We start from the raw sequence: 115,343 nt of genomic DNA on the forward strand, positions 1-115,343 counted from the left end.
CGCGCGCGTGGGCAAGGAGTGCATCGTCTCTTTCCCGAACTTCGGCTACTGGCCGCATCGGCTGTCGGTGCTTCAAGGCCGCATGCCGGTGTCGAAGTCGCTGCCCTATCAATGGCACAACACGCCGAACGTCCGGGTACTGACGATCAAGGACTTCGAAGCGCTGGCCCCCGAGGTCGGTATCGAGATTCTGGATCGCGTGGTGCTGCACGGCGGGCGCGTGGTCCGCTGGGGCGCGAACTGGCGTGGTAGTCTTGCGGTCTACCGTGTCAGGCGCGGCCCGAACGGAGCCGCCACCGCCTGAACGGACCGCATCGAAGAGGCTGACCATCAAACGAGAGATCGACCCGTCCCCGCCACACGAAAGCGCCGCGTTGAGCGCTCACGAAACGCGCCCCAAGTGGGGCGATTTCGTGAATCGGCACATGCTGATTTGCGTCTTTCTTGGCTTCACGTCGGGATTGCCGCTGTTCACGCTCGTTTATCTCGTGCAGGCTTGGTTGCGCTCGGAAGGCGTCAATCTCAAGGAAATCGGCCTATTCGCGCTGATCCAATTTCCGTACACCTGGAAGTTCGTCTGGGCGCCGCTCATGGATCGCTACGTGCCTCGGCTGCCGTTTTGGCGCCCCGGGCGCCGCCGCGGCTGGATGCTCGCCACGCAGTTGCTCGTAGCCGGCGCGATCGCCTCGCTCGGGTTCGTCTCGCCGCGCGACGCGATTTGGACCGTCGCTGCGCTCACCGCGCTCGTCGCGTTCTTCGGTGCGAGCCAAGATATCGTCATCGACGCCTACCGGCGCGAGTTGCTGACCGACACCGAGCAAGGGCTCGGCAATGCGGTACACGTGAACGCGTACAAAATCGCGGCGCTTATTCCCGGTTCGCTTTCGCTGATTTTGTCGGATCATCTGCCTTGGACGGCCGTGTTCGCCGTCACGGCCGCGTTCATGCTGCCGGGCATGGTGCTCACCCTCGTCGTGCGCGAGCCTGAAGTCCATGGCGCCCCGCCGAAGAATCTACGCGAGGCGATCGTCTCGCCGCTGGCCGAGTTCGTGACGCGAGACGGGCTGGCCGCCGCCGCACTCGTGCTCTCGTTCATCTTTCTCTACAAGCTCGGCGACACGATGGCGACCACGTTGTCGACTTCGTTTTTCCTCGACCTCGGCTTCGACAAGACTCAGATCGGCGTGATCGCAAAGACGACTGCGTTGTGGGCCAGTCTCGCGGGCGGTATCGTCGGCGGCGCGTGGCTCGTGAAGATCGGCATCGCGCGCGGGCTCTGGATCTTTGGCATCGTCCAGATTCTGTCGACGCTCGGCTTCGCCTGGCTCGCGAAGATCGGTCCTTCGCCGGCGGCGCTCGCGCTGATCTACGGCTTCGAGACGTTCGCCACCGGGCTCACGCTGGCAGCCTTCACCGCCTACATCGCGAGCACGACTGATCCCCGTTACACCGCCACTCAGTTCGCGCTGTTCACGAGCTTGGCCTCGGTGCCGCGCACGCTGGCCTCGGCCGCAAGCGGCTTTGTGGTCGCGAAGATCGGCTGGTTCGACTACTTTCTCGTTTGCGCCGCACTCGCGGCGCCCGGCATGTTGCTGTTGCCGAGGATCGCGCCATGGAGTCAACGCAGTTAGCCGCGAAGGCACGTTGCCCTCGCTGGCCGATGTTGGGCGTTGCGGCCGTCGTCCTTTGGTGCTGTCGGCCCGGGCCTAGCTGGTCCGCGACGGAAGCGGCCGATACGGCGACCGCCTCGATTGCAGCCGACGCGCCGCACGCGTCGGTCGGCTTCGGCGCAGCACGTCCGTTCCGCAATGCATTGCCGCCCCCTGTCGTCGAGGCGCAATCGCAAGCCGAATACGATCGAGTCCTCACCCGGGCCCGCGCGGCCGGCCTTCTATTGCCCGACGACGACGCGCGCGTGATGAGGCTACGGGCGCTGCTTGCCAAGCTCTCGCCGTTCGCGGCGAAATGGAGCGATCGCGCCAAAAATTGGCAATGGGAAATCAGCGTCGTTCGATCGAACGACGCCCGCATGGTCAGTCTTCCAAGCGGCAAGCTCATCGTCTACAGCGCGCTCACGCAGCATATCCGGCTTACCGACGACGAACTCGCGATGTTGTTCGGCCACGAGATGGCCCACGCGCTGCGCGAGCAAGTGCGCGAAGAGCTTGGCGAGCAGAGCGCGCCGTTCGGCTCGGTAGCGCTCTCGCGGCTATTCGGGGTGACCGAATTCGGCAACGCCTCGGCACCGGCGCCCGCCGCCCCGCTGACGGGCATCGAATTCGACGCGATCGACGAAACGGAAGCCGACGTCATCGGTACCGACATCGCCGCGCGCGCCGGCTTCGATCCGCGCGCCGCAATCGCGCTGTGGGACAAGCTGGCGCTCGCCGCCCGCGGCGGCGGAACCGGTAGCTTCATGGCAATGCACCCTTACACCACCGCCAGACGTCAAGACCTCGTCAAGCGGCTACCCGATATGCTCGCGTTATATACCAAGGCGCGGGCAGTCGCGGGCGCGCGGATTCGTATCTCGCATTAATGGCGGAAACAAAAACCCATTGCATCCCTCATCGCACCCGCTGCATTGCGAGATAGCCGAAACATCAAAGCCTTACACCTTCGCTATTCGTAATGAATCATTGTTCTCACGATAATTCCGTCCGTCTTATTTGAAGGAATTACGTCGATTACCGGCAAGTTCTACAAGACAATGCTTCTCACGCCGCCGCGCAATAACGCGTCGCCGCTCAGGATCGATGCATATCGACATCGCTCCGCATAACTCCAATTCAGCTTCAATCTCATTACGCCATTTAATCATGGCGTCGATGATTCCTTCGCGTCTTCAATGCGAATTGCGGTCCCGCTCATTAATTTACGAATCGAGAGGATCATGATGAAGACTCAATTTTCGGTAATACAACACCTTCCTTTGTTGCGCGCTTCGCGTCACCGCGCCGCGGTCGCGCTGGTCGCCGCCACGCTCGGTGTCCTCGCCCCCAACCCCCTGCGCGCGTCGACGAATCAACCGGCGACACGCGTCGATTTACGTGCCGGGGCAATACAGGGTGTCAAGACCGTGATCAACGATGTTGGGGTGCTCAGCTTCCACGGGATTCCCTATGCCGCGCCGCCCGTCGGCGATCTTCGCTGGAAGCCGCCGCAGCCGGTCGCGGCCTGGGCCGGCGTGCGCGACGCGTCTCGGTTCGGCGCACGCTGTATGCAATTACCGCTCTTTCCGACGGAATTTCGCACACGCGAAATGAGCGAGGATTGCCTTTTTTTAAACGTCTGGAAGCCGGCTCAATCGGCCGGCGAGAAACTGCCGGTGCTCGTGTATTTCTACGGCGGCGGCTTCGCCGCGGGAGACAGCTCCGAGCCGCGCTACGACGGCGGGGCCCTTGCCTCACGGGGTATGGTGACGGTCACGGTCAATTACCGGCTCGGCGTATTCGGTTTCCTGGCGATGCCGGAAATGGCGCGCGAATCTCCCAATGGCGCTGCCGGCAATTACGGCCTGCTCGATCAACACGCGGCGCTGCGTTGGGTACGCGAGAACATCGAGAAATTCGGCGGGGATCCCGATAAGGTCACGATCGGCGGCGAATCGGCGGGCTCAGTGGCCGTCAGCGCGCATTTGGCCTCGCCCGTGTCGGAAGGGCTATTCGCTCGCGCCATCGGCCAAAGCGGCGCCGGTTTCGGTCCATTGACGATTTGGTCGCGCGAAGACGCGACGACGGCGGCAGAAGCCTTCCAACGCAAGATGAACGGCGCATCGCTCAGCGAGTTGCGCAAGGTTCCCGCCCAAACCCTGTTGGATTCCACCGGCCCCAAGGACAAACCGGACTTCCTTTTTTGGCCGACCGTCGACGGTCACTTTCTGACTCGCTCGCTCGAGGACACCTATAAGGCGGGCTCACAGGCGCGCGTGCCGTTGCTCGTCGGCAGCAATTCGCACGAGGCGCCTCACACGATGATCCTCGACGCCCAGCCGCCCACGCCGCAGAACTGGCGAAACGTGCTAAAGCGCGTATTCGGACCGTTCGCGACCGATGTCCTTGCACTGTACCCCGGCAACGACGACGACGAGGTGCGACGTTCGGCGACCTCGTTGGCCAGCGACATCTTCATTAGCCACGCCACTCGCCGCTGGGTGGATGCGCATAGAGAGACGAGCGGTGCACCCGTGTACTTCTATCTTTATACGCACAAGCGTCCGCATAAACGCAATCCGGAACCGGGACAGTTGCCCGAGGACGGGGCGGTGCATAGCAGCGAGATCAAATACGCGTTGGGCACGCTTGGGCTATCGAATCGATTCGTCTGGCGACCGGAAGACCATGCCGTCTCGCGTATCTTTTCAGGCTACGTTGAGCACTTCGTGAAGACCGGCTCGCCGAACGACCCTTCGTTACCCGCGTGGCCCGCTTCACGCGAGGAACAAGGCGGCCTGCTGCGCCAGCAAATCGCCGTGGATACGAAGACGATCACCGATCTCGACACGCCGCGGCACGCGTTCCTGCGCCAGTATTACGCGGAAAATCCGCTGCTGCCCGAACATCGCCGCCGCTAGCGGCGCGCTTCGTCCCGTCGCGGCGGTCGCGATCGATCACTTGACCGTGTGTTCGTAGTCGACCGTCAGCGGCGCGTGATCGCTGAACTTGATGTCTCGGAAAATCGACGTGGCCTTGGCGGTGTCGGCAATACCGGGCGTCGCAATCTGATAATCGATACGCCACCCGACGTTCTTCGCGTACGCTTGGCCGCGGTTGCTCCACCAGGTGTATTGCTCGGGACGCGAATCGAGCCGGCGAAACACGTCGACATAGCCCACCTCGTCGAACAGCTTCGTCAACCAGGCGCGTTCTTCGGGCAGGCAGCCCGAATTCTTCTGATTGCTCTTCCAATTCTTGATGTCGATTTCTTTATGGACGATGTTCACGTCGCCGCAGACGATCACTTCGCGCTCGGCGCGCAGCGCGGCCAGATGCGGCATGAACTCGTCCATGAAGCGGAACTTGGCTTGCTGCCGCTCCTCGCCGCTCGAGCCTGACGGCACGTAGACCGAGATCACGGAAAGGTTGCCGAAACGCGCCTCGACATAACGGCCTTCGGGATCGAACTCCTCGCTTCCGAAGCCGATGACGACATCGTCGGGTTCATGCCGCGTATAAAGCCCCGCGCCGCTATAGCCTTTTTTCACCGCATGTTGAAAGTACCCCGTGAAGCCGTGCGGCGCGAGGAACTCGGGCGTCATATCGTCTTGCGAGCATTTGACTTCCTGCACGCAGACGATGTCCGCACTTTGCTTCCCGAACCACTCGAAGAAGCCTTTCTTGGCCGCCGAACGGATGCCGTTCAAGTTGGCCGAAATCACTCGCAGCATGGTCGTCCTTGTTCTGTTCTACTGGATTGAGGTATGGCGGATTGGCTGCACGGTCGCGTGCAGCGACACGGCTTCATTTGATCGTGATGCCTTGCAGCGATGCCTTCGCGGGCGGGTATTCGAGATTCAAGCCCTCGAACAGCCGCAACAGCAACGCGGCGACCATCACGTTGCGATGCGACTTCGAATCGGCCGGAATGACGTACCACGGCGCGCGCTCGGTCGACGTCGCCGCCAATGCTTGCGCATAGGCGGATTGATAGGCGTCCCAATGCTCGCGGGCCTCGAGATCGGCGAGATCGAACTTCCAGTGCTTCGTATCGTCGTCGACCCGCGCTTGCAAGCGTTCGCGCTGCTGATCCTTCGAGATGTGCAAGAAACACTTGAGGATAGCCGTGCCGGAATCGGCGAGCAGCGTCTCGAAGTGCCGGATATGGGCGTAGCGGCAATCGAGTTCGGCGTGGGTCAGCTCGCCCCGAATGCGAGGGACGAGCACATCTTCGTAATGGCTACGGTTGAAGATCGTCAACTCGCCGGCCGCCGGCGCCTGACGATGCACGCGCCACAGAAAATCGTGAGCGGCTTCCTCGGGTGTGGGTGCGCGAAAGGTCGCGATGCGCAAGCCGAGCGGATCGACCTCATGAAAAACGGCGCGAATCGTGCCGTCCTTGCCGCTCGTATCCATCCCCTGCAAGACGAGCAAGACACGCTCGCGACGCTGGGCATGCAAACGCTCCTGCATCTCGTCGAGCTTGACGGCATAGCCCGCCAAACGCTCACGGTCGGCTTGCTTCGAACCTGCCGAGAAGGGCTTCACGCCCGGATCGAAATCGGCAAGCGAGAAGGTCTTTTCTGCTTTTTCTGCTTTGTCTCCGTCGTAAAACGGGACTCGAAAGTCGTCCAATCGCGCGCGCTTGCCCATGCCCTCTTATGCCTTCTTGGTTGGTCAGACCGGGCCGGCGCTCGCAGCGCCGGCCAACCGCCTTCGTTCGTCCGCTCAGGACAGCTTCTTCTTGAGCAATTCGTTGACCTGCTGAGGATTGGCCTTGCCCTTCGTTGCCTTCATGGCTTGGCCGATCAGTGCGTTGAACGCTTTTTCCTTGCCCGCGCGGAATTCTTCGACCGATTTCTGGTTGGCGGCCAGTACCTCGTCGATGATCGCTTCCAATGCGCCCGTATCGGAAATCTGCTTCAAGCCCTTCGCTTCGATGATGCGATCGGCCGCGCCCTCGTCGCCGGCCTTTTCCTCCCAGATCGCCAGGAAGATTTCCTTCGCGATCTTGTTCGAAATCGTACCGTCGGCAATCCGCTGCAACACAAGCGCGAGTTGCGCGGCGGAGACGGGGCAGGCATCGATCTCGAGGCCGTCTCGATTGAGCTGCGACGACACTTCGCCCATCAGCCAGTTCGCGGCGCTCTTCGCCTGCGACGGCCCCGCCTTCGCGACGACGGCCTCGAAGTAACCGGCCATCGCCTTGCTCGAGGTCAACACGGCCGCATCGTAAGGCGTCACGCCGTATTGCTCGGCGAAGCGCTGCTGCATGGCCGCCGGCAACTCGGGCATCTCGCCCTTCACCCGCTCGATCCATGCCGCGTCGATGACGAGCGGCATCAGGTCCGGGTCGGGGAAGTAACGGTAATCGTGCGCGTCTTCCTTGCTGCGCATCGAACGCGTTTCGCGGCGATCGGGATCGTAAAGACGCGTTTCCTGCACCACGGTGCCGCCGTCTTCGATCAACTCGATCTGACGGCGCACTTCGTACTGAATCGCCTCTTCGAGAAAGCGGAACGAGTTCAGGTTCTTGATCTCGGCACGCGTGCCGAACGCTTCTTGGCCCTTGGGGCGCACCGAAACGTTCGCATCGCAGCGGAACGAGCCTTCCTGCATGTTGCCGTCGCAGATGCCGAGCCATACGACGAGCGCGTGCAGCGACTTGGCATAGGCGACGGCCTCGGCGGCGCTACGCATCTCGGGTTCGGTGACGATTTCGAGCAGCGGCGTACCGGCGCGATTCAGGTCGATTCCCGTCATGCCGGCGAAGTCTTCGTGCAGCGACTTGCCCGCGTCTTCCTCGAGGTGCGCGCGCGTCAAGCGAATCGTCTTCTCGTAGGCGGCAATGCCGGCCTTTTCGTTGGCGGGCACCTGAATCGTGACAGTGCCGCCTTGCACGACCGGAATCTCGTACTGGCTGATCTGGTAGCCCTTCGGAAGATCCGGATAGAAGTAGTTCTTGCGCGCGAAAATGCTGCGCGGCGCGACCGTGGCGCCGATCGCGAGGCCGAAGCGAATCGCGCGTTCCACGGCTCCGCGATTGGCGACGGGCAGCACACCCGGCAATGCCAGGTCGACCGGGCACGCTTGCGTATTCGGGGCTGCGCCGAAACGCGTCGATGCACCCGAGAAGATTTTCGAGACGGTCGACAGTTGCGCATGCGTCTCAAGACCGATGACGACTTCCCACTCCATGTTCATGCCTCCCGCGAAGCCGCTTGCGGCGCTTGGCGTTGCCAGTCGGTCGCGCGTTGGAACGCGTCGGCGATTTGCAGCATACGGGCCTCGTCGAAATAATTGCCGATGATTTGCAGGCCGACCGGGCGGCCCGCGTTCGCGCCCGTGCCGAAGCCGCACGGCACGCTCATGCCGGGCAGGCCGGCCAAGCTGACCGAAAGCGTGTAAATGTCAGCCAAATACATTTGCACGGGATCGTCGCCCTTGGCGCCGATATCCCACGCGACGGAAGGCGCCACGGGACCCATGATGAAGTCGCACTCTTTGAACGCTTCCTGGAAGTCCTGCGCGATGATGCGCCGGATTTTCTGAGCTTGCAGGTAGTAAGCGTCGTAGTAGCCGTGCGAGAGGACATAGGTGCCGACGAGAATCCGGCGCTTGACCTCGGGGCCGAAGCCTTGCGCGCGCGACTTCTTGTACATGTCGAGCAGATCGCGATACTCGCTAGCGCGATGGCCGTAGCGCACGCCGTCGAAACGCGAGAGGTTCGAGGAGGCCTCGGCCGGGGCAATCACGTAGTACACGGGGATCGAAAGCTCGGTCTTCGGCAGCGACACGGGCACGAGCGTGGCGCCGAGCGCCTCGTATTGCGCGAGCGCGGCGTCCACGGCCGCGCGCACGTCTTGCGCCAAGCCCTCGCCGAAGTACTCCTTGGGCAAGCCGATGCGCATGCCTGTAAGCGGCCGGCCGGCCGGGGCGCCGGCCGAGAACGGTTGTCCGATCAGACGCGTGTAGTCTTCGTCGGGGCGTTGCAGGCTCGTCGAGTCGCGCTCGTCGAAGCCGGCCATCGCGCCGAGCAGCAGCGCGCAATCGGCGGCGCTGCGCGCGATCGGACCGCCTTGATCGAGCGACGAGGCGAACGCGATCATCCCATAGCGCGAAACGCGCCCATAGGTGGGCTTGATGCCCGTCACACCCGAGAACGATGCGGGCTGGCGAATCGAACCGCCGGTATCGGTGGCCGTCGCCGCCGGGGCGAGGCGCGCGGCCACGGCAGCGGCCGAGCCGCCCGACGAACCGCCCGGCACCGCGCGCTCGTCCCACGGATTGCGCACTGCGCCGAATGCGGAGTTCTCGTTGGACGAACCCATCGCGAACTCGTCCATATTCGTTTTGCCGAGCGTCACCATGCCGGCGCGCGCGAGGCGCTCGACGACAGTGGCGTCGAACGGACTTTCGTAGCCCGCGAGCATTTTAGAGCCGGCCGTCGAATGCCAGCCGCGCGTGACGAACACGTCCTTGTGCGCAACGGGCACACCCGTGAGCGGGCCGCCTTCGCCGCGCGCAAGCCGCGCATCGGCTTCGCGCGCTTGGGCGAGCGTGAGCTCCGGGTCGACTTCGATGAAGGCGTTCAGTTCGCGCGCCGCGTCGATGCGCTGAAGATAGAGCTGCGCGAGCTCAACGGCGGACGTCGCGCGGCTTGCGAGCGCGCTCGCAAGCTCGCTCAAACTTTTCTCGTACATATTGGTTCTTTCCGTAGATCCTGCAAGCCCGAAGGGCGGTTACTCGATCACCTTCGGGACCAGATACAGTCCCTCTTGTACGGCGGGCGCGCAACGCTGAGCGGCATCGCGATCGACCGTTTCGGTGACGGCATCCTCGCGCAAACGCAGCGCGACGTCCTCGATCTGTTCGATCGGGTGCGCGAGCGGCGCGATGCCGGAGGTATCGACGGCCTGCATCCGCTCGACGAGCCCGAAAAACTCGTTGAGTTGAGCGAGGGTGTGCTCGCAGTCGGCATCGGCCAATTCGAGCCGCGCGAGATGGGCGATGCGTTTCACATCGGTCAGGGTCAAAGCCATGTGTTCCACCGGAAACGAGGACTTCAGCGCAACGCGGAAAAAACGTCTGTTGCGCCAGTGGTTTAGGGCGTCGGATCGTGCCCTCGACGAGGGGGCCGGGAACGGCAAAAAGGACCGCCCGTTTACTACAAATAGGTCGAAATTATAAGGTATCATTACGCGTTCGAACCAAACCCGGACCGGCCCCGCCTCTGGCCACTCGGCGCCTCAACAATAAGCCGCCGCCTCGCGAGCCGCGGCCTCCGGTCGAATTCATTGCAGCTTCGCGCTCGCGTGGCGGCGCTCGAACGGCAGCCGCCCAGACCCGAAGCTTTTATTTTTTTCCGCCGCCGCGCGGCGCCATCACGGCGAAGCCCGGCCTCTCCCGCGAGACAGGAATTTCATGTTCGGCTTTTTGCGCAGCTACTTCTCCAACGACCTTGCGATCGACCTCGGCACCGCCAATACGCTGATCTATATGCGCGGCAAAGGCATCGTCCTTGACGAGCCGTCCGTGGTCTCGATCCGCCAGGAAGGCGGCCCCAACGGTAAGAAAACCATTCAAGCGGTCGGCCGCGAAGCAAAACAAATGCTCGGCAAGGTGCCGGGTAACATCGAAGCGATCCGTCCGATGAAAGACGGCGTCATTGCCGATTTCACGGTCACCGAGCAGATGATCAAGCAGTTCATCAAAACGGCCCACGAATCGCGCATGTTTTCGCCCTCGCCGCGCATCATCATCTGCGTGCCCTGCGGTTCGACGCAAGTCGAGCGCCGCGCGATCAAGGAAGCGGCACATGGCGCCGGCGCCTCGCAGGTCTATCTGATCGAAGAGCCGATGGCGGCCGCGATCGGCGCGGGCCTGCCCGTGTCGGAAGCGACGGGTTCGATGGTCGTCGATATCGGCGGCGGCACGACGGAAGTCGGCGTGATCTCGCTGGGCGGCATCGTTTATAAGGGCTCGGTTCGCGTCGGCGGCGATAAGTTCGACGAAGCGATCGTCAACTACATTCGCCGCAACTACGGCATGTTGATCGGCGAGCAAACGGCCGAAGCCATCAAGAAGGAAATCGGCTCCGCGTTCCCGGGCTCCGAAGTCAAGGAAATGGAAGTCAAGGGGCGCAATCTGTCGGAAGGTATCCCGCGCAGCTTCACGATTTCGAGCAACGAAATTCTCGAAGCGCTGACCGATCCGCTCAACCAAATCGTCTCCTCGGTCAAGATCGCCCTCGAGCAAACGCCGCCGGAACTCGGTGCCGATATCGCCGAGCGCGGCATGATGCTCACGGGCGGCGGCGCGCTGCTGCGCGATCTCGATCGTCTGCTCGCCGAGGAAACGGGCCTGCCCGTGCTCGTCGCCGAGGATCCGCTCACGTGCGTCGTGCGCGGATCCGGCATGGCGCTCGAGCGCATGGACAAGCTCGGCAGCATCTTCTCGTACGAGTGACGTTGCAGGCATATTCGGCGCGCACGCCTCGCTCCCCATGGATCGAGCGTTGATGCGCGCCGCGTCAATCCCCGCCAACGTTCACGCTTTCGGCGTCGACCATGGAATACAGTCCGCCGCCTCTATTTAAGCAAGGTCCGTCCGCGCTCGCGCGGCTCATCTTCTTCGTCGTCCTCTCGCTGGTGCTGCTGGTTTCCGATGCACGCTTCAAGACGCTCGAAGTCGTGCGCGCCGTGCTCGATGCGGGGCTCTACCCGTTGCAGCGCGTCGCGCTCTTGCCGCGCGACCTCGTCCTCGGCGCGGCGCAGTTCGCCGTCGCCAACAACACGCTGCGGCGGGACAACCAAACGCTCGCCACCAAGAATCTTCAGCTTTCGCTGCAAGCGAACCAAGTGGCGACCCTCGCGGCTGAAAACGCCCATCTGCGCGCGCTGCTCAGCCTCTCGCGCAATGTCGCGACCCAATCGATCCCCGCCGATGTGCAATACGGCATGCGCGATCCGTTCACGCAAAAGGTCGTGATCGGCCGCGGCTCGCAGCAAGGCGTGCAAAACGGCTCGCCCGTCGTCAGCGAGGACGGCATGATCGGGCAGGTCACGCGCGTGTTCCCGATGCAATCCGAGGTCACGCTGCTGACCGACAAGGACCAAGCCGTACCGGTCGAGGTCGTGCGCACGGGATTGCGCAGCGTCGTCTACGGCACGGCGGCGGGCGATACGCTCGAGTTGCGGTTCGTCCCCATCAGCGCCGACGTGGTCGCCGGCGACGAACTCGTGACGAGCGGGCTCGACGGCGTTTATCCCGAAGGCTTGCCTGTCGCTAAGGTCGTGCGGGTCGACAAGCAAGCCGATACGGCATTCGCGCGCGTCGTATGCGCACCGGTCGCGGCGGTGCGCGGTGCACGCGATGTGCTCGTGCTGCACTATCAAAGCGACGTGCCGCCGCGCCCAGAGGTGCCCGAGGCGACATCGACGGGAAAAGACGCTAAGGGTAAAAAAGCCGCGAAGGCCGCCGAGAAAGGGGCTGAAAAGCCGGCGGGCAAAGCGGCGAAGGCGGAAGACAAAGCCGGCGAGCCGAAGCCCGAAGACAAAAAGGCGACCGACAAGGCCGAGAGCAAGCCGGCCGATCAGCGCGCCGCGCCGGCAAAGGCCGACGCCCAAGCCCACAGCGCGACTGCCGCGCGCGCCGCCTCGGGAGCCCATTGATGAATCGTCCGCAGTACATCCTGCTGCCGGTCAATCCGTACTTCATCGCGTTCAGCCTCGCCGCGGCGTTTTTGCTGAACCTCATGCCGTGGGGCCGCTTGATCGGCATCCCCGATTTCGTCGCGCTCGTCCTGCTGTTTTGGAACGTCCATCAGCCGCGCAAAGTCGGCATGGGTATCGCGTTCTTTCTAGGGCTCTTGATGGACGTGCACGATGCAAGCCTGCTCGGCGAGCACGCGCTCGCCTACACGTTGCTTTCATACGGCGCCATCACGATCCACCGGCGCGTCCTCTGGATGCCGCGCGGCCTACAAGTTTTCGCGGTCGCGCCGCTGCTCGTCGTCGCGCAACTCGTACCGTTCGTCACCCGGTTGCTGACCGGCGCCGGATTTCCCGGCTGGGGTCAACTCGTGCACGGTTTCGTCGAAGCCGCGCTATGGCCCCTCGCCTGTTCGCTGCTTCTGATGCCGCAGCGCCGCCCGGCCGATCCGGACGACACGCGGCCCATTTAAGCGCCTGAGAGCCGACCCGAGCGCTCGTTCGTGAGCGCGTTTCGCACAGAAGCATGACGGAATTCAAAAACACTCAGCAGCAGCTCTCGAAGTTTCGCTTCCGCGTGGCGGCGGCGGGCCTGTTCGTGCTCGCCTGCTTCGGGCTGTTGATCGTGCGCTTTCTGTTCCTACAGGTTTGGCATTACAGCAAGTATTCGCTGCAAGCCGAGGAAAACCGCATTTCCGTTGCGCCGATCGTGCCCAATCGCGGCATCATCACCGATCGCAACGGCGTCGTGCTCGCGCGCAACTACTCCGCCTATACGCTCGAAATCACGCCCTCGAAGCTGAACGACACGCTCGATCACGTCATCGACCAACTCTCGGGCGTCGTCGAAATCGATGCGCGAGATCGCCGCCGTTTCAAAAAGCTGCTCGAGGATTCGAAGAATTTCGAAAGCCTGCCGATCCGCACGCGGCTGACCGACGAGGAAGTCGCGCGCTTCACGGCGCAGCGGTTCCGCTTCCCCGGCGTGGACGTGCGCGCGCGGCTGTTCCGCCAATACCCGCTCGGCACCACGGCCGCGCACGTGATCGGCTATATCGGCCGCATTTCTCAGCGCGATCAGGAGAAGATCGACGCTGCCAGCGAACAGAACGACAGCGATCCCGACCATTACGATCCGCGGCTCGATGCGAACAACTACAAGGGCACCGATTACATCGGCAAGATCGGCGTCGAGCAAAGTTACGAAGCCGAATTGCACGGCTTGACCGGTTTCGAGGAAGTCGAAGTCACGGCCGGCGGCCGCCCCGTGCGCACGCTCTCGCGCACGCAGGCGACGCCGGGCAACAATCTCGTGCTCTCGCTCGATATCGGCTTGCAAGAGGTGGCCGAGCAGGCGTTCGCGGGCAAGCGCGGCGCGCTCGTCGCGATCGAGCCGGCGACGGGCGACGTGCTCGCATTCGTCTCGGCGCCGAGTTTCGATCCGAATGCGTTCGTCGACGGAATCGACCAGCAGACCTGGGACGAGCTGAATAATTCGCCCGATCACCCGCTCCTGAATCGTCCGCTGCACAGCGCCTATCCTCCGGGCTCCACCTACAAACCGTTCATGGCGCTCGCGGCGCTTACCTTGCACAAGCGCACGCCCGAATGGGGTTTTCACGATCCCGGCTTCTACCAGTTCGGCGGGCACACGTTCCGCAACGACGTCCCGCAAGGCCAGGGCTGGATCGACATGAACCGCGCGATCATGGTGTCGAACGACACCTATTTCTACATGCTCGCGCATGACCTCGGCGTGGACGCGATCGCCAAGTTCATGAAGCCTTGGGGTTTCGGGCAGATCACGGGCATCGACATCACGGGCGAGGCGCGCGGCATCTTGCCGTCGACCGATTGGAAACGGAAAGCCTACCGCAAGCCCGAGCAGCAGCGCTGGTACGAAGGCGAGACGATCAGTCTCGGTATCGGCCAGGGCTACAACTCGTTCACGATGCTGCAACTCGCGCACGCCACGGCGACACTCGCGAATGACGGCACGATCATGCGGCCCCACCTCGTGAAGGAAATCGAAAATCCGATCACGCGCGATATGCGCCTCACGGTGCCGCACGAGAGCGGGCGCATCGACGTCAGCCAAGCCGACATCGACGTCGTCAAACGCGGCATGGAAGCGGTGACCGACAATCCCTCCGGCACAGGCTACGAAGTGTTCCGCAACGCGCCTTATCTCGTGGCGGGCAAAACCGGGACGGCCCAGGTCTATTCGCTGCAAGGCGCGAAGTATCACGGAGGATCGATTCCCGAACGCTTGCGCGACCACTCGCTATTCATCGCATTCGCGCCGGCCGACCATCCGACGATCGCCGTGGCTTGTATCGTCGAAAATGGCGGCTGGGGTGCCAGCGCCGCAGGCCCGATCGTGCGCCGCGTCCTCGACTACTACCAGTTGCAACGCGGCAAGCCGGGCGTGCTGCAAGCGGCCGTCGCGCAAGCGGCTTCGGCCACGCAGGCGATCGCGGGCCCCGTGATCGGCGCATCCGATACCGAGGACGGCACCGCCGCTCCCGTGAAGGTTGCGGCCGGATTCAAACCGCTACCGGTCCCGGCCGTGTCGGCTCAAGCGCCGCGCGACGCGTCGGCGCCGTTGATCGCATCGGACGTCATCGGCGCAGCGCCGGCGGCATCGGTGCCCGCCGCTGCGGTAAGCGCGCCGGACAAAGACGCGGCCGTAAAGACCGACGGCGGCACCGCGGAAAAACCGAGCACGGCCGCCAGCGCGGCCAGCACGACGGTGTCGGTATCGGCAGTCGAAGCGATGCGCCGCTTGCGAAGCGGGCCGGCCTCGGGAACGACGGGCCGCCAACCGCCCCCGGCGCCGAGAAAGCGGCGCGCACCGCGGCCCGACGCTGCCGCCAGCGACGCCGTGGCGCCGCGCGAAACGGCCAGCGAAACAGGCAGCGATGCGGCGGCCCCCGCGCCGGCCGCATCCGGCACCAACGAATAACGGAGAGAGGCATGCCCTTCGACAAGCGCGCCTGGCTCGAACGCTTCAAGAAAATGTTTTTCGGATTCGATCGTCCGCTCGCGCTGACGGTCTTCTTGCTGCTGTGCGTCGGTATCGTCACGCTGTACAGCGCAAGCATCGACGTGCCCGGGCGCGTCGAGGATCAACTGCGCAACATCTTGCTGACGTTCGTGCTGATGTGGGTGCTGGCCACCATTCCGCCGCAGACGCTGATGCGCTTTGCGGTCCCGCTCTATACGTTCGGGGTGGCGCTGCTCGTCGCCGTGGCGATTTTCGGCATCACAAAGAAGGGGGCCAAGCGCTGGATTAACGTGGGCGTCGTCATCCAGCCCTCCGAGATCTTGAAGATCGCGACGCCGCTGATGCTGGCGTGGTACTACCAGCGCCGCGAAAGCTCGATCCGATGGTACGACTTCGTCGCCGGCTTCGCGATCTTGCTCATACCCGTGGGACTGATCGCGAAACAGCCCGATCTCGGCACGGCCGTGCTCGTGTTCGCCTCGGGGCTATTCGTCATCTATTTCGCCGGCCTCTCGTTCAAGTTGATCGTGCCCGTGCTCGTCGCCGCCATCATCGGCATCGGCCTCGTCGCGACGTTCCAGGACAAGATCTGCCAGCCGCAGGTGCAATGGCCGTTGATGCACGACTACCAGAAGCATCGCATCTGCACGTTGCTCGATCCGACATCCGATCCGCTCGGCAAGGGCTTCCATACGATCCAGGCCGTGATCGCGATCGGCTCGGGCGGCCCACTCGGCAAGGGCTGGCTCAAGGGAACGCAGGCGCACCTCGACTTCATCCCCGAAAAGCATACCGACTTCATTTTTGCGGTCTTCTCGGAGGAATTCGGCCTTGCCGGCGAGCTTGTATTGCTTACGCTCTATACGGCGCTGATCGCACGCGGGTTGTACATCGCGGCCAACGGCGCGACGCTCTTCGGCCGGCTGCTTGCCGGATCGCTAACGATGGCGTTTTTCACGTACGCGTTCGTCAATGTCGGCATGGTGAGCGGGGTGTTGCCCGTCGTCGGCGTGCCGCTTCCCTTCATGAGCTACGGCGGCACGGCGCTCACGACGCTCGGGATCGCCGTCGGCCTCATCATGAGCGTCGGTCGTCAAAAGCGTTTGATGAAAAGTTGAGCGCGCCGATGCGCGCGCCCATATTCCTGTCTTCCGGGTCCTACTTCGCCCCCTGCCTTTTGGCCTCTTTCTGCAACGCCTGGCTCAGTTCCTGATACTTGAGCCGGGCCGCCGGATCGCCCTGGGCCGCCGCCGCCGCATAGTAAGCACGGGCAACGTTCAAATTGCGCTGCACGCCGTCGCCGCCCAGTTCATAAAATGAGCCGGTCACGTACTGCGCAGTCATATCGCCGCCTTCCGCCGCCTTCTTGTACCAGACAAACGCCTGGGCGTTATCGCGCGGCGTGCCGCGGCCGTCGAGGAATTGATTCGCGAGCGCGAGCTCCGCTTGCACGTGCCCTTGCTGCGCCGCCTTGAGGAACCATTCGTGCGCCACGGCCGGGTCGCGCGTGACGAAGTCGCCGTCGTCGTACATCTTTCCGTAGACGTATTGCGCATGCGACATATTCGCCTCGGCGGCCTTGAGCAGCCATTTACGGCCCTCGCCCACGTCGGCGGCCGTACCTTCGCCGTTCAGAAGCATCATCGCGTAGTTGAATTCGGCGAGACGGTTGCCGCGATCGGCCGCATGGTGAAATTCCTTGAGCGCCGCGCCGAAATTGCCGGCGTTGTAGTCGGCAACGGCGGTCTGCGTTTCGTCGTCGACGACGGTTTCGCCCTGGGATTGCGCCGGGGTCTGCGCATGCGCGACACCGGCCCAGAACCAAGCACCGAGGGCAAGCGCCAGTATCGAGAGTCGCCGGGCTTTCGTCTTACGAGCTGTCATGACCTCATCTCCTGCAATGCCGCTCGCGTCGCGCGCACGAGCCAGATCACGTCGGCGGCGAGCGCGATGACCGCGAACCCGGCGTCGCGATATTGGCGCGCGCTCGCAACGTCGAGCGCAAAAATGCCGGCAGCAATTCCGGCCTTGGCGGCGGCATCGCGCACGCGCGCAATCGCTGCCTGCACGTCGGGATGCTTCGAGTCCCCGAGATGCCCAAGGCTGGCGGCCAAATCGGCGGGGCCCACGAACAGGCAATCGACGCCGGGCGTAGCGGCAATCGCGTCGACCTCCTCGAGCGCCCGTGCCGATTCGATTTGCACGATCGTCGCGATCTGCGTATTCGCGCTTTGCACATAGTCGCGACGCGCCCCAAACGCTGCCGCGCGAACCACGCCGGCGACGCCGCGCAGGCCGTCGGGCGCGTCGGCGCCCGGATATCGCGTGAGGCGAACCGCGTGCGCGGCATCCGTGGCCGATTCGATGTTCGGGAACATCACCGTCCGGGCGCCCGCGTCCAGAACACGCTTGACGAGCCAGCCCTCACGCGCCGGCACCCGGACAATCGGTTCGGTCGGCAAGTGTGCGGCCGCAATCGCGCGAAGTTGTGCACTCACGTCGGCCGAGTCGTTCGGCGCATGTTCCATATCGATGCAAAGCCAGTCGAAACCCGCATGGGCAAGCGCCTCGGCCGCATCGGCGCTCGCGAGCGAGAGCCACAAGCCGACCAGGGGCTCGCGGTCTTTCAAACGCTGCTTGAGGGAATTCGTCAGCGCGCTCATCGGGATCCCTCCCGCGCGCGCAAGGGGGTCACCGAACGGCTTGCGCTCGGGGATGCAGCGACCGGCATGTCTCGCTCCTTGGTTTATCGTCTGTTGGGCGCGTCGCCGTGCGACACAGGCCCTCGGTCGATAATACGCCGAGAATAAGGGTTCGGATGCAAGGTGGAGCGGGGGAACCCGCGCCGGTGCCGGCCACAGCAACCCGCGGGCGCGGGCCGGGAGCGGCCCGGATGCGAAGCGAAGGTTAGGCGGCGTTGTCGCGCACGACATCCGCCCAGCAGTTGGGCGTTTCGTAGAGACGGACCCGGTGCAATCGCAGATTGACGCCGTAGTGGGCGTCGTAGACCTGGGCGAGCACGTCGAAGGCGACGGCGGCCAGATTTTCGACGGTGGGAATGCGATCGAGAACCACGGTTTTGTGTTCCGGCATCGATTCGAGGAACTCGCGCACGCGCGCATCGCCCTCGAACACGAGGAACGCATGGTCCCAGCGGCTCACCAGGTGTTCCATCGCAAGCGATTTGACGTCGGCGAAATCCATCACCATGCCGCGATCGGGCGCGCCTTCCGTTTCCACGACATCGCCTTGCAACGTGATTTCGAGCACGTAGCGGTGCCCGTGCAAGTTACGGCACTGGCTGCGGTGGTCGGGAATGCGGTGTCCCGCATCGAATTCGAGTTTTCGGGTAATCGTCAGCACGGTGAATCAGGGAATGTTCAGATACTTGTGAGTCTGCATCGAGAGCCGCCAGCGTGGGTGACGCTTGCACCAATCGATCGCGAGGCGCGTGTTCAAATCGCGCGAGGGTCCATCCATCGGCTGCACGAGAAAATACTCGAAATCGAGCGCAGCGTACTCGGCTAGACGCTGTCTCTCTTGCGGCACGACAACCTTGAGTTCGTTGCCCTTCGTGACGACGAGCGGCGCATCGGCCTTCGGACTGACGCAAACCCAGTCGATCGACTCGAGCACGGGCAGCGAACCGTTCGTCTCGATCGCCACCTCGAAGCCGGCCGCATGCAGTGCGGCGACGAGCGGCTCATCCATCTGTAGCATGGGCTCGCCGCCGGTGCAGACGACGAACCGGTTGGCTTCGCCATCGGGCCAGAGCGACGCGATTGTTTCCACTAGTGCCTGCGCGTCGCGGTATTTGCCGCCGTTCTCGCCGTCGGTGCCGACGAAGTCCGTATCGCAAAAGCGGCAGACGGCACTCGCGCGATCCTCTTCGCGCCCGGACCACAAGTTGCAACCGGCAAACCGGCAGAACACCGCGGGCCGACCCGCATTCGCGCCTTCGCCTTGCAACGTGTAGAAAACTTCCTTAACCGCGTACGTCATGCCGCTTCTTTCATCCATCTCGATTTTGGACCGCCCCACAGTGGATCGGTCCGGCTTCTCGCCGCTGCGCCTTACGCCGGTTCGGTGACCTTTTCGCCGGCGAGGAATGCTTCGTAGCCACGCTTGCGCAGGCGGCAAGCCGGGCACTCGCCGCAGCCGAAGCCCCAGGCGTGCAACTCCGCGCGCTCGCCGAGATAACAGGTGTGCGTCTCGACGCGCACGAGCTCGACGAGCGCGTCGCCGCCGAGATCGCGCGCGAGACGCCACGTATCGGCCTTGTCGAGCCACATCAGCGGCGTCTCGACGACGAAGCGGCTATCCATGCCCAGGTTCAGCGCGACTTGCAGCGCCTTCATCGTGTCGTCGCGGCAATCGGGGTAGCCCGAGAAGTCCGTTTCGCACATCCCACCGACGAGCACCGATAGGCCCCGGCGGTAAGCGACCGCCGCCGCGATCGTCATAAACATCAGGTTGCGGCCCGGCACAAACGTGTTGGGCAAACCGTTTGCGGAGGATTCGATTTGAATCTCGCGCGTCATCGCCGTTTCGCTGATCGCACCGAGCACGGACAGATCGATCATATGGTCTTCGCCCAGGCGCTCGGCCCACTGCGGGAACGCCCGACCGATCGCCTCTCGCACGCCGTCGCGGCACTCGAGTTCCACCCGGTGGCGCTGGCCGTAGTCGAAACCGAGCGTCTCGACCGTCTCATAGCGCTCGAGCGCCCAAGCCAGACACGTGGTGGAGTCTTGGCCGCCCGAAAACAGCACGAGCGCGCCATGCTTAGCGTCTGTCCGAATCACCGTGATCACTCCGTGGGCCGTCAATATTGGGTGAGCGCACGGCGTGTGCCGGCGCGGGTGCGCGGCGCTCGGCCACGCGGTGCTTGCAGTATATGCTTCGCCTTCGAGCGTCGAGCTGCCTGGCGCTTATACCGTGCAGTAGAGGGCGCCGTGGTACACGTCCGCCCGATTATGTGCGAATGCGGGCGTAATTTCGGGCAGTGGCTTCGGGCGCTAACTTCGGCTTAGCGGACCGTTGCGAAGCGCGGCTGACGAAAAACCCGTCATTATAGCCGGATGCGTGAGGGCCATGCATGGGGCGCATCGCAAGCGCCATATGGTCGGTTCACGGCAGGCGCCCTAGCCGCGTCGGCCCGAATCGAGCGCAACTCGATGAGCCTGTCGTCGAGCCAAAGAAAAGAAGCGGCGAAAAACAAAAAGCCCAACGGATTAGGTTGGGCTTTTTGCTTGAATCAAGTGGTGGCCTGGGGCGGAATCGAACCACCGACACGCGGATTTTCAATCCGCTGCTCTACCAACTGAGCTACCGGGCCACGAAGAAGCGAGAGTATAGCAAGGAGATTTACGGCACTCAAGCATTTTTTCGCTGAAGTTTTTTCTTGCCGCTCGCACCGCATCGACACCGCGAGCAACCCGCTGTCATTCCCCTTTATTCTTGCTCAGATCGACGCCCAGCTGCTTGAGCTTGCGGTACAAATGCGTCCGCTCGAGCCCCGTCTTTTCCGCAACCCGCGTCATGCTGCCGTTCTCGCGCGCCAAGTGGTACTCGAAGTAAGCCCGCTCGAACGCATCGCGCGCATCGCGCAACGGAATGTCGAAGGAGATCGACGCTGCCTGCGTCGCGACTGGACTTGCCGCTACCGCATCGACCGCGAGCATCGGCAACGCGACCGCCGCCGCGACCGATGTCGAGTTCGCCGGCGCAGCGGTCTTGACCACGCTCGCGCCGGCGATCGGCGCGACCGCGCTGCCTCGCGCAAGCCCTTGCTCGACCGCCTTCAACAGCTTTTGCAGCGCGATCGGCTTTTCCAAGAAGTTCAGTGCACCGATCTTCGTCGCCTCGACGGCCGTGTCGATCGTCGCATGCCCGGACATCATGATCACAGGCATCGTCAGCAGCCCTTTCGCCGCCCACTCCTTGAGCAACGTCACGCCGTCGGTGTCGGGCATCCAAATATCGAGCAGCACGAGATCGGGTGCCTGACGCAAACGGAAATCGCGCGCATGCTGCGCGTTTTCCGCTACCTCGACGGCATGTCCTTCGTCGCTCAGGATTTCCGAGAGCAATTCTCGGATGCCCATTTCGTCGTCTACCACCAGGATGGTCGCCATTTATGCTGCCCTTGTCTGCGCTATTGCTTTTGTCGTCCCCGACGCCGTGCCGCCATTCGAGGTCGAGCCTCGCACGGGTGCTGCGTCGTCTGCCAATTGCAGGAACAAAATCGAGATCTGCGCACCTTCGATTGCTTCGCCTGCTTTCACACGATTCCGAATATCGATCCGTGCGCCGTGTTCGTCGACGATCTTTTTGACCATCGCAAGTCCAAGGCCTGTCCCTCTCGCTTTCGTCGTCACGTACGGTTCGAACGCACGCGTCAGAATACGGGCGGGAAAGCCCGGGCCGTTATCGGTTACTGTCAGGCGAACCGCGACGCGAACTTTGCCCTGGGCGTCGGGGTCGCCATATTCTACTGTCTTGGTTTCGATGACGACACGCGGGCTTGCGATATCGGCCACCGCATCCTGCGCGTTTTGCAGCAGGTTATGGATCACCTGGCGCAATTGCGTCGCATCGCCGCGAATCACCGGCAACGTCGATAGCTCGGCCGTGATCGCGCTCTTACCTTCTTCCACGCCGTACAAAGCCAGCACCTCGGTAACGAGCTCGTTCAGCTGCAAGTTCGCGAGGACTGCCGGCGGCGTGCGTGCGTAGTCGCGGAAATCGTCCACCATTTGCTTCATCGCCGCGACTTGATTGACGATGGTCGTGGCGCCGCGCTTGAGCACGTCGGCATCGCTCGGCGAGAGTTTATCGGCCAGCTTCATCTGCAATCGTTCCGCCGAAAGCTGAATCGGCGTGAGCGGATTCTTGATCTCGTGCGCGAGCCGGCGCGCCACTTCACCCCATGCCGCCGACCGCTGCGCCGAGATGACATCGGAGATGTCGTCGAACACCACCACGTAGCCGGCCGTGCCCGCCTCGTCGCTGCCTTCCGGCGGCGTGGCCGCCAGAAGTCGCGTGCCGCGTACGAGCAATGTGAGCGGTTCGGTCTCGCCCGGCACCGACACGGCGACCTGCTGCTGCCAATGACCGCCGTCGTCGACGCCGCCCCCGCTCGCCGCCTCGCGATCTGCGAAGGCCTTGCGCACCAGTACGGAAAACTCCGCGAGCGCGCCGATTTGCTCCAGCGAGGCACCGAGCATGCCTTGGAACGGCTGCCGGAAAATCCGCTCCGCGCCGCGATTGGCCGTGGTCAACCGGAATTGCCGGTCGAGCACGAACACGCCGGCCGTCAGATTGGCCAAGATGCTTTCGAGGTAGGCCTTCGAATGCTCGAGCGCCACCCGGTTGCGCTCGACCGCGGCGCGGGCCTCCGACAATTGGCGCGTCATTGCATTGAACGACTGCGTGAGAAAGCCGAGTTCGTCACGCGATTTGATCTCGCGTTTGGGCGTGTAATCGCCCTCGGCCACTTCCTTCGTCCCTTTAGCCAATAAAAACAGCGGCCGCGCGAGCTGGTTGCCAAGCGCGAGCGCCAGCATCATCGCGATAAAGGTCGCAAGGAACAGCGCAAGCGTCAGCGTGCCGATGTACATCTTGCGCAGGCCAGTGCGGCCGAACGCCTTCTCTTGATATTCCCGATAGGCGCGCTGGACCGCATCGGCATTGCGCGCGAGCGTCGGCGAGACCGGCTGCGTCAGTTGCAAAAAGCGCTCGGCGGGTTGCAACAGCGAGGCGTTCGCATCGGGCACGAGGACGACGACGCGCAAGCGCAGCGCACCCTTCGAACCTTTCGCGTGCGGGTCGCCGTCGACCTCGCCCTCGATCGACGCATAACCGCGGCCGCGCGCTTGATCCAGCATGATCGGCGTCGGCAAATCGTCGGGCATCAACGAGGAAATGTTGCTGGACGCCTGCGCGAGCACATGCAAATCGGGCGAGGCGCCGGAGACGCTACGCGCCGAATCCATCAGTATCGCGTCTTGCACGCCGAACTGATCGCGCATGCGCAGCAGCGTGAGCGTGGTATTCGTGGGCGGCGTACTCGCGAGCTGCTCGGCCATGACGTGCGCCTTGGTCTGCAAGTCCGACAGCGACGCATCGAGCATCGCACGCCCGAGGTTCAGGCCCGACGTAAGCGCGGTTTCGACGTTAACGTCGAACCACGACTCGATACTGCGCGAGACGAACTGGTACGACACCACGTAGATGATCGCGCCCGGCAACACGCCGACGAGCGCGAAGAAAATGGCGAGCTTGGCAAGCAGCCGGGTGCCGAATTTTCCCTTGCGCAACCGAGCGAGGATCATCGCGACGAGCGCGAGGACGATCAGCAGAAAGACGAGCGCGACGGCGATGTTCGCCGCGTAGAGCCACGAGTAGTAGCGATCGAAAAACTCGGTGTTGGCGCTGGCCGCCGCAAGCAGCACGAGCAGCAGCAAGGCCGTGACGGCTACCGTGGAGACGATCACGCGAACGAGGATGCTTCGCACGTCCGCTTTTCGACGTACGTTATTTAACACGTTCGGCCACCGTGAAAGTGAAGCGCTTCCAATCGGAAGCGAGCGTCCAGTCGCGATTGTTGACCGCATCGACTTGGAACGGCTTCGGCATCAAGGCCGTGTCGAGCTGCATCCGCACCGAAGCAGTATAGGTTTCCCCCGGCTGCACCTGGTTGCGCTCGATCACGCGCCAAGAGGTCACGTGCTTGATGACCGCAAGCGCCTCCTTCAGCGAGGAAAAACCTTGTTGCAGGCCGCCGCCGCTCGATACGCGATACTCGCGCGTCAGCGGTTGAAACGACAGGCGCAGCGTTTGCGTAGCCGATACGGGCTGCTCGTCGAACCAATACCAACGCGGACGCGTGAGGTCGAACTCGGTCGTGAAATAGAGCGGGATGCCCTTGTTGACCGCGTCCTCCAAGCTGGCGTTCAGCTCGAAATCGAACCGCGCGTCGAGATCCCAGCCCGTACCGTCGGCCTGGAGGGACGCGCGCTGTACCGCGATCGTGTCGGCGTGCGCCGACCCCGCCGCGGCCAAACAAACGGTCAGCCCAATCCAGAGCAAGGCCACGAGCCGAAGCCGAAAAAAGCGTTTGCTGATCGTCACCGTTTTTGAAAGCGCGCGTAGAAAAAACCGTCGTGATCAAGATCGGCACCGGAACGCTCCGATCGAGCGGCCTGCGTTTCGGTCGATAAAGAAGCCGAGCGCTCGGCTGTAGCGCCCGAACCCGTCGGCAGCAGTTGTCCGGGGGCGTCCAATCGTACCGCATCTTCGTGCGCCCGTTCAAACCAGCGCGCCTGTTCCTCGCATTCCTCGGGGAAGATCGAGCACGTCACGTAGAGCAATTCGCCGCTCGGTGCGAGCAGGGGCCAAAGCGCATCGAGGATGCGGCGTTGCTCGGCGACGAGCGCGGGAATGTCGCTCGGGCGGCGCAGCCAGCGCACGTCGGGATGCCGGCGGACGATGCCCGATGCCGAGCACGGCACGTCGGCCAAGATCCGGTCGAACGGCTTGCCGTCGTACCACGCATCGGGCGCACCGGCATCGCCGACCGTCACCTTTGCCGTCAGGCCGAGCCGGGTCAAATTTTCTTCGATGCGCGCCGCGCGCGTGCCGTCCGACTCGAGCGCCACGAGGTCGAGCGCGGCGAGTTCGAGCAGGTGCCCCGTCTTTCCGCCGGGCGCCGCGCACGCGTCGAGTACCCGCATGCCGTCGCGCACTTCCAAGCGTTCGGCGGCCCATTGCGCGCCCGCATCTTGCACCGAGACGACACCCTCGGCAAAGCCCGGGATGCGATCGACGGGCAGCGGCGCCGCGAGCCGTACCGCATAAGGCCCGACTGCGGTGCCCGCGATGCCGGCCGCCTCGAGCGTGCGCAGATACTCGGAGACGTTCGTTCGCCGAGCGTTGACACGCAACGTCAGCGGACCCTGTTCGTTGCCGGCTGCGAGCACCCGCCGCCAATCGTTCGGCCAGGCGCGCTGAACCGACTCGATCCACCAAACCGGATAATTCCACGTCCCGACGAGATCGGTTTGTGCCTTTTCGAGCCACGCCTCGCGCTCGCGCAGGAAGTTGCGCAGCACCGCGTTGACGAGCCCCTTCGCAAATGCGCATTCGCGGCGCGCGCCGATGGCCGTCACCGCCTGGTCGACCACCGTGAAAGCGGAGTAGGCGGCCGTATGGGCGTCGTCGACCAGGAGCGCCAACGCACAGGCGAGCACATCGCCGACATGGGCGGCAGGTGCTTTGCGCACGAGCTGAGCGACGAGCCAGTCCGCCGTGCCGAGCCGCCGCAGCGTGCGATAAGCGATGTCTTGAATGGCGCCGCGTGCGAGCGCCGCTTCATCGGCCGACACCGACGCTTGCACGGTAGCGAGCGCGGCCGGCAACGCCATCCCCGCGCGCACCGCACCGACGGCAAGCGCCGCGCAGTCGAGCGCGAAGCCGAGCGAATCGGGCGCGAGGTGCAGCGTGGAAAAGCGCGGCGCGCCGGCTTTTGGCGGCTTGCGACGAATGGGAGCGGATCGAGTCATCGAGAAGGCGAAGGTCGCGCGATTGGGTGGATCACGCGAATAAACGCGACATTGTAACGCGCACACGCGCTCGATTTGCCGCGAGCGCGCTCTCGCGCTTGGCGGCGAACGAGCGCATCAAAGCAAACGGGCCCGTCGGGGCCCGTTTCCTATCTCTGCGTGATGCGCTCGGCGGCGAACGAGTTCAGTCGTATCGGCCTGTGCGCGCCATTTCCATGAGGCGAGCGATGCGCTCCTCGGTTGCCGGATGGGTCGAGAACAAGTTCGCCACGGCGCCGCCCGAAAGCGGATTCAGAATCATCATCTGCGCGGTCGTGGGATGCGCTTCCGCCGCCGCGAACGGGATCCCCGACGCGTAGCGATGGATTTTATCGAGCGCGGAGGCCAACGCTTGCGGATCGCCCGAGAGCTGCGCTCCGCCACGATCGGCCTCGAATTCGCGTGCGCGCGAAATCGCCATCTGAATCATCGCCGCGGCGATCGGTGCGAGCAACGCGACCGCGATGCCGGCGATCGGGTTGGCCGGCCGGCCCTCCTCATCGCGCCCGCCGAAGAACATCGCGAAATTGGCGAGCGCCGAAATCGCGCCGGCCATCGTGGCCGAAATCGTCGAAATCAAGATGTCGCGGTGCTTCACGTGCGACAACTCATGGGCCATCACGCCGCGCATCTCGCGCTCCGACAAGATCTGCAAGATGCCCGTGGTGGCAGCGACCGCCGCGTGCTCGGGGTTGCGGCCCGTCGCAAAAGCATTCGGCGCGTTTTCGTTGATGAGGTAGACGCGGGGCATCGGCAGACCGCCGCGCGTGGCGAGCTCGCGCACCATCCGATAGAACTGCGGCGCGCTGGTTTCGTCGACTTCCTGAGCGTTGTACATGCTCAGGACCATTTTGTCGGAGAACCAATACGAAAAGAAATTCATCGCCAGCGCGATGACGAGCGCGACCATCATGCCGCGCGAGCCGCCGATCATCCCGCCGATGACAACGAACAGGGCCGTGATCGCGGCCATCAGCATCGCGGTTTTGACCCAATTGAACATGTGCACTCCTTTTTTCGTTTGCGCCGCGGCGACGAACCCCACATAGGCCGCCCCTGGCGTCACGCTCTATTGTAAGCGATTCGTCAGGAATCAGCCTATCTCGGCCGCGCGCGAACGAAGCAGCCGCTCTAGCGCTGGACGGCAGCGAGCCGCAGCCCCAGACCGACGAACGCGCTGCCGACCACGCGGTCGAGCCATTTCTTGACCGTGGGCGTGCCGCCCAGACGACGCGTCACGCTACTGGCGACCCAGACGAGGAACAGACACCACACAACGCTCATCGCGATGAACACGCCGCCGAGCGTCAGAAACGCAAGCGCCTTATGTTCGCTTTCCGCCGAGACGAACTGGGGGAAGAACGAGACGAAAAAGAGTACGACCTTCGGATTGAGAACGTTCGTCCAAAACCCTTGCAAGTACAGTTGCCTGAGCGGCCTGCTGGCTTGCTGCGCCGACGTCTCGCTTGCCTGGGCCGCGTTCGCCTGCGTTTTCGACGAGCCGAACGCCAAGCGCACACCGAGATAAATCAAATAGATGGCGCCCGCGAACTTGATGACGGTGAAGGCGGTGGCCGATGCGGCGAGCAACGCCGTGAGGCCGAACGCGCAGGCGATCGTATGAATGCAGCATCCGGAACAGATTCCGAGCGCCGACATCAATCCCGCACCGCGGCCTTGCGCCACGCTGCGCCCCACGATGTAGGCCGTATCGGGTCCGGGCGTGACATTCAGCAAAAACACCGCGGCGACGAAAAACGGAAAATGGACGATGCCGAACATGCTCGAATGCTCCTGGATGGGGATGGCGCGCCCCACCATGATCGCATGGCGGGCGCTCGTTTGCGCGCGGGCCCGCCAGGGCGCGGCGCCGCTGCTCAGGCGGCTTCGGGTAGCCTTAGACGCTGACCGGCTTGCAGCGCCGTGCCGGCCAGGAATTCCCGCACCGGCAAGCGCTTGCCGCCCGGTTTTTGCAGTTGCGTGAGCCGCAGCGCGCCTTCGCCGCAAGCGACGACGACGCCGTCGGCCGATACCGAGACGATCGTTCCCGGCTCCGCGCTCGCACCCGATGCGCTGGCGACGTCGGCCGCCCAGACCTTGAGCGCCGTGCCGTCCTCGAGCGTGGCGACGCCGCCCGGGAACGGATCGAACGCGCGCACTCGGCGCGCGAGCGTCGTCGCGCCGGCATGCCAATCGAGCGCCGCTTCATCCTTGCCGATTTTCTCCGCGTACGTCACCCCCTCATCGGGCTGCGGGGCCGCAGGCAATGCGCCCGTGCCCTCGAGGCGCGAAAGCGCATCGACGATGAGCCGCGCGCCTTGCGCCGCGAGCTTGTCGTGCAGTGTCGCGGTGGTATCGCTCGGATCGATCGGCGTGCGTCCCACATCGATCATGGCACCGGTATCGAGCCCCGCATCCATCTGCATGAGCGTGATGCCCGTCTCGGCATCGCCGGCTTCGATCGCGCGGTGGATCGGCGCGGCGCCGCGCCATCGCGGCAAAAGCGACGCGTGAATGTTGATGCAACCGCGCGGCGGGATATCGAGCACTTCCTGCGGCAACAGCAAACCGTACGCGGCAACGACCATCACGTCGTGCGGCGTCGCGCGCAGCAGGTCGATCGCCGCACTAGCCTCGGCCGGAAACTTGCCGGCTCGACGCAGCGAGGGCGGCTGCGCAACCTCGAGCCCGTGCTCCAGCGCGTAGCGCTTGACGGCGCTCGCCTGCAACTTCATGCCGCGTCCGGCCGGGCGGTCGGGCTGCGTCAACACCAGCGGCACGGTAAAGCCGGCTTCATGGATGGCGGCGAGCGCGGCGGAGGCGAACTCGGGCGTGCCGGCAAAAACGACGCGCAGCGTATGGGTCATGTATCGAACGAATGCGGCGGATAGGAAAGGCGCGTCACATCGCGTGCGCGAGCTTCTTCATTTTCGTCTTGATGCGGGTCTGCTTGAGCGGCGACAAATATTCGACGAAGACGCGGCCCATCAAGTGATCCATTTCGTGCTGGATACAGACGGCCAGCAGACCTTCGCAGTCGAGCTCGAACGTCTCGCCACGTTCGTTGAGCGCTCGCACGCGAACGCGCTCGGCCCGCTCGACTTCATCGTAGACGCCGGGAACCGACAAGCAACCTTCCTCGTTGATCCGGCGCTCGTCGCTGGACCATACGATTTCGGGATTGACGAACGCGCGCAACTGGTCGTGCGTTTCCGAGACGTCGATGACGATGACGCGCTCGTGCACGTCCACCTGCGTCGCGGCCAAGCCCACGCCGGGCGCGGCGTACATCGTCTCGGCCATATCGGCGACGAGCTTACGGATCCGGTCGTCCACCTTCTGGACCGGTTTGGCGACCTTATGCAGCCGCTTGTCGGGGTAATTGAGGATGCTCAGCAAAGCCATGGTGTTAAAAGTCGTTACGACGCAGCCGGAATATGCATCGTCGATTGGTCTGTCTACAGGATCGCTAGCCGTTCGGTCGACTAGCGCGGCCCTCTCGGATCATCGAAGATACGCCGAACCGCGCACGCCGTCAGGCAGCTCGCCGCGGCGAGATACGCGCGACATCGGCTACGTTCTGGGGTATTTCGGATGGTGAAAATTTTATCACGGCGCTCGCGAGTTCGCAGGCGGCCAAGCGAAGGCGTGTGCCCATGGACGCACGCGCGATGACCCGCGAGCAGTTGCGGGCATGGCTTGCCTTAATGAGCGTCAGAGCGCTCAAGCCCGCGACGCTGCGCGCGTTGCTCGCGGCGTTCGGCGACGGACAGGCGCTACTCGCTCAGCCCTTTGAGGCGCTTGCAGCAACGGCGGGAACCGTTGTTGCCCAAGCTGTTGCCGAAGCCGCGCACGCCGACGTGAGAGAACAATTGGAGCGAACGCTCGAATGGCACGCAACGCCCGGCCACACGCTCCTCGCACTTGACGATCCGGCATACCCCAGCGCGCTTTTGACGATGCACGATCCCCCGCCGCTGCTTTACGTCAGCGGCCGGCTCGAATGGCTACACGCGCCCGGCGTGGCGATCGTCGGCAGTCGAAATGCCACGCCGCAAGGCATTGCCGATGCCGGGCGTTTTGCACGCGAACTGGCTCGCTCGGGGCTTGCCGTCGTTTCCGGTCTCGCCCTCGGCGTCGACGCCGCCGCCCATCGCGGCGCGCTCGACGCCGGAGGCGCGACCGTGGCGGTCGTCGGCACGGGCGCCGACGTCGTCTATCCGGCTCAGCACCGGGCGCTCGCACAAGAGATTGCAGCGCGCGGCGCGATCATCTCCGAATGGCCGCTCGCGACGCCGGCCAAGCCGGCGCATTTCCCTCAGCGCAATCGGCTCATCGCCGGTCTGACGAAAGGTGTGCTCGTCGTGGAAGCGGCATTGCGCTCCGGCTCGCTGATTACCGCCCGGTTGTCGAACGAAATGGGGCGCGATGTATTCGCGATACCGGGATCGATCCACTCGCCCGTCTCGCGCGGGTGCCACCAGTTGATAAAGGATGGCGCGATGCTCGTCGAGACGCCGGACGACGTTCTGCAAGGGCTTGGATTGCCCCGCGCTTGCCTTGCCGCGACCGAGACGAACCTGCGTGGCCGCCAGAGAGAAACCTCGTCGCGCCCGGTACGCAGGTCTTCCCCGCCGCGACCGCGTGCATCCCGCGAAGCCGGGCCGCAGCCCCCCATGACGCTAGCGCTCTTCGACACGCCTAGCCCCGCGGCGCCGCGCGAACTGTCCCCCGACGGCCAGCGGCTGCTCGATGCGCTCGGTCACGCCCCCGCCGCGCTTGAAATTCTCGCTGCGCGCACCGACATGGACAGCGCGGCATTGCAAGGGGCCCTGCTCGAGCTCGAACTGCGCGGGTGTCTCACCGTCCTGCCGGGCGGCCGGTACGTTCGGCATACCGAAGGGTGACGCGACGCACAACGCCGGCCGAACCCGTCGTGCTACAGTCCCCCAAACCGCTATCGGCATTAAAAAGAAGGAACGCATCATGCCCGCGCTGAACCTGGACACCGACTCGGACGAGATCGGCGAGCGGGTCAACGACCCGAACACGCTGCTCGTCGCCTGTTTGTGCGCTCAATGGTGCGGCACTTGCCGCGAATACCGTGAAACGTTCGACCAGCTTGCCGACGCCCACCCCGATATGTGTTTCGTCTGGATCGATATCGAAACGCACGCCGACCGCTTCGACGATCTCGACGTCGAGAATTTCCCGACCTTGCTCATCGAGGATGGGACGACCGCCCGGTTTTTCGGGACGGTCCTGCCGCACCGTGCGATTGCGGAGCGCATGCTTGCCGACCTAACGGCCTTGCCCAACGCGGTCGGCGCACCGAAGGTGCGGCCGACGCTGGCGGTGGTTTGAGCCTGGCCGCGAGCCATCTCGCCCGATGGTGCCCCGTGGCACATTCCGTGCACGTGGTGCACGCCGGCTTGCCGTCCGCAAAGGCTTGCGCCGCACGCATCCGAGCGCGGCGGCCGGTGCCGGCGCCTCGGCGCCGGCTTGATCCTTTTTGGGGCAAGAATTCGCCACCACCGCGCCGTGTGCTATAAAGCGGTCGTTGAAGGGAACTCAATCGGGGATCAGACCCCGATCACTACATTAATCCTGTCATGTCCAAAGCACTGATCATTGCGGAGAAGCCCTCGGTCGCGAACGACATCGCGCGCGCACTCGGCGGCTTCACCAAACATGACGAGTACTACGAGAGCGACGAATACGTGCTCTCCTCGGCGGTCGGCCATTTGCTCGAGATCGCCGCGCCCGAAGAATACGAAGTCAAGCGAGGGAAATGGAGCTTCGCTCATTTACCCGTCATTCCGCCGCATTTCGACCTCAACCCGATCGCAAAGAGCGAGTCGCGGCTCAAAGTCCTGACCAAGTTGATCAAGCGCAAGGATGTCGAGCGCCTCATCAATGCATGTGACGCGGGGCGCGAGGGCGAGTTGATTTTCCGCCTCATCGCGCAGCACGCGAGCGTGAAGAAACCGGTCCAGCGGCTTTGGCTTCAATCGATGACCCCCGCGGCGATCCGCGACGGCTTCGCACACCTGCGCAGCGACAGCGACATGCAGCCGCTGGCCGACGCGGCGCGTTGCCGTTCGGAGGCCGACTGGCTCGTCGGCATCAACGGCACGCGCGCGATGACCGCGTTCAACAGCAAGGGCGGCGGCTTTTTCCTGACGACGGTGGGACGGGTTCAAACGCCGACGCTCTCGATCGTCGTCGAGCGCGAGGAAAAGATTCGTCACTTCGTGCCGCGCGACTATTGGGAAGTGCGGGCGGAGTTCGTCTGCGCGGGCGGCTTCTACGAAGGCCGCTGGTTCGATCCGAAGTTCAAGCGCGACGAGTTCGATCCCGAGAAGCGCGACTCGCGTCTGTGGAGCGTCGCGGCTGCCGAATCGGTGGTGGCGGCCTGCCGCGATCACATCGGAACGGTGTCGGAGGAATCCAAGCCCTCGACTCAGCTCTCGCCGCAGCTCTTCGATCTGACGAGCTTGCAGCGCGAGGCGAACGGCCGCTTCGGCTTCTCGGCGAAGAACACGCTCGGGCTTGCGCAAGCGCTATACGAAAAGCACAAAGTCCTGACCTATCCGCGTACCGACGCGCGTGCGCTGCCCGAGGATTATCTCGGTACGGTTCAGGACACGCTGCAAATGCTCAAGGAGAGCAACAACTACCTGCCGTTCGCCAAGCAGGTGCTCGACAAAGGGTGGGTCAAGCCGAATAAGCGCATCTTCGACAATTCGAAGATCAGCGACCACTTCGCTATCATCCCGACGCTACAAGCGCCCAAAGCACTGTCCGAGCCCGAGCAGAAGCTGTACGACCTCGTCGTGAAGCGGTTCCTGGCCGTCTTTTTCCCCGCGGCCGAATACCGCGTCACGACACGCGTGACCGAGGTCGCAGGGCATCACTTCAAGACCGAAGGCAAGGTGCTGGTCGAGCCCGGCTGGTTGCAGATCTACGGCAAGGAATCGAGCGGCGAAGATGCCAACCTCGTTCCCGTGCAAAAGGACGAGAAGGTCAAGACCGACAAGATCGCGGCGCACGGCCTGACGACGAAGCCGCCCGCACGCTATAACGAAGCGACGCTGCTCTCCGCGATGGAAGGCGCCGGCAAGCTCGTCGAAGACGACGAACTGCGTGAGGCGATGGCCGCCAAGGGCCTCGGCACGCCGGCCACGCGCGCGGCCATCATCGAAGGGCTGCTCGGCGAGAAATACCTCGTGCGCGAGGGCCGCGAATTGATTCCGACGGCGAAGGCGTTTCAGTTGATGACGCTGTTGCGCGGGCTCGGCGTCAAAGAGCTGACGGCGCCCGAGTTGACGGGCGAGTGGGAATACAAGCTCTCGCAGATGGAGCGCGGCAAGCTTGCACGCGACGCGTTCATGCAAGAGATCGCGCGCATGACGCAGACGATCGTCAAGCGCGCCAAGGAATACGACTCCGATACGATTCCCGGCGATTACGCGACGCTCGCCACGCCGTGTCCGAATTGCGGCGGGCAGGTTAAGGAAAACTACCGCCGCTTCGCATGCACGCAATGCGAATTCTCGATTTCGAAAATTCCCGGCAGCCGGCAGTTCGAAACCGAGGAAGTCGAGACGCTGCTCGCGCAAAAGTCGATCGGTCCGCTGTCGGGTTTCCGCAGCAAGATGGGGCGGCCCTTCTCCGCGATCCTGAAGCTCACGTTCGACGACGAGACGAAGAACTACAAACTCGAGTTCGATTTCGGCCAGGATGCGGGCGGCGAGGACGGCGAAGCGCCGGACTTCTCGGGACAAGAGAGCGTCGGCGCCTGCCCGAAATGTCACGCCCGAGTATTCGAGCATGGCATGAGCTACGTCTGCGAAAACTCCGTTGCAAATCCCAAGACGTGCGATTTCCGCTCGGGCAAGGTGATCTTGCAACAAGAAATTGCGCGCGAGCAGATGGCGAAGCTACTTGGCGAAGGCCGCACCGATTTGCTGACGAGCTTCAAGTCGTCGCGCACGGGCCGAAACTTCAAGGCGTTTCTCGTCAAGCAGAGCGACGGGAAAATCGGCTTCGAGTTCGAGAAAAAAGAGCCTTCGGCCAAGACGGCAGCAAAGAGCGCGTCGCGCAAAGCCGCCGCCGACAACGGCGCTGAGGACGACAGCGCGGCCGAAACCGCGACCGCGGCGGCTCCGGCCAAGAAAGCCGCCACCAAAACCGCGACCAAGGCCGCGGTGAAGACGGCCGCCAAAACACCGGCGAAGCGTGCAACGGCGCGTAAGGTCAACGCCTAACGCCAAACGCTGCCGGGACGATGCAGACGAATAAAGCGAGCGCCTCACGCGCTCGCTTTATTTTTTTACGGCGTTTAAATAGCGCTCGACCGGTGCTCGCGCGTCAAAGCGGCGACGGCGTGCTCACGCGCACACGCGGCTGACGTGCCATCTTGCGCAGTGTGCTATCTCGCCGGCTGCCGAACGCATCGCTTTCGCCGTCCACTTCGTAGGCCTCCTCGTCGCCGTCGACAGGCTCGGCCTGCTGCAACGCCGGCATCGGCGTCGCCTCGGGTGCGTCCTTAAGCCACAGTTCGCCGAGCGTGCCGTTCGGCGTCTGGCTGAAGTGATCGACCAGGTGGTCGATAAACGTCCGCACCTTGGCCGGCAGGTGGCGTCGGCTCGGGTAGCCGATATTGATTTCGACTTGAGGCAGACGGTAATCGCTGAGCACGCGCACGAGGTTGCCGCGCGTCGCATCGCTGCCGATCAGGTAGCTCGGCAAAATCGCGATGCCCATATCGAGCAAGGCGAACTGGCGCAGCATTTCCGTGTTGTTAGCCACGATGACGTTCGACGGGCGCACGCGCACCTCGCCTTCCGGCCCCGTAAATACGCGCTCGTCGCCCCAATACTCGGTCGGCAGACTCAAGCACGCGTGGTCGAGCAATTCCTCGGGCCGCGTCGGGGTGCCGTGCTTCTCCAAATAAGCGGGAGTTGCGCAGACGATCATGCAGCCCGTCGTCAGCCGGCGCGTCACGATGCTCGCGCTGCGCACCCTTTGGGCGATAACGATACCGACGTCGAATCCTTCCTCTACGAGATCGACGCTGCGATCGACGAGCGTCAGATCCGGCACGACTTTCGGATAGCGCTGCGTATACGTCTGGAGAACCGGCGCGAGGTTATGTAGGCCGAAAACCACGGGCGCGACGATCCGCAACGTGCCGACGGGCTCATGATTGCGGGCGACGACCATTTGCTCGACGTCTTCGAGCTCATCAAGAATTTGGCGGGCGCGCTCGAGATAGACCTGGCCCGATTCGGTTAGCGAGAGACTACGCGTAGTGCGGTTGAGCAGGCGCGTGCCGAGGCGGCCTTCCAGATCGGCGACGTGACGCGTGGCGACGGCGTTGGAGATATCCATCGCGCCGGCCGCACGAGCGAAACTGCCGAGATCCGCCACTTTCACGAACACACGCATTGACTGCAAATGATCCATTGACGACTCCTGCCGCTTGTTGTTACTCAGAAAAAAATTCCTGAGCCAATTCGTGATTGTCCTACGACTTTGAAACGCGCGCAGAGTTGCGCGCATACGGGTTTTTGTTTCGAAGCGAGAAACAAGCGGTAATCATTTGTTCCCGAAATTCACATTGTGAAAAATCGGTACAGTCCAGGCATTCGTCGAAAAAAAAGACCGCCCGAGGCGGTCTTTTGCAGAAGGCCGCACGGCGCGGTACGGCGCCGTGCGCAAGTTCGAATGGTTAAGCCGGCGCGAGGCGATTTTCGATTTCGGCTTTCGTCTGCGTAAGCGCGGCGGGTAGCCGGTGCCGTAACGAATCGAAAAACTCCGCGTGGAGCGCGAGTTCGCGTCGCCAATCGGCGTCATCGACGGAAATGACCTGATCGAACTGCGCGCGTGTGAAGTCGAGCCCGTTCCAGTCGATGTCCTCGTAGCGAGGCGAAACGCCGAACGCATGATCGGAGCCGGTCGCGCGTCCTTCTACGCGTCCGATCATCCAGCGCAGCACGCGCATGTTTTCGCCGAAGCCCGGCCAGACGAACTTGCCGTCCGGCCCCTTGCGGAACCAATTGACGCAAAAAATCTTCGGCAGCTTGGCGCCGAGCGCGTCCAAGCGCTCGCCCACCCGAAGCCAATGATCGAAATAATCGCCCATGTGGTAACCGCAGAACGGCAGCATCGCGAACGGATCGCGCCGCACGACGCCTTGCTGGCCGGCTGCCGCCGCGGTCGTCTCCGAGCCCATCGTCGCGGCCATATAGACGCCCTCCACCCAATTGCGGGCTTCCGTCACTAGCGGCACCGTACTCGAGCGGCGACCGCCGAAGATGAAGGCATCGATCGGCACGCCGGCCGGGTTCTCCCAATCGGGATCGACCGACGGGCATTGCGCCGCGGGCGCGGTAAAGCGCGCGTTCGGGTGCGCGGCTTTGCGGCCCGTTTCCTTCGCGATCTCGGGCGTCCAATCCTGGCCTTGCCAATCGATCAAGTGGGCGGGCGGCGTATCCGTCATACCTTCCCACCAGACGTCGCCGTCGTCGGTCAGCGCAACGTTCGTGAAAATCACGTTGGCCTTGAGCGTAGCCATCGCGTTGTAGTTCGTCTTTTCGCTCGTCCCCGGCGCGACGCCGAAATACCCCGCCTCGGGGTTGATCGCATAAAGCCGACCGTCCTTGCCCGGCTTGATCCACGCGATGTCGTCGCCGATCGTCGAGATCGTCCAGCCGTCCATCGCGCGCGGCGGGATCAGCATGGCGAAGTTCGTCTTGCCGCAGGCCGAGGGGAACGCAGCGGCCACGCGATACTTGCGCCCTTCGTCAGACGTAACGGTCAATATCAGCATGTGCTCGGCGAGCCAGCCTTCCCTGCGGCCCATCGTCGAGGCGATGCGCAGAGCGAAGCATTTCTTGCCGAGCAGCGCATTGCCGCCGTAGCCCGAACCGAAGCTCCAAATCTCGCGGGCTTCCGGGAAATGCACGATGTATTTGGTCGGGTTGCACGGCCATGCCACGTCCGCCTGACCGGCGGCCAGCGGCGCGCCGACCGAATGCACGCAAGGCACGAACTCACCGTCGGTGCCGAGCACGTCGTACACCGCGCGACCCATGCGCGTCATGATCCGCATATTGACGACCACGTATGGACTATCGGTTAACTCGATACCGATATGCGCGATCGGCGAACCGATCGGCCCCATCGAAAAAGGTACGACGTAAAGTGTGCGGCCCCGCATCGCCCCGTCGAACAAGTGCTCGAGCGTGGCGCGCATTTCGGAAGGCTCGGTCCAGTTATTCGTCGGACCTGCGTCGTCGCGATACTCGGAACAGATGAATGTGCGATCTTCGACGCGCGCGACGTCGGACGGATCCGAGCAGGCGAGATACGAATTGGGCCGCTTCTCGGCGTTCAAGCGCTTGAGCGTGCCGGCCGCGACCATCTGTTCGCACAGACGATCGTTTTCTTCTTGCGAGCCGTCGCACCAGACGATGCGGTCCGGTTTCGCCAGCTCGGCCACGCGCTGAACCCACTCGATCAGCTTTCGATGTTTGACGTAGGCGGGTGCTTCAAATGTGGCGACGCCTCCAAAGGCGGGATGGTTCATCGAGCAGTCTCCGTTTTGTGATCGTTAAGAAGGAAACGGGATTGGCTCGCTGACGCTGCATGCGAGAGGCGCGTTCGTACGCGTACGCTGCGCGTACGAACGGTTGCGTCAGGAGCGAAACGGCTTGTCGCCGGGCGCGTGGCATCGATACGCTTTCGGGAGCGATGTATGCACGCGCGTAATCTGCGGCTTGCGCGCCGGCGCGACAAGCTGTTAAAAAGAGGCGGTCCTGCCTAGTGAAAGCCGTGAGCATCGTGACCGTGCGTGTCGCATCGCTCATGCCAGCTCGTTCTCCTGTGACAGGTTGGAACCGACAAGCATATCACTGCGTCTATTGCGTACATCGTGCACTGCAAAACGAACCTCCCTAGCCTATGAAGATTGCCATTCTCGACGACTACCAAGACGCCGTCCGCAAACTCGATTGTTTCCAGCTACTGACCGGCCACGACGTCAAAGTGTTCAATAACACGGTGCGAGGCCTCGGGCAGTTGGCCAGCCGCCTCGCGGAAGTCGATGCTTTGGTGCTGATTCGGGAACGCACGCGCGTCACGTCGCAGCTGCTCGATAAGCTTCCGCATCTGCGCATGATCAGCCAAACGGGCAAGGTCTCGAATCACATCGATCTAGCCGCCTGTACCGAGCGCGGCATCGCCGTGCTCGAAGGCGTCGGCTCGCCGATCGCGCCCGCCGAACTCACGTGGGCCCTCATCATGGCGGCACAACGCCGCATTCCTCAGTACGTTGCGAACCTCAAACAAGGTGCGTGGCAGCAGTCGGGGCTGAAGACCTCGGTGCTGCCGCCGAACTTCGGTCTCGGCACGGTGCTGCGTGGCCATACGCTCGGCATTTGGGGGTACGGCAAGATCGGACGTCTCGTGGCCGGCTACGGCAAGGCGTTCGGCATGCGCGTGCTCGTTTGGGGCCGCGAGCATTCGCTCGAGGCCGCGAAGGCCGACGGCTATGAAGCCGCCGCGAGCCGCGAGGCCTTGTTCGAGGAAAGCGATGTGTTGACGCTGCATTTGCGTTTGCACGACGACACGCGCGGCATCGTCAAACAAGCCGACCTGCTGCGGATGAAGCCGACGGCGCTATTCGTCAACACGAGCCGCGCCGAATTGCTCGAGGAGAACGCGCTCGTCAATGCGCTGTCGCACAACCGGCCGGGTATGGTCGCCATCGACGTTTTCGAAAGCGAACCGATCTTGCAGGGCTACGGGCTCTTGCGCATGGAGAACGTCATCTGCACACCGCATATCGGCTACGTCGAGCGCGAAAGCTACGAGCTTTACTTCAGCGCAGCGTTCAAGAACATCCTTGCATTCGATGACGGCGACGTATCCAACGTCGTCAATCCGGAGGCGCTGAGCGTCGTGCGCAGGCGTTGAGCCGTCGTCTCGACGGCCGGCCGGAGATAGGCGCGAGCGTCGTTTAGACGAGGCTCGCGCTTTCTACTGCGTGATTATTCGGCCACGAGTTCGGAGAGCTGCGGTAGACGTGTGAGGAATGCTTCGCCGTCGCTGCGGCCGAGGTCGTACGCGGGCCGCATGAGCGCGGGCTGCGTATAGTCCCAACTGGAGATCGGCACCTTGCGCGAGGGCTGCACGTACAGGCGCTGCTGCTTGCCGTGCGATACGACGAATGTTTGCGGACGCGGATAGCGGCGCGTGACCATCACGAGCACGCGGCCCGGCGTATCGTCGAGTGCACCGACGGGTACGTTGTCCACCATGCCGCCGTCGAGTACCGGGCGGCCGTCTCGCCTCAAGACGGGTGTAAACGGCGGCGTGCACGAGGACTGCAAGATGAGATCGGCGAGTTCGTCGACGACGATGCAGTCTTGCGCCCTGACGAACTCAGGCCGAAAGCCGAGCGCGCGACCGAGCGTGGGGTGCAGCACTTTGCGGACGTGCTTATCGATGTTGTAGGCGATGAGGCCGGCCGCAACGGACGCGCGAGCACCCAGCCAGCGCGGCACGCGCGAGACGCCGACGCGAATCTCAGGGGCGCTGGCGAGCTTGTCGAACGATTCGCCGTAGATATCGAGCAAAGCCCTACGATAAATCGCGTAGTGCGGAAACACGGCTGCGCCGCGCCGCCAGACGTTGCCCCAATAGACGTTCTTCTTGTTGTGGCGAAGGACATCTTCGTAGTAGCGCATGACCCACTGCGAATCGCGCGTGTAGAGCATGCAGGCGGTTGCGGCGCCGGCCGAGATCGCAGTGATGATGCGCGGCGAGAGTGAGAGTTCAGGCTGAACGACGTCCCAGAAGCCGGCCTGCCACCAGCAGCGATTGCCGCCGCCTGCGAAGACGACCTGATCGAACATGAAACCTTCCTTTTCCGGTTGCGCGGTACGGTGCTCGGCAGCTTAGTTGACGAGCGCGTACGTGGTGGTTGCGTGCACAGCCATTTTGCCGTCTTGATCGACGAGTTCGATTTCGCCGAACACGAGGTTACGCCCCATGCGCAGCACGCGCGCGGTCACAAGGACGTCGCCGGCGCGCACCGCGCGCATGAAGTGGATATTCAGCGAAACGGTGGTCATCGGTCGGAACTCGCCGAGTGCGGCCGAAATCGCGACGATCATCGCGGTATCGGCGGCCGCCATGAACACCTGGCCGCAGATGACGCCGCCCGAATGACGGAATTCGCCGGAAAACGGGAGCCGCAAGGTGACGCTTTCGTCGGAGACGGTCACCGGCTTGAGCGCGAGCGAGCGCACCCACGGCGCGAGAACTCGGTCGAGCAGATCGAGGATGGCGGATTCTGTCATGGGGTGTCTCCTGTCGGCCGCGTCGATGCAAGGGTGCCTCGGCGCCCTATGTTCCGGGCTGAGCGCCGGCGATTTCGGACCATGGCCTGGCGGGGCTCGGTGAGCTCGCTTCGGCTTATCGATGGCCCGCTCGCCAAAAACGGGGTCGCTCGGGTGGGCGTTGCGGTGGCGTCATCATACCGGGACAGTGAGAAATCTATGGGACAAGGTCGCCGCATGCCCGCCGGACGGGAGTTAGCGGGGGCGTACATAATTTTTTTACGAAATTTGGGGCAAAGGGCTATGCAAGCCGAAAAAAGTCCTGCATAATTCGCAGTCTGTTGGGGCGTTAGCTCAGTTGGTAGAGCAGCGGACTCTTAATCCGTAGGTCGAGTGTTCGAGTCACTCACGCCCCACCAACAAATTCAAGCAAAAAGCCCAGCCTACACGGCTGGGCTTTTTGCTTTTTGGGTTTCGTGTAACCGGGATGTAACCCGTTTCACCTAGCGCTGCGCCTTTTCGGCTTGACCCAAACCGCGAGCGCCAGCGTTTGCAATACTCCAGTCGCTGTCGGAAGTCGTTGCGACACTCGGAGGGGCGAGAAGTATTCGCGAAGGGCACCACAGGCAAGGCCTGTCGTGATCCGCAAGTTGCGTGCCCTTAAGCGTAACCGTTGACCACCCTAAGGTATGCAGTGTGCGTGCCGATATACAGGTCGGCCTCCGTTGTGTGGAGACCGCGCGGCTGATAGAATCCCCGCCCGCAGCAGGACTAGCTTGACTTTTCAGTCATATGTGCCCATTGACACTTGCTTTTCAAGCATCCTTGCTCCACAGTAGGTAATCAAGCGAGTTGTCAAGAGAAATCTTTGGGCTCGATAGAGGAATTTTATGAAATCACTCACAGCATTAGGCGAATTTGTTGTGGAAGTGGCCTATGGGGAAGCCAAGGAGCTGAGCATGACGCCCGCAGTGGCTCAGCAGGTCCGGCACGAATTGTCGGACAGAATGGCGGGGAAGATCGAAGAGATCCGCTCGGAGCAGCGGAAGGCTTTTGAAAATTCGAAGTCCGTGATGGTCTTCTAGCCGAACATCTGCTAATAGTGGCCGCCGAGAGGCGGCTTTTTTTATGACAGAACGACTCTCTCTCGCTTCACTCCAGAGCAAGGCTGATCTTGAACATCTGATAGCAGCAGAGATGAACAACCTCGGCGCGCGCGCCTATCCAGTGGGCACTGGAAACAACCGGCCCCTCGATAACTGCATGATCCTACTTTTGAGCGGGCGTGCGTGTGCAGTCATAATCCAGCGGCGAGTGAGCGATCCCGATTTTGCGGCCGAATTCAGCGCCTACTACAGTCGGCAATTTGCGCACGTTCAACGTTGGTGTACCAGGCTTCACTTTTTCTTCACCGCGCCGTTGCAGGGGGAGTCGGCCCTTAACTTTATTGATCGCGCCGATCCGGCTGCATACCTCGGCTTTATCACACTACGTCCAGTTGCACGCGCCCCCGTCGGAGCAACCATCATCGCAGGCAGCTTGAGTCCCGGGTATCTACGAAGCTCGGACGACTTTCCCGTCCATCTCGCGGGCAAGCGATTTAGCGTGGTCGGAACGCCGTTCATGCAACAGGACAACGCTGTCGGCGCGTGCGCTCAAGCGTCGATATGGATGTCATTGCGAACGCTGCGAAAGCGGGAAGGGGATCGAGCCCATGACCCCGCGCAGATCACAGACGCCGCGACAAGATACTTCATACACGGCCGCGTTCGGCCGAACCGACAGGGGTTGACGATTGATCAGATGACAGAGGCAGTGCGAGCGGCAGGATATTCGCCGCATAGAATTCCTCTGGGAACGATCAACCCAACTGACGGGACAACGAATCTGACCCCGTTGCAACTGGCATTAGCGCGACTCCACCTTCACGCCTACGTCGAATCGGAAATTCCCGTGCTGCTCGCGCTGTTCCCGCCGTCGGGTGGCCATGCTGTTACGGTCATTGGGCACACGTGGAATCCGACGCCCGCAGCCGCCCAAGTCGTCGCCTACAGCTTTACTAACGGAACAGGCACGGTCCTAGCTATCAAACACGCAGTCAGTTACGTGCCGGAGTTCGTCGTCAACAACGACAATACCGGGCCGTATCAAGCATTACCGCAACAGCCTATGCCGAACGGGGATTACAGCTTGTCGAGCGCCGCATTTGCGATGCCACTTCTTCCCGCCGATGTCTTCATGACAGGAGAGGAGGCGCTGGCGTTCGGGATGAACGTGACCTATCAGATATTCGATTCGCTCGCACAAAAGATGGGCGCGCAAGCGACTGCGGCGGCGGCGGCAAACTTGGTTATTCGCCTGCAACTCGCAGAAAAGCGAAAGCTGCGGAAATGGGCCGCAAGTGTCGTAATGCCTGCTGAATTGAGAGATTGCCTGCGGCTCGCCGATCTCCCTCGACGTGTTTGGGTATTCGAACTGCACGTGGACAACGCCTACGGGACCAACGCCGCGGCAAACGCTGGCACGCTCGTCGGCATAGTCCTGCTCGATCCTACGGGCGATGTGCTTGAAGGCTCGGTCCTAGTCAGCTACTACAATTTCCCGGCGATTACAGGGGGCCCGCAGGGCGTGTTACTTCGATTTGATACTCCGACGCCGACGGCGACCCAGGTGAGCGCTCACGCGCCTATCGCCTCGCTACGGTAGCGCTTTCTTGCCAACGCGCACACGAGACATTCGAGCACGGTCAGGGCCGTTATCGTTTGTCCTCTGTCGGCACTCGCGGCTTAGCAAAGCACTCCACGTCCGTAGCGCGTTGACCAATAGCGCCCATCGCCCGTCCGCGTGCATGGCGAAGGGGGCCCCTGTTCACAGACAAACTCTTTTCGTTTCCGCGCTGGCGGCTAGGCTTTGTCTCGTACTCGCATAATGGTCTGCCGCGTCGTCTTGTAGTCGCGGGCGAGTTGTGCCACCGACTCTTTTTGTGCGAGGCGTCGGCGGGCCTCGGACTGCTCGACGGCGCTGAACGCTGGCTTGCGGCCTAACGCTTTCCCTTCCGCCTTAGCGCGGGTCAGCCCGCATCGTGTCCGCTCGATCAACAGATCACGCTCGGACTCTTAATCCGTAGGTCGAGTGTTCGAGTCACTCACGCCCAACCAACAAATTCAAGCACTTAGCCCAGCCTACACGGCTGGGCTTTTTGCTTTCTGGGTTTCGCCTCTACACGGCCCGACGCAACCTACGACAGCCCACAAAACGCATGCATCAGGGATGCGCATAAACCGACTGCGCACCACGAATCGCAACCGCCCCGCCAGCCTTCGACGTCCCCGTCATCGCCACCCCGCCAACCCCAGTAGCGTTTGCTGCTCCCCTCTGGGCTGCAATCTTCGCCTCCGCAGCCTGAATGTCATCGGGGTAATACACGTCGTTCCCCTTCGGGTAATACCCCGCTTGTTCGACCCTCACTAAATCGGCTTTCACCTCAGCGCGCGTCACCGGCACATTGTCGACTTGAGCAAAAGCAAACACGGGCACGCTGAGCGTAGATGCAACCAATACAGCCTTGATCAGTCCTTTCATGACGTTTCTCCTTCGAGAGCATAGCGGCCGCATTCACCATGAACGGGGCCTTGTGCCTCCCCATCTCGGTTGATGAAGAGTTGGCTTCATTTTTGGCCGCGTCGCCTGTCCCGATGCTGACTTGCTCATTACAAGCTTGTTATCTTTCCGCTCCGCCGAATGCCCCCAGCGCCCCGACCAGGCGCGCCTCCAGATAACAAACTCGTAATCTCCCGGTCAGCCACCCGCAAACGCCTCCCCGCCAAACTCCCCACCACATAAAGCCCCGTCGCGCCTCACCGCCGGCCCCCCGCAAGCAGCACCTTCTTCAAGACCTCATCATGTGGATCGTTAAACTGGCCCTGCGGCGGCCCTACACCTTCATCGTCCTTGCCTTGCTTCTATTCATCCTCGGCCCGATCGCGATCATGCGCACGCCGACGGACATCTTCCCGAACATCGACATCCCCGTCGTCAGCATCGTCTGGACATACAACGGGTTCTCGGCGCAAGACATGGCCAACCGCATCACGTCCAACTACGAGCGCGCGCTGACATCCGACGTCGACGACATCGAGCACATCGAATCGCAATCGCTCAACGGCGTATCGGTCGTCAAAATCTTCTTCCACCCCGGCGCCGACATCAATCGCGCGATCGCCGAAGCCGCGTCGAACTCCGCTTCGATCCTGCGTATCCTGCCGCCCGGCACCCTGCCGCCGAACATCATCACGTACAACGCGTCCACGGTGCCGGTGCTGCAACTCGGCCTCTCAAGCGACACGCTGCCGGAGCAGTCGCTCTACGATCTCGGCAACAGCTTCATCCGCACACAGCTCGCCACGGTGCAAGGCGCCGCGGTGCCGCTGCCTTACGGCGGCAAGATCCGTCAGATCGTAGTCCAGCTCGATCCTCGTGCGTTGCAGGCGAAGGGCCTTGCCCCGGTCGACGTCGTCAACGCGGTCAACGCGCAAAACCTGATTCTCCCCGGCGGCACCGCAAAAATCGGCTCGCGCGAGTACAACGTCGAAATGAACGGCAGCACGCAAACGGTCGCGGCACTCAACGATTTGCCGATCAAGACCGTCAACGGCACGGTGGTCTATGTGCGCGACGTCGCGCACGTGATCGACGGCTACGCGCCGCAAACCAACATCGTGCGCAGCGACGGCAAACGCGCCGCGTTGCTTCAGGTCGAGAAAACCGGCAGCGCATCGACGCTGACGATCATCCAGCAGGTCAAGGCCATGCTGCCGAAGATCGCCGCCGGTCTACCGCCAGCACTGAAAATCACGCCTCTTTCCGATCAATCCGTATTCGTGAAGTCGGCGATTTCGGGCGTCGTACGCGAAGCGCTGATCGCCGCCGCACTGACAGCCGCGATGATCCTGCTCTTTCTCGGCAGTTGGCGCGCAACGCTGATCATCGCAATCTCGATTCCGCTCTCGGTGCTGACTTCGCTGATCGCGCTCGCCGCACTCGGGCAGACGATCAACATCATGACGCTCGGCGGCCTCGCACTGGCAGTCGGAATACTCGTCGACGACGCCACCGTTGCAATCGAAAACATCACGCATCACTTGGAAAACGGCGAGCCGCTGCACGATGCGATCCTCAACGGCTCGGGCGAGATCGCGACGCCAACGTTCGTCTCGACGCTGTCCATCTGCATCGTATTCGTGCCGATGTTCCTACTTTCGGGCGTCGCGCGTTATCTATTCGTGCCGATGGCCGAGGCCGTGGTGTTCGCGATGTGCGCGTCGTACTTCTTCTCACGCACGCTGATTCCGACGCTCGCGATGTATTTGATGCGCGTTCAGTCGAAGCATGCACAAGCCGCAAGCGGACGCTTCGGCGCACTCGTGCGGTTTCAAGCATCGTTCGAGCATCGCTTCGAAGCGCTGCGAAACGGCTACCGCGCAGTACTGCAACGCGCGATTGCCGGCCGACGTCGCTTCATTCCGATCTACCTGGCGCTATGCATCGTCTCGCTAGCGCTGATTCCGTTCGCCGGCCGCGATTTCTTTCCTTCGGTCGACACCGGTGAAATCCGCCTGCATCTGCGCGCGCCCACCGGCACCCGTATCGAGGAAACGGCTCGCATCACCGACGAAGTCGAAGCCAAGATCCGCACGGTGATCCCGAAAGCCGAGCAGGCTGCCGTGCTCGACAACATCGGCGTGCCCGTGAGCGGCATCAATCTCACCTACGACTCGTCCGCGCCGATCGGTCCAGAAGACGCCGACATCCTCGTCACGCTCAAGCCCGATCACCGCCCAACGGCCGGATACGTCGCGAAGCTGCGCAACGTGCTGAACGCGTCGTTTCCCGGCGTGACGTTCGCATTCCTGCCCGCCGACATCGTGAGCCAGATCCTGAATTTCGGGTTGCCTGCGCCGATCGACATTCAGATCGTCGGCAATAAGCTTGCGGCCAATCGCGTCGTCGCCGATCGTCTGCTCACGCAGTTGCGCAGCGTGCGCGGCCTGGTCGACGCGCGCATTCAGCAGCCGGGCGACGAGCCGACCATCGACTTGAATGTCGACCGCACCAAGGCATTGCAAGCGGGACTCACGCAGCACGACGTCGCGCAAAACCTCTTGATCGCGCTGTCCGGCAGCTCGCAGACGACGCCTAACTTCTGGCTCGATCCGAAAAACGGCGTGAGCTATCCGCTCGTGGCCGAAGTGCCGCAGTACGACATTCACTCGCTACAGACGCTCGGGAATATTCCGGTGACGACGAACCAGCTCGCGAATAGTCAGCAAAGCCTCCCGCAAAATCAGCTGGGTACGCTCGGCACGATCTCGCGCAGTTCGCAGCAGGCGGTCGTCTCGCACTACAACGTGCAACCGGTGCTCGATATCTTCGCCTCCGTGCAAGGGCGAGATCTCGGCAGCGTCGCATCGGACGTGACGCGCCTCGTCGACTCGGCTCGCGCGCAGTTGCCGCCCGGCTCGTCGATCGTCATCCGCGGCCAGGTGCAATCGATGAACCAGTCGTTCGAAGGCCTCGGCGCGGGGCTCGTATTCGCGATCGCCCTCGTCTATCTATTGATGGTCGTCAATTTCCAGTCGTGGATCGATCCGCTCATCATCATCTGCGGCCTGCCCGGCTCGCTGGCCGGCATCGCCTGGATGCTGTTCTCCACGCATACGACGCTGAGCGTGCCGGCGCTGACCGGAACGATCCTCTGTATCGGTATCGCGACGGCCAACAGCATTCTCGTCATCAACACCGCGCGCGAGATGTTGAGCCAGGGCGTCGATGCGCTCGTTGCCGGGCTGGAGGCCGGGTTCAGCCGCTTCCGCCCCGTCTTGATGACCGCACTCGCAATGCTGATCGGCATGCTGCCGATGGCGCTCGGGCTCGGCGACGGCGGCCAGCAGAACGCACCGCTCGGACGCGCGGTCATCGGCGGGCTCGCGCTCGGCACCGTCTCCACGCTGTTGTTCGTCCCGGTGGTGTTCGGCCTCGTGCACACGTGGCTTGCGGCACGCACACGCACTGCTGCCACCGAAACGTCCGGTGAACACGCTCAATAAATTTAAAGATCTCAAAGGACTCGCCATGAGTACGCCCGACCCACTGCAAAAAGATCGCGACGTTTCTTCGTCGACGAAACCCGCCCCCGTCACTCGCACGGCTCCCGGCGACACGACGCCCGATACCCGTTCGCGCCGCCGCTCGATGTGGCCTATCGCCCTCGTCGGTATTGCCGCCGCTTTGCTCGCGATCGGCATCGTGCCGCGCCTCGCGGCAAGCACGACGCTCTCGCAGCAAGTCGATGCGCAGCGCGCTCCGACAGTCACGGCCGTGACGCCTCGCCGCGCGCCCGCCTCACAAGAGCTGCTGCTTCCCGGTTCGGTGATGCCCTACGCCGACGCGTCGATCTACGCACGCACGAGCGGCTATATCCAGCACTGGTACACGGACATCGGCGCGAAAGTGAAAGCAGGCGACACGCTAGCCGATATCGAAACGCCCGAGCTCGACGCGCAATTGAAGCAGGCGCACGCGGACGAAGCCGCCGCGCAGGCGAACTACGATTACGCGGCAAGCACCGCGAAACGCTGGCAGACGATGCTGCAAACGCAATCCGTCTCGCAGCAAGACGCCGAGACGAAAACGAGCGACATGCAAGCGAAGCGCGCCGCGCTCGAAGCCGCTCAAGCGAACGTCGCTCGGCTGACCGAACTCGTGTCGTACGAGAGAGTAACCGCACCGTTCGATGGTGTCGTCACGACTCGCAACGTCGACGTCGGCTCGCTCGTCACCGCGGGCGGTTCGCCCGGGCTCGCGGGCAATCCGGGTGAACTGTTTCATATCGAGCAGACCGACAAGTTGCGGATCTTCGTGAACGTGCCGCAGGACGACTCCGCTGACGTCACGCCGGGCACCCAGGTTTATCTGACGACGCAGCAATATCCCGGCCGACAGTTCCCTGCCACGGTCGCGCGCAGCGCCGATGCCATCGATCCCGTCAGCCGGACGCTGCGCGTCGAGATCGACGTCGACAACCACGACGGCGCGCTGATGCCGGGCGCCTACGCACAGGCGCATCTTGCGCTGCAAACGACGCATCCCGCGCTCGATCTGCCCGTCAGCGCGCTGCTGTTCCGTCCGGACGGCGTGACCGTCGCGGTGGTCGGCAGCGACGACAAGGTCCGGCTCGAACCCGTCACGATCGGGCGTGATTTCGGGACGTACGTCGAAGTCGCGACCGGCGTGGCCGAAGGCGATCGAGTTATCGACAACCCTGGGGACGCCATCGTCGACGGCGAAGCGGTGCGCATCGCGCCAGCACCCGTGTCCGCCCCAGCCACCGGCAAGCAAGGCTAGGCGCCGACCGAAAAAGGCGATGATATGAAATCCCTCCGCTCTCACGCTCACGGTCATTCGCTGCGCCTGACCGCCCCTCGCGTCCGCACGGCATCCGTAATCGGTCTCTTGTGCGCGTTGACCGCCTGCTCGACACTGCCGCCGTACGCAAAACCGTCGGTCGACGTTCCCGATCGTTATGCGAGCGCACCGCAAGCCTCGAAGGGTTGGTCGGTCTCAGCGCCTGCCGATGCCGAGCCTCGCGGCCCGTGGTGGACGCTGTTCAACGATCCCGAACTCAATCGCCTCGAAGCACGCGTCGACGTATCGAACCAGTCGGTCAAGAAAGCCGTAGCGCAACTGCAAGCCGCGCGCGCGATAGTCGACTATCAGCGCGCCGGCTACTCGCCGACGGTAACCGCGGGCGTCTCGCAATCGCGCTCGCGCCTCTCGCAAGACGTGCTCGGACATTCGCTCGCCGGGAAAACGGTGCCCGACTATTCGGCGGGCGTCGCCGCAAGCTGGGAGCCGGATCTGTTCGGGCGAGTCAAGGACGCGACGGTCGATGCGCGCGACACCGCGCAAGCCAGCGATGCGGATCTGCAAGCCGTGCGCTTGTCGATGTCGAGCGAGCTCGCGACCGACTACTTCGATCTGCGCTCGCTCGACATCCAAAAGAAACTGCTCGACGACACCGTCGCCGCCTATGCGACATCGCTCAAGATCGTGCAGCAGCAGTTCGCGGCCGGCGGGATCGACGCGTCCGCGGTCACACAGGCGCAAACGCAACTCGAAAGTACTCGCACGCAGGACACCGACCTCGACGTCGAGCGCGCGAAGCTGCAACACGCGATCGCAACGCTGATCGGGGTGCCGGCGTCGTCCTTCTCGCTGCCGAGCGACACGACCGCGATCACCGTGCCGAGCATTCCGGCCGGCATGCCTTCGCAATTGCTCGAGCGGCGCCCGGACATCGCCGCGTCCGAGCGGCGCGTGGCTGCTGCCAATGCCAGGATCGGCGAAGCGCGCGCGGCGTTCTATCCGGATCTGACGCTGTCGGCGACAGCCGGCCTCGAAAGCACGTTCTTCTCACCGTGGCTCACCGCGCCGAGCCTGTTCTGGTCGATCGGCTCGCAGCTCGCCGGCACGCTGTTCGACGGCGGCCGACGCGATGCGGCGCTAAAAGGAGCGACCGCGCAATACGACGGCACGGTAGCCGACTATCGTCAGACGGTGCTCGTCGCGTTCCAGCAAGTCGAAGACAATTTGTCCGCGCTGCAAACGCTGGCAAGCGAAGCCCAGACGCAGCAGCGCGCAACCGCTGCCGCGCGGCAATCGCTACAGCTCACGACGAACCGCTACCAGGCGGGCGCGGTCAGCTATCTCGACGTGGTCACCTCGCAGACGATCGCGCTCTCCAACGAGCGGACGCTCGATCGGATCGAGGCGCGCCACATCGACGCGAGCGTCGCGCTGCTGAAAGCGCTGGGCGGCGGATGGGATAGTTCGTCGTCGATTCGCGAAACGGCTAAGGCGACTTCGAATGAAACGCTTTCGGAAACGTCAAAATGAACCGCGTGCTGGCCTCGTCGCTTTCGGCGTGCGCGCGGCCGCCGTGCAGATCCATGATGGTGCGCACGATGGCAAGCCCGAGGCCGGTCGAACCCGAGGTATTCGTCTCGCGCTTGCGCGACGGGTCGACGCGATAGAAGCGATCAAAAATCCGCTCGAGCAGTTCGGGGGCGATCGGCGCGCCCTGATTGGCAACGATCACCCGCACCGCGTCCGGCGATTCTCCAGCCGAAAGCGTGATATCGCCTCCGCGTGGCGTATAGCGCAGCGCATTCGCCAGCAAGTTGCCGACCGCGCGCCGGAACAGCTCCGCATCGGCGCGCAGTTGCGCGTGGCCGGTCGTGTGCAGATGCACGCCGGCATCGTCGGCAAGGCCCTCGAAGTAGTCGGCGATATGCGCGAGCTCCTTCTCGGCGTCGAGATCCCCGAGCCTTGCGACGAACTGCGGATGCTCCGCCCGCGCGAGAAACAGCACGCTTTCGATCATGCGCGAGATGCGGTCGCACTCTTCGAGATTCGACGCGAGCGCTGCTTGATATTCGTCGGCGGAGCGAGGCCGCGCGAGTACAACTTCGGTCGCACCGCGCAAGTTGCCGAGCGGCGTGCGCATGTCGTGCGCGAGATCCGCCGTGTATTGCGACAGACGCTGAAAGCCGTCGTGCAGACGGCCAAACATCAGGTTTAGCGAAGCGATCAGCGCGGCGAGTTCGTTCGGCACATTTTCCACTTCGATAGGCGTGCCGAGCCGGTCGACGGTAACCGTTCCGGCGGTTCTTGCGATCTCCCGCAGCGGCCGCAGCGATTCGCGCACAAGCATCCAGCTCATCAGAAACGCGAGCAGCACGCCGGCCAATCCCGCCCAGTACAGGCGGTCGCGGTAGTAGTCGAGCAGGCGTAGGCGGTCCGTCATGTTCCGCGCGATGATCATCGTGACGGGCGTGCCGTCGCGTAGCGCGGCGTCGGCGGCCAGGCCGCGCACCGGCACGTCGCGCGACGTGTGCCACTCCGCGATGTCGCTTTGCGTGATCCGCTGCGTGGCGCCGACGCGCCGCGACAGTGCGGGCGAAGGCGAGGCGGGATCGGCGATGCTCTCGGCGTTGTGCTCGACGAGCACCTGCTGACCGGCATCGCGGATCTGCATCGAGAGCGCGGTGTTGCCCAGCACCTGGCTCGTCAGACGGTCGGCATGATTGCGCAAATCGTCTAGCGTGGCGAGCTCTTGCGCGAGCCGCCGCGTATGGCGCGCGATCAAGACGATGTCGAGATCGTCCTGCTGCTTGACCTCACGGTCGAGCGCGAAGTAAAGCACGCTGCCCACGAGCGCGAACACGGCGAGCGTCGTTCCGGCAAAGGCCGCGGCAAGCGTGGTGGTGAGCGAGCGCGACGCCATCATCGAGTCTCGTTGGCCTCTTTGCCCTCGATCACATAACCGACGCCTCGCACCGTTTGGATCAGCTTGACCGGAAAATCGTCGTCGATTTTCGCGCGCAGCCGGCGAATCGCCACTTCGACCACGTTGGTGTCGCTGTCGAAATTCATGTCCCAAACGTAGGAGGCGATCTGCGTGCGGCTCAATACCTCGCCTTGGCGGCGCACGAGCAGTTGCAGCAGTGAGAATTCGCGCGGCGTGAGTTCGATGCGCGTGGCGCCGCGGCGCACGCGCCGCCGGGTGACGTCGATCTCGAGGTCGCCTACGCTCAGCATCTCGCTTTCGCGCGGCGGGCCTCGGCGCGCGAGCGTGCGCACGCGGGCGAGCAATTCGACGAAGGCGAACGGCTTGACGAGATAGTCGTCGGCACCGAGTTCTAGGCCGCGCACGCGATCGGCAACGTCGTCGCGGGCGGTTAGGAACAGCACGGGCGTCGAGTGCGTGGCGCGCAGCGTCTTGAGGACCGTCCAGCCGTCCAACGTCGGCAGCATGACGTCGAGGACGATGACGTCGTAGTTCTCCTCTTGCGCAAGGATCAAGCCTTCGGCGCCGTCGTTCGCGACGTCGACGCGATAGCCCGACTCTTCAAGGCCTTTCTTGAGGTAAGCGCCGGTCTTCGGCTCGTCCTCGACGACCAGAATACGCATCTGATGCTCCGCCACCGGTTGGGTCGATAACGCGATTCTAAGCGGAGCTCGGGGCGAATGCCGCGACGACGTCGGCCTCCAGCTCTTCGAGCCGCAGTTCAAGCTGCTCCAGTGCCAGGCGCGCTTCGCCGAGATGAAAGAGAGATTCGTTGGGACTTTTATAGCGGCATCGCCTTCAGCGTACCGTTGGGTGAGCACGCTCAAGCGCGCCAAATGGCAAGCGCCGGCCCAGGACTGGGCCGGCGCAGTTCAACACATCGAGATCGCACTATGGCGCTATTCTTTCGCGTCGGCGGTGATCGGTGTAATAACCGGCGCGCGCCGGCCCGTTCCCGCGGTCGTGCCAAGCGCAATGCCCGCAATAATCATCGCCGCCGAGATCAACAAGCCCGTATCGATCTTTTCCCCGAGCGCAATGGCCGAGACCACGATACCGACAACCGGTGTCGCCAGCACACCGAGCGAGGTCGTCGTGGCAGGCAAGCTGCTGTTCACGATCGTCATCGCCCAGTACGCGATCACCACGCCAACGATGCTGCAATAAGCGAAAGCCGAGATTAACTTCGTGCTCGGCACCAAATGCGGGCGTCCCTCCAGCAGACTCGCCAGCACAGCCAATACGATCGAGGAAATGAGCGCCTGCCATGGGACCAATTGCAGCGGTGCCGAAACCCAGCGATGGACGCGCGTATAGAGAATGCTCACCGACCAACACAAGGCGGAGATCAGCAACAACCCGTTACCGAACACCGCGTTTTGATTGTGCCAATCGAGGGACGCCGGCTTGAACAGCAGCGCGGTGCCGAGCAGGCCGATCAGCACACCGATGATGCGCCTGGCCGGCATCGGTTCTTTCAAGAAGAGCCAAGCGGCGGGTGCGACCCAGAGCGGGGTCGTATAGCCAAGCACAACCGATCGGCCTACGGGCACGTATTTCAACCCGATCGTCATCAATACCGCGAATGCGGTCATGTGAAACAGCGAGATCACCAAGACGATCGGCCAATCCCCCCGACGCGGCACGACGAACCGACCCGTCAGTTTCAGCACGATGGCGAGTCCGATAGCGGCGGCGCCATTGCGAATCGCAATCGCCCATAGCGGCGAGACTTCCGCCACGATCACCTTAATGACAACCCACATCGTGCCCCACGACGCAATCACGACCCCGAACAAAAGCATTGCCATATTCGGGGACAGCGCCATGAAATTGCCACCTTTCCCTGTGCTGGACATCGACTTTCTCGCTTAAGAATGGAGAGAACAGCTTATTGCGCTGAAGGCGTGCCGCGAAACATCGCAATGATGCGCGGCACTCGTTGAATCACGATGCCCAAATCAAGTAGTCGGCACGAGCATCATACCGAAAAACAGGTGCCGATTTCTAACGATACCGATCCATTCGCCATAATCGATGAGATCGGGTCAAGAATCTTCACACGCGATTCATAATCAATCGGCCGACCCGTCCGGCCGCGCGCCCGCCGTGGCGGCACTTGCGTCGGCAGCCTCGATGAAGCGGATATCGCGCTCCGCACCGTCGCCCAAAACCGTCAATGCATGCTGATAAGCAGGACTGTCGTAGGCGGCCGTAGCAGCGTCGAGAGATGAGAATTCAACCAGAACAGTCCGTATATCCAACCCGGCTTCATAAACCCTAACCGGCGCGCCACGGGCGAGGAACGTGCCGCCGGCTCCCGTAAGCGCCGGCCCCGCCAGCTTTGCATAGGCGGTGAATTTATCCGGGTCGGTAATTGCACGGTATTGAGTGATCCAGTAGGCCTTCGGCATTTCGCTTCTCCTTGTCAAATTGACGAGTGATAGATCGATCTTTCGGAACGACTCGGAAGAGACCGCAATAGAATCAATATTCCATTCACATCTGAGATATTTGCGCCAATGCGTTCGCTCGGCGCCTTCACTGCATGTGCCATCCATGGCTCACCAGGAACGATTGCCCCGTCAACGCGGCACTCGGAAACGACGACAGGAACAGCACGGTCTGCGCAATGTCGTCGACGGTCGTGAATTCCCCGTCGGCCGTGTCGCCGAGCATGACTTGCTTCACGACGTCCTCGTCGCTGGTGCCCAATTCCCTCGCCAACTCCGGGATCTGCTTCTCGAGCAGCGGCGTGCGCACGAAGCCGGGGCATACGACATGGGCGCGGACATTGTGCGCGGCGCCCTCCTGCGCCAGCACGCGCGCCAAACCGAGCATGCCATGCGCAGCAGCCACATAAGCCGACTTCAGCGGCGAGGCCACGTGCGAGTACACGGAGCCGACATAAATCACGACACCCCCTCGGTCGCGCTCGTACATATAGGTCAGCGCGGCCTTCGTCGTGAGGAACGCCCCGTCCAAATAGATCGACTGGATCTTCTTCCAATCGGAAAATGCATAGCAATCGATCGAGTTGACGACCTGAACCCCCGCATTCGATACGAGAATGTCGATCGATCCGAACGCCGCGGCCACGCGGTCCATGCCGTCGATCACCGAGCGCTCGTCCGTGACATTCATCGCCACGGCCAGCGCGGTTCCGCCCGTCGCGACGATCTCCGCCGCAACGGCTTTCGCGCCGGTCATATTCAGATCCGCAATGGCGACGGCGGCCCCGGCTTTGGCCAAAGCCCGCGCGACTTCCTTGCCGATCCCGCTGGCCGAGCCAGTCACCACGGCCACTTTTCCGGTCAGAAGCGTCATCGTTCGAGAATTAAGGCTGATCGTACTGAAGGAATACTTCGTTCGCGGCGTTCATCGCGTTCAGCGCAGCCGGAAAGCCGGCGTAAAACGCCATTTGAATGATCGTTTCGACAATCTCGGTTCGCGTGACGCCCACCTGCAAGCTCGCAGCCACATGGACCTTGAGTTGGGCAAGCGCGCCCATCGCCGTTAAAGCCGCGACGGTCGAAAGTTCTCGCTGCGCCAGCGTCAAACCTGGCCTCGAAAGAATGTCCCCAAAGCCGAACTCGACGACATAGCGCGCCAAATCGGGATCGACGCCGTTCAATCGTTGAACCCGTTTATCGACGTCGTCGTCCAGTTCCGCCATCCGCTGGAGACCCCGCTGGTACCGATCCGCATCTTGCATAGCCAATGGTTCCGATGATTTATACGTCGATCAGCGCTTCTTGCCAAACCTGCTTCGGCGGTCGGCGAATCGCGTGCCGCGTTTCATAGGCGCGTGCGGCACGCAGGACGATCGCATCGCCGAACATCGGTCCCGCGATTTGCAAACCGATTGGAAGCCCGGCGCCGGTCAGCCCGCATGGAATCGACGCAGCGGGTTGATGGGTCAAATTGAAAAGGTAGCTAAAGGGCGTCCAACCGAGCAGCGATTGAGCGGACATCGGCGCTGCCGACGGTGTCGCGGAAAACGCCGGGATCGCAACCGTGGGGGTGAGGATGAGGTCGTATGACGACATGAACTGACGCATTCGCGAACCCAACACCATCCGCGCCTGCTGAATGCGCAAGAGCTCTCCCATCGTCACCGCCGCCCCCAATTCGGCCTGGCGGGAGACATCCGGATCGACACGCGCCCTTTGCTCCTCGGTCATCGTTTGCCACGCCGCCCACATCCCCGAAAACCAGAGCCCGGCAATCAGCTCGAGCGGATCGTCGATTCCGGGATCGACTTCCTCCACGTGCGCGCCGAGCGTTTCGAATTCGAGCGCGGCCCGGCGCACGGCGGCGGCAACTTCCGGATCGACATTCTTCGCAAAACCCAGCGTCGGCGAGTATGCAATCCGCCATCCGTCGACGCCGTCGTCCAAGCCGACGCGGTAATCCGATGCATCGAACGGCAGTGCCCCCCAGTCGCGGGCATCGGGCTGCTTCAGCACGTTCATCAACAAGGCGGCATCTTCGACGCACATCGTATGCGGCCCGATGTGAGACAACGATGCAAACGCCGATGGGGGAAACGTCGGGGCCCGGCCGAAGCTCGGCTTCAGCCCGAACGTCCCGCAAAATGCGGCCGGCACACGCATGCTTCCGGCGCCGTCGGTGCCGACCGATAGCGGCCCCATGCCCGCCGCGACGGCTGCGGCGCTGCCGCCCGAGGAGCCGCCCGGGCTTTTATCGGGATCCCAGGGGTTGCGGCTAATGCCCGTCAACGGCGAGTATGTTTCGCACTTGCATGCGAACTCGGGCGTACACGTTTTTCCGAAGAGGACGGCACCGGCTTCGCGAAGACGAGCAGTGCAAGGCGCATCGACGTCCCAGGATTGATTCGGATCGATCGTCAGGCTGCCGCGCAACGTCGACCAGCCCTTCGTCAAAATCAAGTCTTTGATCGATACGGGAACGCCGTCGAGCATGCCGAGCGGTTCGCCGCGCAACCAGCGCGCCTCGCTTTCCTTTGCGCTTTGCAACGCGCACTCATAATCGATCAACCGGAAAGCGTTGAGGATCGGGTTCAAACGATCGGCGTGCGCGAGTACGGCACGGATGACTTCAACCGGGGATAGGTCCTTCTTTTCGAAAAGCGTCAGTAAGTTGCTTGCACTGATTTCAGTCAGTTCGATGTCGCTCATACGCGCAGCTCGTTAAAGGATCGTTGTGGTAGCGCCGCACTTCACGCGGCGCTAGCTCGGGCCGCCGCGTCAACCGTCGTGCTGCTCCACGGCGATCGAGACATCTTCCGGCCGGTGCGCCTGTGCATCCAGCACGGCATCTTGCGCATCGATATCGGCCAAAATGCTCACCGCGCAACGTCCCGAGAATTGCAGGAAACGCGAATTCACCTGGACGCGCGGCAAGACGTAGGTGCAAAAGTTCGGCCCTTCGGCGGGAATGCCGAGCGCCCACACTCGCTTTTGAACCCGCCCTTGCGCATCGACGACGTTTTGTGCGCTGTCTACATCGAGCCCGCCGGGAGAAAACGCGCCGTTCATAAACGGCCGGATGATCCCCCCGTCCAGTAAGTTCCGCAGAAACGGCGACGTCTGCCCGCTTAGCTCCACCGCGCAATCCGTCCGTGCGCGAACGAGCACGTCGAATGTTCGGCTGGCAGGTTGACCGAGCCTCGTGGAGCGCAAAACGAACCGCGCCTGTTGTTCGTCTAGATCCAACTGCGCGTTCGGCCCGGGGCCGAATGAAAGCAACCCCGCTTCGAGCAACGCGAGCAATTCCATGTTGCGTTCCTTCGGCGCGCCGGCCGAGAGCCGATACATATTCGGCACCGCTTCGCCGAGAAACGCGCGATGGCTACTCTCGGTCAGTCCGCCATAGTCGACCGCGTATCGGAGGTAGTCGCGCACGTCGCGCAACACATCCGTCGCCGCCTTCACCGGATCGCTCACGTTGCCGCCCTTCGCATGCGCCACGTCATCTTCGACATGCTGCTTGACGGCCGCCGCGAACGATTCGTCGGTATCGAATATTTTTCCTTTGAACGGAAACAGAAGCTTTTCGACGATGGCCCGGTGGCGCGGCAGCGGTTCGTAGTCGGTCGCATCGAGCTCGCCCGTCTCGCTTAGCCGGTAGGCGAAGCACATTTCCTTGACCAGTACCGGCCACAAGTCGCGGTCGAAGTCCAATTGCTCGCTGCCGGTGTCTCGATGGCGTTCCTCGCGGATCCGATCGATCCAAGGCCGAGTAAAGAAGCGCGGTTTGTATAGTCCACCGACACCCTTTTCATTGGTCGCGCGCGCACAAAAGGGAATCCCTTGCCGGGAAAACACCACGAGCCTAGGCTCCTGCCCGCTCGCGCGATAGTGCAGCCGTTGATCGGCATCCGCATGGAATTCGCCACCGCGTCCGATCGTGAGGTCGGCAATGATGTCGTAAGCGGTTAGGCCAATCCCTTGAATGCCGACCGTCGCGTCCTTTGGGATGGATTGCAGGACGCTGAACGGCTTGACCCGCGCAATGAACCGCAACCGTGGATTAACCGCTTGCAATGCCTGCGTGCGATTCAAAAGATTGATGTCCGCTTCGGTCAGATCGTTGTCGCCGTGCCCGGTTACGATCACCACATGATTTGCATCGAAGCGCACGCCGCTATCGAGGACGACTTCGTAATCCCCTCCCGGGCGCCGATGAACGTCTTTCGCCAGGCACCGATGGTAGGTCACGACGACGTTCGGCGGCAGCGCTTCGAGAAGCCGGCCGTAGACGTAGCTGAAATACCGCCCGAGCAAGCTGCGCGGGAGATAGTCGTTTTCTCCGATGACCTCTCCCCCAAGTTGCGCTTGCGCAAAACCGCTGCCGAATCTGCGATAGCCGACGGCTCTCGCCCAGTCCATCAACGAGGGGCCCGGATCGATCGGTCCAGCCTGACGAACGGAGTCGTCCGTAAACATCGTCACCTGACCCGACACGGTGTTCGCGAGCAGATGATCGGGTTGATCGGCCGGATGAGCGCCCTGTCCCGGCTCGCCGGGATCCACCAAATCGATCGCCAACCCCCAGCCCGGCGCCAACTCGCGGTAGACGGCGGCTAAGCGTTCGAGAAGACTGAGGCCTCGTGGCCCAAAACCCACAATAGCAACACGATAGTTCCGCACGATAGTTTCGATCTCTCAGTTGGCGATTGGAGGCAGACGTCCGCTTCAGCTCGTGCGTTTGATGATCCAACCGTTGTCGACCGCGGCGAAGCCTGCCCCGGGGTAGTAAGTCATCGCCTCCGGCGAGGCCAGCAGCAGCAACATGACTTGAGGTCCGAGCTTTTCGCGCACGTACTCGATCAGCCGCTTGCCGATGCCCTGCTTCTGGCATTCCTTCGACACGGCGAGATCGGACAAGTAGCAGCAGTAGCTAAAGTCCGTCACCGCACGTGCAAGGCCCACGAGCTTTCCGTCCTGATACGCGCCGACGATCAGGTTGGCGTTGCGCAGCATCGCCTGCATCCTGACGAGATCGTCGACAGGCCGCCGAATTCCCGATGACCGATAGAGTTCCGCGACCTCGGTCGCCGTCACGCTCGGCGATTCGATTAGATTGATCTCCAGACATTGGTCCTGTGACATGCCATCCTCCGTTTCGAATAGGATTTCCGATCGCCCGACACCTCGTGCGTCGACGCCTCGAACATCAGGCTTCGTGCAGAGCGCTCAATTCCTCGCGCAATGCAATGCCGCCGAGGTTTTGCAGCAAGGGCGCGTTTTCGCAGGCGATATAGACGCATTCCTCATTTGCGCTGTTTTGATGCCGATGCACGGCCCAAGGCGGAATGTAAAAGGCGTCGCCCGCCTTCCACTCGACCACGCGATCGCCCACCACGGACGAACCGATCCCTTGCAGCACGTAAATCAACGTTTCGTAGTTGTGCCGGTGCGCGCCCGTCGCTTCGCCCACCTCGAGATGGCCGATCGTCATGCTGATCGTATGGCTCGGCAAATCGACGATATGGACGCGGTGCTTACGCTCGCCCGAAAACTTGTTGTCCGCCGCACTCGAGACGGCCATCACGTTCGGGTGGCATAGCCGGTTCGGGACATTCGCGGTCAAGCTGCTGGGTACCCGCCAGAAGTCCGACGAATTGTGCGATCGAGACTCCACCGCACCGAGAGGGGCCGACGTGCTGGCCCAAACCGCGTCGAGCATCTCCACGCGCCGCCGGATCATCTCGCTGCCGATCGTCACGCCCAGCTCGCCGCGAGCGGGATCGTCCTCGGCAAATTCTTCCATCAAGCGCAGCATCGTAAGCGCGTGGTCTTCGTCTTCCTCGATATGCAGCCGAAAGAATTCCGTCGCTTCGTGACCGAAACCGAAATGGCGCAGCGACTGCAAGATGGGGGTATAAATCAACGGCACGATCGCCTCCGCCCCTAAGCACATCGCCGCGAGCCCGTGCATCGGATCGGCGCTCTTGCAGTGCGCCAACATCGCCGACGTGAGCTGCGCCGTTGCCGGCAGCGCCGGCTCCCGGTTCGGATCCACGCCGACCAGCCGAAGGCTGCGCTGGAACATTTCCGCATGGGTGTCGTGTCCGTGGTCGTCCACGCCCATTTCCTCACGCAGATTCGCGAGCAACGCTTGAATGCTGCGCGCGTCGCCGAACTGTCCCAGCAACGCGCACAAATAGCGCGTGAAATGCCGCGAATAATGACTGTGTTGCGCAAGCAGCCGTTTGAGTACGTCGAGGCTTGCCGTGCCGTCTTCCAGCGCGACAAGCAGCGGGTGCTCGGTCAGCAGGCTCAAGTCCTCTTGCCTGAGCCACTTCGTCCATATCGCGCCGACGTTCGCCGGCGTGCGTGTAGCCTGCTCCGCGTGGAGCGTTTGAGGTATCGCCATGATCATCGATCTCATCGTGTCCGAACTACGTTGATGTGCCGTTCTGGCGCCGAGTGCCGGTCTTAAGGTCTTAAGGTCCTATGCCGGCGATTGGCGCAGCCTCGGTTGCAGTCTTTTCCGGCGCGGTATTACATCGGCTCCGGCAGCTGAAGCAGGTGGCGTTTGTCTTGCACGCTTGCCCACTCGTCTTTTTCGGCGCTGTCGACTTTGATGTTGGTCGCAGGCTGATAAACGGGTGCGAGCCGGCGATTGATTTCGATGAACTCCAATTGGTCCTCGGGCACTTCCTTGTCCTGATAAATCGCTTTAACGGGGCATTCGGTCGCGCATACGTTGCAATCGATGCACATCTCCGGATCGATGACGAGGAAGTCGGGGCCCTCCCGGAAGCAATCCACGGGGCAAGGATCGATGCAGTGCTTGTAGGTGCATTTGATGCACGGTTCGGTCACGACAAAGGTCATGTCACACTCCTGTCAGGCCACGCCAACTGCGCTCGTATAAAATTTTTCGATCCAGCGTTTGTCCCCGAAATCGAACGTGAAACCGGGGCCGCCGTTCGCCACCACGTAGTCCATCAGCGTTTGATAAATCAGGCCGAGCGCTTCGGTGTAGGCGATCGCCGTACCGAGTTCGACCATCGAATAGCGCTCGCCCGTTTGCCGCATGAGGCGCAAATCCACCAGGCCGAGCAAGACCCGTTCGCCGACGCGAATCGGATACGGCGAGCGGATGCTGTAGCGGACGCTGGCATGGACATGGCCAGCGTGATGTTGATCGGACCACTCGGCGATATCGGCCATACGCGGCGCGTGAAACCAGCCGCGCGACGCCGGGATCGCTTCGATGTCGAAATAGCTCGGCGCGTAGTGCCAGGCGTTGTAGCGCATCCTCGACGAAACGGCGTTCAACAGCATCGTCAGTGCCTTCGGCGGCAACGCGCCTTCCAGCGCCGCACTCGGAACCGGATGGCAGAAATAGTCCGCCTGTGTCTGGGCACAGGCCGCGGCCGTGTCGTTCTCCGCGAGCAAGCGAATCAACTGCGGGAACGACCGCGTCCCCCGCGTCATGCCGACATCCGACTCCGTGACCTCGACGGCCTTACGCACCACGGCGTCGATCGCGTACTCGATAAACGATGCGAAGCCTTGTCCCGCATCTCCCGGTTCGATCGGCTGCAACCAGTATCCGATGTTCTCGACCGACAGAATATGCTCGACATCCTCGCAGCCGTGCAGTGCGTCCTCGATCAAGGCGATCGACTGTGCCCGCTGCGTCAGCCTGCGCGTTGCCGCATCGAGGGACCAGTGGCGGATAAAGCGCTCCTTCTTGCACAGGTTCAGTCCGTTGATGTCTCTAACGAACCGGCCAAAGTTCAGACACTGCTCTCGCCACTTGGCGAGTATCAGCGCTTGGTGCTCCAACGGATGCCGGTTCAACGACTCCACGTCCGCGTCCGAGAACTCGCATATCGCCTGATAACGCCGGGCGATTGCCTGGAAGTGGCGCGCGACGGCAAGCACTTGTAGCTGACCGGAATTCATTTCCTCCAGTCGCGTAAAAGCCCCCGACGACCGCAGCAGCGCCATGCCGTAGATGAGCGTCAACGATTCGATACTGGCCAGTGCCCCTTGTTCGCGAACTTCCGCTAACGCGGCATCCACCGTGTGCTCTCGCGGATAATCGGACTGGCCGATCTGATAGAAATTCGAGAAGCATTGCGTGCCGACGTAAAACAGCAACGGTGCCATGTGCTGCGCGGATTCTTTAAGCGTGTCGACGATCGCGTGCAGACCGTGCGCCTCGAGGTAGCCGACGATCTCCACGCGTCGAGATTCCAGCTCCACGCCTTCCGCGATCGCCGCATTCAGCGCGGCACGATGAAGGTTGCGCGAGACCGTGATCCGCTGGGCGATCTGAAGGTGCGCCTCGTTGCTCGCGGCAAACTCCGCGTCCAAAAGAAAGACTTTTCCGTGGGGGCGGAAGGCGAGGACGACTTCCACGCCGGGTTCGGTCCAGTCCTCCTCGGGTGCCCCATCGGCGTCCAATCCCTCATAGAGCACTCGCTCGAATGCACTCATTCCACGCACGGCATCGGCGACACTAATCCGCCCGTCCAGCGTCAAACAGGGCAGGATGAAATTACCGTCCGTTTTGGATTGGGCCAGCTTCACAAGCTCGAGGACAATCAGTTCCACTGACATACGTTCTTCCTTAATGAGCAAGATTGCGAAACAAAAAATGGTGCATTCGAGACGTGCGTATTTACGGCGAGAAATGAGTCGCGCACGCGACTTAGATCGCCCGATAAATATCACTGACTGGAATAAGCAATCCGTCAATACATGACCATCCAACTCCGCGCTTTTGATGCACGAATTTGGTTGGTTTATTGCATCGGCAAAAATATGACGCCGATGGCTCCATCGATGAGTTCAGATCTGCAAGTGGGCATCCCTTTACGGCTGCGGTGGATAAAACGAGAACGCCGCTCCCGCAAATGACGGGAGATTCACGCTCTTTTCGATTCGGGGTAGTGCCTCGGACAAGCGACGACACGTCGTCGCGGGGTTTGTCTCGTCTTTCGTTTTTTTCTACAACTGAACAGGTGCGAGTGAATCCTAGCACTGTCTTTCTTAACAAAATCCAGCGCTCAATTTTTTTGAACGGGCGCCTGTTTTTCTAACCATCCCGAATAGGCTCGAACGTTTCCGGCGTCTTTGCATTCAGTTCGAATTCAAGGAACTTGGCGCAGCAGTCGGTGATCAGACCCGCCTGTAATTGGGCGTTATCGTAAGGATCCAGCTCGGAAACGCTTTAAATCGGTGCAAACAGCTCTGTCAGTCTCGCAAGTCGCAGTGGTCATTCTGCAATTACCCTAAATAGGAGCGAGCGTGCTTGATCGAGATCAATTGGAAGCATTCGTGGCTGTTGTCGAACAACAAAGCTTTGAACGCGCCGCCGCAACCTTGAGCATCACGCGCGGCGCGATATCGCAGCGGATCAAGTTGCTCGAGGAAGCGGTATCCGCCGTCTTGCTGATACGCGACCGTCCGATCCGACCCACGATCGCGGGTGAAACCCTGCTGCGGCACGCGAAAGCTGTGGCCATGTTGGAGCTCGAGGTCTGCCGTCAGCTCGCCCCCTCCGAAAACGGCGAGGAGCGCGCCCGGATCGCCGTTGGGGTGAACGCGGACTCTTTGGCGACTTGGTTCGGCGAGTGCTCCGCGAGGTTGCTGGAAGCGCTGCCCGTGGCGTTAGAGGTCGTCGTCGAAGATCTCGATCACACGTGGCCGATGCTTTTGCGAGGCGAGGTCATAGGCTGCGTCAGCAACGAACCGAAGCCCGCGCAAGGCTTCGAGGCCGTGCCGCTCGGCGAGATGATTTACCGATGCGTGGCCACGCCCGCTTTCGCGCAAACGTACTTTCCTCATCGCCTGAGAATACACGAGGCCGTATCGGCCCCCGCGATCCTATTCAACAGAAAGGACGCGCTACACGACAAGTTTCTGAAGTTGCAGTTCGGGGTAGAGCTCGAGCGCTACGTCAAACACTATTTCCCGTCATCGTATGGGTTGTTGCGTGCGATCGAGATGGGTTGCGGTTATGGCGTCGTACCGTCGGACCAGGCACAACCGCTTCTCGACTCGGGCCGGCTCGTCGATCTCGCACCGCTCTCTCCGCTTCGCGTACCGCTCTATTGGCATCACTGGCGCCGCGAACCGCCGTTGGCCGAGCGGGTCACGGAATTCGTCACGCTCTCGGCGAGACAAGCGTTGACGTTCGACGGCGCAGACGACCTAGTGGGTTTAGAAAGCAGTGCCTAGAGCGGTTCATCAACGGCGAGCCGACGCAAAGGACGTCAGACAATTCCAAGCTTGTCAGCTAGGTCGAGCGATATGCCAGACACCTCGGAACCCATCCCCGTTCTTTTGACCGGCGCCTTTGTCGCCGGAGAAGCGATAGAGCGGGTGTCCTTTATAGGTCCATTGGTGCTTGCCTTCCGCGGCGGCGATGAGCCCCCATTCGCCACTCGCTTTGTCGTACGAATTGGCGAGCGCCGCGGGCCATAGGGACGTGCAGCCTCCCGTGCAGGCGCTCGCGCCCGACGTTGTGTCTTTGTCGAACATATAGAGCGTCATGCCCTCGTCGTCGACGATCATGCCGCCTTGCACCTTCGGGGGTTCGGCGAACGACGCCGAGGAGGCGACGCACGCAAGGACACATAGCAAGCTCTTCATCATGATGGGTCTCCCTATCCAAGGTTGGGAGCGAAATGATTGACGGTTCGCCCGCTCCCCGACGAATTTCGCCTGAATCCTCATATCGATAGTCCGAATGCCCCGCGACTACAGTGGCCGTCGACCGAAAACGCGAGCGTATGCGCGCCGCTCGTCGGCCAAAAACGCGGTCATCGCCACTGCTCGGGTCGTCCGCCGAGATCGCCGCAGACGTCGACCGCGATTGCACGAAGACGATCGCCGGGGATCTCTCCCGACAATGCATAGGCCGTCCGCCGGCTTGCCCAGTAAAACGTACGGCGATCGCCATCGCGCCAGAGCCGGACCGGAGCTTGCGCAAGCGAGGCGGCGCTGACGTACAGTGCGAGCCGCTCGCCGTGTCCGTTTTCGTACATGAATTGCGCAGCTGGGCCCGCGCTGCCGGGCAGCAACCTTCCGCCGAGGAACGCATAGCCGTATTCCGCGAGCGAGGGCACGGTGAGCGGACGATTCAAACGCTTCGAAAGCCAACTGACGACCGTTCCTTCCCGCGTGGCGGCCACCTCGACCGCGTGCTCCTGCTCCGGCGCGTATAGCGCGTAGGCGATATCGGCCTGCCGAGCAAATGCGCTCTGCGCTGCGGGGGGCAAAAGGTAAGTCTCGAGGGTCCCGGCAAACCACGCGAGCACCACGCCCGCGGCAAGCGAGCCGGCCGCGACCAGAGCATGGCGCCACCAGGGCGTACGAATACGCAGCACGATGCACGGCCCGCTCGATTGCGCCGCGGGATCGGCAAACAATGCGCGCAAGGCAGCGCGTTGAGCGCGAAAGTGCGTCACTCGATCCGCCGCGCGCGGGTCGTGCACGAGCCGTTCGGCAATAGCGCGGCGCTCCCCTTCGGGCAGCTCGCCGTCGACGAACGCGGACAGGGCGTCGAGATCGGCTTGGCCGAGACCGTCGGTGGGTATGAGGCTGGATTCGCCGTTCATCGCGTATTCCTCACCGCTTTGAGGGCGGCGGCGTGCTGATGCGAACCGTCCGCCAGCAGCGATCGCATGTGCTCTCGCGCGCGCGAAAGCCGGGACATGACGGTCCCGGCGGGCACGCCCAGCACCGCCGACACCTCTTGATAACTCAACTCCTCGACGCACACGAGCAAGAGAACTTCCCGCTGTTCGAACGGAAGGCGATACAGCATGCGCTGCACGTCGCGCAGCACGAGCGAATCGACCTGGCCGGAAGGGGCTTCGAGCCGCTGCCACGGGGCATCCTCGTCATCGACGGCCATCTCCCGGCGGCCGCGCAGTTGATCGATGTACAAATGACGCAAGATCGTCAGCAGCCATGCGCGTAAATTGGTATCGGTCCGGAAAGCGCGCATGCGCGTCAGCGCGCGTTCGGCCGTATCCTGCACCAAGTCGTCGGCCCAGGCGGCATCGCCTGTCAGCGCGCGCGCATACCGCCGCAATTGCGGCAGCCATCCGACAACGTCGGCTTCGAAGCTCATGAGCCGTAGCCGGCACCAAGCTTAGTAACCGCCGCTCCCTCCGCTACCGCCACTGCCACTGCCTCCGCTATCGCTGCCGCTGTTCGTCGAATGCCAAGACGAATCCGGACCGCTCGACGACATGCAACCCGCGGATAACACAAGCGACAACACAGCCGCCACGACCGACAGCATCCGCATCGATCTCATCTCTGCCTCCTAACCGGTTGAGGGATATGGGCTAAACGATCCTAACGGACACTTTATTCCGTGGATCGGAGAAACCATTAGGGAGATCTTCTATTGTCATTACAGCAAGCTAACTAACTCTATACATCCGATAGAAAAATACAATGTCCCGACAACGTTTGCGAAGCACAACTCAGGTCGCGCCCGAGCTTCAGCGCGCCGTATCGCCGCCGTAGAACTCAATGCATGGTGCGCGAGCATACGAATTGCCGTTTGCTTGGACGCATACCTTGCGACGGGGACATCACGAACGGAATCGTCCGTCGTCCGGGTGTATCGCCCTTAGTCAAATGGAATCGACATATGAACTGGAATCGCTTGACCGTGAAAACCAAACTCACGGGTGCATTTGCCGTCTTGGCCGTTATCGTCCTGATCGTCTCAGCGCTGTCGTTGGAAGCGCTCAACGAGGCGAACGATCGGTTTTCCGGCTATATCAAAGGCATCAACGCGCGTGCCGACGCGGCGCAAGCGGTGCGTACCGCCGTTGACGATCGTGCGATGGCGGTACGCAACCTGGTGCTGGTCACGACACCGTCCGACATCGAAATTGAAAAGGCCGCCGTTACCGATGCCGAACGAAGAGTCGAAGCCAATTTGGAAAAATTCAACGCCCTCGTGGCCAATGCTTCCGATATGAGCGAAAAGGCCAAGAGCTTGGCCGCCGAACTTCCGCGAATCGAGGCGCTGTACCGGCCCGTTGCATTGGAGATCGATCGGCTCGCGTTGGATAATCAGCGCGACGCGGCGGTGGCGGAAATCGCCACCAAATGCAGGCCTTTGCTGTCGGCCCTCATCAAGGCATCCAACGACTACGCGGACATCACTCGCGAGCATGCGGCGCAATTGGTCGAGCAGTCAGCGGACCAATTCGCCAGTCGTCGGAACATGCTCGTGGCGATTTGCCTGCTCGCGGTTTTAGTGGCGGCAGTCGCAGGTGCAATTATTACTCGGGGCATATTGCGAGCGCTCGGCGCCGAACCCGGCGAACTCGGGGAGGTGACGCGACGCGTGGCCGGCGGCGATCTGAGCCCGGTTGCGGGCGCGCACGAGGCACCCGCCGGAAGCGTACTCGCCTCCATGGGCGAGATGCAGCAAAGCCTCGTTCGTCTCATCAGCCAAGTTCGCACGGCCGCCGACGGTATTGCCACGGGTTCCAGCGAGATCGCATCGGGCAATGTGGATCTTTCCGCCCGCACCGAACAGCAAGCGGCTTCGTTGCAGGAGACGGCCTCAAGCATGGAGGAGTTGACCTCGACGGTGAAGCAAAACGCCGAGAACGCACAGCAAGCGAGCGCCCTTTCGGCGAATGCGTCCGAGATTGCGGGCAGAGGCAATCAGGTCGTCGGCCAGGTCGTCGACACCATGGGCGAAATCAGCACAAGCTCCACCAAAATCGCGGACATCACCGGCATCATCGAAGGCATCGCGTTCCAGACGAACATCCTCGCGCTCAACGCGGCCGTCGAAGCGGCGCGAGCCGGGGAACAGGGACGTGGGTTCGCCGTGGTGGCAAGCGAAGTTCGAAGCCTCGCGCAGCGGTCGTCCAGTGCGGCCAAGGAAATCAAAGATCTGATCAATGCCTCGGTGCAAAAGATTCAGGATGGTTCCTCGCTGGTGAACGAGGCGGGCAAGACGATGTCCGAAGTGACGCAAGCCGTCGGCCGGGTCACCGACATCATGGGCGAAATTGCCGCCGCTTCGACTGAACAAAGCCGCGGCATCGAGCAGGTCAATCGCGCGATCACGCAAATGGATGAAGTGACACAGCAGAACGCCGCGCTGGTCGAGGAAGCGGCAGCCGCTTCGAGATCGCTTGAAGATCAGGGGCGGCAGCTCCATGACGCCGTTTCGCTGTTCCGCCTCGACGGCTCGGCCGGGACGATAAAGACGGTCGGCGCGGCTCCCGCCGCGACTCCGGCTAAAAGGATGACAGCCCAGAAAACCATCGCACCGGCACGGCCGATCGCGAAGGCGAAGCCTAGGTCCAGCGCGTTAGTGACCACGGCTCCGGCTACGGCCGACAGTCGCGAAGGCTGGGATACCTTCTAACGAACGCAAAGGCTGCTATTTGGCACGAATTGACGGTTCGATTCGGGCGTGCGTCGGTCCGGCATCGATACAATGGCCTGACCGAGACGCCTGCTAGCTCAGCAGTAACGAAGCGCCTAGCAACGAATCGCTCGCGCTCAACGGAGAAGCCGATGCTCGAACTCAGACCTGGTTGTGAATGCTGTGACAAAGATCTGCCGCCCGAATCGACCGATGCGCTGATTTGCTCGTTCGAATGTACCTTCTGCGTGGCGTGCGCAACCAACGTGCTAAAGGGAAAATGCCCCAATTGCGGCGGCGAATTCGTGAGCCGGCCGCGGCGTCCTGCCGCTAAGCTGGAGAACAATCCTGCCTCGACCCAGCGTGTATTCAATCCCGCGTGCGCGGAGCAGCATTAAAGATCGATTTGCCGCGGACCGCCCCGGCGTCAAACGAGTTCCAATGCGCCGGGCAGGGGGCGCCCTTCGATCAGTTGCGCACCGCTTCGCCCCGATATCAGCACGAGCTGCACGAAACTGTTCACAGGCGCGAAATGGCGAAGAATCGCCTCCAGTACGCGGGCAAACGAGGCGATCGCACAGTCGCCGAGTTGGTGCTCGTCAACGGCCACACGAACGCGAATGCCTCGTACCAACATCGGCTGAGGATCCATGGATACCCATTCATGCGCCGACTCGCGTGCAACGTGCATCATGCTGTCGATATGCCGCACCGCAATGGACGAGCGCGCGGATACGTGCGCCGTCATGAGCTTCTTGAGTGCCGGCAACCCGGCCTGGCTCAAGCTTAAGTCATGTGCGGACATCATCCCCACGATGTCCCATAGCTGACGCAACGCGTTCGGTCGTGGCACGCTCTCCGTCGGGACGCGCAGCATCGATATGCGACCGGTTAGCGACTCGTCCATGTGAACGAGATCCCCCCTCGGGTCACCGATACGCATCTGCGACGGCAAGCGGCCGTTTGTGCACGTCAGATCCATCTCGATCTGCGTACCGATCGCGTCTGTCGACTGGCCATCCGAATCGACAAGCGATAGCACCATGTCATGGCCTGGCAGCAAGTCGGCGAGCCGGCCGTCACGCTCCGCGAGCCAAAACGCGGCCGGCGCACGGTGCGTCGCGTGATGCAAGAGCGAATGGTACGGGGCGATGTCCCGCGCAACCGCGCCTTTGGACGAGTCCGCCATCAGCCGGACTCCCTCTACCCTGTATACGGAAGCGTCCGAGGCATTCAGTGTCCCAGGCACGACCGGGAAAACGGGAAAGTCCACGTTCTCCAGCGGAATCGGCTCCGACGGGGAGTCGAACAGATTGACGACCGGCGTGCAGAACAATTTGAAGGTCGTCGCATCGAGGCGCTGCAATAATTGTGCGGTCGCGCTGTCGCTCGATAAATCTCTGATCGGAAGATGCAGCGTTACGTTGTTGCAGCGGCCTGCTGCGCGCGTAATCGCCGAAAGATCGAAATCGAGGAAATCGAATTTTTCCGGAAAAGAAAAGTATTCAAGAAGAATGCGAAATTGAGATTGATTTCCGTCGCGGCGTTTGATGAGCGATTCATCGATTTCGAACCCGCATGCCGATATCGGTACCGCGTCTAGCGCGATCCAGGTTCCGCTTGCGTCGGCTTCGACGTACGCGCTGGACGTGCGCAATAAAAGCGTGTCGATCGTTGCGGCAACCATACGGCGTGCGCCATCTACGAATACGCGCGTACGCTTCGGTATCGCGGTGCCGATTGCCGCATCCGTTGCAGGCGCGGCGAACGTGATCGAAACGATAGCGGTGGTGTCTTCGTGTAGACGCACACTCGCCGGCGCTGCGGTGGCGGGCAGGTAGCGCGCCTGTACGATCCGCACCGGCGCGAACACCACATCGTAGACCGTTCGAAAAAAGTACTCGTCCGTGCGCGTTTTAAGTTCGACACCGCGCGCGATGGTTAGGGGCTTTGTCAGTTTTGCCGCCGCGCCGGTCCCCTCGAAGTGCGCGATCGAGCATGCAGGGAACGGTCGTAGATACTCGGGATAGAGAATCTCGAGCATCGCTTCGGGTAGCTCGGGGAAATCGTCGCCAAGGCGCGCAGTCGCCCTTGCGTTTAGCAATGCGGCCGACTGAATAAGCCGCTCGACATGGGGGTCCTCCGAAGACTCGCCCGAGATGGCCAAGCGCGCAGCCGCCTTAGGGTAGCGCTCGGCGAACTCGCCAAGTGAGTGACGCAGTAGGGCTAGCTCGCGCTCGTATTCGGGAAGGAGGTCGTCCATTGGGGGCTTAGGTGTGGATATCGTGCCGCTTTATTTACGATGCTTCATGCGCGCCCCGACGACGATATGCTCGATATCAACGTCGCGCCGCAAGAGGTTTTGTGGCCGTCGAAAGCCGCGGGTTTTCCATCGACGATGAATTCGGGATCGCCCTCGGCGATCACGCAGTTTTGATGCCCCTGCATCGGGCAAACGCATTGATCGCCCTGCCGGGCAACGGGGCGATCCATTACCTTGCTCGCGGCACTGCCGGTGATGACCTGGCCGCCGTGGCTGGTTGCATCGCCAACGCGAATAATGCCTCTCATTTGCCTAACTCCTTGCTCACCATGACCAGCCCTGCTGACCGTATTGGGTGTCGTAGCGACGCCCCCACCACGGTAGGTACGCGTTGTTCTCTCCGCGCGCTCGGAACCAGTCTGAGTTCGGGTCGATCGGTACAGGCTGGGCCGGCGGCGCCACAATCACCGCCACCGGATGGTCTGCATTCGTTGTTCCGGCGACTAGGACCGTCTGGCCAAGATGGTTTGCTCGTCCGATGGCAAGTACCACGTCGGTTAGTGCTGTGCCTGCACCCATCTCGCCGAGTAGTGCCGGGGGATTGAACGTATGTTTTTGGAAATCGAACTCGGGCAGCGTTTCAGTCAAGGTACGGCCGAGCACGCCGATTCGCGACGAGGCTTCGTCGCTGCCCTTGCCGGCGTCGTGGATTACGTAGTTGATGCTCGTTGGTGAAACGTTGGCGTTATGAGCGGCTGTCACGATCGTCGCTTTCCACGCTTCGACCGCACGCGTTGTCCCAGCCTTCGCCTCGAAGTCATGAACGTTGCTCGTTGCGGCACGGCCAATCCATGCAAGCGGCGCACGCTCGGTTTTAAAGTCCGGCCCGACTAGGAACAACAACACCATGTTTTCGTCGATCTGGCCGTCCTTCGGCGGAAAGCTCGGCGCATCCCAGTTCATCACCCAAACACTCTTATCCGGGTTCGCTTGTAGGTAGTCCAGCGCTGCGTTCAGCGAGGCGAAGCCGGCGTTAGGGCCGCCCGAGGTCATACGTACGTCTGGCGGCGTATCGTATGTCCAAAGGTCTCGCGCCGAGGGATTCCCAATCTCGTAGTTGTCGATGATCTCATCGCGTAGGTAGGTTTGCGCCTCAATAGCATCAAGCCGCGTAGGAACTGCAAATTCAACATGAATTCCTGCTAGCTCACGCCATTCCTTTCGGTTGTCGGACTTGACGGTGTAGAAATATTTGACATTCGTTACATAGCGGTCGCCGAACAAGCCTAGGAGCTTATCAACGTACTTGTGATAGTAGCCTTTGAACGTTTCTTCCCCTGCGTTGCCATACGCAAGCGCGCCGATCGACCTAAGCGTCGCAAATTTTTCCGGCATAGTTCGCACCATGTCGTCATGGTCGTTGGGCTTTGCGAGCCCCATCGTCCACAGCACCTGCCACTCAGTCGGGTAGTCTCGCCGCTGTAGCGGATTGAGCCATTCGAGCCCAACTACTTGAGCGACGAATGGCTGCACCGAACTACCAATAGATGTGTCTCGCGTCGCCTCGCTCGGTACGCCAGCGTCCGCTGAATTCGCCGCCAGTAGTGCTATTCCACCCAATAGCACCGCGCGCAAAACACGCCGCCACTCGACGAACTGATTCCCCTTCACCATGACCAGCCCTGCTGACCGTATTGGGTATCGTAGCGACGCCCCCACCAGGGTAGGTACGCGTTGTTCTCGCCGCGCGCTCGGAACCAGTCTGCGTTCGGGTCGATCGGTACAGACTGGGCCGGCGGCGCCACAATCACTGCCACCGGATGGTCTGCGTTTGTCGTTCCGGCGACTAGGACCGTCTGGCCAAGATGGTTTGCTCGTCCGATGGCAAGTACCACGTCGGTTAGTGCTGTGCCTGCCCCCATGTCACCGAGCAGTGCCGGGGGATTGGACGTATGTTTTTGGAAATCGAACTCGGGCAGTGTTTCAGATAACGCACGGCCTAGTGCACCGATCTGCGACGACGCTTCGTCGCTGCCCTTGCCCGCGTCGTGGATTACGTAGTTGATGGTCGTTGGTGAAACGTTGGCGTTCTGAGCGGCTGTCGCGATCGCCGCTTTCCATGCATCCACTACGAGCACCATTTCATCGTTCGGCCGGGAGTTGCGCTCGTTGCTCGTTGCGGCACGGCCAATCCATGCAAGGGGCGCACGCTCGGTTTTAAAGTCCGGCCCGACTAGGAACAACAACACCATGTTTTCGTTGATCTGGCCGTCCTTCGGCGGAAAGCTCGGCGCATCCCAGTTCATCACCCAGACACTCTTATCCGGGTTCGCTTGCAGGTAGTCCAGTGCTGCGTTCAGCGAGGTGAAGCCGGCATTCGGGCCGCCCGGGGTCACATGAACGTCAGGCGGCGTATTCCGGCTCCATAAGTCGGTGAACTCGTCGTTACCGATGTTGAATTCGCTGATGATGCGGTTGCGCAGATAGGACTCGGCTTCAAGCGAATCCAGTCTTTTGGGAATCGCAAACTGCACATGAATGCCCGCAAGTTCTCTCCAGTCTCTCTTGTTGTCAGGCTTGACCGTATAAAAGTACTTTGCGTTCGTCACGTAGCGGTCGCCGAACGACCCCAGCAACTTGTGCACATACTTTTCGTAATAGCCATCGAAGGTCTCCTCGCCCGCATTCCCGTAGGCGAGCGCGCCAATCGATCCGAGAGCCCCAAATTTTTCCGGCATGGTTCGTACCATGTCGTCATGCTTATTGGGCTTCGCGAGGCCCATCGTCCACAACACCTGCCACTCAGTCGGGTAGTCTCGCCGCTGTAGCGGATTGAGCCATTCGAGCCCAACTACTTGAGCAATGAATGGCTCCGCCAAACCACCATTAGATGTGTCCCGCGTCGCCTCGCTCGGTACACCAGCGTCCGCTGAATTCGCCGCCAGTAGTGCTATCCCACCCAAGAGCACCGCGCTCAAGGCGCGCCGCCACTCGACGAACTTATTCCCCTTCACCAGGACCAACCCTGCTGGCCATACTGTGTATCGTAGCGACGCCCCCACCACGGCAGGTACGCGTTGTTCTCTCCGCGCGCTCGGAACCAGTCTGAGTCCGGGTCGATCGGTACAGGCTGGGCCGGCGGCGCTACCACCACAGCCACCGGATGGTCTGCATTCGTCGTTCCGGCGACTAGGACCGTCTGGCCAAGATGGTTTGCTCGTCCGATGGCAAGTACCACGTCGGTTAGTGCTGTGCCTGCCCCCATCTCGCCGAGCAGTGCCGGGGGATTGACCGTATGTTTTTGGAAATCGAATTCGGGTAGCGTTTCAGTCAAGGTGCGGCCGAGCACGCCGATTCGCGACGAGGCTTCGTCGCTGCCCTTGCCTGCGTCGTGGATTACGTAGTTGATGCTCGTTGGTGAAACGTTGGCGTTATGAGCGGCTGTCGCGATCGCCGCTTTCCACGCTTCCACCGCACGCGTTGTCCCAGCTTTCGCCTCGAAGTCATGAATGTTGCTAGTTGCGGCACGGCCGATCCATGCAAGCGGCGCACGCTCGGTCTTAAAGTCCGGCCCGACTAGGAACAACAGCACCATGTTTTCGTTGATCTGGCCGTCCTTCGGCGGAAAGCTCGGCGCGTCCCAGTTCATCACCCAGACACTCTTATCCGGGTTCGCTTGTAGGTAGTCCAGCGCTGCGTTCAGCGAGGTGAAGCCGGCGTTAGCGCCGCCCGAGGTCATACGCACATCTGGCGGCGTACTATGTGTCCAGAGGTCCCGCGCCGAGGCATTCCCAATCTCGTAGTTGTCGATAATTTGATTGCGCAGATAGGCTTGCGCTTCAGTTGCATCAAGCCGGCTAGGGATTGCAACTTCGACATGAATTCCCGCAAGTTCGCGCCAATCGTTTCGGTTATCGGATTTTACAGTATAAAAGTATTTTGAATTCGTGACATAGCGATCACCAAACACTCTGAGCAGCCTACTGACATATTTGTGATAAAAGCCTTTAAAGGTCTCCGCGCCCTCATTGCCATAAGCAATGCCAGCCACAGACTGTAACGTGGTGAATGACTTTGGATCAGTCCGCACCATATCGTCATGCTTATTTGGCTTCGCAAGCCCCATCGTCCACAATACCTGCCACTCAGTCGGGTAGTCACGGCGTTGCAGCGGATTCATCCATTGGAGCCCCACGACTTGTGCCATGAAGGGCCTCGACGATGCGTCGGCCGACAGGGATGCTTCGGTTCGCGTTTGGATTGTCCCCGCCTGAGCGGATCTATGCACCACAACCGTCATCATCAAAAAGGCAACAAATCCAACCAATCCCGGCAGCATCAAGAATCGTTTCATCCAATCTCCCATACTCAAATCTGAGACTGACTCGGAGCCGGTCCCAACACTAAACGCGAAGATGATCGCTACGGCTAGCGCCATGACAAGTAGAGCGATAGCTGCTCGGCGTTGCCGCGTTGAGATCAGCACGCTCATACCGCCCCCCCGATCTTTAGATAAAACGTACCTTCTCGTTCGTCGGCTATCTTCTCGGGTCGTTTAGCTTCTCCATCCTGTGTCGCCACCCAGTCCTTTAAGAATAGGTGACCTTGCCCCTGTTTCGCGAATCCCATAGCTGAGAGCTTTATGCGGCTCGCCCCTGCTGAGCGGCGAACCAGTTTTTCTCGAACGTCATGGGGCTGACGTAGTCGAGCGTCGAGTGTAGCCGGCGCGAATTATAAAAGCCAAGCCAGTCGACGATTTCATCCATTGCAGCACGCCGCGTCACGAAGTGCCGACCATGCAGGCGTGCGACTTTCAGCGAACCCCATAGGCTTTCGGTTGGCGCATTATCCCAACAGTCGCCACGCCGGCTCATTGAGGAACGCATACCGTACGCTCTTAGCGAGTCCTGGAAGAGCCCGCTGCAATACTGACTGCCCCTGTCGCTATGGACGATGACGCCAGCGTCTGGGCGGCGCCGGAACCACGCCATACGCAGCGCGTCGGTGACCAGTTCTGCTTTCATGTGTGACTGCATCGACCAGCCCACCACCTGTCTGCTGAACAGGTCGATGATGACCGCCAGATAAACCCAGCCTTCGGCCGTCGCACAGTACGTGATGTCGCTTGTCCAGACCTGATTCGGCGCCGTCGCCGTAAAGTTGCGCGCCAACAAGTTCGGCGCCACCGGCAGGTTGTGGTTCGAGTTCGTCGTCGCGATGTATTTGCGCTTGTGCCGGGCCCGGATACCATGCTGTGCCATCAGTTTGCGTACACGCTCCTTGCCAACGCGAACGCCGCGTGCAACCAGCTCTTTCCACATGCGCGGCCAGCCGTACTCGCCTTTGACCTCTGCGTGAATCGCCTTGATATGCGCCAGCAGCGCATCGTCGCTTACGCGGCTTCGGCGGGGCTTGTCCTGCGCGGTACGTTGCCGCCGCTGATGAAAGCCGCTAGGGCTCACATCGAGCACCTCGCACAGCACCGAAATCGGCCAGTGATGGCGATTGCGCTCGATGAACGCGTACTTCACGTCGACTCCTTCGCGAAGTACGCGCACGCTTTTTTTAAAATATCGCGCTCCATCTTTAAGCGTGCAACTTCGGCGCGCAGCCTCGACAGTTCCATCTGCTCCGGGCTCACCGGCTTTGTGCCGGCCCCGCCAAGCTTGCCTTCCTGCTCAGCCTTCAGCCAGTTGGAAATCGACTGCGCCGGTAAATCCAGCGTCGCGGCGACCGCCGCAACGCTCTGACCGGCCTTGACCAGCCGAACCGCTTCCAGCTTGAATTCGAGCGTGTAGCGCGCCCGCGTCGTCTTGTTCATCTTCTTGACTCTCCTTGCTTGAGTTTAAACGCTCAGCAAGGGATTCGTTTTGCGGGGGCAAGCTCATAGGCTTCCCATCTTTCCATAGGAGAAGTAGTCCGAATATTTCTTATTTGGGTTGTCATCCATCAAGCCGTCCCCAAAACGCCAATCCGCCTCGATTCGCAACTGCGTCAACTGCTCGGGCGTCAGATAGCACAATCCGATCGCGACATCGTACGCGAGCGCTTTTTCAGCATGCATCGGGTTCGTCATGATCGTCGAGTGATTCGTTGGGTTGTTAGTCCGTCCAGCATCGAGAATTTGCGTCACTTGCTTGTTATGCCACTTCTCGTAGCCCTCCGGCGCAGCACTCTTCCCATCCTCGCCGATCACGTTGCCGTCGCTGTCAACCCATGACGAATTGCCCCCCCTGCGCGCGCGCATGCGGACGATGGCGTGGTCCTCATAGCGTTGCGATGCTTCACTATCCTCATTGCCGATCGCTTTTTGATCCTCATCCTTGATCTTGTAGTTGTCGTAGGGATCGTCGGCGTTTTTATCCTGCTTTTGCCCGTCTCGAGCAGCAGCGGGCGGATCATTACCCTCGTTGAAGACGCTGGTCGCATGAGGACCATCGCTTACGCTGACGCGATGACCATAAAGCAATGCTTCGGGCTCGAAAGGCTCGTCGAGCGGCGGTGCATCGACTTTGACGGTCCACCCCTTCGGCGGATCGGCATTGACGCGAAACAAGCTGAATGCGGAAGTCGCCAGCGTCACGACATACAGCACCGGCGCCGATGCGGTGGAAAACAGTTTAGCCAGGTAGTTTTCATTTGCGCTCCACGCGCGAGTCAACCCGTATTTGGCGGGCGGTGAAGGGGGATACCAAAAGCCCGACGTCTTCCCCTTCTGATAACGCCAATCGTCCTCCCAATACCGATACTCGCGACACACTCCCACTTTGATGCCGCTCGCGAACACGCGCTGTGTCAACACGCCTTGCGCACCGATATCGTCCAGCTCCTGCGACGGCTCAGCGGCGCTATAACCAAGCCCGCGCCATCCCATACCCTGAACGGTAGCCGCAGAAATCACTTGGTCGTGAGGGCAGCAATAGAGTGTCACGCGCCCGTAGGTATGGCCGTTCAAGCCGTGCGCGGTCCTATCGTCACCAGCTACGTATGGCTTGCCGCCGCTGGGTGAAGTACGCGTATTGCCCATCTCCCGATCAATCTGGTCGGCGGGCATTTCGAACGCCGAGCGTTCGCGAATGATGTCGAGGAACGCCCGCAACGTCTTTGTGCGCGCGGCATAAGTTTCCCGCCCACCGCGGTTCTTATCGTCACGCGCCTCGCGTTGCGACCAGCTCTCCATCCCCGTGTTGGTGTTTGCCAAACTGTAGGGCGGATTCGCCAATACATACGCGTCGGCTACACAACGTCCAGTGTTGTTCCATGGGTCCGTCACCGGCGGCAATGCATCGCCGAAAAACGCCGCAGCCAGACCGACCATGTTGCCCTGGCTATGACAGACAATGGTGATGGGCACATTCGCCTGTTTCCGCCTGATCGACTCAACCAATTTGGCGAGGCGCAAAGCGGCCAGTACCCCATAGCCGCGAGGCGGCGTTCGGAATAAAGGGCGTTGCGTCGGATTGACCGCTTGCACGGAGATAAACCCGAAAATGCGGTCGTCCAACCCCTCGTGCCACAGATCCGGCAAGCTCGAAGTCCCGTTCGCGAATGGACCGCCTCCCCAATAGTTCTGCTCGTTCAAAAAGATCTTGTCGCCGTACTCCTTCAATTCCTCCTTGTTGGCCTTATAACCCCAGCGGAAATGGATGACAGGAGAAAACGACTGATCCGCTTTTATATAGGTTCCAGCCCACAATTTCGGATTCAGAAACCCATCGGGCGTCAGACTGCCGGTGTACTGTGCGGGCGTGAGTTGTCCGGCAACAACGCCCTTATGCGTCATCTGGTCGTCGAGCCGCGCAAGGCGCCGGTTTAGACCCTTGCACAGTCCCTCTTCCGCCGACTCGAACCATTCTCCTTCCGAGTTCACTCCGTGCACGAAGATGACGATGCCGGGCAACGGCTGCTGCTTCACGCAGATCAACTCGCTGGCCAAGTCGAAAATCGTTGGCCCCTGACCTTCGCCGACGACAATCCGCGGAGGCAGCCCTTGCGTAGCCGCACCCGAACCAGCCGCGCCCGATGTATCGGCGTCCGATGTATCGGCGTCCGATGTTGTTGGGTTCAGAATGGAGTCCGTCATGCTCGATGGAATAGGTTCTCGCGGAATACTCAGATCTTTTTCTTAATGAACTGCACGGCCAACGATTCGAATTGATTGCTTTTGATCGGCGCGAGCTTGCCGGCGCCGTCAGTCTGTTGGTTCAGTAAGTCGCCGGAGACCTTTTTGACCTCGGCATCGAATCCGGGCGCGGGTTGTCCATCTGTCGCACGCACGAGCTTGGGTACCCGCCCCAGCGGCGCATGATCGAACTTCGGCATATCGGCACTCATGCTCGCCGGCCCGCTCCAGGTATACCCCGCCGATTTGACGGTAAAGCTACCGGGACAGCCCAATTCGATATCCCCGCCTTGCAGCTTCAGATAAGCCCCACCTGACGTGACGAACACCACCTGATCGCTCGCCATGCCCGCGAGCTTGCCGCCCGCCGCCGTCATCTGAATGTTCTTCGCCGAATCGATTTGCGTGTCGTCGGCTTGGCTCTGAAGCTTCACCTTCCCTTGATTGGCGACTGCCGTAACGTCTTCCGCCTGCGCGAATATCGCCACGCCATGGCCTGCCTGCAAATTGATGCGCTGCCCGCTGGTCACCTGTACGTGTTTTTGGGCGACCTGATCGATGTTCTCGCCTGCATACGTAACGTGCGTTTTCGGCGTAACACTTACTGCCCCGGCCTGTGCACCGAATGCCATCAACGGCTCACCGCCTGGCGCTTGCCATCCCTTCAACGCACTCGCCGCGGCAGTTTGACCCGCCGTATCCATCGCCTGGCCGCCATGCTGCACCGCATAATCCCCGAGCGACTTAAAGAGCTCCGTGCATTCGCCAAGCAAGGCAATGAGTTCGTCGCGGTCGAGGTGATTGCCACTCGCTTGCCCGCGCGCATAGGTCGTCAGCAAGATCCCCTGGGCGGCGCGCAGCGCCGCCGCCGCATCGGTGCGAAGCTCTGCCCCTTCTCCACGAGCCTCACCGACACCGTTATTGCGCGGGTGCGTCAAGAAGCCGAGGTTCATCTCGCTGACGTGATGCTGGCTCGCGAGTTGAACGCTGATCTGCGAGGGCGTGTCGTCAAACCGTAGTTGGTTGTACCGCTCGCCCTTCACTTCCCTTGTCTTGTTCCCCGACACATAGCGATTGCCCGGCAGCGACCCGGTGTTGCTGAACGCCGCAGGCATATTCGGCCCATTGTGAAAGACCCCGGCCACATACATCTTGTCCGGATCGCCGGACAAAAAATCCAGCAGCACTTCCATGCCTTTGCGCGGTAGCCAGTTTTCGCCGAAGTTATCTCCGGCCAACCCGGTCATGACCCGAACCCAGGCGCTATCGGTATGTGTGCCGCTCGTGCCGGTACCGCCCGCGTGTTCGTGATCCGCCGGATCCAGTCCTTGCAACTGGACATTGATTCGCCCGTACTCGTCGCAATGGACCTCTTCGCCCTCGGGCGCCATCACAACGCCGACGATCGGGTGGACTCGCGGAAGATCCACGTGGGGATCGTAGGTCGGCGTAAGCGGTATGCCGCGCGGCACGCCGCTAAATGTGTTCTCGTATCGGCTCTGCGTCGAGTCCCCGAATATGCTTGGCCTTGCTGGGGTGTCGACGGAAACGGGCGGTGCATCGAACGTCCATCGGCTCGCCGTGAATAACGCCTGTGCACGTTCGTGCAGATCCTTCGGCAAATTGTTCTCGGCGCGGTGATGTAAGGCAGTAATCGTGATGCGGCGATCGTTCTTCGAGATGCAATCCAAGTCGGCATATCCCGAGATCTCCACCCACTCGCCGATTGCAAGGTCGCGCACGCCACTCGCACCATCCACGCGTGCGGCCCGTGCGCCATGCGACTTGACGCGAGCCAATCCGAGCCGATCGTAGTCCCTCCACGAATCCGCGATATGCGGTGAGTCGAAACGCGAATCGATCAGCAACTGACCAAGATCGTTACCGGCTTCGCCTTGATCGACCCTCGTCCCGCCTTGAATTCGATCCATACGCGCGGGCTTGTAGTCCCAGCTAAAACGCCGAACGGAACCGGGGACCAGTTGGCGCGCCGAACATAACAACGTCACGGCGTCGCGGTCGCCGATCGTCGCGTCCGGCCGATAGGCAATCGAGCCGATCGCCGACCGTTTCAACTTGATCGCATTGTCGTAAAGCACCAGGGTGTGTGCCGGATCGCCAGCCTTGCCGACATCCGCTTCGCCCGGCTTGCCTGCCCGCACGAACCAGCCGATCCCTTCACGCCGGCACAGACGTCGAACGAAAGCAGCGTCGGATTCGTCGAATTGGACGGTCTGCTCTCGAACGGGAAGCCTCGCCGCATCGAGATTCGACACGTCCAAATGGAAAGCGCCGCCGAGGACCGCGCTGGTGCTTCGCCATTCCGAGACGAGCGTCCGGATGACGTCGAGCACACTCTTCTGACGAAAGATCCGTGTATTGAAACGAGGCTCTAATAGGGAAAGGGCGTCGCGAATAAGCAACTGATAGGTTGCCAGCGAACGATCGGACTCGCCGTCTCGCGCGTCGACGATGATGCCGCAGATGGGATGCAAGCCACCGCGATCCGTAACGAGCTGAACCTGCACCGGCAAACCAATAAACGTATTAAGCGGGATGCCGGCACTCGTCGAAACACACGAAATACGACCATCCACCCCACCACACAACGTTTCACGAATATCCACTCGCTGCGGCAAAAGCGACGACTCGAGATCTCGGTGTTGCTCACTCCATTTAAGGCGGACGGCGCGATGCTTCTGCGACGGCAGCGGCCCCCTCGATATGCGCGACAAGTTCCAATCGTTCACAACCCATTCTCTCGCTGAAGGCGCATCGCTACGCGCTTTGATTGTCGGCCGGTGCACAGCGGTCCGCGCGACAATCAGGCTTTCAAATCGGAAAACGGAAACTAACAGCAGTGAAAGAATGTGTCAAATAGCCGAAGGATCGGAAATTATTTCGACCTCGGAATGTTCTTAGAAAAACTTTCCTCTCGATGAATGATTTAGCATAGATATAAACATCAAAATCTCAAAAATCAGATTTCGGGCATAAAGCCATTGAAATGCATATATTCAAATATCCGTACCGATCTGTTTATAAAAAACTTCTCAAGATTTGGTCGCCGCGTTTCTCATGAATCGGCGAAGCCCGACCTCTCTCGCACGCCAAGCCCCGCCTTCCGAATCAACTCACCTCACCACCACCATTCAACTTGCGCCCCAACCGTCGAGCCCGTACGCGAGGCCCCGAAGATCCCCGTGGTCGATAGCGGATCGCCAGGCGCCGCCGCGTTTTGCGCCGCTTGGTTCCAATGCGCGTACGTATAGAACAGCCGCAACTCGGGCCGCGACCAGAACGACCGATCCATGGCGAGCGTCAACGCGACGCTGGCCTTGAGCAGCGTCCGCGTCGGTCCGTTGTCCGGCGTCACGCGATCGTTACCCAGGTCGCCCTGGATCTTCACGTGCTGCGTGATTGCGTAAACAGGACGAATGCCCATCGAGACCCAGGTCTGCGAACCGCCCGACGGCGCGATGTCGCGTTCGTACAACCCCAATACCTGTCCGCCGAAATCGCGCGTCACCTGCCAATCGAACGCATCGAGGACGCGCAAGCTCTTGTATTGGTTGTCGTTCGTCAGCGTGCCTGTATAGCTCAGGCCCGTTCCGGGTCCTTGCCCGTATTGGAAGGCGAGCTTGTTTTTGCCGCCGAGCAAATTGGTCTGAATATGCTGCACCGTAAACGACCAGCCGCTATGCGTATCTTGTCCATTGCTGCCGTAAATCGGCCCGCGCGAAGGAATATACGAAAAGCCAAATTGCAGTTCGCCCCCCGGATTCGGATGCACGCCGGACAATTGCAAATCGTGACGCGTCGCGTAATTCGGTTGATCGATGTAGTCTTCTCGGAACAAGGCATAGCTCAACTTCAATCCATGGCCAAGCGGAATGTTCTCGACGCCCGCGCCAAGGCCGCTTGGATTCCAATAGAAGAAGTCGTTCATATGGACGTCGTTGCGCCGATAGTAGATACGGCCCAACCACACGCGCATATCGTCAAGCCCAGGCAGATTGGTCAGTTGTACGTACGATTCCGGCATCCGGATGGCCCCGTGGTCGCCGTGAAACGTCGGCGTGTAGCCGAGGTCATTGACGAGGCTTGCCATGCCGACAGCCGAAAGCTGCATCCCGTTCGAGAACTGATACAGCTTCTGGTCTATCTCGAGTTCGCTATAGATCTGACATTCGTTGCCGAGGCGATACTTGCTCTGAGCCCCCGGCAATTGGAAGCACGCTTGGTTGTGTCCCTCGCTCGTGCCCATGCCCGCGCGCAGATATCCGTGAAACTGCGTCCACGGCGTCAACTGATTCCAAGCTGTCGAAGGTGTCGCGGGTGCGGTGTTCGCCGCGTTCGTATCGGCTGGCACTACCCCTGTCGCCTTTCCGATTCCCACGGGACCGTTACCCGCGGCCGCCACGGCGGAGCCATCGGCTGCGACGGTCGTCGTCGCTTGCGCCACTTGCACAGTGCCCTTGGAATCGGCTGTTGCAGCGTTGTCGTCGGTTGCGGCATAGATCGCCGCGGACGAGGTGGCGCACATCAGCGCAAGCGCCAGACGAGTCAATCGGAACGCGGCAAGATCGCGCGCGCGTACGCCGCCGCCCTGTTGTTCGGTCATCAAGTGTCTCCAATATCGTTATCGAGCTGCGTGCATGCACAGCGCGTTTTTGTCGCGGCGTGTGGACAGTATCGAGGGCCGGCGCGCCGCACGCCGGCCCTATCGAAATGGGCGCTAGCCGGCCATGTCGAGGTCGGCCACGGGCATCGCGGCTTTCTTCGATCCTTCGAGGCGAATCGGCTCGCCAAGGGCCGCGCTCGCGTAAATGGCGTCCAATATCTCCATGACGATGAGCCCTTCCTCCCCGGTCGCCGGATGAGGCCGCTCCGTCAGAATCGCCTCGGCGTAGTCGTACATCGCCGAATGCGCCGTTGATGCGGGGCTCACGCGCATGTCGAATTGCGCGCCGTTTTGCTCCATGAACACTTGCGCGTCGAACGTGTAGCCTTCGTTCAAGTTCTTTTGCAACAAGCCCGCGCGCGTCCCGAGCAATCGCGTTTCCATCAGTTCGGCCTCTTGGATGTTCGTCGCCCACGAGGCCTCAAGCACTAGCGTCGCGCCGTTGTCGAACTTGATCAGCGTCGCGGCCAAGTCTTCGACGTCGAACGTCTTTCCGGTTCGGGCCGCCAGCTCACGGCCGATCGGGTCATAGGTGCTGCCTAGCACCCAGACAGGCTTCGGATAGCCCATGAGCCAGAGCGCCAAATCGAGCCGGTGTACGCCGAGGTCGATGAGCGGTCCGCCGCCCGCGAGCGCCTTCGTGCCGAACCATCCACCGAAACCCGGCAAGCCACGCCGCCGATGCCAGACGGTGCGCCCGAAATAGAAGTCGCCGAAGAGGCCGGCGTCGACTTGCGCCTTCAGTGCGCGCGATTGCGCGCTGAAGCGATATGAAAAGTTGATCATCAGGCGTTTGCCCGCGCGATCGGCCGCGCGCAACATCTCGCGCGCTTCCTCGGCGTTCATCGCCATCGGCTTTTCGCAGAGTACGTGGCAGCCGGCCTCGAACGCAGCGAGCGTCAGCTCGCGGTGGAACTTGTTCGGCGTGCACACGCTGACGACATCGAGCTTTTCCGTTGCCAACATTTCTTGCGCGCTCGTATATCGCGCGTCGATTCCGAACGCTTCGCCGCGCTCGGCCAATCGCTTCGTGTCGGGGTCGGCGATCGCTACCACATCCACGTCCGGGTGCTCGCGCCATCCCTCGATGTGCTTACGCCCAATCCCGAGTCCGATCACGCCCACGCGCAAGCGGCGGCCGCGCAATACCGCATCGAGCTGCGGCAGCTCGACTTTGTAGTCGTCGTTCATACGTTTTCTCCCACTTTTTGCACGATGCCGACACTAGCGAAATTCGTACTGCGCTCGCTCAGCTTTTCGAGCGGCTGCGAGTTCGGGCAGTTGTCGGCGATGTTCACGCGCGGGGCGGCCCACTGCACGGCGTTGGCGATCACACGCTGCACGTTGCGGTCGTGGTAGGTCGGGTACGCCTCGTGGCCAGGACGGAAGTAGAAGATGCGGCCGTGGCCACGCTCCCAGCAGCAGCCCGAACGAAACACTTCGCCGCCTTCGAACCAAGAAATGAATACGGTGCTATCCGGCTGCGGAATGTCGAAGCGCTCGCCGTACATCTCTTCGTGCTGCAACTCGAAGTACTCGCCCAGGCCAGCCGCGATCGGGTGCGACGGCTCCACCACCCACAGCCGCTCCTTCTCCGCAGCCTCGCGCCACTTGAGCGAACAGTTCGTGCCGAGCAACCGCCGGAAAATCTTCGAGAAGTGGCCCGAATGCAGGACGATCAAGCCCATCCCTTCAAGCACGCGCCGCTGCACGCGCTCGACGATCTCGTCGGACACTTTCTTATGCGCCTTATGGCCCCACCAGATCAGCACGTCGCACGACGCCAAGCGCGCTTCCGACAATCCGTGCTCGGGCTCCGCGAGAGTTGCGGTGCCGATCTCGAGCGGCAGCGCGCCGGGCGTCAGGGCCGGCGTCTCGGCCAATGCACTGGCGATGACGGTATGCAGGCCGTCTGGGTAGATGGCTTTTACGCCCGGATTCTCGCGCTCGTGCTCGAATTCGTTCCAGACGATGACGGAAAGTTTTTTGTTTAGCATTCCTAACCTTTCATTGAGAATTGAGGCGCTCGATTCGAGTGCGGCCATGCGCCCGAGGCCGCGTGAAACGGATTCCGCTGTCTTCGCTTGCTTGGCGCTCAGGCCGTCGCCAACCACCGCTCGTCGGTTTCGAGCGCGAGTCGCTGCGCCGCGTGCCCGTCGGCATGGAACAGATGCAGGGCGTCGGCGGGAAACTCGAAGCGCACCCGTTCTCCGATCCTAACGATCGACGGCGCGGTCTTCGCCACGATCGGCTGCGCCGCGAGCGGCGTGTCGAGATAGACGTACGTGTGCTCGCCCATGCGCTCGACGTGGGTGACTTGCCCCGTCGTCGATCCGCTGCCCATGCGCACGTGCTCCGGCCGGATACCGAGCGTGACCGGCGTGCCGGCGATCAAGCCTTCGGCCGATACGGCTGCGCGCAGCACCGTATCGCCGACGACGGCGCGCACCTCGCCGGGCGCGGTGGCCGCCACCGCAGCGCCGACGAAGTTCATGGAAGGCGAGCCGATGAATCCGGCGACGAACAGGTTCGCGGGGCGGTGATAGAGTTCGAGCGGCGTGCCGACCTGCGCGATGCTCGCCACGCCGGTGCGCCCTTCGAGCGGGCGCAGCAGCACGATCTTGTCGGCCAGCGTCATCGCTTCGACTTGGTCGTGCGTCACGTAAATCATGCTGACCTCGCCGAGCTCGCGGTGAAGGCGCGCGATTTCCACACGCGTCTTCACGCGCAGCGAGGCATCGAGATTGGAGAGCGGTTCGTCGAACAGGAAGACCTTCGGCTTGCGCACGATCGCCCGGCCGATCGCGACGCGCTGGCGTTGACCGCCCGACAAGGCCGCGGGCTTGCGCTCCAACAACTCGGTTAGCCGCAGCGACGCCGATGCGACCTGCACGCGCCGGTCCACTTCGCCCTTGGGCAATCTCAGATGACGCAGCCCGAATGCCATGTTCTCGTACACGGTCATATGCGGGTAGAGCGCATAGCTTTGAAACACCATGGCGATGTCGCGTTTGGCGGGAGCGAGTTCGTTGACGCAGCGCCCCTCGATGAAAATCTCGCCGGCACTCGGCTCCTCCAACCCGGCGACGAGCCGCAGCAAGGTCGACTTGCCGCAGCCGGACGGCCCGATGAACACGCAAAACTCGCCCGGCGCGATATCCAAGTCGACGTCGGCCAGCACCGGCGTCGTACCGAAGTTCTTCTGCAAACCCGTTAGTTCGATACGGCTCATTTGTTCTCTCCAGCAATCGGTTCTGTCGTCGATGCGCTCGCGCTCATCCCTTGATCGCGCCGGCGGTGAGCCCGGACACGATATGACGTTGAAAAACCAGCACGAGCGCGACGAGCGGCACGGTCACGATGACGGAGGCGGCCATGATGGCGCCCCACGGCAATTCGAAGCTGCTGGCGCCGCTCACCATCGTGATCGCCACCGGCACCGTGCGCTGCGCCGACGAAATCGTGAACGTGAGTGCGAACAGAAACTCGTTCCACGCGGCGACGAAGGCAAGCAGCGACGTCGCCGCCAGCGCGGGCCGCAAAAGCGGCATGAAGACGCGAAAGATCATCGTCATGACGCCGACGCCATCGACGAGCGCCGCTTCCTCGAGTTCGCGCGGCAGTTCGCGCATGAAGGTCACGAGCACCCAGATCGTGAACGGCAGCGTAAAGACGAGGTCCGACAGCGCAAGCGCGGCAAGATGGTCGTAAAGACCCATGGCGCGCACGAGTTCGAACAGGCCCGAAAGAATCGCCACTTGCGGAAACATGGACACGCCGAGAATGCACATCAACAGCACGCCGCGTCCTTTGAACGTCACGCGTCCGAGCGCATAGGCCGCCGGCACGGAGACGACGATCGAGAGGGCGACGGTCGCGCCGGCAACAAGGGCCGAATTCAGGAGGTAGGCGCCGAACGGCTGATCCCGGAATAGCTGACGGTAGTTGTCGAGCGCCGGATGCGCGACGAGCAGCGACGTGTCGTACAGCGCATCGCCGTGCTTGAGCGACGTGCTGATCATGTAGACGAACGGAAACAACGCGACGATGAGTACGAGAGCGGAGAACACCGCGTACGACACGCGCTCGAGCGGGTGCCTTTTCATCTCAGGTGCCTTGCATACGGTTGCGGTTCATCGCCATATAGCCCACCGTGAACAGCACGATCGCGAGGAACAGCAGCACGGCTGCGGCAGAGCCGAACCCCACTTGCTGAAAATCGATCAACTGTTCGCGGACATAGACGGACATGCTCTTGGTCGCGCGGCTATTCGAGGTCATCACGTAGATCAGATCGAACACGCGCAACGCGTCGAGCGAGCGAAACACCATCGCAACGAGCACGCCGGGCCAAATCAGCGGCAGCGTCACACGGGCAAACACGCGAGCGCGCGGCACACCGTCGATGCGCGCGGCTTCGTAGCAATCGCGCGGAACCGTCTGTAGTGCCGCCAGCATCAACAGCGCCATGAACGGCGTGGTTTTCCATACGTCGACGAGCACGATCGTAGGAAACACGAGCCGTGCATCGGCCGTGAAAGCAAGCGGGGTATGGATCAAGCCCACCGATTGGAGCATCGCGTTGACGATGCCGAACTGATCGTTGAGCATCCAGCTCCAGATCTTCGCGGATACGACCGTCGGGATCGCCCACGGCACGAGTACCGCCGCGCGCAATACCGTGCGCATGCGCGAGGGCGTATCAAGCAGCAATGCCACCGCCAGCCCGGCCAACGTCTCGAGCGACACCGATACGAGTGCGAAAGCGACCGTCGTCGCGCAGGCATGCCACCAGTCCGGATCGCGCAACACGCCCGCGGGACCGATGTAGTTCGCGAGCCCGACGAAGTGCCAGTGCGCCAGATCGGAGAGCTGCGCATCGGTCAAGCTGAACCAAACGGTGCGGGCGAGCGGCCAGCCCGCCACGGCCGTCAACGCCAAGAGCGCAGGCAGCATCATGAGCCAAGCTTGGCGGCGGCGTGCACGGAGCATGGCGCTGCCGCGCGTACCGGTCTTCGCCGTCTCGGCCGAGTACGTAGGAGTCCTAAGCGTTAACGTTCCGCTTCTCACGTCGATCGTCTCCATCGATACGGCTCACGTCGTCGCGGCGTGAGCCGTGTGCTTACGGGTTCGGCCCGGTAGCGAGCCTGCGTTCAATGCCACTCGCCGTTAGGCGCGAGCCGTTGCAGCGAAGCGGCCAGACGCGCCAGGGCTGCCGAGGCGCCGGCCGATCCCGACAGCACGTCGTGCGCGGCATTCCAGAATTGATTGCTGACTTGGTTGTACTTGGTCCCGGCCACCGTCGACGGCCGCGCAACCGCCGTGCTGAACGTCGGCAGCATGTCGGCCATGAACGGGTTGGCCTTCAGTACGTCCTTGTCCTTGTAAAGCGACGGAATCGTCGGATTGAACGAGGCGTCCACGGCCCGCTGCTTCTCGACTTCCGCGCTCGACAGATAGAGCACGAGGTCGGCGGCGAGCTTGGGGTTCGGCGAATAGCGCGAGACCGCCAGATGCCAACCGCCGAGCGCGGCGGCCTGCTGGCCATCGGCGCCGCCCTTGGGCAGCGGTGCCACGCCGATCTTGCCTTTGACGGGACTGCCGTCCTTGTTCGCGATCGACCAGACGTAAGGCCAATTGCGCATGAACACCGCATCGCCGGATTGAAATACGCCGCGCGCTTCCTCTTCGCCGTAGTTGAGCACAGCCTTCGGCGTGATCGTCCCGACCCATTTCGAGGCCGTCTCCAGCGCTTTGGCGGCGCCCGGATTGTCGATCGTGACGTGGCCTTGGGCGTCGATAATGCTGCCGCCGTTGTAGCTGCTGACCCATTCGAGCGCATCGCAGGTCAAGCCCTCGTAGGCGCGGCCCTGCCAAACATAGCCCCACATTTTTTCGTCGCCGGCCGCGCGTTCGGCGTCTTGGATCTTACGGGCCGTTGCCGTCAACTCCTCCCAGCTCGCGGGCACCTTCATGTGGTACTTCTCGAGCAAGTCCTTGCGGTAGTAGAGCATCCCCGTGTCGATGTACCAGGGCACGGCCACGAGCTTGCCGCCGACCGTGTCGTTCGCGATCGCGCTCGGGAAGTAGTCGGCGATGCGATCTTTGAGGTAGGGCTTCAAGTCGACGAGCTGGCCCGCCAAGATGCCGGGCCAGACCGTATCGATTTGCAATACGTCCAACTTATCCGAGCCGCTGCTGAGCAGTTGCTCGTACAACGCGAGCGCCTCGCTCGAATTGTTGGGCATGCTGACGAATTCGACTTGGTTGCCCGTCTTCTGCGCCCATGCTTTGGCGGCGCTTTCGCAGCTGTTTTGATCGATCCCGCTCGAACCGCACACGAGCCGCAACGTTGTCGCACCGGCGCTGCCGGCCGCGAGTGCCGCGGCGATCGCCACGACGGCTGCCCTGATTTTGAACATCGAGTGTCTCCTGTTTTTTTCGAATGGGTATAGGCTGCGGCGCGTTGACAGGGCCGCGCCGCCGGCTGCCTGGCGTTGCATCTTCGCTTCGCCGCTTCGCCGTCATGCATATGAGACACGAGCCGCGTTAATCGAAAATTGCGAAAACCGTGCGCTCCATTAACAATCGAAACAATTGCGCAACGGTGGCCGCTCAACGGCTCAGGGCAGTAAGGCGGCGAGCGCCGCGAGATCGAAGGGCTTGGGGACGAACGGCAGATCGGGGCGCCAATCCGGGTGGCTTTGATGAACCTCGGGCGGCAAGCCCGACGTGAGCGCGATACGCTGCGCGGGCCAGCGCTCGGCGATGCGGGCCGCCAGGTCGATGCCGCTGCCGCTCGCGCCGAGCGATATGTCGGACAGCACGAGCGTGACGATGCCGTGCGCTTGTAGCCAGGCCAGCGCATCGGAAACGGTCGCCACCGCGTGTGCGCGCGCGCCTAGCGCGCTGAACTGACTCAGCGTGGTTTCCCGTACCTCGGGGTCGTCTTCGACGATGAGTACGCGCGTGTCGCGCCGCGTCGTGCCCTGCTGACCGCCTGCTTGACGCGCCTCGCCAGCTCGCGCGGTTTTCGCGGGCTGCCCCTCGCTTGCCGGCAGCCACAGCTCGACGGTGGTGCCGCGGCCCACCACGCTTTGGATCCGCAGGTCGCCGCCGCTTTGCCGCACGAAGCCGTAGACGCTGCTCAACCCGAGCCCGCTGCCCTCGCCGGCGGCCTTCGTCGTGAAGAACGGTTCGACCACCTTTTCGAGCAGCATCGGCGCGATGCCGCATCCGGTATCGGCCACGCTCAGAACGACGGAATGCCGCGCGCTCATTGCCGGCAGGGCTTCGTCATGGCGCACCGACAGCGTGAGTTTGCCGCCCTCGGGCATCGCCGCCACGCTGTTCAACGTCAAATTCAAAATGGCGTTTTCGAGCTGACCGCGATCGACCTCGACCCAGCCCGCTTTCTCCGATGCGACGAGCACCACCTCCGTGCGCAGGCCCGCCGAGTATTCGATCAAGTCGAGCATCTCGGCGAGCATCGTATCGACCGCAATGCGCTCGGCCTGCAACGGCTGACGGCGCGCGAACGCCAGCAGCCGACGCGTGAGCCGGGAGGCGCGCTCCGCCGCTCGCCGCGCTCGATCGGCCATGACGTGTTCGTCGCCGCGCTCGGCCAAGCGCGGGAGCAGCAACTCGAGATTGCCGAGGATCGCGACGAGGAAGTTGTTGAAGTCGTGGGCGACGCCGCCCGTCAGTTGCCCGAGCACATCCATCTTTTGCGCGTGCATGAGCTCGGCTTCGACGGCACGGCGACTCGTCAAATCGCGGCACACCGCTACCCAGCCGCCGTCGGGCAAAGGCTGGCAGTGAAACTCGAGCATCAACCGGCCGCGGATATGCAATTCGGCTGAGGCGGCGATGCGCACACCGTCGGCGCTATAGGTCGCCGTCTGCCGCGAGACTTGGCGCCAGCGGGCGGGCGCCGCGATCGCATGGCGCAACTCGGCGAGCGTCATCCCTTTCCAAGGTATATCGTCCGCGAAGCCGAGCAACTTGGCGAACGTGGGATTCCATGCAATCAGACAACCGTTCGCGTCGTGAACGGACACACCGTCGTTCATCGTATTGAACACCGACGCCTGCAACCGGCGCTGCGCCTCGAGTCCTTGCGTCAATCGCTCGTTCTCGTGCAGGTTCGTCCGAAACACCTCGAACGCGCGGGCGAGTTCGCCGAGTTCGTCCGGGCGGTGCGTGGACGGAATCTGCCCCGACGCATCGCCGGCCGCAAGCCGCGCCATCACCCGTGTCATCGCTTGCAGCTTGCGCAGGATGCGGTTCACATAGGCAACGCCCGCTAGCGCCACGGCGACGCCCGCAAAGGCGAGGAACAGCAAGCCCGATTGGCTCGACACCGCGACGCGCCGGACCTTCTCGCTGCGCTCGTGTGCGAACTGCCGCAAGCGTTCGACATAGTGCGCCGACTTACCGCTCAAATGGTCCGCGTGGCCGCGCAGCAGCGTGACGAGGTAGTTGGCCTGCGCCTCGGTCGCCAAAAATTCTCGGCGGAGGTCGAAGACGCTGCGCTCGCCGCCATCGATCCGGTCCAGGGCCGCCGCCAATTCGGGCTCGCGCTTGTCTTCGCCGCGCGCGCGCACTTGCAGCCACAGCGCTTCATTATCGCTTTCGGCACTGCCGAGTTCGGCGGAATCGGCCGCCTGTAGCGCGCCGGTCGTCCGCGCCCAGACTTCGATCAGCGTCGGCGCGCCGCGCGCGACGATTTGTTTGCGGCGCGCGATGCTATCGCCGATGCGGTCCGCCGTGCCGCGCAGCTTCGTCAACTCGTCGGCGAGTTGCCGCTGGCGGCCCGAGACGGCAAGGAGCCGGGGCAAGTCTTCGTCGATCGCATCGAGATCGTCGAGCACCTCGAGATCGGCGCCCGATTTGCCGCGCGGGTCCGGCGCCAAACGGCGGATATCGGCCAACAGCCCGCGCAGCAGGTCGGTATCGCTATGCAGGAGATCGGGCGACACCGTCATAGTCGCGCTCGGCGCGACTGCGGCAAGCTGAGCGACCTTGTCCGACAATTCGAGCGCGCGCGCGATCTCGGGCACGACGCCTCCCTCGTACTCGTCGAGCGCTTTTTGATTGGCCCGCATGCCCAGGACGCCGACGACGACCACGGCGAGCGTGATCGCGAACAGCAGCAAGAACGTCGCGACGAGTTTGGCACGCACGCTCGGCGGCGCGAGCCGGGCCAGGGGCGAGCGCATCGCCTCAGGCCCGCACGACTTGCGCGGCGAATAGGTAGCCGGCGCCGCGCTGAGTTCGGATGTACTGCGGTTGCGCGGGATTGGGCTCGATCTTGCGCCGCAAGCGCAGGATCAGCACATCGATCGTGCGATCGTAGACGTCGATATCGAAGCCGCGGGTATGCTCGAGCAGTTGGTCGCGCGACCATACGCGCGACGGGTGTTGCACCATGGCGGCCAAGAGGGCGAACTCGCCTTGGGTCAAAGCGCACGGCTCGCCGTGATGCGTCAGCGTGCGCGAGGCCATGTCGAGCAGCCAGCCGTCGAAGCCGAAGCGGGGGCCGCTAGCGGGCGCGCCGTTCGCCGCGCGCGGCATCGAGAGCTCAGTGGTGCGCCTAAGTTGCGCGCGTATGCGCGCGAGTAATTCGCGCCCCGAAAACGGTTTCGTGACGAAGTCGTCGGCGGCTGTCTCCAGCCCGAGCACACGGTCGGTTTCGTCGCCGAGTCCGCTCATCATGATGATCGGGACGCTCGATTGGCGGCGCAGTTCGCGCGCGATCGTTAAGCCGTCCTCTCCGCGCAGCTTGAGATCGAGAATCACGAGTGCGTGCGGCGCCGCCGAAAGGCAGGTCTGCATACGCGCGGCGGTATCGGCCGTCGATACGTCGAACCCGGCTTCCTCGAGCACTTTGTGCAGCCATTCGCGCACTTGCGGATCGTCGTCCAAAACCAAGATTCGGTGCTTTTCTGTCATGCCTCGCCTCCTCTATGCCGAGCGCGGCTGCCGCGCGCCGGAGAACCCGAGCGCCGCGATCGGGTATTGCTCGTGCGAGCGCGATTATTAATGCGCTCGCGGCGCGGAGGCAATAGCCCGATGACGAGCCGCGCTCCGGCGGCGCACGCAAACGCCTGAGCGCAAAGGCACAAAGCGTGGCTTCCCAGGGTTTGTACGGAGGGAGACGGAAGTGGGAAGCAGGCAAGGGGAAAGGGTGCGCGTTCGCTGTTCGCGGATGCCGACGACAAAGCCGCCTCGTCGCATGCCCCCCTCGAATTCCCTTGATTTACATCAGCGGAAAGCACGCGCTCACCTGCCAGAATGCAGAAGCATTCCTTTCGCGGGTACCGCGCATGCAACTGCCCAATCTTGCCAACCATCCCGGCCTCGCCGAAGCAATGCAACTCTTGCTCGGCTGCCATGCCGACATTCGCCGTCTATCGGAGCGCATGCTGCGCCTCGACATTCACCTGATTCATTACGGGCCCGACGAGTCCGCTCGCACCACCGCGCATGACATCCTCGATTACTTCGAGCGCGAAGTGCCGCTGCACCACGCCGACGAGCGAGGCGACTTGTTTCCGGCACTGCGGCGGCTCCGCGATACGCAGGTCACCCAATCGCTCGATGCGCTCGACGCCGAACACGACGCCCTGACCCGCATGTGGCGAACCGTACGGCCGTGGCTCGACGCCATCCGCGTACGTCAAACTTCCGCGCGCCCCAAGGTGCTGAGCGCGTTCGCCGTCCGCTACCCCGCATATGCCGATTGGGAAGAGCGCGAGGTGTACTGCGCGATTCGCCGGCTGCCGGCAGCCCGAATCGTTTCCCTCGCCGAGGGCATGCGCGGCCGCCGCGCCCTGCAAACCGCCCTTTAACACCGCTTTATCGCCCGAATCCGGGGCTTTCAAGGGCCTGCGGCGAAATGGCGCGAAACAGCAATGAACGCCTTTAAACATCGATAGCAGATCAATGTTTAAAGCGTAAAAAGCGAAGCTCCCCGAACATCCTCACCTTTACATAGATCAATACGGAAACATATTATCGTCGTTAACATGCATCTGAAATGTATGTTTAAGCAGACTCAGGCGGCTCGTCCGGAACGATGAAGGCCACCGCCATTCACCCCTCTAGGAGAGAGGATATGCAATCAACACGACGCTTATGGAGATGGCTAGGCCTTGTCTGCCTGCTATCGTTCGCTGCTTTACTGTATCTCGGCAGGGAAATCTATCTGGCCGCCCCGCCGATTCCGAGCGCGGTCGTCGACGAAAGCGGCCAGACGCTGTTTACGGGCGATCAGATCAAACGCGGTCAGCAAGTGTGGCTCGCCGCCGGCGGCCAGCAACTCGGCACCGTCTGGGGGCACGGCAGCTATGTCGCACCCGATTGGTCGGCCGACTGGCTCCATCGCGAAGCGTTGCAACTGCGCGAGATCTCGGCCAATCAACAATTCGGCAAACCCTACGCGGCCCTCGCCCCCGATCAGCAAGGTATGCTCGACGCCCGTCTGAAGCGCGAGATGCGTGCGAATCGATACGACGCCGCGAACGGCCGCGTCACGCTGACCGATGCGCGCGCCACGGCCGCACGCGACGTCGCTTCACACTACGAAGCATTGTTCGGCAACGATCGCTCGCTCGACAAACTGCGCGATCAATATGCGATGAATGCCGATTCCGTTAAGAGCGCGGACGATCGCGTCGCACTGGCTTCGTTCTTCTTCTGGTCGGCTTGGTCGGCAACGACCGACCGCCCCGGCCAAACGGGCATCACCTATACGAACAACTGGCCGCACGAGCCGCTCGTCGATAACGAGCCGACGGTCGCCAACGGCATGTGGTCGATCGTCAGCGTGATTCTCTTGCTCGCCGGTATCGCCGGCATGATCTGGTATCACTCCTCGCACGACGAAGGCGAACATCACGTCGCCACCCCGGCGGAGGACCCGCTGTTCAACGTCAAGCCGACGCCTTCGATGCGGGCGACGAAGAAGTACTTCTACGTCGTCATCGGCCTGCTGCTCACGCAAGTCGGTATGGGCGCGATCACCGCGCACTACGCGGTCGAGGGTCATAGCTTCTTCGGTCTGCCGCTCGCCGAGATACTGCCATGGGTCGTCAGCCGCACGATTCATACGCAATTGGGCGTGCTGTGGATCGCAACGGCCTGGCTCGCGACGGGACTCTACATCTCGCCGCTGCTCTCCGGCCGTGAACCGAAGCTGCAAAAGCTCGGCGTGGACGTGCTCTTTTACGCGCTGCTGTTCATCGTCGTCGGCTCGACCGTATGCGGCTGGCTCGGGACGCTTCAGCATCGCGGCACCAACTTCGCCTTCTGGATCGGCAACCAAGGCCTCGCTTACACGAGCATGGGACGCGTCTGGCAGATCCTGCTCTTCATCGGCTTGTTGTTCTGGCTGTTGCTGATGGGTCGCGCGCTGTTGCCCGCCCTGAAGAGCCGCGAAACGAACGGCCGTGGCCTCATCGGCATGGTCTTCCTCTCCGCCGCCTGCATCGGCGCGTTCTACTCGACGTCCCTCGCATGGGGCCAACACACCCACTATTCGATGATCGAGTACTGGAGGTGGTGGCTCGTGCACCTGTGGGTCGAAGGCTTCTTCGAAGTGTTCGCCACCGCCGTGATCGCGCTGATCTTCTCGCGCCTCGGGTTGATCCGGATCGAAACGGCCAATCGCGCCATCGTTCTCGAAACGATCGTGTTCCTGTTCGGCGGCATCCTGGGCACGCTGCACCATCTGTACTTCACGGGCGCGTCGACCGCCGTGATCGCCGTGGGCGCGGTCTTCTCGGCATTCGAAGTGGTGCCGCTCGCCCTGATCGGTCTCGAGGGCTATCAGACCTATCGCAAGACCCAAGCCGCACCGTGGGTGCAAACCTATAAGTGGGCGATTCTGTGCTTCGTCGCCGTGGGCGTATGGAACACCGTCGGCGCCGGCCTGCTCGGTTTCTCGATCAATCCGCCGATCTCGCTGTACTACGTGCAAGGGCTCAACATGACGCCCGCCCACGGTCACGCGGCGCTGTTCGGCGTGTACGGGATGCTCGGCATCGGGCTCATGCTGTTCTGCCTGCGCGGTCTGTCCTCGCGTGCGGCATGGGACGACGAGCTGCTCAAGCCCGCGTTCTGGATGCTCAACATCGGGCTGTTCATGATGGTCTTCCTGTCGATTCTGCCCTCCGGCATCTATGAAGCTTGGGCCAGCGTCAGCAAGGGACTTTGGTACGCGCGCTCGCCCGAGGTCATTCACGCGCCGATCATGCATGCCCTCGTTTGGGTACGCGTTCCGGGCGATCTCGTGTTCGCCGTCGGCGTCCTCTATCTGGGCTGGTTCGCGCTGCGTCTGCTGCGCCGCGTGGAGCCGGCGCGTCCGGCCGAGGCAGCGGCAAAACCGGCCGCTCAATCCATCGCCGCACGCCGTGTCTAACTTCGCATGAACCAACGCGGCGCCCGAGCAACTTTGCCGGAGCGCCGCACTCGCACACCGCCCCCAGGAGGAACGTTATGCAAGCCTTATCGACCGCGTCCCATGCATCGATGACGCAAGAGAGCATCCGCGCAGCCCTGTTGCAAGTGATCGACCCCGAGATCGGCGTCAACATCGTCGATCTCGGTTTGGTCTATGACGTCGAAGCGAAATGCGACGGCTGGCGCATCGCGCTGACGATGACTTCGCCCGCGTGCCCGATGGGTCAGTCGATCCTCGACGACGTGCACGCCGTGATCGACGCCTCGCTCGCGATCGGTTCGAGCGTCGACATCGATCTTGTTTGGGAGCCGCCTTGGGAGCCCGCGATGATGAGCGAAGCGGCGCGCGAGGCGCTCGGATGGAGCGACGATTGAACGATTCATCGCGTCCGGCTGCGCCCCCCCTTCGCGCGGGCGAACCTCGGCGCCATCGCGCCCTCGCGATTGCCCGCTTCGGGTTCGCGGCGGCGATCATGCTTGCGTTCGTCTGCGGTGTCTTTGCCGGTCTCGCGCGTTTCGGCGTATCCGTTCCGAATCACGCGCTCTCAAAAGCGGCTTGGCACGGCGTGCTGATGTTGCCGGTGTTTTTCGGGGCGGTGGTGAGCCTCGAACGCGCAGTCGCCCTGGGCGGCGGACTGCATTTGATGGCCCCGATAGCGGCTGCGCTAGGCGGGGCGCTGCTATTGGCGGGCGCACCGCCGGCTTTGACGCAGGCGCTTTTGCTCGGCGCGGCGACGGTCGCTTGCGCCAGCGCGCTCTCGCTGTTGCAACGCCAGAGCGCGTTGCATCTCTCGGTGCTTGCGCTCGGGGTGCTCGCTTGGTGGTTCGGCGATTTGATTTGGCTCGCCACCGGCTCCGTGCTCGAAGCGGTACCGAGCTGGGTCGCGTTTCTCGTGTTGACGATCGCCGCCGAACGGCTCGAGCTGACGAGGATGCGCCCCACGCCACGGCGCGCTCGAGCCGTTTTCGTCGCCGTGATTATTGTCATGCTCGCCGCGATCGTGACATCGCCGCCCTCGCCGGAGTTCGGACTACGCACGTTCTCCGCGTGTCTCGTCGCCCTCGCCGCTTGGCTTGCGCGTTACGACATCGCGCGCGTCACGCTCCGTCAGCGCGGCCTCACTCGGTTTATCGCCGTGTGCTTGCTTTCCGGCTATGCCTGGCTAGCGTTCAGCGGCGCGCTAGGGCTCGCCGGTGCTTGGCGCGACGTGCATCCTTGGCATGACGCCGCGTTGCACGCGCTTACGCTCGGCTTTGTGATGTCGATGGCGCTTGGACACGCACCGATCGTCTTGCCCGCACTCACGCGCATACGCGTCGCTTACCGCCCCTTCTTGTACGTACCGCTCATCGCGCTTCACGCCGCGCTCGCCGTGCGCGTGGCCGGCTCGCTCGTCCCTGCGTTCGCGCTTCGCCGCGCCGGTGCGCTCGGCAACGCCGCGGCGCTACTGCTGTTCGTCGTCGCGATGATCGCCGCAGCCTTGGTCGCTAAACGCGATCGCCGAACCGTTTCGCACAGGAGGTGACGCGCATCGTTCGTTGTTCCTATCGATTTTCAATCCAAGTACCGATGTTTGTCGGGCCGGCACAGACCGGCACCGTGCTTTTCCGTCATTGAAAGGAGTCCCACATGCCCCTCAGCAATCCCGATACGACCTATGTCCTCGATGCCCGCGGCATCGCCAAGCGTTTCCGCCATGCGGCCATCTTCGCCGCGCTCGAAACGCTCGATCACGGCGAGACGATGCGCTTCGTCAACGACCACGATCCGCTTCCGCTGCTGCATCAAATCGAGCACCGCTACGGCGACCAGGTCCGTATTCAATACGTCGAGCGCCAGCCCGAGCGCGTCGTGATCGACTTCGCCATTCAGCTCACGGCCGATCAAGACGCAGCCCCCGCGCAGTCCACGGGCTGCGGCGGCGGTGCGGGCGGCGGCTGCGGGTGCAGCGGCTAACGCAACGCCGGCTCGGCGAGCCAAGGCGCGAGGACAATCGGTCGCGTACGCGGCGCCCGCGCAGCTCGCCGAACTTAACGCAGGTCAAGCACATGCAATATTAGCGGTCGGCGACGTTGACCACACGATATGTGGTGCATACGATGCAAATCACCACAACATCTTGTGCCAACCAAGGAATCGTATGGACAGCCGACCGCCGCGCTCTCCCCTTCAACACGCGGACCGCCACGCGCAAACGGTCGCTCACGTCAAACCGCGTGTCGAGGTCGCTTCCGCCATCGACGAATACCTCGACCGACGCGATTGGCGCGTCAACGCGAACGCCAATCAGGGGTATTCGCTCGGCGGGCTCATCCTGAACATCTCGGGCAAGCTCGTAGCCAACTATTGGCTCAGTCACGTCTACCCGCCCGCGATCGGCCAAGCGCACCGCGACGCCGACCTGCACATCCACGATCTCGACATGCTCTCGGGCTATTGCGCCGGCTGGTCGCTACGTACGCTGTTGACCGAAGGTCTGAACGGCGTGCCCGGCAAAGTCGAGGCCGCGCCGCCGAAGCACATGTCGAGCGCGGTAGGGCAAATCGTCAATTTTCTCGGTACGCTGCAAAACGAATGGGCGGGCGCGCAAGCGTTCAGCTCGTTCGACACCTACATGGCGCCGTTCGTGCGCAAGGATGCGCTGACCTACGAGCAAGTTCGGCAATACATTCAGGAACTGATCTACAACCTGAACGTGCCGTCGCGCTGGGGGACGCAAACGCCGTTCACGAATCTGACCTTCGATTGGGTCTGCCCCGAGGATTTGCGCGAGCAAGTGCCCATCATCGGCGGGCAAGAAATGGATTTTTGCTACGGCGATCTGCAAGCCGAGATGGACATGATCAACCAGGCCTACATCGAGGTGATGCAGGCCGGCGATGCGAAAGGCCGCGTCTTCACGTTTCCCATTCCCACGTACAACATCACGTCCGATTTCGAATGGGACAGTCCCAATGCGACCCGTCTGTTCGAGATGACGGCGCGCTACGGGTTGCCGTATTTTCAGAATTTCATCAATTCCGAGCTCAAGCCGAACATGATCCGCTCGATGTGCTGCCGGTTGCAGCTCGATCTGCGCGAGTTGCTCAAACGCGGCAACGGCCTGTTCGGCTCGGCGGAGCAGACGGGTTCGATCGGCGTGGTGACGATCAATTGCGCGCGGCTCGGCTACCTTTACGCGGGCGACGAAGAGGCGCTGATGGCACGCGTCGACGCACTACTCGAGCTCGGTAAAGAGAGCCTCGAGATCAAGCGCCGCGTCATCCAGCACCATATCGACAACGGGCTCTTCCCGTACACGAAGCGCTACCTCGGCACGCTGCGCAATCACTTCTCGACGCTCGGCGTGAACGGCATCAACGAAATGATCCGCAACTTCACGGACGACGAGCACGATCTGACGACCGAATGGGGCCACGCGCTAGCGGTTCGACTGCTCGATCGCGTGCGCGCGCGCATGCTCGTTTTTCAGGAGGAGACGGGCCATATGTACAACCTCGAAGCCACGCCGGCCGAGGGCACGACGTACCGCTTCGCCAAGGAAGACCGCAAGCGCTACGCCGACATTCTGCAAGCCGGCACGCCCGAGATGCCGTACTACACGAATTCGTCGCAGTTGCCGGTGGGCTTCACCGACGATCCGTTCGAAGCGCTCGAGCACCAGGACGACTTGCAGCGTAAATACACGGGCGGAACGGTGCTTCATTTGTATATGACCGAGCCGATTTCGTCGGCGCAGGCGTGCCGCGAACTCGTCAAGCGCACTCTGAGCCGGTTCTCGCTGCCTTACATCACGGTCACGCCGACGTTTTCGATTTGCCCCAAGCACGGCTATCTGCCCGGCCGACACGAGTTTTGTCCCAAATGCGACGAGGCGCTGCTTCGCCGCAAATCCGATTGTTTGCAAACCACGGAGTCCACAACATGAACGAGATCAACCACGCCATCGACGCCGCATTCCAACTCAACGACGAAGAGCGGCAACCCTGCGAGATTTGGACGCGCGTAATGGGCTATCACCGTCCCGTCTCCTCGTTCAACACCGGCAAGAAAGGCGAATTCCACGAACGCCGGTACTTTACCGAAGAGGCTTCGCTTGCGGCCTGACACGGCAAGCGAACGCGGCTCGAGGGGGGCCGCTTCGCTCAGATCGCTAAAGGTCGGCGGCATCACGCCGTTCACCGCCACCGATTTTCCGGGTCTGCTCGCGGCCGTCGTCTTCGTCCAAGGCTGCCCCTGGCGTTGCGGCTATTGCCACAACACGCATTTGCAACCGCGCACGAGGCACGCGGCCGTGACTTGGCAAGATGTCATGCACCTCGTCTCGCGCCGAGTCGGACTCATCGACGGCGTCGTCTTCAGCGGCGGCGAGCCGACCTCCGATCCGGGGCTCGCCCCTGCGATCGGCGACATACGCCGCCTCGACTTCAAAGTCGGGATGCACAGCGCCGGCACGCATCCGCGCCGGTTCGAACGCGTCTTGCCGCTGCTCGACTGGGTGGGGTTCGACGTCAAAGCGCCGTTCGAGGCATATGAACGCGTCACGCGCGTGCGCGACAGCGGCGAGCCGGCTCGACGCAGCCTTGAAGCGCTGCTTGCGAGCGGCGTCGATTTCGAGTGCCGAACCACCGCGCATCCGAGCCTGCTGTCCGAGCAAGAACTGCTGGCGCTCGCCCGAACGCTAGCGGCGATGGGCGTTACGCGTTACGCGCTCCAAATCTTTCGGAAGCAAGGTTCGCGCGACGCGGCGCTCAATGCGGTGGGGGTTTCGGGTTATCCGAGCCAGGCGACGATCGAGCGGATTCGCGCTCTCTTTCAATCGTTCGATATCCGGCGCGGATAGCGGCGCTCGGCGACGACAAGACGCCTTACGGCGTATCGCAGGCCGCACGAGCGAACTGTGCACTGTCGCCCTTGCGCTGCAAGCCGCCATCGTCGCAGGCCTGTGTTCCCAGTCGCCGCGCGCTGAGTTCATGCGCGAGCTTCTGCACCTCGCCGATCACCGTCTCTGCCTGCTCCACGTCGAAGTCGGCATGAAAGCGCTTCTTCACGCCGCGCTCCGCCAGTTGAACGTATTCATCGGCCGCGATCTCGTGCCGGGCGAGCGAATGCTTGACGCAGGCGAGCGGACAGCCGTCGATGGCAATAATGGGCCTGCCCGATTGCGCGAGTTTCACCAGCGCCCGCACGTCGCCGCCGACGCCGGCGATACACGACATCTCGGCGGCGCCTCGCCGATCGAGTTGCACGGCCACGTAGTTGGCCATCTGCGCCGCACTCGAACACCCCGAGCACGAATAGACGAGCGGTATCGCCCGACGTTCCTTGTTCACGATCGAACCTCCATCACCCACGCCCCATGCAAAACGCGAAGCGTGAAGCGGCGCCGCGAGAGACGCCTTTTATCTAATGCTGTCGTGCTCGCATGCGCCGAAACGCGGCCAGCGGCGCGAGCCGCGCGCTCAGCAGCGTCGACAAGTCGATCGCATCGAGCGAGTTCTTCACGAGCAGGCCGAGCTCCGTATCGCCTTCCATCGTCAGGCGGCGGCTGAAGAAAAGCGTGTCGGGGTCTTGCGTGCGGCGCGCCAGTTGGACGAAGTCGTAGGCGCTCGCACCGATCGTCAGCGCCACGTCACCTTCATGTCTGGCGGCGCGGAAAGTGCCTTCTTTGCAGACGAAATCGAACGCGATCCCGGCATCGCGCACCTCGATACGCAACGCCCGGCCTTCGAGCTGTCGCAACGTATCGTCCGGCAAGTGCGGCTTGAGCGCGAAGTTCAAGCCGCCCGTAAACAACATCGATCCCGGATAGGCCGGCAGTTTCGAGAGCACGCCTCGAAGCAGCGAAGGCACTTGATAGGCAGCCTGATTCATCGGTTATTCCTTATCGTTCGATCCACGTCTGCTCGTGCCGCGCGAGCCCGGGCATACCGTACCAATAGCCGTCGCATCGCGCCTCGGGCATCAGTTGCTCCATACGCTCCAACGCTTGCGAGCCTGTGGCCCGCTCGTCGATGACGTCGCGAAAAATCTCGACGATCTCGCTCATCCCCGTCGACTGCGGGCTCAGGCGCAGCACGTCCACGCCCAGGCCTTTCAACGTATCGACCGAATCGACGAGGTTGTAGACGCGCGCCGATTGGATCGACACGCCGTTGAGCACCAAAAACGGCTCGCCCTCGCGCGTGCGTAGCGTCAGTCCGTCCGGATGATCGAGACAGACGTATTGGCAGTTCTCTCGCGGCAGGTTTCGATTGCGAGCGGTGAAACATCGCGCCGAAAACGCGAGCGGCATCCGTCCGTAGGCGAATACCTCGGTCTCCAATCCCGTTGGCCGTTCGGCCTGCATCCGAGCCAGCGCGTCGGCGCCCATTTCGAGCGGCGCGACCCACCGCTTCGCGCCGGCCTCGGCCATGACTTGCAACGTGGGTTCGTTATAGACGTTGAGCCAAGGGCCCGCCACGAATGCGCCGCCGTTCGTGCAATGCACCGCACCCATATCGTTGGCCTCGACCCAATAATGGCCGTTGCCCGCGACCGCTTTCATCGTCGCGACGTCCTTGCCCGATTCGAGCAGGATTTGGGTCGAGAGCACGACTTGCTTGCCCGCGTCGGCCAGCATCTCGGCGATATCCATCCAGTCGGAGGGCCGCAATTCGTGCCGGCGCGCGCAAACGGTCTCGCCGAGATAGACGATGTCGGCACTCGTTGCGCTCATCGCTTCGTAAAATTGCAACGTCGCCACGCGCGACCAATAGTAATGAATCGGACCTAGTGCGATCTTCACTTCGTATGCTCCGGCGGGCGGCGCGAGCGGCCGCGCCGCGTCATTTCCATGGACGGTGGTAAGCGCCGAGCGTGTGCTGTTGCCCCTCGGCCACCTTGTCGAGTTCGTTCATCCAGGCCGGCTTGACGCTATAGCGCTGCGCGTTCGCGCGGCACTGGTCGATCGCTTCGCGCCAGACGCGCGTTACCTGCGCCACATAGGCCGGGCTGCGCTGGCGCCCCTCGATCTTGATCGCGCGCACGCCCATGGCCATGAGACGCGGCAGCAACTCGAGCGTATTCAGACTCGTCGGCTCTTCGATCGCGTAATAGCTTTCGTCGGCGACGTCGAAGCGCCCCTTGCACAAGGTCGGATAGCCGGCGTTTTCGTCGTCGGCATAGCGATCGATCAGCACGCCGTTCAGCCTCGATTCCAAGCCCTGCGGCGTCTTTTGCCATCGAACGTGTTTGGCCGGCGAACAGACGCCATGCGTATTCGGCGATTCGCCCGTCACGTAAGAAGACAACGCGCAACGCCCCTCGACCATCACGCACAAGCTGCCGAATCCGAATACCTCGAGTTCGACCGTCGTGTTCTCGGTCACCTGTTCGACCTGCGTGAGCGAAAGCACGCGCGGCAGCACGGCGCGCGAGATGCCGAACCGTGTCTGGTAGAAGTTGATCGCTTCGTAGTTCGTTGCCGATCCCTGCACCGACAGATGCAAGCGCAAATCGGGGTGGCGCTCGCGCGCATAACGCATGAGCCCCGGGTCGGCTACGATGACGGCGTCGATGCCGGCTGCCGCCGCGCGATCCACGGCCGCACGCCATACGGGCCACGCCGCCGGCTGCGGGTACGTATTGAGCGCGAGCAAGACTTTGCGGCCGCGCCCATGCGCATAGTCGATACCGGCGGCGATCGACGCCTCGTCGAAATTCAAGCCCGCAAAATTGCGGGCGTTAGTCGCGTCGCGAAATCCGAGGTAGACGCAATCGGCGCCATTGTCGATCGCACTCTTTAGCGCGGGCAAGCTGCCCGCCGGGCATACGAGTTCCATCGGGGGGGAGCGATCGTTCATCGTTGAAATGTTTTCGACATCGCGGCGGCCCTCATGCCGCTTCGTGAAAGTGCGTCGGCGCCTTCGTGTGACTCGACGCGCCGCCGGCCGCCGCAGCGGCCAAGACTATCTCGTTCGCAGGCATCGTTCCCGTCAGCAGGTACTCGATCAACTCACGCGCCGGCCGAATCCGGTTGCCGAACGGCAGCGCTTCCGAGCCGCGGAAGAACAGCCCGCGTTTGACGTCGCCCGCGAGCGCATAGGCAAGCCGCTGGTCGATGCAAAACTGACCTTGCTTCGCGATGCCGTCGCGCAAGCCGCATTGCTGCAAGCAATCGAAGCCCACCGTGCATTTGCGCGGCTTGGCCACGCGTTGAAGCTTTGCTTCCTTGTCCAAGTAATCGGCTAGCCAAGGCGTGCGTACGGCGCGAGCCGGCAAGCCGGCCACGCTCATGAACGTAACGATGTCGTCGGGGGTCGCCTCGACGAGGACCTTCTTGAAGTTCGGATGCGCATCGCCCTCTTCGGTCACCGCGAACGGCGTCCCCAATTGGACCGCGGTCGCCCCGAGCGCGATGAGCTCTCGAACCTGCTCATGGGCATGAATGCCGCCCGCCGCGATAAGCGGAATCTTTTCGCGCTCGAGGCCGAGTTCTTTGAACAAGGCGAGCGTCCCTTCGATCACTTCGGGGAACGCGAAATGGGCGTTGTTGACGCCGTCGAGCGTGGCGGCGCCCAAATGCCCCGCCGCGTAGCGCGGGTTCTCGATGACGATCGCATCGGGCAGCCGTTGCTTGCGCATCCATTTCTTGAGTACGAGGCCGATGCCGCGGGCATCCGATAAGATCGGAATCAAGGCGACGTCGGGGTGCTCGGTGGTGAGCTCCGGCAGATCGAGCGGCAGCCCCGCACCGACGACGACCGCATGGGCACCGCTTTCGCATGCGCAGCGCACATAGTCGGCGTAGGCGGACACGGCGCGCATGACGTTGACGGCGACCGCGCCGTTGCCGCTTGACAGCGCGAGCGCAGCGCGCACTTCGCGTTGGAGCGCTTCGAGATTGATGGAATCGATGAGCGCCCGGTCGCGCGAGCGCGCCGTCTTCGCCATCAGATCGGGGTGATGCCGCCGTAGGTCGACGCTCGATATCGTGCCGAGCGCGCCGAGCGAGGCGACGGTGCCCGCCAAGCGATGCGCGGACACGCCCACCCCCATTCCGCCCTGGACGATGGGCAACAGCGTTTTGCCCTTGATACGCAGGGGTTCGAATCCAGCCTTCGGCACTGACACAGGACAACCTCACGACAATCGAAGTACATGACAGTGTGGGGCGAGCTGCCGGCGCGGACCTTAACCTGGGTCAAGAAGGGATCTCGGGCGACCCGTATGCTTACCGTGAATGAGGGTATTGCCCGCGCGCGCCGCGCCCTTTGCTAGGGTGGCTGGCGTGTCCGATTTTTTCTTCTTGCATCGCTAGCGGTGCGACGAAAGACCGCGTATGAAACCGCTTGTCTGTGAAACGACGCTCGCCTTATGCGGGCTCGAACCGCCCGAGCCGATGGAGCGCGTGCTCGCCGCACTGCGCTCGCTCGGCGACGATTCCTATCTACGCATGATCATCGATCGAGAGCCGTTTCCGCTCTATGGGTTGCTGTCGCGCGGCGGCTTCGAATACGACGCTCAAGGGCCCGATAAAGGGCGTTACGCGATCGATATTTGGCGGCGCGGCTGATGCGGCGCGATCTTGCTCTCGACGCATCGCCCGCGCTCGCCGCCCCGCTCCGCTTTTTCTTGAATGCCCCGGTATTCGGCATGATTGCCGCGGGGCTGCTCGGGTATGCTGGGCCGTCGGCGTTTTACACGCGGTGGTCGGCGTTCGCGCTCGCCGCGACGCATGTCTTAACACTCGGCGTGTTCGCCAGCGTCATGATCGGCGCGCTGATTCAGATCTTGCCCGTCGTTGCCGGCGCTCACGTCGCGGCTGAAAGAACCAGCGCAACGGGCATTCATGCTTTGCTCAGCGTCGGTACCCTCGCGCTGGCCGCAGCGTTCGTCACTTCGCACACCATACTATTTTCGATCGCCGCACTGGCATGTGGGGCGGCGTGCTGTTGGTTCGTCGTCGCATGCCTCGTCGGGCTCAGGCGTGCGCGGGAGCAGCATCCAAGCGGCGTCAGCGACATCCTCCGTGCGATTCGCTTGGCGCTGATCGCCTTCGCGGTGACGGTCGCGCTCGGCGCCGCCCTCGCCCTTTCGCTCGCGCATCCGTTCGCGTGGCCTATCGTCGGCATGACGAACGTTCATTTGATCTGGGGGCTTGCAGGTTGGATCGGACTCCTAACGGCCGGCGTGGCCTATCAGGTCATTCCGATGTTCCTGGTCACAGAGCCCTACCCTCGCCGGCTCGCACACGCGTTCGCACCGCTCTCGCTCATGGCGATCGCGCTCGCCTCGGTCTCCGTGTGGTACGTCCGGACGCTTGCTCTCGGCGCGTCGCTTTCGCTTGCCGCGCTGCCGTTTGTCGCATATGGCGTTTTCGCCGTCGTCACCCTCGCCTTGCTGCACGGGCGCAAACGTTCGTCCCCCGATACGACGACCTTGTATTGGCGGACGTCGATGGTCAGCGTCCTCGGTGCATCGCTAGCTTGGGCGGGTGCTCGCGTAACGGGCCATCCTTCGCTCGACGTCGCGCTCGGCGTACTCGTGCTGGTGGGTGCCATTCAATCGGCGATCAGCGGCATGCTCTACAAGATCGTGCCGTTTTTGCTCTGGTATCACTTGCAGGCAACGCTGGACGTGCGCTCGGCCATCGTCCCCAAGGTCAAGGCCGTGCTGCCCGACGAGCACGCGCGCGCGCAGTATTGGGCGCACCTGTGCGCGCTCGCGCTACTCCTTTGCGCCAGCGCGCTGCCAAACGCTTTCACCCGGCCCGCCGCGCTTGCACTGGGCATTTCGAGTGCCTGGCTCGGCGTCAACATCGCGCGTGCGTTGCGGCTCTATCTCAGCGTGAAGTGCCGACTGACGTCAGTAAGCGCACGCGGCACGCAGCTTTGAGGGATCGGGAATAACGATTTCTCGGCCGTTGATGGCAACGAGCCCGCGCGTGCCGAGTTCGTGCAAGATGCGCGAAAAATGTTCGGGCGTCAGATTCAGTCGCGAGGCCACCATCTTTTTGCCGGCCTCCAACTGCACGCGCATGCCGGGCTTCTCGCTATCGGCCTGGGCGTCACCCGGCTGCGCGAGCAAATAGCTGATGACGCGATGCGTGCCCGATCGAAGCGAATACGCTTCGACGTCGCGCATAAGCGCATGCAGCCGAGCGCTCATGCCCGCGAGCATTTTGCAGGCGAAGTCGGGCTGGTCGCGCAATTCGTCGACGATCGCCGTTTTGCTGACATGCAGCAGCAGCGAATCGGCGAGCGCTTGCCCCGAAACAAAATACGGCTTACCCAGAAACATGAGCGCCTCGCCGAAGCTGTCGCCGGGCCCAACGAGCCGAACGACTTTCTCCTCGCCGAGCGGCGAAATGACACTGAGTTTGATCTGTCCGTAGACGACGGCGTGCAGGCCCGTGCAAGGGTCGCCGCAATTGAAGACCGTCTCCTTTCGCGCGACCGGTTGCTGCGTCGTACCCTGCGCGATGCGATCGAGCTCAACCGCGGATAGCTCGTTGAAAAGCGGCATCCGAGCAAGAAAGTCCTGAACGCGAATTTTCGCTTTTTGCATCTGCACTCCGTCGGTCTAAATCAATTTCGAATACGAAGCCGCGCTAGGCCGTCCGAGGTATTTGTCGAACGTCATCGCGACGGCGCGTACGAATAAGCGCCCCTTCGGCAAGATCCGAATCGCGTCGTCGCTCAATTGCACGAGTCCGGCTTCGGCAAGCGGTGCAAGCGCCTTCAGCTCGCCTTCGAAGTAGCGTGCGAAGTCGATGCCGTGGCGCGCCTCGATCGCGCGGTATTCCAACGGCACGCTGCACATCAACGTCATGACGACTTCGCGTCTGAGGAGATCGTCGGCCGACAAGGTCAAACCGCGCTCCACCGGCAGCTTGCCCTCGTCCAAGCGTTCGTAATAGGTCTTCACCGATCGCGTCGATTGACAATAGCTGCGGCCGATTTTGCCGATCGCCGATACGCCGAAACCCACGAGGTCGCATTCGGCTTTCGTCGTATAGCCCTGGAAATTCCGGTGCAAGCTGCCCGCTCTGAGCGCACGGCTCAATTCGTCGTCCGGCTTTGCAAAGTGATCGAGGCCGATATAGACGTAGCCCGCGTCGAGTAGACGATGCGTCGCTCGCATAAAGATGCGCAGGCGGTCCTCGGCAAGCGGCAACTCGCTCGCGTCGATCAGCCGTTGGGCCTTGAAGCGGCTCGGCAGATGCGCGTAGTTGTAAAGGGCGATGCGGTCGGGGGCGAGCCGCACGACTTCGTCGAGCGTGCGATCGAAGCTTGCGACCGATTGCCGCGGCAGCCCGTAGATAAGATCGACGTTGATCGATTCGAAGCCGGCATCGCGGCTGGCTTTCAACGCGCGTTCGACCATGGGGAGCGGCTGAATGCGATTGACGGCTTGTTGCACGGCCGGATCGAAATCCTGTACGCCGAAACTCGTTCGATTGAAGCCGAGCGAGGCCAACTGCGACAACGTATCGGCCGTGACGGTGCGCGGATCGATCTCGACGCCGAGTTCGGCGTTCGCGGCGAAATCGAAGTGACGACGCAATGTGTCCGTTAGCCGGCCGAGTTCGTCGATCGTGAAAAACGTCGGCGTACCGCCGCCCAGATGCAACTGCGAGACATGCCGCGCGCTTCCCATCTCGGGCGCGACCATCGCAATCTCGCGCAGCAGATAGTCGAGATATTCGACCGAGCGGCTGTGATCGCGCGTAATGATCTTGTTGCAGGCGCAAAAGTAGCAAAGCGACTCGCAAAACGGCAGATGCACGTATACCGAGAGCGGCGGCTTCGTGACGGCTTGTGCGCGCTGCGCGAGGTGACCGCGATAGGCAGCTTCGTCGAACTCGGCCGAGAAGCGATCGGCGGTGGGGTAAGAGGTGTAGCGCGGTCCCGCGTTGTCGAAGCGGCGAATCAACGCCTCCGATAGTTCGATATCGGCCGAGCGTGCATCGCCGGTGTGCTCGCCACCGTCCGGGATTTCGCAGCCGCGCTGCGGATTTGCTGACATATTCGTTCTCGTGGACGTACCGTGTCTCTTGCCGACCCTCGATCATTATCGAACCGGCGAGCATCGGAAACTTGATGTATGTCAGCAATCTTTCGATCTGATTCGTACGCGAGCGCGCGCTGCGACGGTGCGGGCAGGGCATCGGCACGCCTAAAAGATATACAATCGATCGACTTTATAGGTGCGCTATGCGACTCACGGACTTCACCGATTACAGTTTGCGCGTGCTGATGTACGCGGCCGTTCGTTCGGACGAGCTCGTCACGATCGGCGAGATTTCCGAAGCCCTCGGCATCGCGCGCGGGCATCTCGTCAAGATCGTGCACGCGCTGGGGCGAGCCGGTTACTTGAGCACGACGCGCGGCAGGACAGGGGGATTGAAACTCGGGCGGCCGGCGTCGCGCATCACGGTGGGCGACGTGGTGCGCACGATGGAGCCGGATTTCCGGATGGTCGAGTGCTTCGACACGGAAGGCAACGCATGCGTCATCACGGCTGCCTGCGGCCTGCGCGGCGTGCTCGGCAGCGCGCTGCGGGCTTATTTCGAGGTGCTGGACAAATTCACGTTGGCCGATATCGCGGCCGAGCAAAGCAAGCTATCGCGACTGATCGGCCTCACTGCCAACGAACGGCCGCTCGTGCGCCTCGCCCGCAAATAATGCGGGCGAAGTATCCAGTGCGAAGTGTGAAACCGATCAAAGCGCGTTGAGCGGAATCTTCAGATAGCGAACGCCGTTCGATTCGGGGGGAGGCATGTCGCCCGCTCGAATATTGACCTGCACGGCAGGCAAAATAAGCACCGGCATCGACAGCGTGCGGTCGCGCGCGAGTCGCATATCGACGAACTCGTTCTCCGACACGCCCTCATGCAAATGGACGTTCCCGCGACGCTCTTCCTCGACGCTGGTTTCGCAGCGCGGCTCGCGCGAGGCGGGCGGGTAGTCGTGACACATGAACAAGCGCGTGCGCGCAGGCAGCGATAGCAGCTTTTGCACCGAGCGATAGAGCAGGTGCGCATCGCCCCCGGGAAAATCGCAACGCGCCGAGCCGACATCGGGCATGAACAACGTGTCGCCGACGAATACGGCGTCGCCCACCTGATAGGCCATATCGGCCGGCGTATGCCCCGGCACGTGGATCGCGCGCGCCTCGAGGGTGCCGATCGAAAAAATCTCGTCGTCGGCGAAAAGGTGATCGAACTGCGCGCCGTCTTCGGCCACGTCCGATCCCAAATTGAACACGTCTTTGAACTTGTGCTGAACGGTACGGATCTGCTCGCCGATCCCGATCGTGCCGCCCAACCGAGCCTTCAGATACTGCGCGGCCGACAAATGATCGGCATGCGCATGCGTTTCCAGCACCCATTGCACTTGTAGGCCGTGCTCGCGCACGAATGCGATCACCCGATCGGCCGATTGCGTCGACGTCCGGCCCGACTTCGGGTCGTAATCGAGCACCGAATCGATGATAGCTGCCGGCGTCCCATCGCCCGCGAAAACGACGTAGGTGAAGGTGGAAGTCGCGGTATCGAAGAACGGCTCTACGCAAGGATGCATCGTCATGCCTCGGTTCAAAAAGTATGTTGCCACTCAATATATCCATTCATATAATGTCGGTCAACATATTGTTAGGTAGCGTGGGGCACAGATGCAAGATCAGCTTAGTGCACAAAACTGGGAAGAGCTGCGCGAATCCGCGGCGCAATGCTGCGCGCTACTCAAAGCGATGGCCCACGAGGATCGTTTGTTGCTGCTGTGTCAACTTACCGCCGGCGAGCAAAACGTCGGCGAACTCGAAGCGCGTGTCGGGCTGCGTCAGCCTAGCCTTTCGCAACACTTGGGCGTCCTGCGCGAAGAAGGGCTCGTCGCGGCGCGGCGGGAAGGCAAGTACATCTATTACAGCCTGGCGAGCCACGAAGTCGTGCGCGTCATGCAGACGTTGTCGGAACTGTTTTGCGGCAAGGCCAAAGGCAAGTTCGCATGAACATCGACGCGTTGCACTTTACGCCCGCCTCCGCCGTGGCGGGAGGGCTCATGATCGGCGCGGCCGCGGCGCTCTATATGTTGCTGAACGGCCGTATCGCCGGCATTAGCGGCATGCTCGGCCGCCTCATCGATACGGCTACGGCCGATCGCGCCTCGCCGCTCGCTTTTCTCGTCGGACTCGGCGCGGCACCGTGGCTGTGGCGAATGCTGCAACCCATGCCCGACATCGTCGTCGCGGCGTCGAATCCGACGCTGATCGCGGCCGGCTTGCTGGTCGGCTTCGGCACGCGGCTGGGGTCGGGTTGCACGAGCGGCCATGGCGTCTGCGGCATCTCGCGCAGTTCCAAGCGATCGTTCGCCGCGACCGCCACCTTCATGACGTTCGGGTTCCTCGCCGTATTTGCTCTCAAGCACCTCTAACATGCTCGCTCTCTCCGCGTTCGCCGCCGGCTTGCTGTTCGGCCTCGGCCTTATCGTCTCTCGCATGGCCGATCCCGAGAAAGTCCTCGGGTTTCTCGATCTGGCCGGACGGTGGGATCCATCGCTCGCGTTCGTGATGGGCGGCGCCGTCGCCATCGGGGCGCTGGCCTTCGCGCTCGCCCGCCGTCGCAACACGAGCCTGCTCGGCGCGCCGATGTCGTGGCCGGCCGCCACCGGCCTCGATCGCCCGCTCATTGCCGGCAGCGCGATGTTCGGCATCGGCTGGGGACTCGCCGGCTTCTGCCCGGGCCCCGCGCTCGTCGCCGCCTCGAGCGGTCAGCCTAAAGCTTGGTTTTTCGTTCTCGCGATGCTCGCGGGAATGGCGCTTCATTCGATTTACACGCGCCGCATTGCCGCGCGTACCTGATTGGGAGATTCGTAGATGGCGACGCAATTCGTGCGACACGATCCAACCTTCTCGACGAGCGGCCAGATCGCCCCCGAGGATCTTCCGGCGATTGCAGCCGCGGGCTATCGCTCCGTGATCTGCAATCGCCCCGACGGCGAAGGCGGCCCCACGCAGCCTACCTCGCAAGCCGTACGCGAAGCGGCCGAACGTGCGGGGCTCGCGTTCGCTTATCTCCCGGCCGAACCCGACCGCATTGCGCCGGAGCAAGCGCAGGAATTCGGCCGCCTCATGCAAACGCTGCCGAAACCGATCCTCGCTTACTGCCGCACGGGCAACCGTTCGGCCGCGCTGTACCGGATGGCGAATACCGCCGAGCCCGTGGAAGCCGCGCCGACCGTCGCACCCGCCTGTACCTGGGACAGCACGTTCGACATCGTCGTAATCGGCGGCGGCTCGGCCGGCATCGCCGTGACGGCGAGCCTGCTGCGCCGCCAAAGCGGCCTGAAAATCGCCATCGTCGATCCGCGCGACACGCACGATTACCAACCGGCTTGGACCCTCGTCGGTGGCGGGCTGTTCGACGTGCGACGCACGCGCCGCCCGATGAGCGAAGTCGTTCCCAAAGGCGCAACCTGGATCCGGGCCGCCGTCACGCGGATCGAGCCCACCGAGAACCGCTTGCGGCTCGACAACGGGCAGACGCTGCCGTATCGCGACCTCGTCGTCGCGCCGGGGTTGCGGCTCGCATGGGAGCGCATCGAAGGGCTCGAGCAAGCACTGGGCAAATATGGGGTGACGTCGAACTATCGTTACGACTTGGCGCCGTACACGTGGGATCTCGTGCGCTCGATTCAAAGCGGCTCGGCGCTGTTCACGCAACCGGCGATGCCGATCAAGTGCGCGGGCGCGCCGCAAAAAGCGATGTACCTCGCGTGCGATCACTGGCGACGCGCGGGCGTACTCAATCGCATCAACGTCGAATTCAACACGGCCGGCGCCGTCTTGTTCGGCGTTGCCGCATTCGTGCCGTCGCTCATGAAATACGTCACGCGCTACCGCGCCAATCTCGCGTTCAGCTCGAATCTCGTCGCGGTCGACGGGCCCGCCAAGGTCGCGCATTTCGACGTGACGAACGCCGAGGGCGTCGTCTCGCGCGTCACCAAGCCGTTCGAGATGATTCACGTCGTGCCCCCGCAGGTCGCGCCCGATTTCATCCGCGACAGTCAACTCGCCGATGCGGCGGGCTGGTGCGAGGTGGATCACGCCACGCTGCGGCATCCTCGCTATGCAAACGTGTTCGCGCTCGGCGACGTCTGCTCGGCGCCGAATGCCAAGACGGCCGCCGCCGCGCGCAAGCAAGCGGTCGTCGTCGCCGAGAATCTGCTCGCCATGCGCGCGGGGCTCCCTATGCCGCGCCGCTACGACGGCTACGGTGCCTGCCCGCTGACGGTCGAGCGGGGCAAGGTGGTGCTCGCCGAATTCGGCTACGGCGGCAAACTGCTGCCTTCGTTCCCGCTCGATCCGACCCGGCCCAGCACCTTCGGCTGGCTGCTCAAGGCCAAGCTGTTGCCGTGGTTCTACTGGAACGGCATGCTCAAGGCCCGCGAGTGGCTCACTAAAACGTCGGTTTGACGGGGCGGTGCGACTATGACGGATCCGCACGCAATCAGCGCCGCGCTCGGCTCGCTCGTCGGTTTGATTCTCGCGTTGACGGGCGCGGGCGGCGGCATCGTCGCCGTCCCGCTCCTCGTGTTCGGGCTCAAGCTCGACGTCGCCACGGCCGGGCCGATCGGCTTGGCCGCCGTCGGCATCGCGGCCGCGCTCGGCGCGTTGCTCGCGTTACGCGAAGGGCGCGTGCGCTACAAAGCCGCCACCTTGATGGCCGGCGCGGGCGCCATCGTCTCGCCGCTCGGCTTGTCGCTCGCCCGCCGAGTACCCAATGCGCCGCTCATGCTGCTCTTCGCGCTCGTGCTGCTTTACGTGGCGGCGCGCATGTTCTTGCAGCAGCGCTCGCGCGGGCAGGCGAGCCGGCCCGCGCGCACGACGCCGGCCCCTTGTCATATCGACGAAGTCCGCGGCAAGCTCGCTTGGACGATGCCATGCGCTCGCGCGCTCACGTTTTCCGGCGCGATCGCCGGATTGCTGTCGGGATTGCTCGGGGTGGGCGGAGGGTTCGTCATCGTTCCGGCGCTGCGGCGCATCTCCGACATTCCGATCGAAGGCATCGTGGCCACGTCGCTCGCCGTAATCGCGCTCGTATCGACGTCGGGTGTCGTGGCCGCAAGCGTTAGCGGCCACATGGCGTGGACCACCGCGCTGCCGTTCACCGCGGGTGCGATCGCGGGCATGCTGGGCGGACGCCTGATCGCTAAGCGC

General features: G+C 62.4%; 98 protein-coding genes, 2 tRNA genes and 3 pseudogenes (2 of these 103 only partly in view). 38 read left to right on the forward strand and 65 right to left on the reverse strand.

Annotation, left to right across the window (positions count from 1 at the left end):
* The 4 genes from metW to AB1286_RS10750 form a co-directional block, all read left to right on the forward strand.
* On the forward strand, positions 1–304 hold the 3' end of the coding sequence (metW, locus tag AB1286_RS10735) for a methionine biosynthesis protein MetW (protein ID WP_430363269.1). Its footprint begins 326 nt before the window's first position; 304 of the gene's 630 nt are visible here — the last part of the coding sequence; its start codon lies off the left edge, out of view; the stop codon is at positions 302–304.
* Between the two features lie 37 nt (positions 305–341).
* On the forward strand, positions 342–1,631 hold the full coding sequence (locus tag AB1286_RS10740) for an AmpG family muropeptide MFS transporter (RefSeq protein ID WP_430365035.1): 1,290 nt from the start codon (positions 342–344) through the stop codon (positions 1,629–1,631).
* The gene (locus AB1286_RS10745) at positions 1,613–2,539 is read left to right on the forward strand and encodes a M48 family metallopeptidase (protein ID WP_430363270.1); all 927 of its coding nucleotides are present in this window, start codon (positions 1,613–1,615) and stop codon (positions 2,537–2,539) included. The genes AB1286_RS10740 and AB1286_RS10745 overlap by 19 nt, the downstream gene beginning before the upstream one ends.
* A gap of 354 nt (positions 2,540–2,893) precedes the next feature.
* Positions 2,894–4,573 (forward strand): carboxylesterase/lipase family protein, encoded by a 1,680-nt coding sequence (locus tag AB1286_RS10750; RefSeq protein WP_430363271.1) that lies wholly within the window; start codon positions 2,894–2,896, stop codon positions 4,571–4,573.
* Positions 4,574–4,609: 36 nt separating this feature from the next.
* Here the strand turns inward: AB1286_RS10750 and AB1286_RS10755 are convergent, their stop codons facing one another.
* The 5 genes from AB1286_RS10755 to gatC form a co-directional block, all read right to left on the reverse strand.
* The gene (locus AB1286_RS10755) at positions 4,610–5,386 is read right to left on the reverse strand and encodes an exodeoxyribonuclease III (protein ID WP_430363272.1); all 777 of its coding nucleotides are present in this window, start codon (positions 5,384–5,386) and stop codon (positions 4,610–4,612) included.
* Between the two features lie 73 nt (positions 5,387–5,459).
* Positions 5,460–6,308, reverse strand: coding sequence for a PPK2 family polyphosphate kinase (locus tag AB1286_RS10760; RefSeq protein ID WP_430363273.1), 849 nt, complete (start codon positions 6,306–6,308; stop codon positions 5,460–5,462).
* 75 nt (positions 6,309–6,383) lie between these two features.
* Positions 6,384–7,859, reverse strand: coding sequence for an Asp-tRNA(Asn)/Glu-tRNA(Gln) amidotransferase subunit GatB (gene gatB / locus AB1286_RS10765; protein ID WP_430363274.1), 1,476 nt, complete (start codon positions 7,857–7,859; stop codon positions 6,384–6,386).
* Entirely contained in the window at positions 7,856–9,358 is a 1,503-nt protein-coding gene (gene gatA / locus AB1286_RS10770) for an Asp-tRNA(Asn)/Glu-tRNA(Gln) amidotransferase subunit GatA (protein WP_430363275.1), read from the reverse strand. The genes gatB and gatA overlap by 4 nt, the downstream gene beginning before the upstream one ends.
* A gap of 39 nt (positions 9,359–9,397) precedes the next feature.
* Positions 9,398–9,697 (reverse strand): Asp-tRNA(Asn)/Glu-tRNA(Gln) amidotransferase subunit GatC, encoded by a 300-nt coding sequence (gene gatC, locus AB1286_RS10775; protein WP_430363276.1) that lies wholly within the window; start codon positions 9,695–9,697, stop codon positions 9,398–9,400.
* A gap of 382 nt (positions 9,698–10,079) precedes the next feature.
* Between gatC and AB1286_RS10780 the strand changes: the two genes are divergently transcribed.
* The 5 genes from AB1286_RS10780 to rodA all read left to right on the forward strand — a co-directional run bounded on the left by AB1286_RS10780 (position 10,080) and on the right by rodA (position 16,492).
* Entirely contained in the window at positions 10,080–11,123 is a 1,044-nt protein-coding gene (locus tag AB1286_RS10780; protein ID WP_017772379.1) for a rod shape-determining protein, read from the forward strand.
* A 101-nt stretch (positions 11,124–11,224) separates the two neighbouring features.
* Positions 11,225–12,328: a rod shape-determining protein MreC gene (gene mreC / locus AB1286_RS10785; protein ID WP_430363277.1), complete on the forward strand. Its 1,104-nt coding sequence runs from the start codon at positions 11,225–11,227 to the stop codon at positions 12,326–12,328.
* Positions 12,328–12,840, forward strand: a complete 513-nt coding sequence (gene mreD / locus AB1286_RS10790; RefSeq protein ID WP_430363278.1) for a rod shape-determining protein MreD — start codon at positions 12,328–12,330, stop codon at positions 12,838–12,840. The genes mreC and mreD overlap by 1 nt, the downstream gene beginning before the upstream one ends.
* A 53-nt stretch (positions 12,841–12,893) precedes the next feature.
* Positions 12,894–15,332: a penicillin-binding protein 2 gene (gene mrdA, locus AB1286_RS10795; protein WP_430363279.1), complete on the forward strand. Its 2,439-nt coding sequence runs from the start codon at positions 12,894–12,896 to the stop codon at positions 15,330–15,332.
* An 11-nt stretch (positions 15,333–15,343) separates the two neighbouring features.
* Positions 15,344–16,492, forward strand: coding sequence for a rod shape-determining protein RodA (rodA, locus tag AB1286_RS10800; RefSeq protein WP_430363280.1), 1,149 nt, complete (start codon positions 15,344–15,346; stop codon positions 16,490–16,492).
* Between the two features lie 40 nt (positions 16,493–16,532).
* Here the strand turns inward: rodA and AB1286_RS10805 are convergent, their stop codons facing one another.
* From AB1286_RS10805 to def, 14 genes are all read right to left on the reverse strand, one after another.
* The gene (locus tag AB1286_RS10805; RefSeq protein ID WP_430363281.1) at positions 16,533–17,258 is read right to left on the reverse strand and encodes a tetratricopeptide repeat protein; all 726 of its coding nucleotides are present in this window, start codon (positions 17,256–17,258) and stop codon (positions 16,533–16,535) included.
* A complete protein-coding gene (locus AB1286_RS10810; RefSeq protein ID WP_430363282.1) occupies positions 17,255–18,037 on the reverse strand; it encodes an HpcH/HpaI aldolase family protein in 783 nt (260 codons plus the stop codon). Before AB1286_RS10810 ends, AB1286_RS10805 begins: the two co-directional genes overlap by 4 nt.
* Before the next feature lie 244 nt (positions 18,038–18,281).
* A complete protein-coding gene (queD, locus tag AB1286_RS10815) occupies positions 18,282–18,734 on the reverse strand; it encodes a 6-carboxytetrahydropterin synthase QueD (protein ID WP_430365036.1) in 453 nt (150 codons plus the stop codon).
* A gap of 9 nt (positions 18,735–18,743) precedes the next feature.
* The gene (gene queE, locus AB1286_RS10820; protein WP_430363283.1) at positions 18,744–19,376 is read right to left on the reverse strand and encodes a 7-carboxy-7-deazaguanine synthase; all 633 of its coding nucleotides are present in this window, start codon (positions 19,374–19,376) and stop codon (positions 18,744–18,746) included.
* 71 nt (positions 19,377–19,447) lie between these two features.
* The gene (queC, locus tag AB1286_RS10825) at positions 19,448–20,179 is read right to left on the reverse strand and encodes a 7-cyano-7-deazaguanine synthase QueC (RefSeq protein WP_430363284.1); all 732 of its coding nucleotides are present in this window, start codon (positions 20,177–20,179) and stop codon (positions 19,448–19,450) included.
* A gap of 457 nt (positions 20,180–20,636) precedes the next feature.
* Positions 20,637–20,712: transfer RNA gene (locus AB1286_RS10830), tRNA-Phe, on the reverse strand.
* Between the two features lie 106 nt (positions 20,713–20,818).
* Complete coding sequence (esaR, locus tag AB1286_RS10835) at positions 20,819–21,511, reverse strand: response regulator transcription factor EsaR (protein ID WP_430363285.1); 693 nt, start codon at positions 21,509–21,511, stop codon at positions 20,819–20,821.
* Positions 21,512–23,923, reverse strand: coding sequence for an ATP-binding protein (locus AB1286_RS10840; RefSeq protein ID WP_430363286.1), 2,412 nt, complete (start codon positions 23,921–23,923; stop codon positions 21,512–21,514).
* The gene (locus tag AB1286_RS10845) at positions 23,913–24,509 is read right to left on the reverse strand and encodes a DUF4390 domain-containing protein (RefSeq protein WP_430363287.1); all 597 of its coding nucleotides are present in this window, start codon (positions 24,507–24,509) and stop codon (positions 23,913–23,915) included. The genes AB1286_RS10840 and AB1286_RS10845 overlap by 11 nt, the downstream gene beginning before the upstream one ends.
* Positions 24,506–25,939, reverse strand: a complete 1,434-nt coding sequence (rsmB, locus tag AB1286_RS10850; protein WP_430363288.1) for a 16S rRNA (cytosine(967)-C(5))-methyltransferase RsmB — start codon at positions 25,937–25,939, stop codon at positions 24,506–24,508. Before rsmB ends, AB1286_RS10845 begins: the two co-directional genes overlap by 4 nt.
* Before the next feature lie 184 nt (positions 25,940–26,123).
* Entirely contained in the window at positions 26,124–26,981 is an 858-nt protein-coding gene (htpX, locus tag AB1286_RS10855) for a zinc metalloprotease HtpX (protein WP_430363289.1), read from the reverse strand.
* A gap of 128 nt (positions 26,982–27,109) precedes the next feature.
* A complete protein-coding gene (locus tag AB1286_RS10860) occupies positions 27,110–27,760 on the reverse strand; it encodes a LysE family translocator (RefSeq protein WP_430363290.1) in 651 nt (216 codons plus the stop codon).
* Positions 27,761–27,855: 95 nt separating this feature from the next.
* Positions 27,856–28,845 carry a methionyl-tRNA formyltransferase gene (fmt, locus tag AB1286_RS10865; RefSeq protein WP_430363291.1) on the reverse strand — a complete coding sequence of 330 codons (990 nt, stop codon included), beginning with the start codon at positions 28,843–28,845 and terminating at the stop codon, positions 27,856–27,858.
* Positions 28,846–28,879: 34 nt separating this feature from the next.
* Entirely contained in the window at positions 28,880–29,383 is a 504-nt protein-coding gene (gene def, locus AB1286_RS10870) for a peptide deformylase (protein ID WP_430363292.1), read from the reverse strand.
* 251 nt (positions 29,384–29,634) lie between these two features.
* On the opposite strand from def, the gene dprA reads away from it, so the two are divergent.
* The 3 genes from dprA to AB1286_RS10885 all read left to right on the forward strand — a co-directional run bounded on the left by dprA (position 29,635) and on the right by AB1286_RS10885 (position 34,248).
* Complete coding sequence (dprA, locus tag AB1286_RS10875) at positions 29,635–30,885, forward strand: DNA-processing protein DprA (protein ID WP_430363293.1); 1,251 nt, start codon at positions 29,635–29,637, stop codon at positions 30,883–30,885.
* Positions 30,886–30,964: 79 nt separating this feature from the next.
* A complete protein-coding gene (locus AB1286_RS10880) occupies positions 30,965–31,342 on the forward strand; it encodes a thioredoxin family protein (RefSeq protein ID WP_430363294.1) in 378 nt (125 codons plus the stop codon).
* Between the two features lie 248 nt (positions 31,343–31,590).
* Complete coding sequence (locus tag AB1286_RS10885) at positions 31,591–34,248, forward strand: DNA topoisomerase III (RefSeq protein WP_430363295.1); 2,658 nt, start codon at positions 31,591–31,593, stop codon at positions 34,246–34,248.
* A gap of 103 nt (positions 34,249–34,351) precedes the next feature.
* On the opposite strand, the gene AB1286_RS10890 is transcribed toward AB1286_RS10885, so the two are convergent.
* Positions 34,352–35,449, reverse strand: a complete 1,098-nt coding sequence (locus AB1286_RS10890) for a LysR family transcriptional regulator (RefSeq protein WP_430363296.1) — start codon at positions 35,447–35,449, stop codon at positions 34,352–34,354.
* Between the two features lie 265 nt (positions 35,450–35,714).
* A complete protein-coding gene (locus AB1286_RS10895; RefSeq protein ID WP_430363297.1) occupies positions 35,715–37,574 on the reverse strand; it encodes a phosphoenolpyruvate carboxykinase (GTP) in 1,860 nt (619 codons plus the stop codon).
* 374 nt (positions 37,575–37,948) lie between these two features.
* Here AB1286_RS10895 and AB1286_RS10900 point away from each other — a divergent pair, with 374 nt between their 5' ends.
* Positions 37,949–38,962 carry a D-2-hydroxyacid dehydrogenase family protein gene (locus AB1286_RS10900; protein WP_430363298.1) on the forward strand — a complete coding sequence of 338 codons (1,014 nt, stop codon included), beginning with the start codon at positions 37,949–37,951 and terminating at the stop codon, positions 38,960–38,962.
* A gap of 74 nt (positions 38,963–39,036) precedes the next feature.
* Here AB1286_RS10900 and AB1286_RS10905 read toward each other — a convergent pair whose 3' ends face one another.
* Positions 39,037–39,903: a patatin-like phospholipase family protein gene (locus AB1286_RS10905; RefSeq protein ID WP_430363299.1), complete on the reverse strand. Its 867-nt coding sequence runs from the start codon at positions 39,901–39,903 to the stop codon at positions 39,037–39,039.
* 42 nt (positions 39,904–39,945) lie between these two features.
* Positions 39,946–40,350 (reverse strand): PaaI family thioesterase, encoded by a 405-nt coding sequence (locus AB1286_RS10910; RefSeq protein ID WP_102645673.1) that lies wholly within the window; start codon positions 40,348–40,350, stop codon positions 39,946–39,948.
* A gap of 322 nt (positions 40,351–40,672) precedes the next feature.
* On the opposite strand from AB1286_RS10910, the gene AB1286_RS10915 reads away from it, so the two are divergent.
* The 3 genes from AB1286_RS10915 (at position 40,673) to AB1286_RS10925 (ending at position 43,035) form a co-directional block, all read left to right on the forward strand.
* A tRNA-Lys gene (locus AB1286_RS10915) sits at positions 40,673–40,748 on the forward strand.
* A gap of 471 nt (positions 40,749–41,219) precedes the next feature.
* Positions 41,220–41,414, forward strand: a complete 195-nt coding sequence (locus AB1286_RS10920) for a hypothetical protein (protein WP_430363300.1) — start codon at positions 41,220–41,222, stop codon at positions 41,412–41,414.
* Positions 41,415–41,457: 43 nt separating this feature from the next.
* Positions 41,458–43,035, forward strand: a complete 1,578-nt coding sequence (locus AB1286_RS10925; protein ID WP_430363301.1) for a hypothetical protein — start codon at positions 41,458–41,460, stop codon at positions 43,033–43,035.
* Positions 43,036–43,232: 197 nt separating this feature from the next.
* Here the strand turns inward: AB1286_RS10925 and AB1286_RS10930 are convergent.
* Positions 43,233–43,445: pseudogene (locus tag AB1286_RS10930) on the reverse strand (helix-turn-helix domain-containing protein); the annotation flags it as partial.
* Positions 43,446–43,593: 148 nt separating this feature from the next.
* The gene (locus AB1286_RS10935) at positions 43,594–43,911 is read right to left on the reverse strand and encodes a DUF4148 domain-containing protein (protein WP_430363302.1); all 318 of its coding nucleotides are present in this window, start codon (positions 43,909–43,911) and stop codon (positions 43,594–43,596) included.
* 320 nt (positions 43,912–44,231) lie between these two features.
* Between AB1286_RS10935 and AB1286_RS10940 the strand changes: the two genes are divergently transcribed.
* The 3 genes from AB1286_RS10940 to AB1286_RS10950 are packed head-to-tail and all read left to right on the forward strand — an operon-like array spanning position 44,232 to position 50,283.
* The gene (locus AB1286_RS10940; RefSeq protein ID WP_430363303.1) at positions 44,232–47,435 is read left to right on the forward strand and encodes an efflux RND transporter permease subunit; all 3,204 of its coding nucleotides are present in this window, start codon (positions 44,232–44,234) and stop codon (positions 47,433–47,435) included.
* A 25-nt stretch (positions 47,436–47,460) separates the two neighbouring features.
* Positions 47,461–48,732, forward strand: coding sequence for an efflux RND transporter periplasmic adaptor subunit (locus AB1286_RS10945; protein WP_430363304.1), 1,272 nt, complete (start codon positions 47,461–47,463; stop codon positions 48,730–48,732).
* A gap of 24 nt (positions 48,733–48,756) precedes the next feature.
* On the forward strand, positions 48,757–50,283 hold the full coding sequence (locus AB1286_RS10950; RefSeq protein WP_430363305.1) for an efflux transporter outer membrane subunit: 1,527 nt from the start codon (positions 48,757–48,759) through the stop codon (positions 50,281–50,283).
* Here the strand turns inward: AB1286_RS10950 and AB1286_RS10955 are convergent.
* The 12 genes from AB1286_RS10955 to AB1286_RS11010 all read right to left on the reverse strand — a co-directional run bounded on the left by AB1286_RS10955 (position 50,240) and on the right by AB1286_RS11010 (position 62,805).
* On the reverse strand, positions 50,240–51,673 hold the full coding sequence (locus AB1286_RS10955; protein WP_430365037.1) for a heavy metal sensor histidine kinase: 1,434 nt from the start codon (positions 51,671–51,673) through the stop codon (positions 50,240–50,242). The genes AB1286_RS10950 and AB1286_RS10955 overlap by 44 nt on opposite strands.
* Positions 51,673–52,359, reverse strand: a complete 687-nt coding sequence (locus tag AB1286_RS10960) for a heavy metal response regulator transcription factor (RefSeq protein ID WP_430363306.1) — start codon at positions 52,357–52,359, stop codon at positions 51,673–51,675. The genes AB1286_RS10955 and AB1286_RS10960 overlap by 1 nt, the downstream gene beginning before the upstream one ends.
* Before the next feature lie 276 nt (positions 52,360–52,635).
* On the reverse strand, positions 52,636–53,595 hold the full coding sequence (locus AB1286_RS10965) for a DMT family transporter (protein ID WP_430363307.1): 960 nt from the start codon (positions 53,593–53,595) through the stop codon (positions 52,636–52,638).
* Positions 53,596–53,811: 216 nt separating this feature from the next.
* The gene (locus AB1286_RS10970; RefSeq protein WP_430363308.1) at positions 53,812–54,150 is read right to left on the reverse strand and encodes a DUF1330 domain-containing protein; all 339 of its coding nucleotides are present in this window, start codon (positions 54,148–54,150) and stop codon (positions 53,812–53,814) included.
* Positions 54,151–54,277: 127 nt separating this feature from the next.
* On the reverse strand, positions 54,278–55,063 hold the full coding sequence (locus AB1286_RS10975) for a 3-hydroxybutyrate dehydrogenase (protein ID WP_430363309.1): 786 nt from the start codon (positions 55,061–55,063) through the stop codon (positions 54,278–54,280).
* Positions 55,064–55,073: 10 nt separating this feature from the next.
* A complete protein-coding gene (locus AB1286_RS10980) occupies positions 55,074–55,451 on the reverse strand; it encodes a carboxymuconolactone decarboxylase family protein (protein ID WP_430363310.1) in 378 nt (125 codons plus the stop codon).
* 19 nt (positions 55,452–55,470) lie between these two features.
* Complete coding sequence (locus tag AB1286_RS10985) at positions 55,471–56,898, reverse strand: amidase (protein WP_430363311.1); 1,428 nt, start codon at positions 56,896–56,898, stop codon at positions 55,471–55,473.
* 69 nt (positions 56,899–56,967) lie between these two features.
* Entirely contained in the window at positions 56,968–58,872 is a 1,905-nt protein-coding gene (locus AB1286_RS10990) for an FAD/NAD(P)-binding protein (RefSeq protein ID WP_430363312.1), read from the reverse strand.
* A 45-nt stretch (positions 58,873–58,917) separates the two neighbouring features.
* Positions 58,918–59,334, reverse strand: coding sequence for a GNAT family N-acetyltransferase (locus AB1286_RS10995; RefSeq protein ID WP_430363313.1), 417 nt, complete (start codon positions 59,332–59,334; stop codon positions 58,918–58,920).
* A 64-nt stretch (positions 59,335–59,398) separates the two neighbouring features.
* Positions 59,399–60,601, reverse strand: coding sequence for an iron-containing redox enzyme family protein (locus AB1286_RS11000; protein ID WP_430363314.1), 1,203 nt, complete (start codon positions 60,599–60,601; stop codon positions 59,399–59,401).
* A gap of 128 nt (positions 60,602–60,729) precedes the next feature.
* On the reverse strand, positions 60,730–61,065 hold the full coding sequence (locus AB1286_RS11005) for a 4Fe-4S binding protein (RefSeq protein ID WP_430363315.1): 336 nt from the start codon (positions 61,063–61,065) through the stop codon (positions 60,730–60,732).
* Positions 61,066–61,077: 12 nt separating this feature from the next.
* Positions 61,078–62,805: a hypothetical protein gene (locus AB1286_RS11010; RefSeq protein ID WP_430363316.1), complete on the reverse strand. Its 1,728-nt coding sequence runs from the start codon at positions 62,803–62,805 to the stop codon at positions 61,078–61,080.
* 690 nt (positions 62,806–63,495) lie between these two features.
* On the opposite strand from AB1286_RS11010, the gene argP reads away from it, so the two are divergent.
* Positions 63,496–64,428 (forward strand): HTH-type transcriptional regulator ArgP, encoded by a 933-nt coding sequence (argP, locus tag AB1286_RS11015; RefSeq protein WP_430363317.1) that lies wholly within the window; start codon positions 63,496–63,498, stop codon positions 64,426–64,428.
* A gap of 54 nt (positions 64,429–64,482) precedes the next feature.
* Here the strand turns inward: argP and AB1286_RS11020 are convergent, their stop codons facing one another.
* The 3 genes from AB1286_RS11020 to AB1286_RS11030 all read right to left on the reverse strand — a co-directional run bounded on the left by AB1286_RS11020 (position 64,483) and on the right by AB1286_RS11030 (position 66,328).
* Positions 64,483–64,845, reverse strand: a complete 363-nt coding sequence (locus tag AB1286_RS11020; protein ID WP_430363318.1) for a COG4315 family predicted lipoprotein — start codon at positions 64,843–64,845, stop codon at positions 64,483–64,485.
* A 167-nt stretch (positions 64,846–65,012) separates the two neighbouring features.
* Positions 65,013–65,810 carry an anti-sigma factor gene (locus AB1286_RS11025; RefSeq protein ID WP_430363319.1) on the reverse strand — a complete coding sequence of 266 codons (798 nt, stop codon included), beginning with the start codon at positions 65,808–65,810 and terminating at the stop codon, positions 65,013–65,015.
* Positions 65,807–66,328, reverse strand: coding sequence for a sigma-70 family RNA polymerase sigma factor (locus tag AB1286_RS11030; RefSeq protein ID WP_430363320.1), 522 nt, complete (start codon positions 66,326–66,328; stop codon positions 65,807–65,809). The genes AB1286_RS11025 and AB1286_RS11030 overlap by 4 nt, the downstream gene beginning before the upstream one ends.
* Positions 66,329–66,859: 531 nt before the next feature.
* Between AB1286_RS11030 and AB1286_RS11035 the strand changes: the two genes are divergently transcribed.
* Together AB1286_RS11035 and AB1286_RS11040 are read left to right on the forward strand one after the other, a co-directional pair.
* On the forward strand, positions 66,860–68,608 hold the full coding sequence (locus AB1286_RS11035; RefSeq protein ID WP_430363321.1) for a methyl-accepting chemotaxis protein: 1,749 nt from the start codon (positions 66,860–66,862) through the stop codon (positions 68,606–68,608).
* A 152-nt stretch (positions 68,609–68,760) separates the two neighbouring features.
* Positions 68,761–69,006, forward strand: coding sequence for a DUF1272 domain-containing protein (locus AB1286_RS11040; protein ID WP_430363322.1), 246 nt, complete (start codon positions 68,761–68,763; stop codon positions 69,004–69,006).
* A gap of 29 nt (positions 69,007–69,035) precedes the next feature.
* Here the strand turns inward: AB1286_RS11040 and tssF are convergent, their stop codons facing one another.
* The 17 genes and pseudogenes from tssF to AB1286_RS11125 all read right to left on the reverse strand — a co-directional run bounded on the left by tssF (position 69,036) and on the right by AB1286_RS11125 (position 93,631).
* The gene (gene tssF / locus AB1286_RS11045; RefSeq protein WP_430363323.1) at positions 69,036–70,871 is read right to left on the reverse strand and encodes a type VI secretion system baseplate subunit TssF; all 1,836 of its coding nucleotides are present in this window, start codon (positions 70,869–70,871) and stop codon (positions 69,036–69,038) included.
* A gap of 44 nt (positions 70,872–70,915) precedes the next feature.
* Positions 70,916–71,179 (reverse strand): PAAR domain-containing protein, encoded by a 264-nt coding sequence (locus tag AB1286_RS11050; protein WP_430363324.1) that lies wholly within the window; start codon positions 71,177–71,179, stop codon positions 70,916–70,918.
* A gap of 16 nt (positions 71,180–71,195) precedes the next feature.
* The gene (locus AB1286_RS11055; RefSeq protein WP_430363325.1) at positions 71,196–72,545 is read right to left on the reverse strand and encodes a virulence factor; all 1,350 of its coding nucleotides are present in this window, start codon (positions 72,543–72,545) and stop codon (positions 71,196–71,198) included.
* Positions 72,539–73,885: a virulence factor gene (locus AB1286_RS11060; RefSeq protein ID WP_430363326.1), complete on the reverse strand. Its 1,347-nt coding sequence runs from the start codon at positions 73,883–73,885 to the stop codon at positions 72,539–72,541. The genes AB1286_RS11055 and AB1286_RS11060 overlap by 7 nt, the downstream gene beginning before the upstream one ends.
* The gene (locus AB1286_RS11065; RefSeq protein ID WP_430363327.1) at positions 73,882–75,363 is read right to left on the reverse strand and encodes a virulence factor; all 1,482 of its coding nucleotides are present in this window, start codon (positions 75,361–75,363) and stop codon (positions 73,882–73,884) included. Before AB1286_RS11065 ends, AB1286_RS11060 begins: the two co-directional genes overlap by 4 nt.
* Positions 75,364–75,511: 148 nt before the next feature.
* Positions 75,512–76,692 (reverse strand): IS3 family transposase gene (locus AB1286_RS11070; protein WP_430361773.1). Its coding sequence is split into 2 segments (ribosomal slippage): positions 75,512–76,440 and positions 76,440–76,692, totalling 1,182 coding nucleotides; the frame shifts between segments, so codons are not numbered across the junction.
* A 72-nt stretch (positions 76,693–76,764) separates the two neighbouring features.
* Positions 76,765–78,954 (reverse strand): annotated as a pseudogene (locus AB1286_RS11075) (T6SS effector phospholipase Tle3 domain-containing protein); the annotation flags it as partial.
* A 29-nt stretch (positions 78,955–78,983) separates the two neighbouring features.
* Positions 78,984–81,632 (reverse strand): type VI secretion system Vgr family protein, encoded by a 2,649-nt coding sequence (locus AB1286_RS11080; RefSeq protein WP_430363328.1) that lies wholly within the window; start codon positions 81,630–81,632, stop codon positions 78,984–78,986.
* 500 nt (positions 81,633–82,132) lie between these two features.
* Entirely contained in the window at positions 82,133–83,617 is a 1,485-nt protein-coding gene (locus AB1286_RS11085; protein ID WP_430363329.1) for a maltoporin, read from the reverse strand.
* 114 nt (positions 83,618–83,731) lie between these two features.
* Positions 83,732–84,868 (reverse strand): Gfo/Idh/MocA family protein, encoded by a 1,137-nt coding sequence (locus tag AB1286_RS11090; RefSeq protein WP_430363330.1) that lies wholly within the window; start codon positions 84,866–84,868, stop codon positions 83,732–83,734.
* Positions 84,865–85,674 carry a ThuA domain-containing protein gene (locus AB1286_RS11095; RefSeq protein WP_430363331.1) on the reverse strand — a complete coding sequence of 270 codons (810 nt, stop codon included), beginning with the start codon at positions 85,672–85,674 and terminating at the stop codon, positions 84,865–84,867. The genes AB1286_RS11090 and AB1286_RS11095 overlap by 4 nt, the downstream gene beginning before the upstream one ends.
* Before the next feature lie 98 nt (positions 85,675–85,772).
* A complete protein-coding gene (locus AB1286_RS11100; RefSeq protein ID WP_430363332.1) occupies positions 85,773–86,909 on the reverse strand; it encodes an ABC transporter ATP-binding protein in 1,137 nt (378 codons plus the stop codon).
* A 43-nt stretch (positions 86,910–86,952) separates the two neighbouring features.
* Positions 86,953–87,783 (reverse strand): carbohydrate ABC transporter permease, encoded by an 831-nt coding sequence (locus AB1286_RS11105; protein ID WP_430363333.1) that lies wholly within the window; start codon positions 87,781–87,783, stop codon positions 86,953–86,955.
* A 1-nt stretch (position 87,784) separates the two neighbouring features.
* Positions 87,785–88,747, reverse strand: a complete 963-nt coding sequence (locus AB1286_RS11110; protein ID WP_430363334.1) for a carbohydrate ABC transporter permease — start codon at positions 88,745–88,747, stop codon at positions 87,785–87,787.
* An 83-nt stretch (positions 88,748–88,830) separates the two neighbouring features.
* The gene (locus AB1286_RS11115; protein WP_430363335.1) at positions 88,831–90,099 is read right to left on the reverse strand and encodes an ABC transporter substrate-binding protein; all 1,269 of its coding nucleotides are present in this window, start codon (positions 90,097–90,099) and stop codon (positions 88,831–88,833) included.
* Positions 90,100–90,300: 201 nt separating this feature from the next.
* Complete coding sequence (locus AB1286_RS11120) at positions 90,301–92,898, reverse strand: ATP-binding protein (protein WP_430363336.1); 2,598 nt, start codon at positions 92,896–92,898, stop codon at positions 90,301–90,303.
* Between the two features lie 4 nt (positions 92,899–92,902).
* Complete coding sequence (locus tag AB1286_RS11125; RefSeq protein WP_430363337.1) at positions 92,903–93,631, reverse strand: winged helix-turn-helix domain-containing protein; 729 nt, start codon at positions 93,629–93,631, stop codon at positions 92,903–92,905.
* Between the two features lie 374 nt (positions 93,632–94,005).
* On the opposite strand from AB1286_RS11125, the gene AB1286_RS11130 reads away from it, so the two are divergent.
* The 8 genes and pseudogenes from AB1286_RS11130 (at position 94,006) to AB1286_RS11165 (ending at position 101,985) form a co-directional block, all read left to right on the forward strand.
* The gene (locus AB1286_RS11130; protein ID WP_430363338.1) at positions 94,006–94,530 is read left to right on the forward strand and encodes a hemerythrin domain-containing protein; all 525 of its coding nucleotides are present in this window, start codon (positions 94,006–94,008) and stop codon (positions 94,528–94,530) included.
* Between the two features lie 266 nt (positions 94,531–94,796).
* Positions 94,797–97,100, forward strand: coding sequence for a nitric-oxide reductase large subunit (locus AB1286_RS11135; protein WP_430363339.1), 2,304 nt, complete (start codon positions 94,797–94,799; stop codon positions 97,098–97,100).
* Between the two features lie 77 nt (positions 97,101–97,177).
* On the forward strand, positions 97,178–97,516 hold the full coding sequence (locus AB1286_RS11140; RefSeq protein ID WP_430363340.1) for a metal-sulfur cluster assembly factor: 339 nt from the start codon (positions 97,178–97,180) through the stop codon (positions 97,514–97,516).
* Positions 97,517–97,614: 98 nt separating this feature from the next.
* Positions 97,615–98,667, forward strand: a complete 1,053-nt coding sequence (locus AB1286_RS11145) for a hypothetical protein (RefSeq protein ID WP_430365038.1) — start codon at positions 97,615–97,617, stop codon at positions 98,665–98,667.
* A gap of 104 nt (positions 98,668–98,771) precedes the next feature.
* A pseudogene (locus AB1286_RS11150) lies at positions 98,772–99,014 on the forward strand (DUF2249 domain-containing protein); the annotation flags it as partial.
* Between the two features lie 268 nt (positions 99,015–99,282).
* A complete protein-coding gene (locus tag AB1286_RS11155) occupies positions 99,283–101,070 on the forward strand; it encodes a ribonucleoside triphosphate reductase (protein WP_430363341.1) in 1,788 nt (595 codons plus the stop codon).
* The gene (gene nrdD, locus AB1286_RS11160; RefSeq protein WP_430363342.1) at positions 101,067–101,249 is read left to right on the forward strand and encodes an anaerobic ribonucleoside-triphosphate reductase; all 183 of its coding nucleotides are present in this window, start codon (positions 101,067–101,069) and stop codon (positions 101,247–101,249) included. Before AB1286_RS11155 ends, nrdD begins: the two co-directional genes overlap by 4 nt.
* A 61-nt stretch (positions 101,250–101,310) precedes the next feature.
* Entirely contained in the window at positions 101,311–101,985 is a 675-nt protein-coding gene (locus tag AB1286_RS11165) for an anaerobic ribonucleoside-triphosphate reductase activating protein (protein WP_430365039.1), read from the forward strand.
* 25 nt (positions 101,986–102,010) lie between these two features.
* On the opposite strand, the gene AB1286_RS11170 is transcribed toward AB1286_RS11165, so the two are convergent.
* The 5 genes from AB1286_RS11170 to AB1286_RS11190 form a co-directional block, all read right to left on the reverse strand.
* Positions 102,011–102,475 (reverse strand): putative zinc-binding protein, encoded by a 465-nt coding sequence (locus tag AB1286_RS11170; RefSeq protein ID WP_430363343.1) that lies wholly within the window; start codon positions 102,473–102,475, stop codon positions 102,011–102,013.
* Between the two features lie 73 nt (positions 102,476–102,548).
* On the reverse strand, positions 102,549–103,016 hold the full coding sequence (ubiT, locus tag AB1286_RS11175; protein ID WP_430363344.1) for a ubiquinone anaerobic biosynthesis accessory factor UbiT: 468 nt from the start codon (positions 103,014–103,016) through the stop codon (positions 102,549–102,551).
* A gap of 10 nt (positions 103,017–103,026) precedes the next feature.
* Entirely contained in the window at positions 103,027–103,929 is a 903-nt protein-coding gene (ubiV, locus tag AB1286_RS11180; protein ID WP_430363345.1) for a ubiquinone anaerobic biosynthesis protein UbiV, read from the reverse strand.
* Between the two features lie 40 nt (positions 103,930–103,969).
* Positions 103,970–104,965, reverse strand: a complete 996-nt coding sequence (ubiU, locus tag AB1286_RS11185) for a ubiquinone anaerobic biosynthesis protein UbiU (RefSeq protein WP_430363346.1) — start codon at positions 104,963–104,965, stop codon at positions 103,970–103,972.
* A 52-nt stretch (positions 104,966–105,017) separates the two neighbouring features.
* Positions 105,018–106,256, reverse strand: a complete 1,239-nt coding sequence (locus AB1286_RS11190; RefSeq protein WP_430363347.1) for an NAD(P)H-dependent flavin oxidoreductase — start codon at positions 106,254–106,256, stop codon at positions 105,018–105,020.
* 208 nt (positions 106,257–106,464) lie between these two features.
* On the opposite strand from AB1286_RS11190, the gene AB1286_RS11195 reads away from it, so the two are divergent.
* Entirely contained in the window at positions 106,465–106,698 is a 234-nt protein-coding gene (locus tag AB1286_RS11195) for a DUF2249 domain-containing protein (RefSeq protein WP_430363348.1), read from the forward strand.
* Positions 106,698–108,020: a hypothetical protein gene (locus AB1286_RS11200; RefSeq protein WP_430363349.1), complete on the forward strand. Its 1,323-nt coding sequence runs from the start codon at positions 106,698–106,700 to the stop codon at positions 108,018–108,020. Before AB1286_RS11195 ends, AB1286_RS11200 begins: the two co-directional genes overlap by 1 nt.
* Here AB1286_RS11200 and AB1286_RS11205 read toward each other — a convergent pair.
* Together AB1286_RS11205 and hemN are read right to left on the reverse strand one after the other, a co-directional pair.
* Entirely contained in the window at positions 107,991–108,692 is a 702-nt protein-coding gene (locus AB1286_RS11205) for a Crp/Fnr family transcriptional regulator (RefSeq protein ID WP_430363350.1), read from the reverse strand. The genes AB1286_RS11200 and AB1286_RS11205 overlap by 30 nt on opposite strands.
* Before the next feature lie 15 nt (positions 108,693–108,707).
* Positions 108,708–110,153, reverse strand: a complete 1,446-nt coding sequence (gene hemN / locus AB1286_RS11210) for an oxygen-independent coproporphyrinogen III oxidase (protein WP_430363351.1) — start codon at positions 110,151–110,153, stop codon at positions 108,708–108,710.
* A gap of 188 nt (positions 110,154–110,341) precedes the next feature.
* Here hemN and AB1286_RS11215 point away from each other — a divergent pair, with 188 nt between their 5' ends.
* On the forward strand, positions 110,342–110,812 hold the full coding sequence (locus tag AB1286_RS11215; RefSeq protein ID WP_430363352.1) for an Rrf2 family transcriptional regulator: 471 nt from the start codon (positions 110,342–110,344) through the stop codon (positions 110,810–110,812).
* Positions 110,813–110,848: 36 nt separating this feature from the next.
* Here the strand turns inward: AB1286_RS11215 and AB1286_RS11220 are convergent, their stop codons facing one another.
* Entirely contained in the window at positions 110,849–111,709 is an 861-nt protein-coding gene (locus tag AB1286_RS11220; protein ID WP_430363353.1) for an MBL fold metallo-hydrolase, read from the reverse strand.
* A 91-nt stretch (positions 111,710–111,800) separates the two neighbouring features.
* Here AB1286_RS11220 and AB1286_RS11225 point away from each other — a divergent pair, with 91 nt between their 5' ends.
* The 5 genes in view from AB1286_RS11225 to AB1286_RS11245 are tightly spaced (at most 15 nt apart) and all read left to right on the forward strand, a layout consistent with a single transcriptional unit that may run on beyond the window.
* Complete coding sequence (locus AB1286_RS11225) at positions 111,801–112,136, forward strand: ArsR/SmtB family transcription factor (RefSeq protein WP_430363354.1); 336 nt, start codon at positions 111,801–111,803, stop codon at positions 112,134–112,136.
* Positions 112,133–112,558 (forward strand): YeeE/YedE family protein, encoded by a 426-nt coding sequence (locus tag AB1286_RS11230; protein ID WP_430363355.1) that lies wholly within the window; start codon positions 112,133–112,135, stop codon positions 112,556–112,558. The genes AB1286_RS11225 and AB1286_RS11230 overlap by 4 nt, the downstream gene beginning before the upstream one ends.
* Position 112,559: 1 nt before the next feature.
* On the forward strand, positions 112,560–112,985 hold the full coding sequence (locus AB1286_RS11235; protein WP_430363356.1) for a DUF6691 family protein: 426 nt from the start codon (positions 112,560–112,562) through the stop codon (positions 112,983–112,985).
* Between the two features lie 15 nt (positions 112,986–113,000).
* Positions 113,001–114,599: a beta-lactamase hydrolase domain-containing protein gene (locus AB1286_RS11240; protein ID WP_430363357.1), complete on the forward strand. Its 1,599-nt coding sequence runs from the start codon at positions 113,001–113,003 to the stop codon at positions 114,597–114,599.
* A gap of 15 nt (positions 114,600–114,614) precedes the next feature.
* Positions 114,615–115,343 carry the 5' portion of a sulfite exporter TauE/SafE family protein gene (locus AB1286_RS11245; protein ID WP_430363358.1) on the forward strand. It continues 90 nt past the right edge of the window, so only the first 729 of its 819 coding nucleotides appear in the window; its start codon is at positions 114,615–114,617; its stop codon lies beyond the right edge, outside the window.

It is taken from the genome of Trinickia sp. NRRL B-1857, from assembly GCF_050470685.1.
In the GTDB taxonomy this organism is placed as follows: Bacteria; Pseudomonadota; Gammaproteobacteria; order Burkholderiales; family Burkholderiaceae; genus Trinickia.

Bases quoted from the DNA above. Each gene is read 5' to 3' on its own strand.
- AB1286_RS10745 (WP_430363270.1), top strand. From the start codon at position 1,613: ATGGAGTCAACGCAGTTAGCCGCGAAGGCACGTTGCCCTCGCTGGCCG.
- AB1286_RS10750 (WP_430363271.1), top strand. From the start codon at position 2,894: ATGATGAAGACTCAATTTTCGGTAATACAACACCTTCCTTTGTTGCGC.
- AB1286_RS10755 (WP_430363272.1), bottom strand. From the start codon at position 5,386: ATGCTGCGAGTGATTTCGGCCAACTTGAACGGCATCCGTTCGGCGGCC.
- AB1286_RS10760 (WP_430363273.1), bottom strand. From the start codon at position 6,308: ATGGGCAAGCGCGCGCGATTGGACGACTTTCGAGTCCCGTTTTACGAC.
- gatB (WP_430363274.1), bottom strand. From the start codon at position 7,859: ATGAACATGGAGTGGGAAGTCGTCATCGGTCTTGAGACGCATGCGCAA.
- gatA (WP_430363275.1), bottom strand. From the start codon at position 9,358: ATGTACGAGAAAAGTTTGAGCGAGCTTGCGAGCGCGCTCGCAAGCCGC.
- gatC (WP_430363276.1), bottom strand. From the start codon at position 9,697: ATGGCTTTGACCCTGACCGATGTGAAACGCATCGCCCATCTCGCGCGG.
- AB1286_RS10780 (WP_017772379.1), top strand. From the start codon at position 10,080: ATGTTCGGCTTTTTGCGCAGCTACTTCTCCAACGACCTTGCGATCGAC.
- mreC (WP_430363277.1), top strand. From the start codon at position 11,225: ATGGAATACAGTCCGCCGCCTCTATTTAAGCAAGGTCCGTCCGCGCTC.
- mreD (WP_430363278.1), top strand. From the start codon at position 12,328: ATGAATCGTCCGCAGTACATCCTGCTGCCGGTCAATCCGTACTTCATC.
- mrdA (WP_430363279.1), top strand. From the start codon at position 12,894: ATGACGGAATTCAAAAACACTCAGCAGCAGCTCTCGAAGTTTCGCTTC.
- rodA (WP_430363280.1), top strand. From the start codon at position 15,344: ATGCCCTTCGACAAGCGCGCCTGGCTCGAACGCTTCAAGAAAATGTTT.
- AB1286_RS10805 (WP_430363281.1), bottom strand. From the start codon at position 17,258: ATGACAGCTCGTAAGACGAAAGCCCGGCGACTCTCGATACTGGCGCTT.
- AB1286_RS10810 (WP_430363282.1), bottom strand. From the start codon at position 18,037: ATGAGCGCGCTGACGAATTCCCTCAAGCAGCGTTTGAAAGACCGCGAG.
- queE (WP_430363283.1), bottom strand. From the start codon at position 19,376: ATGACGTACGCGGTTAAGGAAGTTTTCTACACGTTGCAAGGCGAAGGC.
- esaR (WP_430363285.1), bottom strand. From the start codon at position 21,511: ATGGCGACCATCCTGGTGGTAGACGACGAAATGGGCATCCGAGAATTG.
- rsmB (WP_430363288.1), bottom strand. From the start codon at position 25,939: ATGACTCGATCCGCTCCCATTCGTCGCAAGCCGCCAAAAGCCGGCGCG.
- htpX (WP_430363289.1), bottom strand. From the start codon at position 26,981: ATGTTCAATTGGGTCAAAACCGCGATGCTGATGGCCGCGATCACGGCC.
- AB1286_RS10860 (WP_430363290.1), bottom strand. From the start codon at position 27,760: ATGTTCGGCATCGTCCATTTTCCGTTTTTCGTCGCCGCGGTGTTTTTG.
- fmt (WP_430363291.1), bottom strand. From the start codon at position 28,845: ATGACCCATACGCTGCGCGTCGTTTTTGCCGGCACGCCCGAGTTCGCC.
- def (WP_430363292.1), bottom strand. From the start codon at position 29,383: ATGGCTTTGCTGAGCATCCTCAATTACCCCGACAAGCGGCTGCATAAG.
- dprA (WP_430363293.1), top strand. From the start codon at position 29,635: ATGGACGCACGCGCGATGACCCGCGAGCAGTTGCGGGCATGGCTTGCC.
- AB1286_RS10880 (WP_430363294.1), top strand. From the start codon at position 30,965: ATGCCCGCGCTGAACCTGGACACCGACTCGGACGAGATCGGCGAGCGG.
- AB1286_RS10885 (WP_430363295.1), top strand. From the start codon at position 31,591: ATGTCCAAAGCACTGATCATTGCGGAGAAGCCCTCGGTCGCGAACGAC.
- AB1286_RS10890 (WP_430363296.1), bottom strand. From the start codon at position 35,449: ATGGATCATTTGCAGTCAATGCGTGTGTTCGTGAAAGTGGCGGATCTC.
- AB1286_RS10895 (WP_430363297.1), bottom strand. From the start codon at position 37,574: ATGAACCATCCCGCCTTTGGAGGCGTCGCCACATTTGAAGCACCCGCC.
- AB1286_RS10900 (WP_430363298.1), top strand. From the start codon at position 37,949: ATGAAGATTGCCATTCTCGACGACTACCAAGACGCCGTCCGCAAACTC.
- AB1286_RS10905 (WP_430363299.1), bottom strand. From the start codon at position 39,903: ATGTTCGATCAGGTCGTCTTCGCAGGCGGCGGCAATCGCTGCTGGTGG.
- AB1286_RS10910 (WP_102645673.1), bottom strand. From the start codon at position 40,350: ATGACAGAATCCGCCATCCTCGATCTGCTCGACCGAGTTCTCGCGCCG.
- AB1286_RS10920 (WP_430363300.1), top strand. From the start codon at position 41,220: ATGAAATCACTCACAGCATTAGGCGAATTTGTTGTGGAAGTGGCCTAT.
- AB1286_RS10925 (WP_430363301.1), top strand. From the start codon at position 41,458: ATGACAGAACGACTCTCTCTCGCTTCACTCCAGAGCAAGGCTGATCTT.
- AB1286_RS10935 (WP_430363302.1), bottom strand. From the start codon at position 43,911: ATGAAAGGACTGATCAAGGCTGTATTGGTTGCATCTACGCTCAGCGTG.
- AB1286_RS10940 (WP_430363303.1), top strand. From the start codon at position 44,232: ATGTGGATCGTTAAACTGGCCCTGCGGCGGCCCTACACCTTCATCGTC.
- AB1286_RS10945 (WP_430363304.1), top strand. From the start codon at position 47,461: ATGAGTACGCCCGACCCACTGCAAAAAGATCGCGACGTTTCTTCGTCG.
- AB1286_RS10950 (WP_430363305.1), top strand. From the start codon at position 48,757: ATGAAATCCCTCCGCTCTCACGCTCACGGTCATTCGCTGCGCCTGACC.
- AB1286_RS10955 (WP_430365037.1), bottom strand. From the start codon at position 51,673: ATGGCGTCGCGCTCGCTCACCACCACGCTTGCCGCGGCCTTTGCCGGA.
- AB1286_RS10960 (WP_430363306.1), bottom strand. From the start codon at position 52,359: ATGCGTATTCTGGTCGTCGAGGACGAGCCGAAGACCGGCGCTTACCTC.
- AB1286_RS10965 (WP_430363307.1), bottom strand. From the start codon at position 53,595: ATGTCCAGCACAGGGAAAGGTGGCAATTTCATGGCGCTGTCCCCGAAT.
- AB1286_RS10970 (WP_430363308.1), bottom strand. From the start codon at position 54,150: ATGCCGAAGGCCTACTGGATCACTCAATACCGTGCAATTACCGACCCG.
- AB1286_RS10975 (WP_430363309.1), bottom strand. From the start codon at position 55,063: ATGACGCTTCTGACCGGAAAAGTGGCCGTGGTGACTGGCTCGGCCAGC.
- AB1286_RS10980 (WP_430363310.1), bottom strand. From the start codon at position 55,451: ATGCAAGATGCGGATCGGTACCAGCGGGGTCTCCAGCGGATGGCGGAA.
- AB1286_RS10985 (WP_430363311.1), bottom strand. From the start codon at position 56,898: ATGAGCGACATCGAACTGACTGAAATCAGTGCAAGCAACTTACTGACG.
- AB1286_RS10995 (WP_430363313.1), bottom strand. From the start codon at position 59,334: ATGTCACAGGACCAATGTCTGGAGATCAATCTAATCGAATCGCCGAGC.
- AB1286_RS11000 (WP_430363314.1), bottom strand. From the start codon at position 60,601: ATGGCGATACCTCAAACGCTCCACGCGGAGCAGGCTACACGCACGCCG.
- AB1286_RS11005 (WP_430363315.1), bottom strand. From the start codon at position 61,065: ATGACCTTTGTCGTGACCGAACCGTGCATCAAATGCACCTACAAGCAC.
- AB1286_RS11010 (WP_430363316.1), bottom strand. From the start codon at position 62,805: ATGTCAGTGGAACTGATTGTCCTCGAGCTTGTGAAGCTGGCCCAATCC.
- AB1286_RS11020 (WP_430363318.1), bottom strand. From the start codon at position 64,845: ATGATGAAGAGCTTGCTATGTGTCCTTGCGTGCGTCGCCTCCTCGGCG.
- AB1286_RS11025 (WP_430363319.1), bottom strand. From the start codon at position 65,810: ATGAACGGCGAATCCAGCCTCATACCCACCGACGGTCTCGGCCAAGCC.
- AB1286_RS11030 (WP_430363320.1), bottom strand. From the start codon at position 66,328: ATGAGCTTCGAAGCCGACGTTGTCGGATGGCTGCCGCAATTGCGGCGG.
- AB1286_RS11035 (WP_430363321.1), top strand. From the start codon at position 66,860: ATGAACTGGAATCGCTTGACCGTGAAAACCAAACTCACGGGTGCATTT.
- AB1286_RS11040 (WP_430363322.1), top strand. From the start codon at position 68,761: ATGCTCGAACTCAGACCTGGTTGTGAATGCTGTGACAAAGATCTGCCG.
- tssF (WP_430363323.1), bottom strand. From the start codon at position 70,871: ATGGACGACCTCCTTCCCGAATACGAGCGCGAGCTAGCCCTACTGCGT.
- AB1286_RS11050 (WP_430363324.1), bottom strand. From the start codon at position 71,179: ATGAGAGGCATTATTCGCGTTGGCGATGCAACCAGCCACGGCGGCCAG.
- AB1286_RS11055 (WP_430363325.1), bottom strand. From the start codon at position 72,545: ATGGTGAAGGGGAATCAGTTCGTCGAGTGGCGGCGTGTTTTGCGCGCG.
- AB1286_RS11065 (WP_430363327.1), bottom strand. From the start codon at position 75,363: ATGAGCGTGCTGATCTCAACGCGGCAACGCCGAGCAGCTATCGCTCTA.
- AB1286_RS11085 (WP_430363329.1), bottom strand. From the start codon at position 83,617: ATGACCGAACAACAGGGCGGCGGCGTACGCGCGCGCGATCTTGCCGCG.
- AB1286_RS11090 (WP_430363330.1), bottom strand. From the start codon at position 84,868: ATGAACGACGACTACAAAGTCGAGCTGCCGCAGCTCGATGCGGTATTG.
- AB1286_RS11095 (WP_430363331.1), bottom strand. From the start codon at position 85,674: ATGCTAAACAAAAAACTTTCCGTCATCGTCTGGAACGAATTCGAGCAC.
- AB1286_RS11100 (WP_430363332.1), bottom strand. From the start codon at position 86,909: ATGAGCCGTATCGAACTAACGGGTTTGCAGAAGAACTTCGGTACGACG.
- AB1286_RS11105 (WP_430363333.1), bottom strand. From the start codon at position 87,783: ATGAAAAGGCACCCGCTCGAGCGCGTGTCGTACGCGGTGTTCTCCGCT.
- AB1286_RS11115 (WP_430363335.1), bottom strand. From the start codon at position 90,099: ATGTTCAAAATCAGGGCAGCCGTCGTGGCGATCGCCGCGGCACTCGCG.
- AB1286_RS11120 (WP_430363336.1), bottom strand. From the start codon at position 92,898: ATGCGCTCGCCCCTGGCCCGGCTCGCGCCGCCGAGCGTGCGTGCCAAA.
- AB1286_RS11125 (WP_430363337.1), bottom strand. From the start codon at position 93,631: ATGACAGAAAAGCACCGAATCTTGGTTTTGGACGACGATCCGCAAGTG.
- AB1286_RS11130 (WP_430363338.1), top strand. From the start codon at position 94,006: ATGCAACTGCCCAATCTTGCCAACCATCCCGGCCTCGCCGAAGCAATG.
- AB1286_RS11135 (WP_430363339.1), top strand. From the start codon at position 94,797: ATGCAATCAACACGACGCTTATGGAGATGGCTAGGCCTTGTCTGCCTG.
- AB1286_RS11140 (WP_430363340.1), top strand. From the start codon at position 97,178: ATGCAAGCCTTATCGACCGCGTCCCATGCATCGATGACGCAAGAGAGC.
- AB1286_RS11145 (WP_430365038.1), top strand. From the start codon at position 97,615: ATGCTTGCGTTCGTCTGCGGTGTCTTTGCCGGTCTCGCGCGTTTCGGC.
- AB1286_RS11155 (WP_430363341.1), top strand. From the start codon at position 99,283: ATGGACAGCCGACCGCCGCGCTCTCCCCTTCAACACGCGGACCGCCAC.
- nrdD (WP_430363342.1), top strand. From the start codon at position 101,067: ATGAACGAGATCAACCACGCCATCGACGCCGCATTCCAACTCAACGAC.
- ubiT (WP_430363344.1), bottom strand. From the start codon at position 103,016: ATGAATCAGGCTGCCTATCAAGTGCCTTCGCTGCTTCGAGGCGTGCTC.
- ubiU (WP_430363346.1), bottom strand. From the start codon at position 104,965: ATGGAACTCGTATGCCCGGCGGGCAGCTTGCCCGCGCTAAAGAGTGCG.
- AB1286_RS11195 (WP_430363348.1), top strand. From the start codon at position 106,465: ATGAAACCGCTTGTCTGTGAAACGACGCTCGCCTTATGCGGGCTCGAA.
- AB1286_RS11200 (WP_430363349.1), top strand. From the start codon at position 106,698: ATGCGGCGCGATCTTGCTCTCGACGCATCGCCCGCGCTCGCCGCCCCG.
- AB1286_RS11205 (WP_430363350.1), bottom strand. From the start codon at position 108,692: ATGCAAAAAGCGAAAATTCGCGTTCAGGACTTTCTTGCTCGGATGCCG.
- hemN (WP_430363351.1), bottom strand. From the start codon at position 110,153: ATGTCAGCAAATCCGCAGCGCGGCTGCGAAATCCCGGACGGTGGCGAG.
- AB1286_RS11215 (WP_430363352.1), top strand. From the start codon at position 110,342: ATGCGACTCACGGACTTCACCGATTACAGTTTGCGCGTGCTGATGTAC.
- AB1286_RS11220 (WP_430363353.1), bottom strand. From the start codon at position 111,709: ATGCATCCTTGCGTAGAGCCGTTCTTCGATACCGCGACTTCCACCTTC.
- AB1286_RS11225 (WP_430363354.1), top strand. From the start codon at position 111,801: ATGCAAGATCAGCTTAGTGCACAAAACTGGGAAGAGCTGCGCGAATCC.
- AB1286_RS11230 (WP_430363355.1), top strand. From the start codon at position 112,133: ATGAACATCGACGCGTTGCACTTTACGCCCGCCTCCGCCGTGGCGGGA.
- AB1286_RS11235 (WP_430363356.1), top strand. From the start codon at position 112,560: ATGCTCGCTCTCTCCGCGTTCGCCGCCGGCTTGCTGTTCGGCCTCGGC.
- AB1286_RS11240 (WP_430363357.1), top strand. From the start codon at position 113,001: ATGGCGACGCAATTCGTGCGACACGATCCAACCTTCTCGACGAGCGGC.